Raw genomic sequence first — 115343 nt, forward strand, 5'->3', positions numbered from 1 at the left:
GGCGATTGAGTTCGGGTTGGATGTGCTCTGAGACTGGATCTTTTTCATCGCGCCGATCAGCTTGGCCGGACCTGCCGCGTAGCCGATACGCCAGCCGGTCATGGAATAGGCCTTGGAGACGCCGTTCAGTACGATGGTGCGGTCCTTCAGCTCCGGGCAGGCGTTGACGATGTTGCAGAACGGCTCTTCAGTGAAGAGGATGTGCTCATACATGTCGTCAGTGGCAATCAGCACGTCCGGGTACTTGTTCAGTACTTCACCCAGTGCCTTCAGTTCCGCCATGGAGTAAGCGACACCAGAAGGGTTGGATGGGCTGTTCAGTACAACCAGGCGAGTTTTCTCGTTGATCGCTTCATCCAGCTGCTCCGGGGTGATCTTGAAGCGCTGCTCCTGAGTTGTGGTCAGGATGACAGGTTTGCCTTCGGCCACCAGCACCATATCCGGGTAGGAAACCCAGTAAGGTGCAGGAATGACGACTTCATCACCCGGGTTCAGCAGGGCAAGAGCAAGGTTGAAAAAGCTCTGCTTGCCGCCGCTGGAGACCAGAATCTGGTTGGCTTCGTACTGAAAACCGTTCTCGCGCTCGAATTTTTCAATAATTGCCTTTTTCAGCGCGGGAGTACCATCCACGGCGGTATATTTGGTGAAACCGTCCTGAATGGCTTTGGTGGCAGCTGCCTTGATGTGCTCTGGGGTGTCGAAATCCGGTTCCCCGGCGCCCAGGCCAATAATGTCATTACCCGCAGCGCGCAGTTCGGCTGCACGGTTGGTCACCGCCAGGGTGGGGGAAGGTTTGATACTGTTAACGCGGTTGGAAAGTTGCACGTCCAAGCCTTGGTCCTCTCTAAATTCGGTGCAAGGTATCCTTCAATGCATAGCCAGATGAGCATACAGCATTAGTACGCATTGCTGAACGCCTGTATGTAAAAAACCCTTAACTTTGGGGGCTTCGGGCGAATGTTTAACCCTTCGCGGGTTAGCGCGTATACTTGCCGGTTCGTTGTCGGAGGGTAGAGATGAAGCAAAGGTTCAGGGTTCAGTCGGCATTCGAGCCGGCCGGTGATCAGCCGAAGGCAATTGAGGGACTGGTGGACGGACTGGAGTCCGGTCTGGCGGCCCAGACGCTGCTGGGTGTAACCGGTTCGGGCAAGACGTTTACGGTGGCAAACGTGGTTGCTGCTGTCCAGCGTCCAACCATTATCATGGCACACAACAAGACCCTGGCGGCGCAGTTGTACGGGGAGTTCAAGGAGTTCTTCCCCGATAATGCCGTCGAGTACTTCGTTTCCTACTACGACTACTACCAGCCGGAAGCCTATGTGCCGGCCTCCGATACATTCATCGAAAAAGATGCATCCATCAACGACCACATTGAGCAGATGCGGCTATCCGCCACCAAGGCGCTGCTGGAGCGGGACGATGCCATTATCGTAGCCACGGTATCGGCAATCTACGGCCTGGGTGATCCCAAATCCTATCTGTCGATGATGCTGCACCTGGACCGTGGAGATGTGATCGATCAACGTGATCTGTTGCGACGCCTGGCGGAGCTTCAGTACACCCGAAATGATATCGAGTTTCATCGTGGCACCTACCGTGTACGTGGAGATGTGATCGATGTCTACCCGGCCGAATCTGATAAGGATGCGATTCGCATTGAGCTGTTTGGTGATGAGGTCGACCAGATTGCCTGGTTCGACCCGCTGACCGGCGAGGTGTTGCGTAAGGTGCCGCGGGCAACGATCTACCCGAAAACACACTATGTCACGCCCCGCGAGACCCTGCTTGAGGCGACAGAACATATAAAGGTCGAACTGCAGGAGCGGCTTAAACAGTTGCGCGACAACAACAAGCTGGTGGAGGCTCAGCGACTTGAGCAGCGAACCCTGTATGACATCGAAATGATTCTGGAGCTGGGGTATTGCTCTGGTATCGAGAACTACTCCCGCTACCTGTCAGGGCGCGACCCTGGCCAGGCTCCGCCTACGCTGTTTGATTATCTCCCGGATAATGCTTTGCTGGTGATCGATGAATCTCACGTCACCGTGCCGCAGATTGGTGCCATGTACCGTGGTGACCGCTCACGTAAGGAAACGCTGGTTGAATACGGCTTCCGCCTGCCGTCCGCGCTGGATAACCGTCCGATGAAGTTCGAAGAGTGGGAGCGGATTTCACCGCAGATGATCTTTGTCTCGGCCACTCCGAGCAAGTATGAAGCTGCCAATGCTCAGCAGATTGTCGAGCAGGTAGTGCGCCCCACCGGGCTTGTAGACCCGGTGGTGGAGATACGGCCTGCCAGCACTCAGGTGGACGACTTGCTAAGCGAAATCAATAAGGTGGTCGCTCGCAAGGAACGTATTGTCGTTACCGTTCTCACCAAGCGTATGGCGGAAGACCTGACCGAGTACCTGGCTGAACACAATGTGCGTGTGCGCTACCTGCATTCGGATATCGATACCGTTGAGCGCGTCGAGATTATCCGTGACCTGCGTATTGGTGAGTTTGATGTCCTGGTGGGGATTAACCTGCTGCGTGAAGGTATCGATATGCCTGAGGTTGCGCTGGTAGCCATTCTGGATGCAGACAAAGAGGGATTCCTCCGCTCCGATACGTCCATGATTCAGACCATTGGGCGTGCTGCGCGTAACGTGAATGGCCGCGCAATTCTGTATGCTGACCGGATTACGGGATCCATGCAGCGTGCCATGGATGAAACCGAACGGCGTCGTGAAAAACAGCTCGCCTTCAATGAGGAGCACGGCATTACACCCAAGGGTATTCGCAAATCGGTGGCGGATATCATGGAAGGAGCACAGCAGATTCCGGGCAAACGGAATAAGGGCTCCGTGCGCAAGGCCGCTGAGGCTGAGGGTGAATACAATGTGGATATGGCCAAGCTGTCTCCGGCAGAACAGGCGAAAATGATGGTGCGCCTTGAGGATGAAATGTACGAGGCGGCCCGTAATCTGGAATTTGAAAAAGCAGCGGCAATCAGGGATGAGCTTGAGCGCCTGAAGCACAGCGGATAAGGAGTCCATATGGTGGACTGGGAAATACTGCAATGGATTGTCCTGATTCTGGCAGGCTATCTGGCAGGGGTGTTGAATTCGATCGCCGGTGGCGGCTCCTTCCTGACTTTTCCTGCGCTGGTATGGGCCGGCGTGCCGCCCATCATGGCTAATGCTACCAGCGCGGTCGCGGTGTTGCCGGGCTATCTTGGTGGCGCTTTGGGCTTTCGACAGGAACTACGTCAGCTGACGCGGCGCCAACACCTGCAGATGTCAGTGGTAGGGCTGGTCGGTGGTCTCCTGGGCGGTGCGTTGTTGCTGGTTACACCGGCAGAGCTGTTCTCGCAGGTGGTGCCGGTATTATTGCTGCTGGCCACACTGATGTTCGCTTTCGGCCAGACTCTGCTGGCGCGGATTCGGCGCAGTAACCAGCCGGTGGCTTTGCTGCCAGGTCTGTTTGTTGTGGCTGTGTACGGCGGTTACTTCAATGGTGGCCTTGGTATCATGTTGTTGGCCATGTTTGCCGCAGCCGGCATGACCAATATGCTTTTGATGAATGGACTCAAGAACTGGATATCCTTCATCATATCCCTGATCTCGGTGCTGGCTTTTGCAGTAGCCGGGAAAGTACTCTGGGCCGAGGCACTGGTGATGATGCTGGCTGCTACACTGGGAGGATATCAGGGGGCGCATCTGTCCCGTATACTGCCAGCTGTTTGGGTTAAGCGTTTTGTGGTGCTGGTGGGTCTGGTAATGACGCTGGTGTTTTTGATGCGCTCCTGATTGAGCCTGATAAACACCTGGAACGGCAGAAAAGGAAAATATGGACATGTCTCGACTGCTGTCTACAGTGTTTGTGTGCTTGCTGAGTCTTTCATCCGGAGGGCTGGCGTCAGCTGCCAGTCTCAATGATTACTGGCAGCATCCGGAATTCTATCAAGCATACCCTGAACAGTTACTCTGGCTGGATCAACTATCCGCAGCCGTGCGGGCAAACCCGGTTCCCATCGAATACGAACAGTCGCGCCCCATCCGTATCGGCCTTGTGTATCCCTCGCACCAGTCGTCCAGCTACTGGACCAATAATGAAAAAGCCTTTCGCAAGCGCCTGCAGCAGCTGGGTATGCGCTATGAGCTGAGAGCAAGGTACACCACCCCCAGTACAGAACTCGGTGAGCAGGTCGCTCAGATACATGAACTTCTGCAATGGCAGCCGGACTATCTGGTTTACACGCTCGACTCTGTCCGACAGAAAATGATTATTGAGCGCATGATGCTGAACCAGAACACCAAGCTGATTCTGCAGAATATCACCACGCCGTTGAAAGCCTGGGGCGACCAGCAACCCTTCTTCTATTCCGGTTTTGATCATGTTGAGGGCGCCAGAAGGCTGGCCGAATATTTGTCTAAGCGTTTCCCGGAACAGGCACGATATGCGGTGCTGTTTCGCGGCAAGGGCATGATCAGCCAGATGCGTGGGACAGGCTTTATCCAGTCGGTATCGGACAGGCACAAGCTGGTCGCCAGTTATTACACTGACTCAAGTCGAGACAGTGGCAAAAATGTGGCACAGCGTCTGCTATCCGAGCACCCTGAGTTGGACTATATCTATGCCTGCTCCACGGATGTGGCATTGGGGACACTGGATGCGCTGAAGCAGGAGGGGCAATTGGGTGAAATCGTGCTCAATGGCTGGGGTGGTGGTGCTGAAGAGTTGGAGCAGCTGCGCCGGCATAAGCTGCAGGTCGTATTAATGCGCATGAATGATGACAGCGCTATCGCCATGGCTGAAGCAATCAAGCGGGATCAGGCAGGGCAGCCGGTACCGCTAGTGTATTCCGGTAACTTTGTGGTGCTGGATGAGGAAACAGGTGAGCATAACATCCAGAGATATGAGCGCCTGGCGCGTCGCGCCTCACAGGAGGCTGGCGACTGATGAGAAACCCGCGCTTTCGCACCCTCACGTTCACGTTGCTGTTGTTCCTGTCCTTTACGCTGCTTGCCATTTTTTCCGTTACCACCTTTATGCAGGCCAGTGAAATCATTGACCGCCAGTCGATAAGCTACGCGAACAGCCTGGCGCTGCGTTATGAGGAACGATTGCAGGAGTATCTGAAGCGGGTTGAGGCGGAAGCGCATGCCATGAGTGCGGATGCATCCCAGGTCAGTGCGCTTTATCGAGGTGACCTGGAAGCCTTTCGTAATAACTTGCGGCGTTGGGAAGAGGGCTACGAGCAAATTCATTACGACTTCTCGGTGATCTCTTTTCCCGGTCAGGGGCGTTGTCAGCTGTCACGCAGCTATGTGCCTGAGCTGAGTGGCCTTGAGTGCGAGCACTTGATCGAAAAACATGAAGGTGCCAGCTACCAGGGCTGGATGGTCATGGCGGTGGATGGCGAAACCCTGGCGGTGTATTCCATTCCGTTGGACCTGGCGACCAGTGGCAAGGTGGTAGGCCAGCTGTTGATGGGGGTGCGTCTGGCGGGAAATGCCCATTTGTTGAACCAGATCATGTCGGCTGCCGACCCTTTGCACGCGCTGCAGCTTAACCTGAAAGAACAGCGTCTGACACAGCTGGTGATGGATGATGAGGCTGGCTCCCGTGGCTTTGTCCAGGTGGAATCAAGGGGCATGACCACGCTGGGCCCGGATCTGTATCTGTCGTTGAGCATCAACGACAAGGGGCAGGCCGCCTTGCGTCAGGGCCTGGGGTATACACTGGTCTATGGTGTGGTGCTGGCGCTGCTGGTATCACTGCTGGTGGCATTCTGGCTATCCAGTTCGGTTGATCGTCAGCTGCAGCAGTTGATTGGCTTTACCCGACTGGCGAATCGCAGCCGTAATGCCAGCTGGAAAGAGATGCAGATTCGTGAGTTCAACCAGATTGGTCGTGAGGTGGGCGAAATTGTGCGCTGCCTCAAACTGCGAGAACACGAGCTGGAAGAGGTAAATGCGGAGCTGTCTACCAGTATTACCGAGAAGCGCAGCATCCTTCAACATCTTATCCAGACACAGGAAAATGAACGCAGGCGTCTGTCCAATGAACTGCATGATGATATGGCCCAGATGTTGGTAGCCGTAAAGATGAATCTGCAGCTCCTGCGTGACGAAATGGGTGATTTCAAGGGCCAAAGCCAAAACCTGGATCAGGCTGTGCAGCTGGTCAACACCATCTATGACAACGTCTATCACCGTATCAGAACACTGAGGCCCTACGAATTATCCGATTTTGGTCTTGGAGTCAGTTTAAGTGGGTTGCCGGCCATTCCCATACTCGAGCAGATGGACTACGCGGTGGAAATGGATATTCGTCAAGAACGGCAGTTATTGCCGGAAGTGACCTCGCACCTGTACCGCGTAGCTCAGGAAGCTCTGTCCAATGTAATCAAGCACGCCAAGGGTACCTACGTACTGATTCGGCTACGTGATGAGGCCGAAGGTTTGCGGCTGGTGATTGCAGATGATGGCGTCGGGGCTGAAAACCTGGCGAGCAGGCCCGGACAGGAGCAGGGCGGTTTTGGATTGCTGGCAATACGCGAGCGAGCGGAATATCTGGGGGCTGAGCTGACGCTCAAGCTGGATGGGGGCGTCAGGGTTGAGCTGTTTATCCCGGCGCAATATGCCTACGCTCATACTGGTGATGAGCCGGACCAGGTCTGCTCTGCATAGTGCGCATATCATTTCTACGTAGTACTACTTAGTTGTCTGCGGTTGCTACGTATAGGTCTGCGTAGTAAATGCACAGATGTGCGCAGTTTCACGAATGTTTTTATCTGTTCTTCATGTCGATACTGTCCAGTGCCGGTAACACGCCTCGCGCGCCGGCCGACAAACAACAGAGGATCGATAAAAACAATGTTCAAACTTACCTTTGCAAAGAAAGTGATGGCGGCTGCCGCTTGCGCGGCTGTGCTGATCAGCCCCGCTCAGGCTGCCGAAAAAGTCTACAAACTCAAGCTGGCTGAAACCTGGCCCACCAACTTTGGTGTGTTCAGTGAACCTGCTCGCCGTATGGCTGACCTGGCCAACAAGATGTCCAACGGACGTCTGGAGATTCGTATCGACACCGCCAACAAGCACAAGTCTGCCTTTGGTGTGTTTGACATGGTACGTGCCGGTCAGTACGACATGGGTCACTCTGCGTCCTACTACTGGAAGGGCAAGGTACCGAACACTCTGTACTTCACCACCATGCCGTTCGGCATGACAGCGACTGAACAGTACGGCTGGTTCTACTATGGCGGCGGCATGGAGCTCATGCAGAAGGTCTATGAGCCGTTCAACCTGATGTCTTTCCCGGGTGGTAACACCGGCGTCCAGATGGGCGGCTGGTTCCAGAAAGAGATCAACTCCATGGAAGACCTTCAGGGTCTGAAAATGCGTATCCCGGGCTTTGCCGGCGAAATTCTGGCAAAAGTGGGTGCCAACCCGACCAACATCCCGCCGGGTGAGCTGTACACCTCCCTGGAACGTCGCACCATCGATGCACTGGAGTGGGTAGGCCCGTCCATGGACCTGCGTATGGGCTTCCACAAAATTGCACCTTACTACTACACCGGTTGGCATGAGCCGGGTACCGAGCTGCAGTTCCTGGTCAACAAGCGCACTTTCGAAAAGCTGCCGTCTGACCTGCAGGAAATCCTGACCACTGCCATGCGTGTTGCCGCGTACGACATGACCATCCAGTCGCACCATGAATCCGGTGAGAACTGGGCGACCATGAAGGCTGAGTTCCCGAACGTGGAAGTGAAGTCTTTCCCGGATGAGGTTATCACTGCGCTGCGCAAGGCTAATGATGAACTGCTGGCCGAGCACGCTGCCAACGACGAACTGGCGAAAGAGATCCTGGAGTCTCAGGATGCCTACATGGGTACTGTACGTCAGTGGACCGATATTGCTGACCGCGCTTACCTGAACAGCTTCGAGTAATCGATGTGGCGGGGCTGGCGCCTGTCAGCCCCTCTTTATGCCGGCTTGCGCTGCCAAGCGACACCGGGTCCGCAATTGCGAGGACGATACATGTTTCTGTTACGCCTTGAGCAGACCATCAACGCCTTTTCCGACTGGCTGGGCAAGATCTCGGCTGTCCTGTTCGTGTTGATGTTGTTCAACGTTTTCTACGACGTCATTACACGCTATTTGTTTAACAATGTTTCCATCGGCATGCAGGAGCTTGAGTGGCACCTGTTTGCTGCCATGTTCATGCTGGGTGTGCCCTTTACGCTGCGCGCGGGCGGGCATGTACGCGTGGACCTGATTTACGAAGGTCTGAGCCTGAAGAAAAAGGCCTGGATCGACCTCTTTGGCACACTGACCCTGCTGTTTCCGTTCTGCATTCTGGTTGCCTGGTACGGCGTCGATTTCGCACGTGAATCCTTTGAGCTGGGTGAAGGCTCGGGTGACCCGGGTGGCCTGCCTTATCGGTGGGTAATAAAGGCGGTCATTCCGTTTGCGTTCTTCTGTACGTTTATCAGTGGTGTGGGCCTATTGCTGCGCTCCATCAATACCCTGAATGGCCATCACAAGAGTGATGACTACATTCCGACGCAGCACTGATCAGGGGTGATTCGATGATTGGTATTACAATGTTCTTTGTCGCCCTGGTGATGCTGTTGATCGGCTTCCCGGTGGCGTTCATTTTTGGTGGTGTGGCGCTCTGGTTTGGTGTCTACGCGGAAGGTCCGGACATGTTCGCGTTCATGCCGTTCCGTATCCAGAGCATCATGGAAAACACGGTACTGATGGCGGTGCCGCTGTTTGTATTCATGGGTATTGTGCTGCAGAAGACGCGTCTGGCGGAGCAGCTGCTGGAATCCATGGGTAAGCTGTTTGGTGGTGTGCGTGGCGGTCTGGCCATCTCCACCGTACTGGTAGGTGCGCTGCTGGCGGCCTCAACAGGTGTGGTGGGTGCGTCCGTGGTTGCCATGGGCCTGATCTCGCTGCCGGTTATGCTCAAGTATAACTACGACAAGAAGCTGGCCTGCGGCACCATCTGTGCGTCCGGTACCCTGGGTCAGATTATTCCGCCGTCCATCATTCTGATCATTCTGGGTGATGTCATGGGGATTCCGGTAGGTGACCTGTTCCAGGCAGCTATTGGTCCGGGTCTGATCCTGATTGGTGCCTATGTTGCCTATATTCTGGTGTACACCTACCTGAAACCTGAAGCTGCGCCTGCGCTGCCGATGGATCCGAACGACGGTACCCGTAACCAGCAGATCTTCAAGGCCCTGAAAGCCATCATCCCGCCGCTGGCTCTGATTCTGGTCGTACTGGGTTCCATCTTTGCCGGTATTGCGACTCCGACCGAGTCGTCCGCGCTGGGTGGTGTGGGTGCGCTGCTGCTGGCGCTGATTTATGGCCAGTTCAGCTGGAAGATGGTGTTCAGTGCGGCATCCGAGACCGTTAAGGTTACTGCAATGGTCTTCGCGATTCTGCTGGGTGCAACCGCATTCTCCATGGCCTTCAGCTATACGGGCGGTGAAGAAATTGTTGAGCACTATCTGTCGAATCTGCCGGGTGGTGCCATGGGCTTCCTGCTGCTGTCCATGCTGGCAATCCTGATTCTTGGCTTCTTCATCGACTTCGTGGAAATCAGCTTCATTATCGTGCCGATCCTGCTGCCTGCAGCAGAGATTCTGGGGATTGCGCCGGTCTGGTTTGCCATCCTGATTGCGATGAACCTGCAGACCAGCTTCCTGACACCGCCGTTCGGTTTCAGTCTGTTCTATCTGAAAGGGGTGGCGCCGCCACAAGTGCGGACGCTGGATATCTACAAGGGTGTGGTGCCCTTCATTATCATGCAGGTGGCGATTGTCGTTTCCATCCTCCTGTTCCCCGAATTCTACGGTCTGGTATAGACTGTATGACAACAGGCCCCGCTTAGAGGGGCCTGTTCGTATCTGTTGCTGCCATCACGTGAGTCTGCAATGCCCCTCAAGGTCAAAATTCTATTGTTGTCTCTGATACCCATGCTGCTGGTTACCTCAACGGTGGCCTGGATTGGCATGAGTCAGGCACGGCAGTTATCCGAAGATGAAATCCAGCTGTTTGAAGAAAACCTGTTGGCGTCGAAAAAGCGCGAACTGAAAAACTATGTCAGCCTGGCGATGACCTCAATTGCGCACATAGTCGAGAATGCAGAGCCAGATGATCTGGAGGCCAAGCGCGAAGTTAAACGTATCCTCACGGATATGACTTTTGGTCAGGAGCAGGACGGCTATTACTTTGTCTATACAATGGATGGTACCAATCTGGTGCATCCAACCCTGCCTCATCTGATTGGACGGAACCTCTATGACCTCCAGGATGCGCGTGGCGATTACCTCATCCGTAATCTGCTGGCCCGAGCAGAGCAGGGTGGCGGTTTTCACAGTTACTTGTGGCAGAAGCCTTCCAAGCAGGACTATGAAGAAAAGCTGAGCTATGCGGTCAAGCTGGAGAGATGGAACTGGATGCTCGGTACTGGCCTGTACCTGGATGACATTACCCGAGATGTCGCCAAGATTCGCGAGCAGGTGAATCGCAACATTCGCAACACCTTCTTTACGGTCGTGGTGATTATGTTGGTGGCAGTGCTGTTGGTGGTGCTCTTGGGTGTCGCCATCAATCTGCATGAAAACCGGCTGGCGGATAGTCGTCTGCGTCTGCTGGCACACCGGTCAATCCTGGCCAATGTGGCTGATCGTCGGCGTTTCTCCCGCGAGCTTCACGATGGTATCAACCAGCTGATGGTCTCAGTGCTGTACCGTATCGAGCTGGCGCAGAGAAAGCTGCGTAATAAGGATGATAGTGGCCTTGAAGACCTGGAGCAGGGATATGCTGTGCTCAATGAAGCGATTCAGGAAGTGCGCCGCATTTCGCATGACCTGCGGCCAACGCTATTGGATGATCTGGGGCTGAAAGCGGCTTTGGATGGCCTGTTGCAGCGCTTTACCGAGCGCACCGGGATTCGCCTCAAGGTTGATATGCGCTTGCCGGACACGCCCTTGCCTGAAGATGTGGAAATTACCCTCTACCGTCTGGTGCAGGAAGGGCTGACCAACGTTGAGAAGCATGCCGATGCCAGCTGGCTTAATTTGGGGCTGTGGCGCCAGGGCGGTGCGGTTTGGTTACGTTTGCAGGATAATGGGCGCGGTTTTGATACCGACGTGCTGGAGCGTTTTGAGGGCATTGGTCTGCGCAACATGCGTGAGCGTGTGGAGCTGCTGGGCGGAGAATTCAAACTGCTGTCAAAGCCGGGCCAGGGTGCCATACTGCTGGTGGGCTTGACGTTGCAACAAGGACAAATAGATTCATGACCACATTGATTCGCGTATTGCTGGTGGATGATCATCCGCTGGTAATCGATGGTATTCAGGCACGCCTTGAAGATGAGGGTGGAATTGAAGTCGTCGGGCGAGCCAGTAACGGCCAGGAGGCGGTTGATGTTGCTCAGCAGCTCCAGCCTGATGTGATTTTGATGGATATTTCAATGCCGGTTATGAATGGGCTCGAAGCCACGCGGGTGTTGCAGGAAAAAATGCCGGAAACACGCGTTCTGATCCTGAGCATGCATGATAATCGCGAGTACATGGTGCAGCTGATTCAGTCGGGGGCGAAAGGCTATATCCTCAAGGATGTGTCGGCAGCCGAGATGGTCAGTGCGGTTGAGACCGTCTACCGCGGCGCCACCTATTTCAGCTCAAGTGCGTCTCAGACACTGTTCAGTCAGTTTGATCAGGCACCCAAAAGCAACTCGCCAGCAGCGTCAGCTCTGACTCGGCGCGAGTCGATGGTGTTAAAGCTGTTGGCGGAGGGGCGTAACAACAAGGAAATTGCCAAGGTATTGGGGATTTCTGTCAGGACCGTTGAAACGCACCGGCAAAACATCAAATCAAAGCTGGATATACATACCGCGGCAGGGCTGACACGGTATGCGATCGAGCATGACCTGGTTCAGTTATCCTGAGCGCCCATAACGGCCGGCATCAGGTCGTAACGCCGGGCGGCTGCGTTTAGTCGCCCATCATTTTTTACCTCACGAACAAATTCATTGATGCGTGCCAGCCATGCAGGTTGCTCTTTTGCGATAGCATAGGCGTACTTGAAGGGGCGGTCAGTGATGTCTGCTGTTGGTGATATAACGCGGGCCCAGTCATAAAAGCGCAAAACCTTGCGCGAGTATGGGTAGTCAGTCAAAAACAGGTCGGCCTGGCCTGACATAACGGTCTGTTCGCGCTCACGCGGGTTACGCACGACCAGCATGTCGGTTTCGGGCAGGTTGTGTTGCTTGAATCCCTGCATATAGGTGCCTTCCTGGACGCTGACAATAACGCCGGGCTGGTTGATGTCCTGCCATTCACTGATGGCGGCATGCGTCCGAGTGGTGACGGCATAGATCTGACTGGCAAGGTAGGGCTCGCTGTAATCGATATGCTGTTTGCGCTGTTCGGTAATGGCAACGCCGAACATGGCCAGGTCGCAACGGTCATCCTTAAGGTCCTGGATAAAACGGCCAAAGTGAGTCTCGACGAAAGTCAGAGAGACATCGAGATCATTGGCAAAGGCATGAGCCAGATCGATATCAATACCTTCAAGTTCACCGGTTTTGGGGTGGCGGGCACTGATGGAAAAATATTCCGGCCATATGCAGACACGCAGTTCCCCTGTAGTCTTGATTCGTTCAAGGCGGTCATTATTGAGATCCTGTGCGGCAAGGGTGCTGGCAGCGCAGGTTAAAGTGGCCAGAGCAAAGAATGAGCGTAAGCGATAGAAAGGATTCACGCGACCTCCCGGTTCAACTGGGGTCTGATTAAGACCTGAATATACCAGATAGGCAGTCGGTTTTGGCAGTAAGACGTTGGTTTTGGATTCCTTTTGGCGGTGTGCTCCTGTCAGCGATACTGATTGCGCTCTTTATGCTGTTTGCCTATTTGGGCGAGCAGCGTATGCAGGACAGTATTCGCAATCAGGCAGAGGTGCTGGCGCATTCTCTGGAAAGTACGCTGGTGCGTTCCATTCAGGATGTGCACGGGCGCATGCGTATACTGGCACGGCACCTGGCGGCATCTGAGCAAGGGCTTGAAGCCGATGCTGAGCTGGTCAGGCAGTTACGCAACCTGGTACAGGCGGCTCCTCAGCTGCGTGAGCTGGTGTTGCTGGATAGCCAGGGGGACCTGTTGGCTACATCCGGTGATGCAGATCTTCACCAGAGTCAGGCGCTTCAGCTGAAGAGTTGCCTGGAGTGGTATCAGCCGGGGCAGTTTCTGGCGGTGGGGACACCGGTGCCAGGCCGTTCTATTTCCCATCCTGTCTCCCCTGAAGGGGTGGCCCACCTTCCAGTGTGTATGCCTGTTCAATCAGAGGGGGTAGAAGAGCCGCTCTGGGTCGTTGCCATTCTTAACCCTGATGCTCTGCGTGAACAGTTTTTTCCAGTGGTTCATAGTCTTAAGGCAGAAGCGGCGTTGTACCGCTATGACGGGCAGATGCTGGTGAGCTTCCCTGAGCCGGATGTGACAGAGGCGCAGGGCGGGGGTGGATCAGCGCGATATCTTTCCCTGCTGGCCGAGCGTGACTGGGGCGTATTGCAGGAAGTCAAAGGCGAGACAGCCTGGATAACCGGATACCGCTCGACTTCCATGTATCCGCTGTTGCTGACAGTTTCGATAGACCAGGATGTAGCGCTGGCGCGGTGGAATAAGACCATCAGTGGTTTTCGCTGGGCGGTGATGCTGGCGGTGGCCGTTATTCTGGTGGCTGTTTTGATCATGTCCTGGCTCAATCGACGACAGGGGCGACTCATGGGGGAGCTGAAACTGTTGAGTGCAGCCATCAGCACGACGGCCAATGCGGTACTGATTACTGATCACCAGGGGCGTATTCAATGGGTTAATGGCGCTTTTACCAAAATGATGGGGTATGAACCCAAGGAAGTGTTGGGGCGCAAGCCGTCACTATTGAATTCAGGTGAACACTCCAAGCTGTTTTTCAACCGGCTTTGGCACGCAATCCTCGATGGCCAGGTGTGGCGCGGAGAGGTAGTGAATATTAACCGTAACCGACAGCGCCTGGTCGTCGAGCAGACGATTACCCCGATTCTGGATGACAAGGGGCGGGTCAGTCATTTTGTTGCGGTTCAGGAGGATGTAACCCTTCGCAAGCAGGCCGAGGACCGGTCAAAATTCCTGTCAACGCATGATCCGCTCACGGGGTTGCCCAACCGGCGTGCTCTTATGCATAAGCTGCAGGTGGTGTTGGAAGCACTGGATTCGATCGAAGTGGTGCTGCTGTATATCGATCTCGATAACTTCAAATCGGTCAACGATACGCTTGGGCATGGCAAAGGCGATCAGTTGTTGCAGATTGCCGTGCAGCGCCTGCAACAGGCTTTACCAGAGTCCGTTTTCCTGTCGCGCTTGGGAGGAGATGAATTCGCAGTTGTAATGGCTGAGCCAAATGCCCGAGCTCAGGTAGAGGTGATGGCTGAGCGAATCTGCTCAGTATTGGCCGATTCCTTTGAGCTCAAAAGTGCGCGTTTCCAGCTGACGGCCAGTATCGGTATTGCCATTGCCGGCAATCAGGCCGACCCGCAAACGCTGCTACGACAGGCTGATCTGGCCATGTATGGTGCCAAACAGAACGGGCGTGGCGGCTTTCAGGTGTTCAGTCCCGATATGGATAACAGGGCTCAACGGCGCGTTGCTTTGGAGCAGGGGCTGCGCAAAGTGGTTGAGTCGGGCTGTGCAGGGTTGGAAATGCGCTATCAGCCCATCTTCGATGCGCAGCGGTTGGTGCCCGTCGGGGCTGAAGTGTTGCTGCGCTGGCAGGATGGTGATGACTGGGTCTCACCGGCTGAGTTCATTCCAGTGGCTGAAGACAGCGGTATGATTGTGGATATCGGTGCCTGGCAGTTGGGCCAGGTGCTGCAGCAGCTGTCTGAATGGGATCGGAACGGGCATACGCAGTTCTACCTGAGTTTGAATATTTCGGCTGTTCAGCTGGCGCGGGACGGTGTGGCACAGCGGCTACTGGATATGCTGGAGTTGCATGCCCTGGATCGGTCACGTGTGGTGGTCGAAATTACGGAAACGACCCTGATGGGGGTTACCCGCCAGGTAGAAGATAACCTGACGCGACTGGAGTCTTCAGGGGTCAGACTGTCTATCGATGACTTTGGTACCGGTTATTCGTCATTGGGCTATTTACGCGAGCTTGATGCCGGTTACCTGAAAATCGATCGCTCTTTTGTGATTGGTATTGGTAACCGGGACAGCGATGAAGAAATTGTATTGGCCATGTTGGCGCTGGCGAGGAGCCTCAACATGAAGGTGGTAGCAGAGGGGGTTGATACCAATGAGCAGCTGCAATTCCTGCGTCAGCACGGCTGTGACTTGATACAGGGCTTTCTGCTTTCCAGGCCTGTAACCGCGGCAGAAATTCCGCCATTGCTGGTTGGCGAATAAATTTCAAAAAAATGATAAAAAGGGCTTGCAGAGCAAAAGGTTAGCTGTATAATTCGCACCAAGTTTCAGGACTATAGCTCAGCTGGTTAGAGCACCACCTTGACATGGTGGGGGTCAGCGGTTCGAATCCGCTTAGTCCTACCAAATTCTTGCAAAAAAGGCGAATCACTTGGTGGTTCGCCTTTTTTGTTTGTCTTGTCCCGTCCTGAATAAGGTTGACACATTTCTACCCTCTAACGGAGAAATGTGATGACTACGACCACTAAACGCACCCAACGTGATTATTCCCTTGCCTTTAAATTAGCTGTTGTCGATCAAGTAGAAAAAGGCGAAATGACATACAAGCAAGCACAGCAGCGTTACGGCATCCAGGGCCGCTCCACTGTTTTGGTTTGGCTTCGTAAGCATGGACGACTAGATTGGTCATCAGGATCAACAAGCGTGAGCGTTCCCATGTCTAAGCAACCCTCCGAGCAAACACCTGAACAACGCATCAAGGAGTTGGAAAAGCAGCTGGCGGAGACCCAGCTGAGAGCCAGCTTTTTCGAGGGTGTCGTACGTTTGATGAAAGAGGACTACGGTGTTGAGATAAAAAAGTCTCAGCTCGACTCATTGAAGAAAAAGACTTGAAGCTGACCGTTACTCAGGTGTGCGGATACCTGCACATCAGTAGACAAGCCTGGTACCAGCAGTTACAGCGAGATCATCACCGGTCCCGGATTGAGAGCACGCTTCTCGACTTCGTGCAGAGAATCCGTCTCAGACACCCGAAAATGGGGACTCGCAAGCTGCATCACTTGCTGAACCGCCAGTTTATACAGGTTGGAAGGGATAAGCTCTTTGCTCTGTTAAGGCAACATCGCCTGCTGGTTCAGCCTAAACAGGCCTATCACAAGACCACACTCAGTCATCATCGCTTTCGCAAGCACCCCAATCTATTGAAGGAAGGTGTTATTGCTCAGAGGCCTGAGCAGGTTTGGGTGGCCGACATTACCTATTTGCCCACACAGGAAGCCGATACCTATCTGTCATTAGTCACGGATGCGTGTTCGAGGAAAATCGTTGGGTATTCACTGGGGCTGGATATGAAAACCAGCACTGTATCGAAGGCCTTCAAGGAAGCTTTGAAAAAACGTCAGCGGCAATCAAACCTGATTCACCACTCTGATAGGGGCGCCCAGTACTGTTCGGCGGAATACCAGCGTATCCATGAGCTGCACGGTGTGACCTGCTCGATGACAGATGGTTATGACTGCTATCAAAACGCCTTGGCTGAGAGAGTGAATGGGATATTGAAGCAGGAGTATCTGACTCAGAGGCCAAAAAACCTGGAAGAAGCGAAGAGGATGGTGAAAGAAGCCATCATGCTCTACAACGGGCAACGACCTCATTATTCCTTGAAATACAAAACGCCCGATGAGGTACATCGGGTGCTGTAAAAGGTGTCAACTTATATCAGGACTAGACATAGCTCTCACTGGGTGTTCAATACCCTGGCTGAAGGGCGCTGGCGCATTCTTGCCAGGTAATCCATCGCTTTAGTACCTTCCATAAGGCCTGGGCCCACTGGCACCTTGGCGAAGTAATCCAGAATCGGGGTAAGCAGCGCATCCGCAAGGGTGTAGGACTGCCCATGGATCAACTCATTATCACCCAGCATTTCATCCACCCGCTGCAATGCCTTTCGGGCTTCAGGCAAGGCGGCTTCAACTTTATCCATGCGTACTGCACCGTTTTCGCTTTTCGGGAATGCGAACTCCAACACAATATTTCTCAGCAGTGCCTGATCAATATATAAAGCGATTTCGGCGCAATACTGATCAAGCAATGCGCGCTCGAAAGCACTGCCGGGCTGCAGTGGTGTTTGTTCAAAGCGGGCATCCAGGTAGCGGCAAATGGTGCTGGTTTCGATCAGAACCTGGCCTTCATGGAACAGAGCGGGCAGCTTGCCCCAGGGATGTATGGCGAAATGTTCAGGGCTCTTGGATGTGATTGTGCTGCCTTCAGGCGCCATTCCGCACTCATAAACGATCCCCTTTTCTTCACAGCAGAGCATGACTGAGCGGGCAAAACTGCTAAAGGTGGGGGCAAAAATATAGACGGTGTTTTCCATGATACGTCTCCTTTGAGGGGTAGACGCAGTGTGTACGGACACCACAATATGTTAAAGAACATATTATGATCTTGGGGCGAATGCTCCAGTGCTCAGGTATAGATTCAGTTTGCACGGCGATCAACAGTGGGCAGGCTTTTCACACCTGCCCAACCGTATTAAATAGCAGGCATGGTGAGAAATCCGGGCAAGGCTTTAATGCTATCAATCCAGCGCCCAATGGCAGGGTAATCATTCAGTTGAATCCCGCCTTCGTGTGCGAGGGCGACATAGGGAAATACCGCACATTCGGCCAGGGTCGGACGGTTAAGCGCCAACCAGTCTTGGTTCTTCAGGTGATCTTCAAGCAAACCCAGGATACGTGCGCTTGTGACAAGTGAATTCTCCTTGTTCAGGCCATAACCAAATTTATCGACCAGCCGGGCAGCGTTGGGGCCGTGTTGGATTTCATTCGCAGCCGTAAATAGCCACTGGGCAACCTGGGCTTGTTGAGCGGCTTCCTCTGGCCACCATTGGGCGCCGGCATATTTTTTGGCAAGATAGATCAGGATGGCTTGTGCATCACGTAAGATCAGGTCGCCATCCTCCAAAATCGGAATTTCGCCCCAAGGGTTTTTGTCTATCAATGGCGCGCGCTTGTGTTCGCCATCAAGAAAGTCCACGGGGATGATTTCCAGATCAATACCGGAAAATGCGGCCAGCAGCCTTACCTTGTAGCAGTTTCCTGATAGTTCCAGGTCATATAGTTTCATGTGTCGTTCCTTGTTGTTATTTGCTCGGTTGGGTTAGCTGGTTGAACTCCAGCACATTGCCATCAAAATCACGGATAAACAGGGTGATACGGCGAGGACCAAGTGGGTGTATATCCTCTGTTATCCTAATACCCTCCTGCACAAACCAGTCACGCAGGGCATAGAGGTCATCAACCACAAAGGCCGGATGGGTAAAGCCTGGCCACTTGATGGCCTGGTCCAGCAGTACATTGTTGTTTTGGGGACGGGTGCTTGCGTTAAAAATCAAATTGATACGAAGCCCATGATCATTGGTCATCTCGTTCGCTTCATGCTCTGGAAAGTAGCCTGTTTGGCGAAACCCCAGGCGTTCATAAAACTGAATCGCCTGAGCTTTGTGCGTCACACGTATTCCTACATGGTCAAACGCCAGAAGGGGGCTGCCGCTGAGTGCCGTATGCATGCTGTCTCCAATCGCCAGGGGGTGTGTGGCTATTAAGTCAGCTCCATAAATCGAAATAAATACTGTATTCTTGATAATATTATTAATAAAAGCTGACTAATCATGGATAAGCTCAAGGCGATGGCGGTGTTTGTCGTGATCGTTGATCAAGGCGGTTTATCAAAAGCTGCGGAACAGCTGGGCCGATCACCTGCTGCGGTTGTGCGGACATTGGCGGCCCTTGAGGCGCAACTTGGGGTACGACTGATGAATCGCAGTACCCGGCGTATATCGCTAACCGATGATGGCCGGGAGTACCTGTTGCACTGCCGAAAAATACTCTCGGACGTTGAGGCTGCAGAGTTTTCGATTGATGTTCGGCGCCAATCGGTTTCAGGTAAATTAACCATTACGGCGCCCGTTACCTTTGGGCGGTTGCATATTGCGCCATTGATACAGGCCTATTTGAAAAAACACCCTGATCTCGAAATAGAGTTGACGCTTCTGGATCGAGTGGTCGACATCATCGAGGAGGGCTTTGATCTTGCCTTGAGAATTGGCCACTTGGTCGATTCATCCCTGATCGCCAAGCGAGTGGGGCAGGTACGGTCGGTGGTAGTGGCAAGCCCCGATGCCATTCAATCCTTTGGTCAGCTGGAGCGACCGTCCGATTTACATCAGTGGCCCACTATCATAAATTCGGCACTCAGTGACAGTTGGCAGTTTCAAGAAGCAGGTAAAACGCTGGTACAAACACTGAAAACACGCGTAACCACGAATCAGGTTGATGTCGCCCTGGGCTGTGCGGTAGATGGACTGGGTACAGCCAAATTACTGAGTTACCAAGCGTTTGGTGCAATTCAAAAAGGTCAATTGCAGCGTGTGCTAGCGGAATTTGAGCAGCCGCCTATACCGGTGCAGTTTGTCTATCCTCACACTCGCCTGTTATCGCCCAGAGTGCGTGATTTTCTGAACTGGGCTGCGCCAAAACTTGAAACAACTCTTGCTGAAATGGACAGTATTTTTGATCCTGAACCTTTTCAAAATGATTAAGGTGTCGTCTGCTTACATTCAGTCTTCGTATTATTTAGATGAATTATCCAGCCTCAGTGAGCAGGTCAGTATATTAATGCCGTGGCATACTGTCTCTTATATGATTTCGGGAGGGCGTATATGGCCTGGCCAAGTGAGCGCCGGAGTGAGAGTCGTGACCGCATTCTTTTGAGCGCGGAGCGGCTTTTTACAGAGCGCGGTTTTGATGGCGTTAGCATTGATCAGGTAATGCAGGATGCCGGGATGACCCGTGGAGCCTTCTACGCACACTTCAAGTCAAAGCGGGAACTCTATTCAGAGGCGATTTCATCGGCGGCAAAACGGATGGAGGCCAGGCATCCGGCGAGCACCGACGAGTTGATTCGCCGCTACCTGAGTGTCCAGCACCTGGAGAGCAAGGCCGGCAGCTGTCCATTGGCGTTTCTCGTGTCTGATATCGGTCAGAGGGACACTCAGATTCGCGAGACCTATACCCGAATCTTCAATGCGTTGGCCGGCAAGCTGGGCGGTGAACCGGGCAGTGAACCGGATGATGCCGCATTAAGAGCGCTGGTTTTGATGGTTGGCGGTGTTGCTGTGGCACGGGCGATAAACGACGCCGACCTGGCCGAACGCGTGTTGGAAGCGTGCCGTGAGGGAGCGCTTGATCAGTGCGCTTCCTTGGCAGAGCAAAAGGTACAGTAGCTCACTTCAATGATGGGGTGGTGCAGGCCATCTATCCTGTTCAGCAGGGTGCGGTACTCTTCGGGTGTGGTTTCACCATGTGTCACCACAGCAGCAACCAGCGTCCAGGCACCCTGGCCAACCGACCAGATATGCAGATCGATAACCTCGGTTTCCCCCGCCTGCTGCAAAGCTTCGGTGGCCTGGCATCGAATGGATTCGGGCCCTTCTCGGTCAAGCAGTACACCCGTTGTTTGGCGTAACAATCCCCAGGCCCATTTCATGATCACTGCTGCGGCAACAAGGGCAATAGCAGGATCCAGCCAGTTCCACCCCCACAGCCAGGCGGCAATCAGGCCCAGAATGGCTGCAACAGAGGTGAGCGCGTCCGCAAGTACATGAATGAGGGCAGCTTTCAGGTTGGCATCTGAATGATGATCCTGGTGTCCGTGTCCGTGTCCGTGTCCGTGTCCGTGTCCGTGTCCGTGTCCGTGTCCGTGTCCGTGCTCATGTTTGCCGGCCAGGAGCCAGGCTGAAACAAGGTTCACTATCAGCCCGATGCTGGCGACGATGAGCGCCTCGACGGGTAATAGTTCGTTAGGGGTAATGAGCCGGCGAATGGATTCAAACACCAGCCAGACAGTGGAGGCAGCCAGAAGCAGGGCGCTGGTGTAGGCAGCCAGGTCGGCAATTTTTCCGCTGCCCAGGCTGAGGCGACGATCTTCGGCATGGGTGCGGGCCAGATAATAGGCGCCGGCGGCCATCCCCAGTGCCATGGCGTGTCCCGCCATGTGAATGCCGTCGGCCAGCAGGGCCATGGAGCCGGTAATCAAACCACCAAATACCTCAGCCACCATAGTTGCTAGTGTCAGCAGGGTTACAAGTTTTGCACGCTGCTCGGCGCTGCGTTTTTGGCCCTGACCAAAGTCATGTCTGTGATTGAGTCTGGCAGCGGTGCTGCAGACACTGGTGTGTTGATCGGACTCTCGGGTGCTCATGCCGTCTCCTGCAAAACAACCTTGGCACGAGAGACAGTAACCGATCGGATAGGTATTCGAAAAGAGGGGCCAGGGGGTAAAGCAGGCGGGCCGGGGTAACCCGCCTGAACTCATATGATGTATCAGCTCATCTGCTGGCGCAGGAATTCCAGAGCTTCCTCAACCGGGATGTCACGGGATTCGCTGTCCTGACGGCCCTTGTATTCCAGGGTGCCGTTCTTCAGGCCACGATCCGAAATGACCAGACGGTGAGGCAGACCCATCAATTCCATATCGGCGAATTTGACGCCCGGGCGTTCCTTACGGTCGTCCAGCAGTACGTCTACACCTGCTTTGCGCAGGGCGTCGTACAGCTCATCAGACTTAGCGCGAACCTCTTCGGACTTGTCGTAGTTCAGCGGGACCAGCGCCACGTTGAACGGTGCCAGCGCTTCCGGCCAGATGATGCCGTTGTCGTCGTAGTTTTGCTCAATGGCAGCGGCGACAACACGGGTTACACCGATACCGTAGCACCCCATGGCCATCAGGGTGGATTTGCCGTTCTCGTCCAGTACGGTGGCGTTCATGGCTTCAGAGTACTTAGTGCCCAGCTGGAAGATATGACCCACTTCGATGCCGCGACGGATCTGGATGCTGCCCTGGCCACAGGGGCTGGGGTCACCTTCGACCACGTTACGCAGGTCGGCGACTTCCGGTGTCGGCAGGTCGCGTTCCCAGTTGATGCCGAAGTAGTGCTTGTCATCAATGTTGGCACCCGCGCCGAAGTCGGACAGGGTTTCAACACTGCGGTCGATGACGCAAGGGATGCTCAGGTTAACCGGGCCCAGTGAGCCGGGGCCAGCACCAATAACCTGGCGGATCTCTTCGTCAGTGGCAAAGCGCAGCGGCGTTTCAACCTGCGGCAGCTTCTCGGCTTTGACTTCGTTCAGCTCGTGATCACCACGGACCAGTAGCGCGACGAAATCAGCGTCGCTGTCTTCGCTGGCGGCAACAATCAGGGTTTTAACGGTTTTTTCGATCGGCAGGTTAAACTGCTCAACCAGCTCGGCGATGGTTTTGGCATCAGGGGTATCGACCAGACGCATCTCTTCGCTGGCGGCCTTGCGCTCACCCAAGGGCAGGGCCTCTGCCATCTCGACGTTGGCAGCAAAATCACTGCTGTCTGAGAAGGCGATATCGTCTTCGCCGGACTGCGCCAATACGTGGAACTCATGGGAGGAATCGCCGCCGATGGAGCCGTTGTCCGCCAGTACCGGACGGAAATCCAGGCCCAGGCGGGTGAAAATGTTGGTGTACGCCTCATGCATCACCTTGTAGGTATCTACCAGTGATTCCAGGTTGGTGTGGAAGGAGTAGGCATCCTTCATGATGAATTCGCGTGAGCGCATCACGCCGAAGCGGGGGCGAATCTCGTCACGGAACTTGGTCTGGATCTGGTAGAAGTTGGCCGGCAGCTGTTTGTAGCTTTTGACTTCGCGGCGGATCAGGTCCGTGATTACTTCTTCGTGGGTGGGGCCGACACAGAATTCACGGTTGTGACGGTCATTCACACGCAGCAGTTCAGGGCCGTACTGCTCCCAGCGGCCGGATTCCTGCCACAGCTCTGACGGCTGGATAGCGGGCATCAACACTTCCTGAGCACCGGCAGCGTCCATCTCTTCACGAACGATGCGCTCAACCTTACGCAGGGTGCGCAGGCCCAATGGCAACCAGTTGTACAGACCGGCAGCTACCTTGCGGATAAGGCCCGCGCGGAGCATAAGCTGGTGGCTGATGACTTCCGCATCGGAAGGCGTCTCTTTCAGTGTGGCAATCAGAAATTGGCTGGCTCGCATTGATATGGGATCCGTCTGGGAATGAAAATGGCCCCCATTTTAGGGGGCCAGCTTCAGGGTAACAAGTGGGAGGAGGGTCAGGCTGCTTCGTCGTCCTGTTCGACAAAGCGGATCAGCTCATCCAGCTGGTGTTCGTTGAACACTGGAATGCCGTTTTGAAGCAACTCACCTGCGGCCACCCCTGGGGCTTCAACCAGTTCGCCGGAGAAGCTGCCATCATAGGTTTCGCGGCTGCCACAGGAGGGGCTGCGTGCTTTCATCAGGGCACAGCTACAGTCATAACGACGTGCCAGGTCGAGCGTTTCCTCCGCGCCACTGAGAAACTCGGGTGTTACGTCCTCGTCATTTTTTGTGGTCACTAGAATGGGAAAACGGCTTTGAATTTCGGCCGGTGGGCGGGGCGTAGGTAGCCCGCCCAGTGTTTCCGGGCAAACGCTGACAATACGTCCTTCATCATGCCAGCGTTTGAGAACGGGGTGGTCGAGCAGGTTATCGCGTCCGTCGTAACGAACTTTGGCGCCCATAAGGCAGGCGCTGACCAGAATCTTATTCATGGGTAACTCTTGCGGTGCATTCATTGTTCTTATTGTAGTGGCGGTATTTTACGGCCATCTTTCACGGGTGCAATACAACCAAAGTTACCTGGATTCTCTGTCGATGATCCTGCTCAAACCTCAGGCGTGCATGATGCAATTAATGAGATAGCTTTGCCGCTCTGCCATACGGGCCGTTTGGCTATTAAGATCCAGAGTCTGGCTGGCATCTTTTACCATCTGCTCGGCACTGCTGCTGAGGTCGTTAACCCTCTGACTGACATCCTGAGTAACCGTGCTCTGCTCTTCACTGGCGGTAGCCAGTTGAGTTGCCATATCGTTAATACGGTCCACTGCCAGCAGCACTTCTCTCAGGGTGTGACCAGTACTGTCGATCTGCTCCACGGCCTGCTCGGACAGGTTTCGTTTGGCGGCCATCGCCGACACGATGATGTCCGTTTTTTTCTGCAAGGCGGCGATCATTTGATGAATCTCACCGGTAGCCGTTTGGGTGCGTTGTGCCAGTTGGCGCACTTCATCGGCAACCACAGCGAAGCCTCGGCCATTTTCGCCGGCGCGCGCAGCTTCAATGGCCGCGTTTAGTGCCAGCAGGTTGGTCTGCTCGGCAATGTCACTGATCACATTGATGATGGTGCCGATCCGGTTGCTCTCATCCTGTAGCTGGCCGACTTCGCCGGCGGTACCGGTAATTGAACCATCCAGGGAACGAATTCTGTTGATGGCGGTGTCTACGACATTGAGCCCCTGTTCAATTTCCTCGCGGGCCTGCCGGGTTTGCGTGGCGGTTTTAGCGGTACTGGCACTCATTTCGGTAATGGTGCTGTTCATCTGGCTGATGGCCACCGCAATCTGCTGGAGAGAACTGCGCTGATCATCAACTTCCGTGCAGGTGCGGGTCATGACCGTGACGCTTTCGGTTGCATCAGACATGACCTGGCTGGATGCATAGTGCATACGCCGTAATACCGCATCCAGCTGTGATTGCAGCATTTCCAGAGTCAGGGAGAGCTGACCGATGTCGTCATGGGTGCCGGTATAGATCAGCTGCTTGATCGGATGTTGAACAATGCGCTGGCTGGAAGTGACCAGCTGCCTCAGGCTTTTACCCAGATACCAGAATCCGCCAACACCGAGCAGCCATAGACCGCCGAGGGTTGTCGCCAGGGTGGAATTCATCTGTTCCAGAATCAGTATTGCCAGCATCAGCAGCATGAAAAGACAGCTATGCAGAACTTGGAATTTGCTAACCAAACTCAGGCTCGGCCATTTCAACTGCCTGGGCATGGCCCCTTTACGGCGCAGGGCATAGATATGAGCCGCACGCTGGATAATAGCTTCACTGGGTCGACGCAGGATGCACTGACACTCCAGGATCCGGCCATCTTCAATAACCGGAATCACATAGGCATCAAGCCAGAGGGACGAGTTATCTGCGCACGTCAGTTGAATAACCCCCATCCAGGGTTGACCACGATCCAGTGTTTGCTTGAGGTCCTTGAAGGGGCCTTCGGGCATGTCCGGGTGACGCAGCCCTGACAGTGACTGGCCAATCAGCTGCTCTGCAGCATGGCGGCTGAGGCTCAGAAATGAGGGGCTGGCTTCCTGTATTGTGCCCTCGGCACTGAGCACCAGAATCAATTGTTCGTTTGTTTTTTTATTTTTGTTATGCGGCATTCCATTTAGTCCTTTTTGATATCGAATGGCTGTTCCTGTGTAGAGAGCAAAATATGGGCCAGCCATGTCGCCACATGATGACGTTAGTCTGGGGCGAAAAATATCCGCTCAGTGCAGCATTTGATGAATTTCGGCGCGGCAAGGTGATCCTTTGATCAATTTCACTCGGGAGGTTTACGCAGGCGGAAGGTGAGGATATATTCGGGATATCCCCTAAGGGGTTTCACTAGTCTTCGACTTCAATAATAAAGATAAGAAGAAGGAAGATATTCATGAGTAAGCAGCCTTATCAGCCGTTCTATGATCGGTTCGATGTCGAGGCACTGACCGCCGAGATCCTTCAGGGCAGTCCTGAAACAGGTATGAATGCCTGCCAGGAAATATGTGATAAATGGGCCGAGGACCCGCAGCGGGTGGCCTTGCAATATCATGGTGTCGAGCGCCAACCCGAGCGCTGGACCTTCGCCCAGCTTCGCGATGCGTCGGCACGTTTCGCCAATCTGCTCAAATCCAAGGGCATCGGCAAGGGTGATCGTGTGGCCGCATTATTGCCCCGTACGCCTGAATTGATGGTCGTGGTGCTCGGCACACTGAGAGCCGGTGCCGTCTATCAACCCCTGTTCACCGCGTTTGGCTCGGGGGCGATCGAATATCGATTGGATCGTGCATCCACGCGGTTGGTCGTCACTGATGACCAGAACCGTTTCAAGCTGGATGGCGTGCAGAACTGCCCGCCGATCGTGCGTGTAACCCGGGAAGCCGCCAGCGGGCACCCTGATATCGATTACCGGCAGACCATGGCCGCGCAAAGCGACCAGTTCGACCCGGTCATGATTCTGGGTGAAGACCCCATCTTGCAGATGTTTACCTCTGGTACAGTAGGCAAGTCCAAGGGCGTTGCCGTGCCGGCACGGGCGTTGCTGTCTTTCTACGTGTACATGCGCTACGCCATCGATCTCCAGCCTGAAGACAAATACTGGAATGTGGCTGACCCCGGGTGGGCTTACGGTCTTTATTACGCCGTAGTGGGGCCGCTGCTTTTGGGTGCAACAACCCACTTCAATGAAAACGGGTTCACCCCGGATAGCACCTACGCCATGATCCGTGAATATGGCATTACCAACCTGGCTGCTGCGCCAACGGCGTACCGCTTGCTCATGGCCAACGATCATGTACTGCCAGAGGGTGAGTCCATGGATTTGAGGCTGGCCAGCAGTGCCGGAGAACCGTTGAACCCTGAAGTAAACAACTGGGTGGAACGGCGCCTGGGGTGTCCGGTGAAAGATCATTATGGTCAAACTGAAACCGGCATGACCTGTTGTAACCACCACGCCCTGGATCATGAGGTGCGCGTTGGTTCCATGGGCTATTCCCTGCCGGGGCATCGTGTTGTGGCTTTGGGTGGTGATTATCAGGAAGTCGGACCCGAAGAGACCGGGCAGCTGGCGGTGGATATACATGCCTCGCCCCTGTTTTTCTTCCAGGGCTATACCTGGGATGAGAAAGATCCCTTCCACGACCGTTACTACCTGACCGGTGACGTCGTAATCAGTCATGGAGATGGCAGTTTCTCCTTTACCGGCCGAGATGATGACATTATCACCACAGCCGGATATCGGGTTGGACCTGCGGATGTGGAAAGTACCTTGCTGGAGCATCCGGCTGTTGCTGAATCCGGGGTGGTCGGAAAACCTGACAGTGCCCGTGGTGCCGTTATCAAGGCCTACGTGGTCACCAAGCCTCAGTACGATGCGGATGAGAACCTGGCGGATGAGCTCAAGGAGCTGGTTCGCAATCGGCTTTCAACCCATGCCTTCCCGCGTGAGATCGAATTTGTTCAGGAGCTGCCGAAGACGCCCAGTGGCAAGATCCAGCGCTTTATACTGCGCAATCAGGCTCGGGAGGAAGCGGATCAATGAGCGAGGAGCAGGTGTTTACACCGCGCAACCCTGAGTATGAAATCGAAACGCGCCGGGTGTTTGATCAGGCGCCTTTTATTCGTTTGCTGGGTGCAGAACTCTGTGCATTCGGACCCGGTCATTGTGAGACGCGACTGGTACTCCGAGAGGATCACCAACAGCATGACGGCTTCGTACATGCCGGGGTTCAAGCGACTCTGGCGGACCATACGGCTGGCATGGCTGGTGCAACACTGGTGGGGGAGGGCGAGCGTGTTCTCACCGCCGAGTTCAAGATCAATCTGTTACGCGCGGCCTCTGGTGAGCAACTGGAATGCATGGCAAAGGTATTGCGTCCGGGTCGTCGCCTGATCGTAACGGAGTCGGAAGTATTTGCGATTAAGGGCAGCAAGCGCAGCCTTGTCGCCAAGGCCACTGTGACACTGGCAGTGGTGAGTGATAACAAGGAGTCATAATGCAGGTGATGCAACTGGAAGAGATGCAGCAGTTTCTGCTGGACCATTTTCCTCAGGGCGAACAATACGGAAAGCTTGAGGAGCTGGGTGATGGATGGTCTCTGATGCGCCTGGCGGTTGGTGATGATCATCTTAGGCCGGGTGGAACGGTGTCGGGCCCGACCATGATGGGGCTGGCTGATGTGGCTGTCTATGCAGCTCTGCTGAGCCGAATTGGCCCCGTTGCACTGGCGGTAACGACCAACCTGAATATCAACTTCCTGCGTAAACCCAAACCCAATGCAGACCTACTGGCGCGTGCCGAAATGCTCAAGGTGGGCAAGCGTCTGGGCGTGGGTGAGGTAGCCGTATATTCGGAAGGCGATGAAGACCCGGTAGCCCATGCGACCATGACTTATGCCATCCCCGACAAGGGAGCGGCATGATGCAGTATCAGGACAGGCTCGTCGACGTGGGGGAGGGTGTGCACCTGAATGTACGCCACTTCACTCGGCCCCGTGGCGAAGGACGACCAACGCTGATCCTTTTGCATGAAGCCCTGGGCTGTATTGCCATGTGGAAGCGATTCCCCGAGCAAATAGCCGAGGCGACAGGGCTCAACGTGCTGGTCTACGAGCGGCGAGGTTATGGCGCTTCATCGCCCATTACGTTGCCACGCCCGGATGATTATCTGTTGGAAGAAGGGCAGCTCTGGCTGCCACGGCTGCTCGATAAGCTGGGTCTGGAGGAGGTTGTGCTCTTTGGTCACAGTGATGGTGGTTCCATTGCCTTGATAGGTGCAGCCAGCTGTCCGCAGCAGGTGAAAGCAATCGTCACTTTGGCTGCCCACGTCTACGCCGATCACCTGACGCTTGCGGGCATAGAAGAGGCCGCTGAGCGCTATAAGACGACTAACCTGCCGGAAAAACTGGCACGTTATCATGGTGAGCGGACCGATCTGATTTTCCGTGCCTGGTCTGAAACCTGGTTGCGCCCTTCGTGTAACCAGAGTTTGAATCTCCGGCCCCAGCTCGCGCAGATTCAATGTCCGTCTCTAATTATGCAAGGAGATCGGGATGAATATGGCGTGCCTGAGCAGGTAACGGATTGCTACGAAGGTATTGGTGAGCATGCCAGGGGATATTTTGTGCCTGATTGCGGCCATGTACCGCATCTGGAAAAGCCCGATGCGGTACTTGAACAGACGCAAGCCTTCCTGCAGGAGGTGCTGAAGCCGGCTGCGGGTTAACCCTGCAGCCGGTTGTTCATCTGCACCAGTTGCGCCAGGTTATCGGCACGCATCTTACTCATCACGCGAGAGCGGTGTACTTCCACCGTTTTCGGGCTGATACCCAGTGTTTCGGCAATTTCCCGGTTGGAGTTGCCGTTGACCACCAGCTCCATCACTTCACGCTCCCTGCGGCTCAGGGTGTCAAAGTATTCCCGTAAAACCTGCTCCTCTCCCAGCTGACTAAAGCGTTGCTCTGCTTCCTGCATGGCCTTGTCGACCAGCTTCAGCAGCACGTCGTCATCGAAGGGTTTTTCCAGAAAGTCCATGGCGCCATTTTTCATCGCACTTACAGCCATGGGGACATCACCGTGACCTGTCAGGATGATAACCGGCAGACGAATATCCTGATCCTGCATGATCTGTTGCAGGGCAAGGCCGTTAATTTCCGGCATCCTGACATCGAGCAGCAGGCAGCCTGCGCGCTGGTCATAGGCGTCCAGGAACTCTTGAGCCGAGGCGTAGCTTTCGATGGCGTACTGGGTAGATTCCAGCAGCCATTGAACGGACTCACGGAAATCGGCATCGTCGTCGACGATGAATACGGTTTTGCTGTTGCTAGTCATGCATTCCCCTCAGCGGGAGTTGAAAGTGAAAACGGGTGCCGGACTGACCGTCGCTTTCCGCCCAAAGGCGACCGCAGTGGCTTTCGATAATTGTATGTGAAATCGACAGGCCCATGCCCAGGCCATTCTCTTTTGATGTTGAGAAGGGCTCGAACAGGCTCTGCATCTGTTCGTCGTTGATCCCCGGTCCCTGGTCGGCCACTGTCACCAGCAGTCGCTGCCCCTCAATGCGGGTGCTGATACGCACCGGACGGGGGCTTATATCTGAATCACTGTAGGCTTCAATTGCGTTGCGGATCAGGTTGAGCAGTACCTGTTCGATTTGCAGGCGGTCTGCCTCAATCTCGGGGTTTTGCGGATCCAGCTCAAACTCAAAACGGATATTGTGATCAGTGGCTTCCTGGTTCAGAAAGCGGGTTACTTCTTCGCAGGTTTCGTTTATGGGAAAACGGATACGCTGGAATTCGGTATGACGCACGAAGCGTCGCATACGTTTGATGATTTCTGAAGCCCGCTTGGCCTGAGTTGAGATCAGCTCCATGGCACGGGTAACCTGCTCGATCTCGGTAATCTGGCCTTCATCCAGGCGCCGGAAAGTGCCGTTGCAGTAGTTGATGATGGTGGCCAGCGGCTGGTTTACCTCGTGGGCCAGCTCGGTTGCCATTTCGCCCACTGAGAGCAGGCGAGACATGTGCGCCATCTCAAGCTGCTGGCGTTTGGATTTTTCTTCAGCCTGGCGCTTGAGGGTGATGTCACGGGCGATGATGGAGTAGTACTCCACACGCATGTTTTCGGCACGGTTGCGGTGCGCAATGATTTCGCGAATTTCCGCGATACGGCCGGGATTGCCTGCCGGGTAGAGCGGAATGCTGCCATACCAGGTGCCGTACAGCGCCGCATGTTGCAGCGCAGGTTCAACCAGTTCGTGCAATACTGCTTTGGGAAAGAGCTGGTCGAGGTAAAACACGGCCAGGTTTTCCCGTTCCGCCCCGAAGGTACGATAGGCCGATTCGTTCATATAGGTCAGCTGCAGCGTGCGGTGATTGCAGAACAGGATCAAATCCGATGAGGCTTCGACTACCCGTGCAAGACGGCGTGTGGCCTGCTGGGCCAGTTCGCGTTCGGTGACATCTCTGGAGACACAGATGATTTCCATCGGGTGGCCATCATCGTTGCGAATGGTCCGGCTGGTGGTTTCCAGCCAGATGTAATGTCCATCCCGATGCTGGAATCGGTACACGTTGGTGTACATGCCACGACGATAGCGAACAGACTCAGCGCGCTTTTTCAGGTTGTCGGCATCATCCGGGTGAAAGAGGTCATAACCGGGTGTACCGATGATCTCGCTGGGGGTGTAGCCGAGAAGGCGCTCAATGGCGGGGTTTACATCGATAAACGTCCAGTCAGAGGTGGGAGTGTGGCGCGAAATCATGTCCGTCGACTGTTCCGCCAGCAACCGGTAGCGGTCAGCCTCTTCAAGACAGCTTTTCAGTTCCTGCTCAATGGGTTGCATGCATAGCCTTATTATCAGATGCCGCTGTGGCGAGAGCAGCTCTCACCCGTGACTGTTTTGGGTCAATCTTATGATTTTGGATTCTATTGTGTAATAAGGGAAAACACGTATGATTGAGGTCGGATGGAATCATAACAAACGAGGAAGGCTCCTCCAGGCGAGGTGGAGAGGAATGAATAATGACAACTACCGATCATAATCCCTACGCGCTGGGTCTCGACCAGAACCCGGCCAATTATGCTGCACTGAGTCCCCTGAGTTTTATCGCCCGCACTGCGGCTGTTTATCCGCAACGCACTGCTGTTGTGCATCAGGGCGTGCGTCGAAACTGGGCCGAAACCTATAGCCGTTGCCGCCGTCTGGCCAGCGCCCTGGAAAAACGGGGCATTGGCAAGGGCGACACGGTTGCGGTGATGGCACCCAACCTGCCGGAAGTATTCGAGGCCCATTTTGGTGTGCCCATGGCAGGGGCTGTTCTTAATGCTCTGAATATTCGTCTGGACGCTGAAGCGATTGCATTCATCCTCCAGCATGGCGAAGCCAAGGTCGTGATCGTGGATCGGGAGTTTTCCGAGACCATTGCCCGGGCGATCAAGATTGCCCGTATCAACCCCATTGTGATCGATATCGACGACCCTTCTTTCGAAGGCGGGGAGTTGATCGGTGAAATGGACTATGAAGCCTTCATCAGTGCCGGCGACCCGGACTATGAATGGCAGCTGCCTGCCGATGAGTGGGATGCCATTACGCTGAACTACACCTCGGGTACCACGGGTGACCCCAAAGGTGTGGTGTACCACCACCGTGGTGCCTACCTGAACGCGGTCAGCAACGTGCTGTCCTGGAACATGGGTGATGCCCCTGTCTATTTGTGGACGCTGCCGATGTTCCATTGCAACGGTTGGTGCTTCCCCTGGTCGATTGCGGCTGCCGCCGGTGTCAGTGTGTGTCTGCGTCACGTCCGTGCGGATGACATCTACAACCTGATTCGTGACGAGAAGGTTAATTTCTTCTGTGGCGCACCGATTGTTCTGAACATGCTTAACAACGCTGATGACGAGCTGAAAGCCGGTATCGAGCATCAGGTTAATGTGATGACCGCCGGCGCGGCGCCGCCCGCATCCGTCATTGAAGGCATGGAAAACATGGGCTTCAACGTAACGCATGTGTATGGCCTGACCGAAACCTATGGCCCTTGCGTAGTCTGTGCCTGGCACGAAGAGTGGAATGACTCCACGCCGACCGAGAAAGCACGCCTCAAGTCTCGCCAGGGTGTGAAAGCACCGATGCTGGAAGACCTGATGGTGGCCAATCCGGATACGATGGAACCGGTTGCCAAAGATGGCGAGACCATCGGCGAAATTTTCATGCGCGGTAACCTGGTCATGAAAGGCTACCTGAAGAATCCGACCACGACTGACAAGTCCTTTGCCGGTGGCTGGTTCCATTCCGGTGACCTTGCGGTTTGGCATGAAGATGGTTACATCGAGATCAAGGACCGCTCCAAGGACATCATTATCTCCGGCGGTGAAAACATCTCCAGTATCGAAGTGGAAGATGTGCTATACCGTCACCCGCAGGTGATGGAAGCGGCGGTTGTGGCACAGCAGGATGAGAAATGGGGCGAAGTGCCCTGTGCCTTTGTGACGCTGAAAGCCGGTGCCGATGTGTCCGAGCAGGACATCATCCAGTTCTGCCGTGACAGCATGGCGCGCTTCAAGGCGCCGAAACGGGTTGTATTCTGTGATCTGCCGAAAACATCAACCGGCAAGATCCAGAAGTTTGTCCTGCGCTCCCAGGCGAACGCCGAACAGTAACATTCGGATATTTCGATATCCCGAAACCGCACCCTTCCCGGGTGCGGTTTTTTTATACCTGAAACTCAAGCCGGTGGAGTTATTGTGGTTGTGTAGACCAGGCAATAAAAAGCCCGCCATGCAGGCGGGCTGGGTACCAGTACGGATCAGGAGAGCCGACTAGCTGGCGGGGGCCTCTTCGGGGTGAGTGTTCTCTACGTGGTGTTTGTCAGACACCTTGCGGATCGCCATGTTGGCAACCAACGCAACCACCAGTAGTGCAGCCATTGCATACATGGTGGTGTTATAGAGACTTGGAGTGGGGTCGATGGTGCCGGCTGGCGCAATTTCCATCAGACGACCCAGGGTTACAGTATTGGAAGCAATCAGTGTACTGAGTTGGTCAAGACCGGCACCGAACGTCTGCTGGAACACGGCAGGGTCCACCTTGTAGGCGAGCGTCTCAATGGCGCCCTGCAATGACTGCTCACGCAGGTGAGTAATGGCGAATGGGCCCAGAACACCGGCTGTACTCCAGGCGGTCAGCAGTCTGCCGTGTATACCGCCAACATGCAGGGTACCGAAGATATCTGCCAGGTAAGCCGGGATGGTCGCAAAACCACCCCCATACATGGTGAAGATGACCATGGTGGCGATACAGAACAGGATCAGCCAAACCGCGGATGGGTTACTACTGACCTGGCCAGCGAAGAAGGGTATTGAGATATAGAGCAACATCCCGAGGATGAAGAAGCAGTGGAAGGTGTTCTTACGGCCAATATAGTCGGATGTTGAGGCCCAAAGGAAGCGGCCGACCATGTTGAACACGCTGATCATCAATACGTAGGTTGCCGCAAAACTGGTATCGACAATGTTCGGCAGGGTGGTACCGAAAATCTCCGTCATCATCGTCTTGGCAACGCCGATCACACCGATACCGGCGGTCACGTTGAGGCACAGAACGACCCAAAGCAGATAGAACTGCGGTGTTTTGATAGCCTGGTCGATATGGACATGGTTGTTGCTGATCAGGCGGTTTTTGCTGGTGCTTTCCTTGGGTGGCTCCCATCCTTCCGGTGCCCAGCCTGCAGGCGGAACACGGTAGGAAAAGGCGGCGATGGTCATGATCACGAAGTAGACAATACCCAGCGTAATAAATACGCCGGCGACACCGGTGTTACCGGTATTGACCACGTACACGCCTTCAGGCCCCGGTATGGGCATATTGGCCATATCGGCTGCGCTGGCGACAACAACTTCCAGTTTCTGGCCAGCCACTTCAGCAAAGCGACGGCCTGACTCGGTGATCAGGCTGACATCTGCAACCTTGCCCAAATACTGAGGGGCTTCATAAAACACGGACAGCAGCCAGGTTTTCAGCGGAGCGCCGATCATGGCACCGCCACCAAAGCCCATGATTGCCATGCCGGTGGCCATGCCGCGGCGGTCAGGGAACCAGCGTATCAGGGTACTGACTGGCGACACGTAGCCAAGACCCAGTCCACACCCCCCTAAGGCACCGTAACCTAAATAGAGTAGCCATAGCTGGTCGAACATAATGCCGAGGCTGCCGATAAGAAAGCCACCCCCCCAGAGGATTGCGGCCAGAAAGCCTACGGCACGGGGGCCGACTTTTTCCAGCCACTTGCCGCCAAAGGCAGCGGCCAGGCCGAGAAATACAATTGCAGTAGAGAAGATCCAGACCACTGAACTCAATGACCAGTCATCTGCCGCACTGGTGACAACACCATGCTGCCTTACCAGCGGGGCGTTGAATATGCTCCAGGCATAAACCGAACCGATACACAGGTGAATGGCAATTGAGGCAGGTGGCACCAGCCAGCGATTGAAGCCGGGCTTGGCGACAATCCTCTCCTTGAGTAGAAATGACAGGGGACCAGAGTTATTCGACATAGGGTATAGCTCCGTTTTTATCGTTATTTTTTGTACCCGAGGTACGTCAGCGGACCGGAACCGCCGGTGCTGTGACAGCACATCTTTAAAGGCAAATACCGGGCCAGTTGCCTAAAAGGCCGTACTGATGGGATGGATAAGGGGCGAAGCGGTTTGGTATCGCTGTCTGGTCGGGTCGTTACGACCCGCTTTGCAAATTGACCGGGTCATAATGACTCGGTTGCTAAGCTGCTTCAGGGGCGAACGCTTTCAGTTTGATAACAAAAACGGTTCCCACACCTTCGCGCGAACGAACCTGGATGCTGGCCATTGATTGGGTAAGTAGTCGGTGACTAATGGCAAGCCCCAGGCCCGTGCCTGTCTGGCCTTTGGAAAAGAAAGGATCAAAAATGCGGGAGATCTCATCGTCTGGAATGCCGCAGCCGTTATCTCGAATGCTGAGCCGGATGTTTCCATTGGCGCGGCTATGGCTGCGAACCCTGATTTCACCCTGATCACCGATCGCGTTGGCACTGTTCATAATCAGGTTGATGAGCACCTGTTGCAGCTGTGATGCATCGGCCAGTGCTGGTGCAGATGCATGGAGGTCGAGTTTGAGGTTGATATTGCGCCGCTTCAATTCGTGCTGAACCAGGGTTTGGGTATTGCGCACGAGATCATCGATATCTACTGGCTGTAGATGCGGTTCTGGCGAATCTGATTGGGCAAGCTTGAGCAGATCATCAATGATTTTGCGGATACGACCCACCTGCGCAATGATCAGTTCCGCGTCACGTTGAATGTCCGGGGTTGCCTCGTCGCCCAACTCTTCGAGCAGCAGGTCCATATGACCAAGAATAACGGCGGTGGGGTTGTTAACCTCATGGGCAATACTGGCCGTCAGCTCACCCAGTGCAGCAAGTTTACCGGCTTCCATCAGTTGTTGCCGTGTGTGATTGAGCAAACTGATGTGTTGCTTCAGCTCGCGGGTGCGTTCCTGCACCTTCTCCTCCAGTTGATCGGCAGCGTGCTGAATGGCGTCGTGCTGCTGGTCCAGCTGGGTCAGCATTAGGTTAAAGTGCTCTGCCAATACCCGAATTTCATCGGCGGTATGCAGCGGAGGGATGTGTTGTCGCTTCCCATCTCTGATCCGGTCGATCACGTCTGTGATGATTTCAAACGGCCTGGATATGGCGCGTGCGCCGGCGAACGCAATGAAAATGCATAACAACAAAACAAGTGCGAACAGCCATAAAAGGCGTTCCAGCCATTGGTAAAAACTGTCCAGGAAAGGAGCTTCCAGAAATCCCGCGTACAGCATGCCAACGCGTTCACCATGCACATCGTGTACAGGCTCGTAAGCGGAAATGTACCAGTCGCTGACCACAAAAGCGCGATCCAGCCAGCGCTCTCCTTCATCCAGCACACGCTGGCGAACCTGGGCTGATACACGGGTACCCAGTGCCCTTTGTAACGGAGTGTCCGGGTGTTCTACGTTAGTGCTGATACGCACATCATCCAGAAACAACGTGACTGTTCCTATGCCATTCTCCGGCAGGCTGCCGGGGCCATAAACGGTATTGCTGATATGGTCGACAAACTCGAGGTTGCCATTCATCAGAAGCCCGGCGGTCAGGTAAGCAACGAGATGCCCGTACGCATCGTGTAGTGGGTAGACAAAATGCAGCACCATGCCACGTTCTTCCACGGTTTTGAGGGACGCGGTGCTGTGGTCCGTGGGGATTAGAGAGATGCGAGCCCGCTTGGCCAACGCCGGGTCCAGCAAGCTGAGCTCGCTTGCAGAGAAAATTTCAACGCCACTGACGGGGCCGTTTACTGCGGCGCGTGTAAGCAGGGGGCTGGTGGGGTAGTGGCACTGGGTAGCCTGTGCAGGCTGGCATAGATTGGCATCCAACAGCCGAACAAAGTCAAAGCCTGTGGTTGAGCGCAGATTACCCAGCAGGGCTTTTCGATTGTGCAGATCCTGTTGCCGTTCGGCTGCCGTCAGCGCCATCAGTTGTTGGCGCAGTCGGTCACCTCCAGCGGCCAATGACAAACGAACCAGATACTGATCACGGGTTGCCTCGAAAGCTTCATGGGCGACGGCCAGGTCGGTGTTTGCTTTCATCAATAGTTGGCGATAGCCAACTTCGTTACTCCAGAGGTAGGCCAACAGGACGACGCCCGGTAACACCAACAACAGGGGAAAGAGGGTTAAGGCCAGCAACCGGTAACGCAGATTGGATGTTATCCGATGCCAAAGCGGTTTAATCACCGTGCGAGTCATCCGACTGCAGTTTGCGATCAAGTGTCTTACGGGTAATACCCAGAACGTCGGCAGCCCGTGTTTTGTTGCCGCCACTCTGGGCCAGAACCTGTTCGATATGAGCCCGCTCCACCTGCTTCAATGGCCAACTGGATGGATAACCGTTTGTCGGTTCCCGCCGGCTGGAGTTGGAGTTGATAAGCTCGGCCGGGCTCATGCTTAACAGCAGACTGCGTTCGACCAGGTTTTTAAGCTCACGCACATTACCCGGCCAGCTGTAGGTCTGCAGGGCTTGCAGGTCCGCATGGCTGAAAGGCGCAGCTTCCATCCCAAGCTCGTCGCTCAACCGGCTGACAAGATGATCCAGTAGCGCCGGTATGTCCTCCAACCTTTCGCGTAAAGGGGGGATCTGTACCTGAAGCACGTTGAGCCGGTAATAGAGATCCTCTCGGAACCGTCCTTCACTCACAGCCTCATCCAGAGGCTTGTTGGATGCTGCTACCACACGAACATTCACCGGTGTGTCCTGTTCGGTCCCAAGTGGACGAATGGCACCGTCTTCGAGTACCCGAAGCAGCTTGGTTTGCATGGGCAGGGGCAGTTCTGAGATTTCATCCAGGAACAGGGTGCCGCCGTCGGCATAGGCGAAGAGCCCCAGCCGCGCCTGGTGTGCGCTGGTAAAGGCTCCCTTTATATGGCCGAACAGCTCTGACTCGATCAGTTCAGCCGCAATAGCGCCACAGTTAACCGGTACGAAGCTGCCACTGCGGCCACTTTGCAGATGGATGGCACGAGCAGCCAGCTCTTTGCCGGTCCCCGTTTCACCCTGGATCAGCACAGCTGAAGGCGCTGCCGCAATACGGCTGAGTAATTGGCGCAGCGTCTGCATTGATACACTTTCACCGACAAGGCCGCTGCCTTCAGCATGGGCAGCCTGACGTGTGAGGACATAGTTTTCCCGCGACAAGCGCCGGTTGTCGATGCACTTTTGAACGGCATTGCGCATCTGTTCAATGCGGAACGGCTTGAGCATCAGGTCGCTGGCACCCAGCCTCAGGGCCTCAATAGCGCTGTTCATATCGGCAAAGGCGGTCATGAAAATAACGTCGGATGGGCAGCCGGATTCACGCAGCTGCTGGACCCACTCGACGCCGGAGCGACCCGGCATACAGATATCGACGATGAGCAGATCAAAGTGGCTGGATTGGCGTTTGCGGTCTGCCTCACGCGTACATTCGGCAAACTCGACGGTCCGGTAATGTTTTTTTAGCGCGCGGTGCAGGAAATCGCGGATACCGGCTTCATCATCCACGATGAGAATGGCGATATCCTGCGGGATATGACCGTCAGAGCGCTCTGTCCGTTTAGCGTCAGCACTAGGCATGGTTCTAGTTATGGTTCTTGTTTTAGTTGTCTATTGAATGGCGCAGTGTAGCACGCAAAGCCGGTTACTCAGGATGATGCTTTTGGCATGGTTTCAGGCGAAAGCATGTCTAATTGTTAAGGCTTTAAACGGTTTTAAGCATTTCAATATGCATGATGCCGTCTTCATCATAGGGCTCGCTGGAGCGCACGAAGCCAAGTGATTCGTAAAAGGCCTGCAGTCGAGCCTGTGCGCCAATCTTGATGCCCGCCCCGGGAAACTGCTCCTCGGCAAAACGGATTGCTTCCTGCATCAGCGGATGGCCCAGACGCTTACCGCGATGTTCAAGCAAAGTCATTACGCGTCCGATAGAGGCTTCCTCGTATTTGATACCGGGCCCGAAGATACGTGCATAAGCCACGAGTGTGCCTGCCTGCTGAACACGCAGGTGCCAGGCATGTATGTCAGCGCCATCCACTTCCGGGTAGGCACATTCCTGCTCAACAACAAAAACAGACTCGCGGACCTGGATAATGTCATGAAACTCCAGGGTGGTCAGGTCTTCAAAGCGTGACCAGTTAAACTCCAGCTCCATGGGTATACTCATTTACTCAGTCAATCAAAGGCGAGGATAATGCCGCCAGTGGTGCATATAATGCAATGTCTACGAACACCCGTGACGGAATCTGAATCTGGCATAAGGAATCATTGATGGCATTTGACTTCACAGCAGCAGTTAACCTGATGGGGCTGGCCGCCGTAGCGGTATTCTCGGTTTCAGGTGCACTCGATGCTGCGCGCCACAAAATGGATATTCTCGGCTTCATGTTGATCGGCACGGCGACCGGCATCGGTGGCGGTACGCTGAGGGATGTGCTGTTGGGCAACATGCCGGTGTTCTGGATTCGTGAGCCTGTCTGGATCGTTGTCTGTCTGGTGGCTGCGGCATTAACCTATTTTGTTGCGCCACGCTTGGCTTCGTTGACGCGCGCCCTGGTCTGGATGGACGCCGTGGGGTTGGCGCTATTTGCAGTGGTGGGAACGGAAGTCGCGTTGAATTTCGAGGCGCCAGCGCTGATAGCGGTGTGTATGGGGGTGATGACGGCTACCTTTGGTGGCATCGCGCGGGATGTGCTCTGTGGCAGCAATCTGACCCTGATGAATGAAGAGCTCTATATCACCACTGCGCTGGCCGGTGCCAGTACCTATCTTTTGCTGAATGTGGTGAATGCCCCTGCCAACTATGACCTTATTGGCGGCTTTCTGGTGGCTTTTGTATTGAGAGCGCTGGCGATTCAGTACAACATCAAGTTGCCGAATGCCTATCGGAAGGAATGAAAAGGCCTGGCCATGTGGAGAGCGTTTTAAAGCCGGTATGTCACCGGCTTTAAAACACTGGCATCAGGCTTCGCGGCGGTCGACCATGAAAGTGCCTTCACCTGTGGCGACCAGTTTGTCACCGACATGAACATCAGTACGGCATTTGACCCGGCGACGGCGCTCTTCGATCTCTGTGACGGTCAGGGTGGCGGTTGCGGTGTCACCAATATGAACCGGCGCCTTGAACTTCAGCTGCTGGTCAACATAGATGGCGCCCGGGCCAGGCAGGCGAGTACCGGCAACTGTTGAGATCAGGGCGGCGCTGAACATGCCGTGCACGATACGCTGCTTGAACGGGGTGGTCTTGGCGTATTCGTCGTTGATGTGGATCGGGTTGTTGTCACCGGAAATACCGGCAAATAGGACGACATCGGCATCCGTAATGGTTTTGGCGTAGGAGTCGCTCATGCCGACTTCCAGATCTTCCAGGTAATAACCGTGCAGTTCCTGCATGTGAAGGCTCTCTCGCTGTCAGTATTTTGGGGTCAATGTAACTAAAGTAGGGCCAGTATAAATCCCTTGAATGAACGTTTCCCTACTTATCAATTCAATTCTCCATGCTAGAATAAGTGTATTCCCTTATTTTGGTGAGTGCCATACCTGCCTGTGTTGGTACTTCAACCACATTATGATCATCAAGGAGCTCTCCCATGGCTGAGTACAATGCACCGCTCAAGGATATGAAGCTGACGCTGAATCATGTTGCCCGCATGACCGAACTGGCCGAGAAGCCGGGGTTTGAAGACGCCTCTGCCGATATGGTCGATGCCATTCTGGAAGAGGCTGCTCGTGTTGCCCGTGATGTGGTCGCACCGACCAATCGCGAAGGCGATGAGCAGGGCGTGCAACTCAAGGATGGTCAGGTTGTGTGTCCCGAGTCTTTCAAGCATGTCTACCAGCAGTATGCTGAAGGTGGCTGGGGCTCCCTGCAGTTTGACCCGGAATATGGTGGTCAGGGCCTGCCGTTCCTGTTGTCGATTCCGGTTATGGAAATGTGGCACTCGGCCAACATGTCCTGGGGCCTGTGCCCCATGCTGAGCCAGGGCGCCGTGGAGTGTCTGGACCTTAACGGCAGCGATGAACTCAAGGCCAAGTATCTGCCTCAGCTGGTCAGTGGCGAGTGGTGTGGCACTATGAACCTGACTGAATCCAATGCCGGCTCTGACCTGTCCGTGGTCCGCGCCAAAGCCGAGCCTGAGGATGATCATTACCGTATCAGCGGTGAGAAGATTTTCATCACCTGGGGTGACCACGAAATGGCCGAGAACATCATCCACCTGGTGCTGGCGCGTCTGCCGGACGCACCTCCGGGTGTTCGTGGTATCTCACTGTTCCTGGTGCCCAAGTATCTGGTGAATGATGATGGTTCATTGGGTGAGCGTAACAGCGCAAATGCTCTGTCGCTGGAGCACAAGCTGGGTATCCATGCCTCTCCGACCTGTGTAATGGGCTTCGATAACGCCGTGGGTTATCTGGTAGGTGAGCCTAACCGTGGCCTGGCTTGCATGTTTACCATGATGAACAACGCTCGCCTGAGTGTGGGCCTTCAGGGGGTATCGATTTCCGAGCGCGCGTATCAGCAGGCGTTGGAATACGCCTTTGACCGTATTCAGGGCCCGGCGGTAGGTACTAAGGAAGCAGGTCCTATCATTCGTCATGCTGATGTACGTCGCATGCTGATGACCATGAAAACACTCACAGAAGCGGGCCGCGGCATTGCCTATGACGCCTGCGGCAGCCTCGACTTTGCACTCAAGGCTGACAACGATGAAGCGAAATCAGCCGAGCAGGCGCGTGCTGCTTTGCTGACGCCGATCGTTAAAGGCTGGTGTACCGAGGTTGCTCAGGAGGTTACGTCACTTGGAGTTCAGGTGCACGGCGGCATGGGCTTCGTTGAAGAAACCGGTGCGGCCCAGCATTACCGTGATGCCCGCATTCTGCCGATCTATGAAGGCACAAACGGTATTCAGGCGCTGGACCTGGTTGGACGCAAGACGCTGATGGACAAGGGCGCAGCCTTGTCGGCACTGGTAGAAGAAATAAAAGCCGACATTGCATCGGTTGATCCTTCACTGACCGCTCAGGCCAAGGCGCTTGAAGAAGCGGTCATCGGTTTGGACAAGGCGCGTGAGCAGTTGCTGCAGGGTGCCGAAGCCGATCAGGTCATGCCGGGAGCCGTTGCATACAGCTTTATGATGCTGTCCGGTTATGTGTGTGGTGGCTGGGAGCTGCTGCGTCAGGCCAGTGCTGCGGTACGCTTGGCGGCAGAAGGGGATGATGACCCCTATTTGCAGGCCAAGCAGGAAAGTGCCCGTTTCTATATGGCCCAGGTACTGCCGCGCTGGAAAGCGTTTGCTGAAACCCTGAATGATGGCAGCCAATCCATCATGGCACTGCCGGAAGAACAGTTCAGCAGCGCCTGGCAGTAAGCCGGCTGCACGTAATACGAACCTTTGAGCCCGGCCTTGTGCCGGGCTTTTTGTGCCCGAGGGCTGGCCTGATTCAGACGACTGGCGCACAATCCGAACGCTGTAGAACGGAATAATAATCATAAGGACCTCTCATGTCGGATCAAACCCAACGCCTGAAGGTGCTCTTTGCCGGCATCTTCAGTCAGATCCTGTGTGTCGGTATTGCCCGATTCTCATACACACCGCTTTTGCCGGTCATGCTGGACCAAACCTGGATTGGTGATGCGGAGGGTGGCTGGCTTGCCGCCATTAATTACACCGGGTATATGTGTGGTGCCCTGATTGCCGCGTCTGTTGGCGACCTTCAGTTAAAGGATCGTCTCTATCGTATCGGCCTGGTGCTGGCTGTTGTGACAACGGCAGCAATGGCGATGACCGAAAACATGTTCCTCTGGTCGTTAATGCGCTTTCTTTCGGGTCTCAGCAGTGCCGGTTCCATGTTGATCGCATCCGGGCTGATCCTGAACTGGCTGATCCGTCACCAGCACCGCAGTGAGCTGGGCATCCACTTTGCAGGCGCAGGCCTGGGTATCGTGTTTGCCGCCGTAGTGGTGGAAATATTCCTGCGACTATCCATGGATTGGGCGGATCAATGGCTCTGGTTCTCTATTCTGGGCCTGATGCTGGCGGTACCTGCCTGGCGCTGGTTGCCACAGCCGTCCGCATCCCCGACTGCACCTGCAGGCACCTCGATGGAAGACAACCCGCCGGGGAAACGCTTCCTGTGGCTGATGATGTTGGCGTACTTCTGTGCCGGGTACGGCTACGTGGTAAGCGCGACCTTTATCGTCACCATCGTCGAGCGTGAGCCAGAATTGGCTGGTATGGGTCAACTGGCTTTCCTGGTCGTGGGACTGGCGGCAGTGCCTGCAGTCATGGCCTGGGATCTGATCGCGCGTCGGGTCGGTTACCTGATGGCACTGTTGTTGGCGTACGTGGTGCAGATAGCCGGTATTGTACTGCCAGCGATTGACCAGAGCCTCACGTCGGTTTTGATCAGTGCAGTGCTGTTTGGTGGCACCTTTATCGGCTGTGTCAGCCTGGTACTGACCATGGCAGGGCGTTTGTATCCGTCTAAACCGGCCAAACTGATGGGGCGTATGACGCTATCCTATGGCTTGGCACAGATTGCGGCACCGGCATTGACCGGAGTGCTGGCAGAACAGAGCGGTAATTACGCGCTGGGCCTTTGGCTCGCCGGCGGTTTTGTTGCCTTGGGAGCAGTGTTGATTCTGGTGCTTAAGCTGAGTGACCAAACGGCTGCAGAGCTGGATAACAGTAATCGCTCAGAGGCCCTTGCCTCCTGATAACCCGAGGGGCATCATGCGTTAGATACATGACCGGCAGAGCTGTTTTGGCAGCTCTGCACGCATATCAACGGAGATGATTATGCCCCCCTTCAAGCGCAGGCTTGCAGTCTCCTCATTGGTAGCCCTGTTAATCAGTGGCTGCAGCAGTGAGGACGACACTTCCACCACGCAAACGCCGTCTGAAACAAAGACCGAAGACACTGTTACCGAGCAAGCCAGCCGTAATGAGTCTGCTGACATCGAAATGCTGGTAAGGGACATCAGTGTTCGCTTGTGGCAGGGGCGCCAGGCCGTAGCGGTGACTCTGTCAACGCCGGTCGTGACCGATCAGCCCCTGGATGAATGGTTACAGGTTGAAACCGAAGCTGGTGATCGTTTGCAAGGTGGCTGGGTTGCAGATCAGCGTGGCAAGGTCATTTACTTCGCCGGGCTCAATCCGGAAAGTCGCTACCGGGTTGAGGTGAAAGCAGGTTTGCCGGGCCGCAATGGTCAGCAGTTAAAACAAGGTTCTCAGCTGGACCTGGAAACGCCGAGTCTGACGTCGGCACTTGGCTTTGCCGGTCGGGGCAACATTCTGGCTCACCGTCTGCGAGAAGGCCTGCCGGTTATGGCTGTGAATGTCTCACAGGTAGATCTGGATGTGTATCACATCAATGCCGATGCCTTGGACCAATTTCTTGCCGGCTATGGACAAATGACCCAGCTGAGTGCCTGGGATGCTCGTGAACTCAAGGATGATGCCGAGCTGGTCTGGTCGGGCCGTTTTGATCTGGAGCTGGAGAAGAACACCCGTGCCACCCGCTACCTTCCGGTTCAGGATATGGAGCCGCTGCAGAAGGCGGGTGTATATCTGGCAGTCATGCGTGAAGCCGGTGGCATAGAGTACCGGTATCCCGCAACCTGGTTCACAGTCACAGACCTGGGAGCGCAGGTGCGTCTTTACGCTGACGAGCTGGGCGTGCAGGTGAATAGCCTGGCCACTGCAGACGCAGTTGATGACGTACAGCTACAGCTGCTGGATGAGAAAGGGAACACGCTGATCGAAGCCAGTACTGATGCCAAGGGGCAGGCTGTGCTATCTCCGGAGCTGGTGCGCCAGGGTAAGTTCAGCGACGCACGCCTGCTGCTATTGAAAAAGGGACGTCAGCTTTCGCTGGTCCGTCTGAAAGGGCAGGGGCTGGATCTGGCGGAATTCCCGGTCGACGGTCCTGTCCGTAATGCTCAGGAAGTGTTCATCTACAGCCCCCGCGATATTTACCGGTCGGGTGAGACACTTGTCTTCAGCGCCTTACTGCGATCAAGCGAAGCCGGGGCGGTGCCGGGTATTCCTCTACAGGCGCGTCTGATTCAGCCGGATGGACGCGTTGTGTCCAGCCAGAACATTCAGCCAGATGCCCTGAATTATTATGAAACCAGCCTGCCATTGCCCAGTGATGCGGCGACGGGCGAATGGCGTTTTCGTATCCTGCTGCCTGATGGTTCTGAACGTGATTACCCGGTACAGGTCGAAACGTTCCTGCCTGAACGTCTGGCGCTCACATTGCAGACCGATCAGCGTATCCAGCCTGAAGACAATTTCAATATTGAGGTACAGGGCGATTATTTATATGGTGCGCCTGCCTCGGGTAATCGCTTGCAGTCCCAACTGATTGCCAGGCTTGAACCGCATCCCTTTGAGGCGTTCAAGGATTTTTACTTTGGTCATCCCAAGGATACCGAGCTGGAGCGCCGGGAAGATCTGCAGGAAATAGAGCTGGATGCCAAAGGCCGTGCTGACCTTGAAGTGGACGCCTACTGGCAGGATCTTACCAGCCCTCTGAGCCTGACTGCCTACACCAGCCTGCTGGATAGTGGCGGTCGTCCTGTCTCTCGGCGGGCAACTTCCGTGGTGCTACCCAATAGCACTTTGCCGGGGATTAGGCCTCTGTTTGAAAAGGATGTGGTGGACTACGAAAGTGAGGCGACATTTGAGCTGGTGCTGACCGATGGTATGACACGTCTGGCATCAGATGAGCTGGATGTCAGCCTGATCCGTGAGCGACGCGACTACCATTGGAGCTGGAGTGATGCTGAAGGCTGGCGCAGCCAGTACACCGAGCGGCATTACACGGTTGATCAGCGCTCAGTCAGCCTGAAAGCAGGTGACAGTGCAGAGATCAGCTTTCCGACGGAATGGGGTTATTACCGTGTGGAGGTTAAAGACCCTGTCAGTGGCCAGGTGTCGGCATATCGATTCCGCGCTGGTTGGGACCCGGATGCCAAGGTGATGGCTGGGCGCCCGGACCGTGTTGGGCTAACCCTGAATCAGCAGCAATACAGCGCGGGTGATGAGCTTCGTATTCAGGTACGTCCACCGGCTGCGGGTGAGGGTTACCTGATGCTGGAGACGGATCAGCTGCTCTATCGCGAGCAGATCAGCATTCCGGCTGAAGGCGCTGAAGTCAGTGTAATGCTGAAGCCTGAATGGCTGCGACAGGACCTGTATGCCAGCGTTGTTCTGCTGCAGCCGGGCGATGTGCGTGAGCGTACCTTGCCCAAGCGTATGCTGGGACTGGAGCCGGTTCCTGTGGCGCCCGGTGAGCGCGAGCTGAAGGTCGATTTTGGCGACATGCCTTTGGAATTGCGCCCCGAGCAACGTGTTGACGTTCCGGTTCATGTGTCTGCAACAGAAGGTGGCGAGCTGCCAGATGAGGTTAGAGTTACCCTGGCGGCAGTCGATGTGGGCGTGCTGTCCATTACCGACTTTGCGACACCCGACCCGCTGGACTGGTTCTTTACCCCCGGTGCCTACCGTGTAGACCTGCGTGATAACTATGGCGACCTCATTGATGCTGAAGCCGGTGCGCTGGCACGTTTGCGCTATGGCGGTGATGCGGATCTCAGCCGTGGTGGTGCGCAGCCGCCCAGTGATGTACAAATTCTCTCGCTGTTTTCCGGGGCGGTTGATGTCGATGAGCAGGGCCGTGCGAGCATTCCGGTTGACTTGCCTGCCTTCAATGGCCGTATTCGCCTCATGGCGGTCGCATTTTCGGACGAGGCTATGGGGTCTGCTGATCATGAAGTCCCTGTGGTCGCTCCTGTGGTTGCAGAATTGAACCGCCCACGCTTCATAGCACAGGGGGATCGAAGCCAGCTGACGTTGGATCTGCATAACCGCACGGAGCAAAAACAGACGCTCAGCATTGAATTGGATGCCGGTAAGGGGCTGGTGTTCGAATCTGGCTCAGCTGGTTGGAATACCGAAGTCGAGTTGGATGCTGGCGAGAAAATGACTCAGGTACTTCCGGTAACGGCCAATATCGCCATGGGCAGGGTACCGCTGCGTCTGCATGTGACGGGTATTGAAGGTGAAGCCGACCTTGCTCGGGAGTGGACTCTGGGAATTCGACCGGCCTGGCCTGCGCAAGCGTTGAACTGGCAGCAACCCGTCCCTGCCGGTGATACCTTTGATCTGAGCGGGGCTGCGCTGGAAGGGTTGCAACCCGCATCGCTTAATGCGCAATTGACGATGTCTCGCCATGCGCCGCTGAATCTTGCGCGACATTTTGATGCGCTGAAGGCTTACCCCTATGGCTGTGCAGAGCAGACCACCAGCGGTGTCTTCCCGCAGATTTATGTGCAGGGTAACCAGTTGCGGGATTGGGGGCTTGAAGCCGATGAGCTTGATGAGCGCACTGCGGCAGTAGAATTGGCGATTCGACGTCTGTTCGGTATGCAACGCAGCAATGGCAGTTTTGGTCTTTGGAGTGACCAGAGTCCTGAGGAGCCCTGGCTGAGCGTATATATCACGGACTTCCTGCTGCGCGCACGGGATGCCGGTTATACGGTATCCGAGCCGGGCTTGAAGCTGGCGCTGGAGCAGGTGGCGCGTTATCTGCGACACCCCAATCGTATTAATGGCGAGCTGCTGAATGACCGTCGCTCTCGTATTTCTGTAAGAGCCTATGCTGCACAAGTGCTGGCGCGCTCTGGGCAGGCTCCGCTTGCAGAACTGCGCAACCTGCTGGATCACCATGGCGCGAACACACCTCCGCTGGCCATGTTACAGCTGGGGCTGGCGCTGAGGGCTGCAGGTGATGAGCGCAGGGCGGAGCAGGCACTGGATCGTGCACTGGTTGCTTTGTCTAAAGACAGTTTTGACTACACCGATTATGGCAGCCTGGTCCGTGATCGTGCTCTAGCTCTGTTCTGGCTGCTGGAAGCGGATAGCCCTGAAGCGCAGTGGCTACCCGTGCTTGATCGGTTGCAGGCGAGCCTGACGGATCGTCAATGGTTCAGCACTCAGGAGCGCAATGCGCTGTTCCTGGCGGGTAATCGTCTTGCCAACCTGCCGGGTGATAGCGTCCATGCCAGGCTTTCAGGCGCATGGGACAAGGTGCTAAGAGGTCAGGGCAGTTACAGCTTGAGTGCTAGCGGTATGGATGTGCTGCAGGGGCTGGAGCTGGAAAACCCGGCTGATCACGCACTCTGGTTCAATCTCAAAATTCAGGGGTATACCACCCAACCGCCTGCAGCAATCAGTCAGGGCATGAACGTAGAGCGCCGTTTCCTTGATGCCAAGGGGCAGCCGCTGGATATCAGTCAGCTGAAAACCGGTGATCAAGTGCTGGTTGAGTTGCAGGTCCAAAGTGAAGACCCCGTATCCGATGCGCTGATTGTTGACCTCTTGCCAGCCGGGCTGGAATTGGAGAATCAAAACCTGGCCAACAGCATGGATGCCGGTGATCTTCAGGTGGAAGGCAACCGCGTTGCCGACCTGATGGCGATGCTGGACCTGCGACATCAGGAGTACCGTGATGATCGCTATGTAGCTGCGCTCAAGCTCGGCTATGGTGGCGCGCGTCTCTACTACCTGGCACGCGCGGTTACGCCCGGTGAATATCGCGTGCCGCCGAGCTTCGCCGAGTCCATGTACAGCCCGGAAATCCGTCATCAGGGCGGCGATAGCCAAATGATGGTTATTCGCGCGCGTTGATATGAAAAAGCGGTATCGCTGGCTGCTGTCAGCCCTGGTGTTGGCGGGAGTGGCATCGGCAGTGGGTCTGATCCTTGATTGGGCCTACCCTTTGCCGCAGTCAGCACCCCCTTCGGTCCGAGTCCTTGCAAAGGATGGGCAACTGCTGCGTGCTTTCCCGGCCCCGGATGAAACCTGGCGCTATCCTGCAAAGGTTGACTCCGTCGCACCGGTCTTTCTTGAGCAACTACTTGCTTATGAAGATCGTGCTTTCTATTACCACCCCGGTGTAAACCCACTGGCGATTGCCCGAGCTGCCTGGCAAAACCTGATGGCCGGTGAAGTGGTATCGGGTGGTTCCACCCTCAGTATGCAAGTGGCGGGGCTGCTTGATCCTTATCCGCGTACATTAAAAGGGAAGGTGAAGCAGGTTCTGCGAACCTTGCAGCTTGAATGGCACTACAGCAAGCAGGAAATCCTCGAACTCTATCTGAATCTTGCACCCTATGGCGGTATGCTGTCGGGAATAGAAGCGGCCAGCCAGCACTATTTTGGTAAGCCGTCGCTGGAGCTGAGCGATGCTGAAGCTGCGCTACTGACGGTCCTGCCACAGCGTCCCAGTGAATGGCGGCCAGACCGTTACCCTCAGCGTGCCCGTGCGGCACGTGACAAGGTACTCAGGCGCATGCATGCGCTTGGACTCTGGGATATCAATCGTGTCGATGAAGCGCTACAGGAAAACGTGGCTGCCTTGCCTCCTCGATCGCCGGTATTGGCGCCCTTGTTGGCCCGGCGACTGCGTCAGGAATGTTCTGAATGCCTCACCATAGAAACACTCATCGATGCGGATCTGCAGCGGGATCTGGAGGCACTGGTTGAAACCTATCGCCAGCGACTGAATGAGCATCAGTCATTGGCTGTGATGGTTATGCGTAACGATGATTTGAGTGTGCGGTCCTATGTCGGTGCGGCCGAGTTTGGTGCTGCCCAGCGTTATGGACATGTCGATATGACCCGCGCGCTGCGCTCGCCGGGCTCTACCCTTAAGCCTTTTGCCTATGCGCAAGCATTGGATCAGGGGCTTATTCACTCGCATTCCATGCTGTTGGATACACCGCGATACGGACTTGATTATCGACCCCATAATTTCACCGGTGGCTTTGCCGGCCCTGTCTCGGTTCAGGATGCCTTGCAGCGCTCACTCAATCTGCCTGTCGTTCAACTCGTAGAGCATCTGGGTGCAGAATCCTTCCTCGCGGGTATGCGCAATGGTGGCCTGTATCTTCAGTTACCCGGAAGTGGTGAGCCCAGTAGCGCCCTGGTATTAGGTGGTGCGGGTACAAGTCTGGAGTCACTTTTGGGTGCTTATTCATCTTTGGGACGGGCAGGTATGGCTGGTACGCCCCGGTTGTTGGCATCGAGCCCGGAAACCTCGCGCTGGATGTCGAGCCCCGGTGCGGCCTGGATAACCTGGCGTATTTTGGCTCAGGACCCCTGGCGTGCATTGGGGGCTTTGGGGCAACGCGAATGGTCCCTGGCCTGGAAAACCGGTACCAGCTACGGCTTCAGAGATACCTGGGCCATGGGTGTGGATGCCAACTGGACACTGGGTGTCTGGGTAGGGCGGCCTGATGGTAACCCGAGCCCCGGTGAGAGTGGGCGCAGCCTGGCAGCGCCTTTGCTGTTTCGCGTATATGAGCGCCTGGGCCAGATTGATGCTGCTGTTCCCAGGCCGGATAGCGTTGAACAGGGTGAAATATGTTGGCCACTGGGCTCACGAGCAACACACAATGCCAATGCGGGTGATAACTGCATGCAAAGCCATCAGGCCTGGTTGCTCAATGGTGCTGCGCCGTTCACGCTGCCCCAGAAACCGGGTATTACCATGTCGGGATTGCTGCGTCGGGTACAGCTCGATCCCGAAACGGGGTATCGGTTCTTACCGGGATGCGGTCAGGAAGTGGTTCAGCCTCTCACTCGGCAGCTGGCCCTCTGGCCTCAGCAAGCTGAACCCTGGGTTCGTCCTGAATGGCGAAGGCGAACACGCTTGCCTGCGGTGGTGCCGGCGTGTGAGGCAGCCTTGGGACTTGCTGAACCTGTTAAAATCATAGGTGTAGAAGACGGCAGTTTGCTGTGGTTGCCTGCGGGGCGTGATGCACTTGAGCTCGATCTGAAGTTGGTTGGGGCCGCCGGAAGCGTGAATTGGTATTTGGATGGCAAGCCATTGCCCGGAGGGGGCAAGAACCGGCAGACACTTGAACTGTCTCGGGCGGGACAGTTCAGAGTCAGTGCCGTGGATAGTGCCGGAAATGTGGACTCAATCGAGTTCAGCTTTCGTCTGCAGCAGCCCGCGCCTTGAATATTGAATGGGCGCGCGGCAATAGCCACCAGCCCATCAGGTTGCCCAGCACTGTTGTTCCGAGCATGACCCCCAGCATCGGCAGAGGCGTACCATCACCCAGCAAACCGACCAAACTGCCAGCCAGGGCACCGAAACCGAAGCCGCTGGCCCCCAGCAGAGCGGTGGCCGTGGCCGCCGAGTGCGGGAAAAATTCACTGGTACCCGCCATGCCGTTGGCAATGACAAACCCTTGTACACCTATATACAGCATGACCAAAGCCACAATGACTGGAAGGGGCGCATCAAAGAACAGAAAAGCTGCAACCAGCAGCACGCCGCATGTGAGCTGAATGCGCTGGCCCATCTGCAGCAACTGCTGGGTGGAAAAGCGATGCAGCAAGCGAATGTTGATCTGGTTGCAAGCCAGCAGGGTGACAATGTTGAGTCCGAACAGCACCGTATACATGGCAGGGCTGGCACCGTAGTAGTCGATGTAGCTGCCGGAAGAGCCGGTGATGAAGGCAAAAAGGCCAGCATAGGAACAGGCCAGTGAACACAGGTAGCCCCGAGCGGTGCGGTGTTTCAGTACATTCCAGTAGCCTTTGACAGGGTTGGGCAAAGGCTCTGCACTGGGGCGGCGTGTTTCCGGCAGGCGCAGCATCAACGTGGCCAACAGCAGCAGGGCGTAAACCGATAGAAAGGTAAAAATCAGGCGCCAGTTTCCCAACTCAAGCAAAGCCGTTCCCAGTACCGGCGCAAGCAAGGGGGCCAGCATCAGGATATTGGCCATTTTGCCCATGGCTTGTGCGCTTTCACGACCTGAATGACGGTCACGGATGATGGCCATGGAGTTCACCACGCTCAGTCCGCCGCCAAAGCCTTGCAATATTCGGGCGGTCCAGAGTTCACCCAGGCTGCCGGCAATAGATGCCCAGCCGGCACCAATGAAGAACACGCTCAAGCCAAGTGCAATAGCACGCCTGCGTCCGTAACGGTCAGACAGGGGGCCACCGGTCAGCTGGCCGCAGGAAAAACCGGCCAGAAACAGACTCACAGATAGCTCGACATCGTGAATGGTGACGCCCAATCCCTCAGCAATTGAGGGGATGGCGGGCAGGTATGCGTCGGTGGACAAGGGGGCCAAAGCGGTTAACGCCGCCAGCATGAAAATCAGGCCCGGAATCGGGATCTGTTTGGTGCTCATGGGAAACCTGTATCAATAAAAAAGACTGGCTCTGCATGAGAGGGCGCAGAGCCAGGTACAAATGAGGAAACAACTGAAGTGTAGTGTAATATACATTACAATAAAGTACATTGTCCATTGATATGGGCACGAATATTCTTGTAGTGGCCTGTTATAATGTCGCTGCATTTCCACAAAGAATGAGCCATGAGTAACGATCAAGCAGAACCCGAAACCCGACCCTGTGGTTTGACCCCCAAGGGCCTGGAGCGCCAGAAACGCATTCTGGACGCAGCGCGAGACGTGTTTATCGAGCAGGGCTACGATAACGCCAGTATCAACGACATCATGTGTCGTGCGGGTGGATCATTGAGTACGTTGTACCGCCTGTTTGGCAACAAGCTCGGCCTGTTTGAGGCGATGATGACACAGACCTCGAACCGGGTATTCAGCGCCTTTGAAGCGGTGGAGTGTGCCATTAAACGTCAGGAAACCCCTGAGCAGGCACTCAAACGCTATGGACACCTGATGCTGGAGCGTGTTTTATCGCCAGAAGCCGTAGGTCTGTACCGCCTGGTTGCCATGGACTGCAGTAGTGAGCGGGAGCGCATCCAGTCGCTTTTCTATGAACAGGGGCCAAAACGCATCAACGACAAACTGGGCGCCTATCTGCAGTCGCAGGTTGAACAGGGACAAATGCGCATTCGTGATACTGAAATGGCCGCGTATCAGTTTATGGAGATGGTGAAGGGCAACTTTCAGCTCAGATCTTTGATGGGTATTGAAATCAGCGAGGCCGAGCGCGAGCTGGCGGTGGAGCAGGCAGTTGAGTTGTTCCTGTACGGCGCCACTTGCCGCTGAATCGGTCCCGTCGGCGGCAAAGCTGTTGTCAGCGCAGTAAATACGGTATCTTAAGCGGAATTTTGTACCCGAAAACACTTGTATCTGACAATAACGGCACCGAATCCGCTTATGATTATCAAACCGAAAATTCGTGGCTTCATCTGTACCACTACCCACCCGGTTGGCTGTGAAGCCAACGTGCGCGAACAGATCCAGTACACCAAGGCCCAGGGCAAAATCGAGAATGGTCCCAAGCGTGTACTGGTGATTGGCTCTTCCAGTGGCTACGGTCTGTCTTCTCGTATCGCTGCTGCCTTTGGTAGTGATGCCGCCACCATCGGTGTCTTCTTCGAAAAACCCGGTACCGAGCGCAAGCCGGGTACTGCGGGCTGGTACAACGCTGCGGCGTTCGACAAGCTGGCGAAGGAAGCTGGTCTTTACTCAAAAAGCCTGAACGGTGATGCTTTCTCCCATGAAGCGAAACAGAAAACCATCGATCTGATCAAGGAAGACCTGGGTCAGGTCGATCTGGTGGTCTACTCACTGGCGTCTCCTGTGCGCAAAATGCCGGATTCCGGTGAAGTCGTGCGCTCCGTGCTCAAGCCGATTGGGGAGCCGTACCGCTCCACGGCTATCGACACCAACAAGAATGTGATCACCGAAGCCGAAATTGAACCGGCAACGGAAGAGGAAGTAGCCAACACCGTGACCGTGATGGGCGGTGAAGACTGGGAACTCTGGATCAACGCTCTGGAAGATGCCGGTGTTCTGGCTGACAACTGTAAAACGGTTGCTTACAGCTACATCGGTACCGATATTACTTGGCCGATCTACTGGCACGGTGCTCTGGGCAAGGCCAAACAGGATCTGGACCGTGCCGCAGACGAGCTGAACAACAAGCTGTCTGCTGCTCACAATGGTCAGGCTAATGTGGCGGTCCTTAAATCCGTAGTGACCCAGGCAAGCTCCGCCATTCCCGTCATGCCGCTGTACCTGTCCATGGTATTCAAGGTTATGCGCGAGCAGGGACTGCATGAAGGCTGCATGGAGCAGGTCCAGCGTCTGTTCCAGACCGGTCTGTACGGTTCGACTGCCGAGATGGATGATGGCAACCGCTTCCGCCTGGATGACTGGGAGTTGCGTGAAGATGTTCAGCAGGCTTGCCGTGATCTGTGGCCGCAGGTCACCACTGAAAACCTGTTCGATCTGACTGACTATCAGCTGTATAAGGACGAATTCCTCAAGCTGTTCGGTTTCGGTATCGAAGGCATTGATTACGAAGCTGATGTGAATCCGGACGTACAGTTCGACGTGATTGATATCTGATCATCAGACTGATGTCTTCAAGGCCCCGCCCGGTGTTGCGCCGCGCGGGGTTTTTAGTTTTAGAGCGGCTGTTGTGCGCACATTGCAGTCGTTAGCTCCGCACAGAGTCTGAAGGCGTTTTTCGGTAATGCGGACATAAGGCGTGTCATGCGGGAGGGCGATTTTCCCGCAAAAGCGGACGGTTAAACAGTGTGATTCCTTCGGTCGGCTCACGACCCAGAGCGGACCTTTCCTGATGAATTTGATCGCTAGCCCATAGTTCGAAAATCTTCAGATAAGACTAGGCAGCTTTATCTAGGTAAATTGCGAAAAAGTCCCTAGACCTGAGACAATCGAAAAAAGCGGGAAGAGGCGGACTTGATCTTACTTTCCTTACCATGTTGATAAACTCATCAGGTCGATGATGAAGACGGTGATGAAGAATATGGCAGCACAACATCGCGTCGCTCGGCAGTCCCTCCCGACAGGCCCCGTGTCAGCGGCGTATGAACGCAAGGTGGATGCGGGGGAGGTGCGACGAGATGACGCGCAAGTCGCTCTGGCGGCAAAACTCGATGCCCTACACGAGTCTCTTACCTCTCTCCCACCAGTACCCGTGCGCACCGACACACCGACAGAGAGCAGCTCTACAAGCAGCAGTCCGCTGTTACCGTTACTGACGCGGTCCTTGGCATCCGCTCAGTCTTTTCTTCGAAAGAAGTTCCATTTGTGGTCTTTTGGTCCACCACCGCAAGGGATGTACATTCATGGACCGGTCGGGGTCGGCAAGAGCTTTCTAATGGATCTCTTTTACGCGTCGGTTAATGTTCCTGATGATGATTCTTGCTGTAATAATCACAGCCACAGCCTCAAACACGCAAAAATTACCAAACGCCGCGTCCACTTTCATGAATTCATGCTAGACGTCCATCATCGAATCTTTGTCTACAAACAGAAGCACCCACGAGATGATGCGGTACCCATCATAGCGCAGCAATTGGCACAGGAAGCCCAACTCCTCTGTTTCGATGAATTTCAAGTAACAGACGTTGCCGATGCCATGATTGTGAAACGACTTTTTTTATTATTATTGGATTGGAATGTCGTAGTGGTGGCCACCTCGAATCGCTCCCCCGATGCCTTGTATGAGGGAGGCATTAACCGATCTCTCTTTTTGCCATTCATAGACATGTTAAAACACACATTCGACATTATCTCCTTGGAGGATTCCGCCAAGGATTATCGACTCGAAACTCGAGCTGATGGTCAATCCTATTTTTGGTCAAACAAGGATGTTCACGGCGATAATAATAGTGATAACAACATGCAGGCGCAGTTGAAAGAAATATTTGGTGGCACTGCAACCGGAACTGAGGCCGAGGTCATTCAGGTACTCTTCGGTCGCACCGTCCAGGTCGCCCGGTTGAATGACCGGTGCGCCTGGTTTGACTTTTCCGAGTTATGCTACCAACCGCTCGGCGCGGCCGATTATATTTCCCTCTGCGACCGATTTCCGGTCCTCATCATGGACCGCGTGCCGCAATTAGACGCCAATCACCTCGACGAAGCGCGACGATTCGTGACCCTCATTGACGTGTGTTATGAAACTCGCACCCGCTTGGTGCTGGCGGCAAAAGTCCCGCTCGATGAATTATTTGTCGAGTTTGAAGCGCAAGTTGAAAGCAGTGATGGAAATGAAGAATTGTTTGTCAGTGAGAAGGGGGGAAACTCGAGTTCCTTTGCGACGACCATGATTCGCACCAAAGAGGGTGAAGAATTTGAGTGGTCGGCGACGGGTCGAATTGGCGTGTCACTGGCACAATTATCGGCCGCCAATGATCTCGCCTTTTCCTTTCGACGAGCCGCGTCTCGGTTGGTAGAAATGGGTGGAAAGGAATGGGGACGGCAATGACGAAAGGTCTTTACCTTGCAAACCATTGAACCTGTGGCAGATTTGTACCTAGTTAGTCGATTCCAGTACCCGTTTTCACGACCCCATTTAACCTCAGTTCATCAATGCCTTTCAGTATGGACTAAAACTCAGAAAGTTTTAGAGTGTCTGATAGGTGCCGTTAGGAGATCTACCTTCCCAAAGTTGTTTTAAGGTTCCAGCGTCTGCTGTGGGCCAGCACCGGGACCAAGGACCCGGCTGCTGCAGACAGACTATGCTATAAGTGCATTCGCCGCAGCCGATACAATCAATACGCTTCCGGAGAAGACGCTGCTGGCCTATGCCGACCATGGCAAAGCCGATGTCGCCTTGCCGCATGATGGTGGTGGTGAAGCAATACTCGCCGAGTTCTTGCAAGCCAGCGTAGACGATGCCGAGCTTGCCGCCCAACTGCAACGCGAGGGTGTTCAGGTTTTTGCCAACTCCTGGCACGCCCTGTTGGACTGTATTGCCCCAAAAAGCGCTGCAATGAACCCATCTGTTTAGACAGATGATTGCGCATGCTGGCTGAAACGCATTATTCATTCAAGGAGAGCTCTATGCTTGTAACATTTACCACTGAGGCCTATGCAGACATCACCATGTTTGGGGATGTTGCCCTCACACTGCTGAAAATGATGGGACACAGCTCCACTGTGCCCGGCGCAATTCTCGCAGCCGATGTGCCTGAAGCTTTGCAAAAATTAACTCTCGCGGTAGATGCAGAAGATACGTCGCCGCCTGTTGAAGAAGATGATGAGAACGCCCCCCCGGTGAGTCTGTCAAATCGTGCACTGCCTCTTATTGAGCTTCTCACTGCCGCGTCAAAGGCGGGCACTAACGTAATGTGGGAATGAAAAAATGATCACATCTGTTTATCCGGGACCATGTTGATATTCAACGATATGACCCGAGATCAACAAGGCAGTCTGGGCATCGATATTTGTGATTACAACTCAGTAGCAAATTTTCTGCTCGAATGGCTGGAAAAATACATTGATTCTACGCGGGTGAAGGCCGTCGGCCATCGCGTAGCGCATGCAGGCTCTTTTAGCCCCTTTAACATCAGTTTGTTCGGCCAAAACGAGAGCATCATCCAACTCCACTCCTAAATAGCGGACCTTGCTTTTCGGCTTCGAATGCCAGAGTAGTAGCTGGTCTGTCCTCAGGCCATGCGTACGCCTTCCTATGAGAGTCGGCTTGGTCCTTCTCATTGTGTGTCCCGAAGTCACAGACACCCAGACCAACACTTGTAACCCACTGATCAACGGTGCGGGCATACTGACGTGTAGTCAGAGGTCGGTTGGAGACGACCCTGCTGGGGAACAGAAAATCATTGCTTGCTAGTCGTTTTATGCCTTGGATGCGGGTAGCTGTACAGTGGTATCACCGGGACGAATCACGTCCGCACTAAGTAGTATCACCTCAATCTCTTCGGTGATTCCCTCCTTTCGTAACTGGTTGCTTTGCAGCCGCATGTGATCCAGGTGGTCCTGCAGATAGCGCACTGCGCCATCAAGATGCAGCATGCGGTAGTGGTTTTCGGCCTGTAGTGAGCGGCATACCTTTTCATTCAGGCTGGCCAGCAGATAATGATCGACCAGCTCAGCATAAAACTCCCTTGGTGGCAGGTTCAACAGCGGGGGAGTCCGGTCTGGTCGTGGCGGATGTTGCAGTGTCTGAAAGGGGGGCAGCAGGTATTCCAACTTGACCTGGTCAACCGCTGGGTCGTGGCTGATCACTTTGATGGTCAGGGCACTCTTCTGCTGTTCCCGGCTTATCCGCTCAAGAAGGCTGATCAGAAAGCCCTGAACTTCATCCTGAACTGAGGGGGCGTCTACACTGGCCAGCAGCCGAGGATCATCGCTAAGGTGGTTATTCAATTTGTTGCCGCAGGCGATCAGGCGGGCATGTTCGGCACCCTGTTCTTCGGCCAGGCGTTGAAGCAGGTGACCATTGAATGCACCACAAAAACCGCGCTCGGAGCCCAGCAGAAGGTAGAGGGTTGTGTCAGGAGTTGGCCATGTCTGAAATTCAGGATGAAAATACAGAAAGTCGGTTGCGACTCGTTCCTGTGTCTTGACCAGCTCCCGCCTCATGTTGGCACGCTGCTCCAGTTTACGTGCTTCCATGAAGGCCAGAGATTTCATTGATTCCATGATCTCCCGGGCTTCGCTCAGCTGGGCTCGTCTTTGTTCAAGTGCATGCCTTTGTGTCATGTGCTGCTTTCCCCAGCCTGGTGGACCCAGTGTGCAATCTGGCGTTGCCATTGCTCGCGTGGGCTATCGAGATGTAGCTCCTCCGTCGATTGAACCTGCTGTAACAGTTTAAGCAGTAAAGATCCGACTTGGTCCGGCTTGAGTTCATCCAGCATTCCTTCATTGAACGCGATCATCCAGGCTAATTGAAAACGGATGGGGTCAGGTGCCAGGCGTTCCTGTTTTAGTATTTCGCGTAATACTCGGCCGCGCTGGATCGCGGTTTCCATTGATGCTTCAAGCCGGGAACCGAAACGGGTGAACACTTCCAGCTCCAGAAACTGCAGGTAGTCCAGTTTCATGCGACCGGCCTCACGCTTGATCGCCGGATGCTGCGCGTTGCCACCAATACGGGAAACCGACTTGCCGATGTCGATCGCAGGGCGAAAACCACCACTGAACATGGCTGCATCCAGGTAGACCTGGCCATCGGTGATCGAGATCAGGTTGGTAGGAATATAGGCTTCGATCTCACCCTGGTTGGTTTCAGCGATTGGCAAGGCGGTCATGCTGCCGCCGCCTTGGGCGGCACAGAGACAGGTCGCCCGCTCCAGCAGGCGTGCATGGACTGAAAAGATATCGCCGGGGTAGGCTTCCCGGCCTGGTGGGCGACGCAGCAGCAGCGAGAGTTCGCGGTAGGTTTTGGCGTGGGTAGACAGGTCATCGTAGATCACCAGCGTATGACGGCCCTGCTTCATCCAATATTCGGCCAGGGCGCAGCCGGCGAAGGGAGCCAGATGTTGCAGGCCGGGTAGAGTGCTGGCTTCAGCGACGATCAGGGTGGTGTAGTCGAGAGCGCCGTAACGACGTAACAACTCGATGTTGTCGATCACATTGGAGCGGCGCTGGCCGATCATCACATAGATGCATAGTACATCCTGATCCTTCTGATTGATCAGGGTATCCAGTGCCAGAGAGCTGCGGCCAAGTCCTTCGTCACCGATCAGTAGCTGGCGCTGACCACGGCCGATGGGGATAAGGGTGTCAATGATGCGGTTACCGGTGTAGAGCGGGTGGTGTACAAAGTCGCGTGCGGTAATGGCGGCGGATGGTTGCTCCAAGGGCTGCCAAAGTTCGGCCTCCGGTACCTCTTCACCATCAAGTGGCAGGCCCAGCGGGTCGATCACGCGTCCAGTCAGTGCAGGACCGACCGGCAGGCTGAGCTTGATATTGGCCAGGCTGACTTCGGTACCGGCGGTGAGATGTTCGGTGGCATGCAGCAGAATGGCACCTATGAGCCCCTGGTTCAGGTCGAATACCAATGCCTGGCTACCGTCGGCAAAGTTGAGCAAATCGTCAATGGCCGCTGTGGGAAGGCCGGAGAGCCAGGTGATGCCGTCGCCGACCGAAACCACTTGTCCGCATTCGGTCATACGCGGCTGTAACTGGTAGTCCTCGAGCCACTCTGCCTGACGTTGCAGCAGGCTGCCGGCGGCGGGCCTGATATCAGTACTCATGAGCAAACGTCTCCAGACTTGCTAATTCGTCCTGAAGATTGGCCTGTATCACCCAGGGGCCCAGGGTGATTTTGATCCCTGCAATAAGATCGGGGTTTTGGTCGAAGCGGCAGCTGACCGGGTGTTGCAGCAAGGTTTGCAGCGCTTTTTCAATGTTCCCATGTTGCGTCGGTGCAAGTTCGAAGGCCGTGGTGATGCTCGGGAGTAGATCCTGTTCTGCCACCTGTTGGCGCATATCCATCAATTGTTCTTCGGGGAGCTTGGGCAGCCCGTTGAGTAACAGCCCGATCAGCCGGGCTTCGAGGTTGGCATCGGCACAGTTGGAAAGAATCCGGCCGGCAAAGCGGGCGCCCTGTTGCAGGGCCTGGCGCTCCAGCTGGTGACTCTGCGTCTGACGATGGCGTTGCTGTAGTACCTCGTCGCGCTGCCGAGCTTGCTCCAGTTGCTGCTGCATGGCCTGCTCCTTGCGTCTTCGCTCCTGGGTCAGTTCCTGCTGAAGCTGCTCACGGGCCTGCTGGTGCTCCTGCTCCCAGGCATGAAGCCGATTATCGAGTTGTGCCTGTTGCGCTTTAACCTGTTGCTCGCGCTTGGCGGCTTCGGCCAGGCGGTCGGACACCTCTTGCTGGCGTCGGGCAATCACGGACTGCAGCGGCCTGTACAGAAAGTGCGCCAGCAGCCAGACCAGCACTGCGAAGTTGAGCATCTCCAGCACAAAGGTGGACCAGTTCAGTTCCATGGCAGCCTCAACGCGGTCAGGATGCGGTTGGTAGCAGGTATTCGAGCAGCGGATTACGGAACAGAATAATCAGCACCACAACCAGCACGTAGATTGCGAGTGATTCAATCATGGCCAACCCAATAAAGAGGGTCCGCATGATCGATTTTTCGGCTTCAGGCTGGCGGGCCAGGGCGTCGAGTGCGCTGCTGATGGCGCGCCCCATGGCCAGGGCGGGTGCCAATACGCCGATGCCGATGGCCAGGGCGGTAAAAACAGTCGAGGCAATCGTGAACCAGGTAATGTCATTCACGGGCGTTTTCCTTCTGCTGTGATTGTTGGCGTAACTGTTGGGTTTGCATGCCGCCGGCCACATAGATCAGGGCCAGCATGCCGAATATATAGGCCTGTACCAGTGCTTCGATGATGTGCAGCATCAGTAAGGGAATGGGCGCCAGAAAACCGGCGACGATCAGAATCAGAAGCGCCGCCATCTCCAGGCTCATGATGTTGCCAAACAGGCGCACGGCCAGAGCAATCGTGCGGGAAATTTCGCTGATGATATGAAACGGTAGCAGGAAAGGGGTAGGACTCAGGTAGTGCCGCAGATATTGCTTCAGTCCCTGGTCGCGGATGCCATACCAGTGCACCGACAGGAATACGATAATCGCCAGTGCCGAGGTGACGGACAGATCGCGTGTGGGCGAGTGCAAGCCTGGGATCAGGCCGACCAGGTTGGCGACCACCAGAAAAATCCATAGGGTGGCGATAAACGGGAACAGCAGCTGCACATGGTTGGGCGCGACGGCATGAATGGCGTCCTCGATGGCGATGCAGACGCCTTCGGCCAGTGTCTGTACCCGACCTGGTGCTGCCTGCTGAAGGTTGCGACTGAGCCAGTAGCTGCCACCCACCATAAATACCAGTATGCCCCAGGTGGTCAACACCGTATTGCTTATCTCTACAGGACCCAGCCGGAATACCACCTGAGCAAACATCTCACCGTCACTCATCCTCGCTACCCTTGATGGTCAGATAGATGTTGAAGCCGCCGCACACCAGTCCAAGCAGGATCAGGCTGAGCGTCCAACGGGTCGAGTAGCCACTGAACAGGCTATCCAGCCAGCGGCCAAGGTAGGCACCGGCTACAACGGGGATGACGAATACCAGTCCCAGCCGGCCGATGAAAAAGGTTTGTGCCAGCAGCGTCGGGCGTTCGCGCTCGGCCTTCTTGATCCGGCGGGCCTGTTGTTCGACCTGCTTGCGCAGTCGGTTGTCATCTCGGCTGGCCATTTTCAGTTGACCTCCGAGTGTTTGCGGCCCAATTCCCAAAGGCGGCGAAGGATCTGCTCTTCCATATGGTGGACGCTGTCTTTCAGTGAGCGCATGCGCTCTTCTTCGGCAACCAGTTGCTCCTGTAAACGTGAGGAAATACGGTCGTAATCGCTGTCAATCAGGAAACGTCTGGTACAAATTTGCAGGCGGTTATCAGCAAAGTAGAGCAGTGCCCCAGGCACTGCCAGGTATTGCCAGGGGGCGTCGCCGCTGCGAAAACGGGCCAGGCCGAAAACGAGTGAGGTCATCAGGCGTTGGTGTTGTGCCAGGATACCGAAACTGCCGGAGCGGTCTTCACCAATAAAGGAAGTGACATCTGGCACCTGATACTGTTGCTCGGTGGCCAATATCTGCAGGTTGAAACTATTCATCGCATCCCCTCCTGCATACTGCCGCGCATGTAGCACTGTCGCTCGGGGACTTCGTCATACTGGCCCAGCAGGAAGGCTTCGCAGTCAGCAAGTGTGGTTTTGAGCGGGACGCTGACGCCAGCCACGCCGGTATGAGACGCGGTGACACGGAACGGCTGGGTCAGGTAGCGTTGCAGTTTGCGTGCTCGCTGCACGGTGCGCTGGTCTGTAACCGATAACTCTTCCAGCCCCAACATGGCGATGATGTCTTCCAGTTCATGGTAGCGGGCCAGGTGTTCGCGCACGCCTTCGGCGACAGCGTAGTGGTGGTCACCCAGAGTATGGCGATCCATCAGGCGGCTGGTCGATTGAAGTGGTTCTACCGCCGGATAAATTCCTTTGCCTGCCTGGGCGCGGGACAGTACCATGGTGGAGTCCAGATGGCTGAGGATAGCGTTTACCGCCGGGTCGCTCATGTCATCTGCTGGCACGTACACGGCCTGTACCGAGGTAATAGCGCCGTCACGTGTGGACAGAATACGGTCCTGGAGTTCGGCTACTTCGGTTATCAGGGTTGGCTGGTAGCCGACGGTGGCAGGCATGCGACCCAACAGGCTGGAAATTTCGCTGCCGGCCTGGACGAAACGGAAGATGTTGTCCATCACGAACAATACCTCCTTGCTTAACGTATCGCGCAGATATTCGGCATACGTCAACGCCGCCAGGCCTATGCGAAAGCGTACGCCGGGGGACTCGTCCATCTGGCCGAACATCATCAGGGTGCGGTCCATCACGCCAGCGGCCTGCATTTCATGCCAGAGCTCATGAGCCTCACGGATACGTTCGCCGACTCCGGCAAACACCGAAGCGCCCTTGTGCAAGGTAGCCACAGCGTGCATGAACTCCATCACCAGTACCGTTTTGCCGACCCCGGCACCGCCGAAAAGGCCGGTCTTGCCGCCGCGAATAAAAGGACAGAGCAGGTCGATCACCTTGATGCCTGTTTCCAGCAGGTTACCGCTGCCGACAGCATCAAACAGTGAAGAGGGAGGGGTGTGAATATTGCGCCACTGGTCGGTGTTAAGCGGGGGATTGTCATCAAGCGGTTCACCGAAGATATTAAGCAGCCGGCCCAGGCAGTCAGGGGTTACCGGTACATGGAGGGGGCGCCGGTGTCATGGACTGGCAGGCCGCGATGCAGGCCCGCGGTTCGGTGCAGTGTGATGGCGCGAACATGCTGTTGATCCAGGTGCTGGTGTACTTCAAACAGGTAGGCGTCATGATCAAAACGGGCGTAAAGCGCTTGTCGCAAGGGCGGCAGACGATCGCATCGGATTACCACTACCGGGCCGTGAACCTCGGCAATGGTGCCGATGGGGCTGTCCATGTCGGTCGCGGAAGGCAGGGGCGGCAAGTTGTCCGGCATTGCATGCATTTTGTTTGATCTCCGAATGTAAATTCAGCATAGATCAAGTTCTCTTTGCTGCGAGACGAGCCGCTTTAACGGAATGACGAAGTGCCCGGGGGGCTGATCTGTATCAGCTGGCCTTTGGCACAGGTTAGCCTGAAAATTTGTTCGACCTGATCGACTACCCGTTGTATAAGAATGGACTGCTTGAGCTGTTCGGTTTTGGTATCGCAGGGATCGATTACGAAGCTGTGGTGAATCCATCGGCTACTTACGACCTTCATCAGGCTATCAGATACACACTTCCACAGCCCTTTATTAAAGCTCCAGCGGCCCTTGCCGCATGGGGCTTTTTTACAGCCATTCGGCTGACTCCAGACCGGCAAGTGTCTGGCCCCCACTAATGAACATGAAGTAAGGATCCGCTACGATGTTCAAAACGTTCTTGCCCTGTACCTTGTCAGCGCTGATGGCGCTTCCCGCCGTTGCCGCCAATGATGTACGGGGTTCTGAAGACCACCCCTTGCTGTCCCGCTTTCCTGATACCTATATCAAGAGTTACTACGCCAGCGAGTATGATGAATTCCTCGTCGCGACCGGTCCCCGTACTGATGGCGAACTTCCGCCTGTGCTTCGCCTGGAAGGTAAGGTAACCACGCTTGGTTATGAAGCAAACGATACTAAATATTCAGCACTACAGGTTTTTCGTAATTACGAGAAAGCCTTCGCCAAGGCTGGCTTTACGCCGATCTTCACCTGTCGCAATGATGACGAGTGTGGTGGCAAGTTTGTAAACAAGCTCTACTGGTACGGCAATACAGCACGCCGTGGGCGTGACAAGGGCCTGGATGCGCCCAACCTGCACGGTAACCGTTATCAGTACTTTTATTGGTCTGGCAAAGCCAATGTTCAGGGCAAAGACACCTACGCCACCCTTGTGGTTGCTCAGTACAGTGGCGGCCGCTTCCCGACCAAAGCCGTCCTGGATATCGGCGAGATCGAATCTCTGGATGATGACCGCATCAGCATCGATCTGGATGGCATGAGCAAGGCGCTGGCTGAAACCGGTAAGGTTGAGCTGGACGGTGTGCTGTTTGATACCGCCAAGGCCAGCCTTAAAGCAGAATCGGCTGATGTCGTGGCTACGATTGCTGAATATCTGGCGAAACATGAAGCACAATCGTTTTATGTGGTTGGCCATACGGATAGCCAGGGTGCCTTCGATTTCAATATGAAGTTGAGCCAGGACCGTGCCGATACTGTGGTGTCCACGCTGGTGCAGCAACACGGAATTGCAGCTGGGCGTCTTAAACCGGTCGGAGTTGGCCCTGTTAGCCCGGTGATGAGTAACGCTACCGATGGCGGTCGTTCCGAGAATCGACGTGTTGAGTTGGTATTGGCGGATTAGAATCAAAAGCAGGGCCGCTGGTGGGCGGCCCTGCAATGTATGCTGAAGGAGTGTATTGGGTACGCAGTACCTCTATTAACTCTGAATAACTTCCAGGTTGTTCACGACGCGTTTTACGTCATCGGTCTTGCGAGCGATGGCTTCGGCCAAATCACTTTCAGCCGCACTGGCTACCTGGCCATTCAATGTAACAACACCTTCTTTGGTGTCGATGTTGATATCAACGGCGCTCACTTCAGATTCGAACATGTAACGGGACTTGAGTACTGTGGTCACCTTGGCGTCCGTCATGGAGCCGACCAGTGAATTATCACTGTTGCTCTTGTCATTGATGACGCTGAGTTCATTTTCAACCATTTTGACGCCATCAATCCCTTCCACCAACTCTTCAGCCAGTTCCTTGTCGATTTCGCTGGCGACCTTACCGCTGAGAATAACCGTGCCCTGGTTCACATCGGTGTTGATATCGAATGAATTGAGACTGGTGTTCATGAGCAGCACCGTTTCAGCTTTGCCGTCGAGCCAGGCATCGTGGCTCTGATCTTTCCAGTCATTGGCCAGCGCCTGGTTTGCACCCAGCAGCGCACCTGAAAGAGAAATGGCAGTCAGTGTCTTGGCTAGCGTCTTCATGAATATCTCCTTTTCACTGTAGTCACTCAGCTATATAGCGAATAGCGTGCCAATTTTTAACTTATTGAAATTGCTGTATTTTATTTATTTTGGCAACGGTTGTTGAAAGGTGAGAATGAATTTTTTACCGGATGTGATGAAATAAATACCCTCACCTGTTTAGGGGTTATCGATGACTACCCCAATCTGATGTTCAGACAGTAAAAGTGCCGAGAGGACAGTCGATAGGGCAAGACGCAGTTCAGGGGTCTGAATATGTTCAAGGTGCTGCTTACCTTCTTTCACTAGCCAATTATGGTGGGTTTTAAAGGCGTCCAGATCAAAAAACTGTTGGCTGAGTGCAGTCGCCGATCCAGACGTTGCAATGCTTCTGGCGGTGACGCTGACGTGAACAGAACAGGTAATGCGCGTCTTGATACTGGAAAACAGAAACACTGCCAGTGAATGGTGATATTGGCCCAATGCCTTGAGTTGATGACGTTCATCCAGATAGAGGGTCTGCTGGCTGATGTAGTCCAGTCGCAGGCACTGATTCAACAAGGTATCAGCAAAGGTCAGTAACCGGGTTTCTTCACGGTGTCGGCAAGCCATAGCGATTCATCTTTACCGGGTTTACAAGAGTGTTCCTGATTCATATTCAATTCACGTACCAATCCGTAACCTGCTGACAAAAGGCATAAATCAGTATTATTCAAAGGCTGTAGACGGTATTTTTTATAAGCCGTCAGAAAATTTTACAGGGTGCTTTCAAGCTGCCTGTAACAGGACAGGGAGTATTGATGACAAAGCCCCGCGCGTTCATACATGTAGAATCGGAATCTCAGTGTCGTGTTTTTAACGACTGTAAGGTACTAACCGGTTTTGACATTATCCAGAGTGAGGGTGATTGGGCTGAGGAGCTTGATGCTCTGGCGCCGGCACTGGCCATTATTGAAAGTGAAACAATCACCGAGCGCGAATCAGAGTCTCTGGTTCAATCGGGGATACTGACGACTGCGGAATTTATTTTTATTTCATCTGGGGCGCCGAACCCTTTATTGGATGAGCTGGTCAAAAAATCTGCTGCGGTGCATCTAAGAACACCGGTAGACCCCGAGTTCCTGCAGGACTTTTGCCGTGACCTGCTGCAAGACCTTGAATCCGAGACCGATGATACTCCGGCGGTGAGCAGCAGCTCACTGGATCAGTTCGGCTTACTGGTGGGCTCGTCAAATGTGATGAAGCACCTCTATCGAACGCTTCGACGTGTAGCCCGATCAACCGCCAGTGTGCTGGTTGAGGGTGAAAGTGGAGTCGGCAAGGAGCTGGTTGCCAATACGGTTCACCTTGCCAGCAGGCGGGCTGATTCGCCGTTCGTAGCCATCAACTGTGGTGCCTTGAGCCCCGAACTTATCGACAGTGAGCTTTTCGGTCATATCAAGGGTGCGTTTACCGGTGCCGTACGTGATCATCAGGGTGTCTTTGAGCAAGCACAGGGCGGCACCCTTTTTCTCGATGAAGTGACAGAAATGCCGCTGGAGCATCAGGTCAAGCTGCTGAGGGTACTGGAAACCGGAGAGTACAGGCCCGTGGGCAGTCAGCGGCTGTTACGTGCTGATGTACGTATTCTGGCGGCAACCAACAGAAATCCGCAGCAAGCGATCACGGAAGGCCATCTGCGAGAAGACCTGTATTTTCGTCTCGCGCACTTTCCCATCATTGTTCCGCCCTTGCGTGAGCGGGAAGGGGACATACTGGGATTGGCAGAACACTTTCTCGCTTATCGAAATGCCGCAGAAGGGGGGCAGCTGGGGTTCTCCGAGTCTGCGAAAGAGTCCATGCAGGCCCATAGTTGGCCTGGTAATGTGCGTGAACTAAAACATGTTATTGAGCGTGCGGCGATCTTGGCAGACGAGCTGATTACTGAAGAGCATCTGGTGCTTGAGAACCCTCCGCCGAACTTTGAAGAGCGCCTGGGGGTGCCGACCGGGACGTCATTGGAAGAGATAGAGCGTGAAGCTATCACCCAGACCCTCACTGAGAATGAAGGCAATAAAACCCAGACGGCTCAGCAGTTGGGCATCAGTGTGAAGACGCTCTATAACAAACTTGACAAATACGAGGCACTGGATTCATAACCTTTCCAGGTAATCAGCCTGGTATACGCGCGGTGACTTCAACCACACGAATAGCTCCGCTTTCAAGGTTGTGTACCAGGTTCTTGCCCATGGCCGCAAAGCGCTTGCCCAGTATCATGGCTGGAGACAAGGGGGCTTTCACCCGAGAGTGTGATGTTTCCTTGGCCAGCTGGCGCCTGCGCCAGTCTATGGCTTCCTGACTCCAGTCTTCCAGGGTGATATCGCTGACGCCGGCCTGTTGCAAGCGTGCCCTGAGCGCAATATCAGTGAGCAGGTGAGACTGGCTTGAGTGTTCGGCCCAGGGTACGGGAAACTGCATGGCTTCCGGGTTCTCACCCACAACCACTTCATGCATCACCAACTGACCGCCGGGCTTGAGTACCCGTCGGCACTCTTGCAATACCTGCAAGTCATCCGGCATGTTGAGAAAGCTGTGCTGGAACAGAATCAGGTCGATACTGGCAGCAGCCAAGGGTAGATGGTGGGCATCGCCTGTCAGGACCGGATTGTTTGCCTCACTGACATAACTACGGTTAAGGCCCTGGTTCAGACGGTTCAGATCATGGGTGATATCCAACCCAATCAATTGTACTCCAAGACCAGCGGCTTGACGCATAAGGCCGCCAGCGCCCGATCCGATATCCAGCACATGTGTGTGCCGTTTGGGGTCCAGATGGCGTAGCAGGCGTTCAGAGGCTTTAATACCGCCAATATGGAGCTGATCCAGTGGCGCGAGCTGATATAGATCTGCGCCGTTCGGATAGGCGGCCTGAACTTTCTGAATGACAGCCTCAGGGTCCAGTTCCTGCTGGTAGTGTTGGTCAATACTCATAATCTAAAACGCCGGCACAGGGCCGGCGTTGTCCTCCTGGGTAGGCATCAGGCCTGATCAGTCATCCAGGCCCAGTTCAGCAATGGAGATTTCACGCATTTTGAATTTCTGGATCTTGCCGGTCACCGTCATCGGGAATTCCTGCACAAACTTGAAGTAGCGCGGGATCTTGAAGTGGGTGATCTTGCCCTTGCAGAATTCGCGCAGGTCCTCAGCGCTGACTTCATCAGCATCGCCGTGCAGCTTGATCCAGGCGATCAGTTCCTCACCGTATTTCTTGTCCGGTACACCGGTTACCTGTACTTCGGATACGGCGGGGTGGGTGTAGAGGAATTCTTCGATCTCTTTCGGGTAGACGTTTTCGCCACCACGAATGACCATATCCTTGATACGGCCCACGATCTGAATGTAACCCTCATCGTCCATGGTGGCCAGGTCGCCGGTGTGCATCCAGCCCGCCTCGTCGATGGCATCGGTGGTGGCGTGCTCGTTGTTCCAGTACTTCAGCATCACACTGTAGCCACGGGTGCAGAGTTCACCGATTTCACCCCGCGGTACGATCTGGCCGGTACCCGGGTCAACCACCTTGCTCTCAAGATGCGGTTGGGTGCGGCCAACAGTGGATACACGCTTTTCGATGCTGTCATTGGCGCCGGTCTGGGTCGATACCGGGCTGGTTTCCGTCATGCCGTAAGCGATCTGTACTTCGGACATGTTCATCTTGTTGATCACCTGCTTCATCACCTCGGTGGGGCAGATGGAGCCGGCCATGATGCCGGTGCGCAAGGTGGAAAGATCGAAGCTTTCAAATTCGGGGTGGTCCAGTTCGGCAATGAACATGGTCGGTACGCCGTAAAGTGCGGTGGCCTTCTGTGAGTGAACGGCTTTCAGCACGGAGGTGGGTTCAAAGCCTTCGTCCGGGTAGATCATGGCAGCGCCGTGGGTTACGCAGCCCAGGTTGCCCATCACCATACCGAAGCAATGGTACAGGGGGACCGGGATCACAAGACGGTCTTCACTGGTGAAGCCCATGCTTTCAGCAACAAAGAAACCGTTGTTGAGAATGTTGTGATGCGACAGGGTGGCGCCTTTTGGGAAACCGGTGGTGCCGGAGGTGTACTGGATGTTGATCGCTTCATCGAACTGCAGGGTAGCTTGCAGGTCAGCCAGGTCCTTTTCGGGTGTCTGCTCGGCCTGCTCCATCATGTCCGCCCAGCGCCACATGCCGGCATGCTTCTCGCTGGAGAGGTTAATCACGCATTCCAGTTCCGGCAGTTTCTGCGACTTGAGTTTGCCCTCGGCGGAGGCTTTTAGCTCCGGTGCCAGCTCATACAGCATGCCGCGGTAATCGGACGACTTGAAGCTGTCGGCAGTGATCAGGAAGCGGGCGCCGGACTGGTTCAGGGCGTACTCCAGCTCATGGGTACGATAGGCCGGGTTGATGTTGACCAGAATGGCACCGATTTTGGCGGTAGCGAACTGGGATACCGTCCACTCGGAGCAGTTGGGCGACCAGACACCGACGCGGTCACCTTTGCGTACACCCAGCGCCATCAGGGCGCGGGCGCACTGATTGACCTGTTGCTGCAGCTCGCGGTAGCTCCAGTGAATATCCTGATGCAGCACGATAAGGGCATCGTTATCCGGGTATTGATTGGCGATCTCATCAAATTTGTCGCCAATGGTCATGCCGATCAGCGGCTTGTCGGCAGTGCTGCTGGTATAGCTTGGAAGTGTGTTGCTCATCGTTATGACTCCAATTTTTTGTTGTTATCCAGTCTGATGACAAAGTGAACCGGTTAGCGGAAGCGGGCGTGATACTCGGGATTCGGCTGCATATCTACTGCGCTGGCGACGCGATTGGTCATGTTGTAGAAGCCGGCTACGTTGGCGATATCCCAGATGCCGCGCTCACTGAAGCCTGCATCACGCAGCACCTGGCGGTCATCTTCGGTGATCTCGGCCGGGCTGACGGTCAGTTTGTGGGCGAAGTCGAGCATCGCACGCTGGCGCGGTTCCAGCTCAGCGACGCGATAATTCATCACCATCAGCTCACCCAGAGCGGGGTCACCGGAGTATTCGCGAACGGCGGCGCCATGTGCTGTGAGGCAGTAGTAACAGTTGTTGTTGGAGGAGACCACCACCGCGATCATCTCGCGCTCCAGTGGCGTCAATTCGCTTTCGCCAAACATCAGTTCGTTGTAAAAGCGGGTAAAAACCTCGAACTGCGCCAGGTTCTGGCTATAGGCGGTCAATACATTGGGCACCATGCCCAGTTTTTCATCGCATTTGCCGAAGTATTTCTGCACGTCTTCGGGCAGTTGATGCCGCTCGGGGATGGGCAGATCCAGGGCGGTAATATGATCGGGCTGTGACATCCTGTGTTCCCCTTTTTATCGTTATGCGGGCGTTGTATCAAAGCACTTTATTGATTGCATTCGCCCAATGCCTGGGCGACTTTTGAGCCGTTATGACGGCCCAGCTCTCGGGTAATCCAGTGACCGGTGTCAACTACAGCCTGAAGGTTGATCCCGGTTTTGATGCCCAGGCCTTCGAGCAGATAGAGCACATCTTCTGTGGCAACGTTGCCGGACGCGCCCTTGGCGTAGGGGCATCCCCCCAGACCAGCGGTTGAGCTGTCGATCACGGCGACGCCTTCCTCAAGTACGGCGTAGAGGTTGGCCAGCGCCTGTCCATAGGTATCATGAAAATGAGCCGCGATGCGATCCATGGGCACCTCTTTCGCGACCGCTTCAAGCATCTGTTTGGCTTTCAGCGGTGTACCCTTGCCGATGGTGTCACCCAGGGAAACTTCATAGCACCCCATATCCATCAGGGCGCGGCTGACAGCCGCAACCTGGGCGGGCGCTATATCACCGGCATAGGGACAACCGAGAACGGTAGAGACATAACCACGGACACGAATACCGGCGGCCTTTGCCTGCTCCATTACGGGGACAAAACGCTCAAGGCTTTCGGAGATGGAACAGTTGATGTTTTTTTGCGAGAACGCCTCGGAGGCGGCGGCAAAGACCGCGACCTCCGGGGTGTTGGCGGCAATGGCGCCCTCCAGCCCCTTCAGGTTGGGCGTCAGGGCGGAGTAGGTGACGCCCGGTCGACGGTCAATCCCGGCCATTACGGCCGCCGCATCGCCCATCTGCGGCACCCACTTGGGTGAGACAAAACTGGCCGCTTCGATGTGTGACACGCCAGCGTTCGCCAGTCGGTTGATCAGTTCCACCTTGGTTTCGGTAGGAATGATCGGCCCCGGCTCATTCTGCAGGCCATCGCGCGGGCCAACCTCAACAATACGAACCTGTTGCGGAAAGCTCATCAGGCAGCCTCCTCATCGTCCAGATCAACCGAGATCAGCTCGGCGCCTTCGGACACCAGGTCGCCTTCGGCAAAGAAGATCTCGCTGACCGTGCCAGCAGCCGGTGCCTTGATGGAGTGCTCCATCTTCATCGCTTCCATGATCACCAGGGTCTGGCCGGCTTCAACCACATCACCAGTCTTGACCAGTACCGCGACCACAGAACCGTTCATCGGTGCCTGCAGGCCACCTTCGCTGGCCTGATCTTCCAGACCATATTGCTCACGGTGCTGGGCACAGTGGAAGGTTTCGCCTTCATGGAACAGCACCAGCTGGTCCTGATGCAGGTCGCCGCAGATGCTGAAGCGGTGTCCATTAACCGTGGCCTGCAGGCGGTCATCATCCAGGCTTGCGCGCACGTTGTAGCTGCTGTCACCGATGCAGATCTCGTAGTGATCATCCTGCTCCAGAATGCTGAGCTGATGCTGAATATCATCGCTGAGCAGCGTCATAGGGCGCGCATACTGTGAATTCAGGCGCCAGCTGTTCTGCCGTGCGAAGGGGGAGAAGGGGTCTGCCGGTAAGGTCTGCTCGGCCTTGCTGCGCAGCAGGAAGAAGCAGGCGCTCAATACCAGCCCCAGATTCTCGTCCAGTTGCGCGGGCGGGAACAGCAGGTCTTCATGTTTGCCAATGAAGCCTGTATCCAGGTCTTCTTCGCGGAAGGGGGCAGAATCAGCCAGCGCATGCAGGAAGCGGATGTTGGTCTTCACGCCGCTTATGCGATATTCCTCAAGTGCCTGCACCATTCGGTTGATAGCACGCTCGCGGTTGTCGTCCCAAACCACCAATTTGGCGATCATCGGGTCATAATGGATGCTGACTTCGTCACCCTCAACCACGCCGGTATCGACACGCACATGGGTATTTTCATCGGGCGTACGCAGGTAACGCAGAGTGCCGGTAGCCGGCAGGAAGTCGTTATCCGGGTCTTCCGCATAGATACGGGCTTCCAGTGCATGGCCACGCAGGCGGATCTGATCCTGCTGAAGCGGCAGGGCTTCACCGTTGGCGACACGCAGCTGCCATTCAACCAGGTCCTGACCAGTGATCATTTCGGTCACCGGATGCTCCACCTGCAGGCGTGTGTTCATTTCCATGAAGTAGAAAGAACCATCCACGTCATAAAGGAACTCCACGGTGCCAGCGCCAACGTAGTCGATCGCCTGGGCCGCACGCACAGCCGCTTCACCCATCGCCTTGCGGGTTTCTTCGCTCAGACCGGGAGCGGGGGCTTCTTCCAGTACCTTCTGGTGACGACGCTGCACTGAACAGTCGCGCTCGGCCAGATAGACGCCGTTGCCCTGGCTATCGCAGAACACCTGAATCTCCACGTGACGCGGCTGGGTCAGGTATTTCTCGATCAGCATATCCGGGTTGCCGAAGGCATTTTTGGCTTCACGCTGGGCAGCAGCCAGGGCTTCGTCGAATTCGGACATGGCTTCAACCACGCGCATCCCCTTGCCGCCGCCGCCAGCAACGGCTTTCAGCAGCAGCGGGAAGCCGCATTTTTCGGCTTCTGCACGCAGCAGGTCAGGAGATTGGTCATCGCCATGGTAGCCCGGTACCAGCGGTACGCCGGCATCCTGCATGATCGCCTTGGCGGCGGACTTGGAACCCATGGAGGCGATGGCTGATGCGGGTGGGCCTATGAAGACAATGTTGTTTGCTTCGCAGGCCTCGGCAAAATCGGTATTTTCCGACAGGAAACCGTACCCGGGGTGAATCGCCTGAGCGCCGCTGGTCTTGGCGACTTCAATAATCTTATCTGCACGCAGGTAACTTTCACTGCTAGGCGCCGGGCCCAGCAGGAAAGCTTCATCGGCCATGGCAACATGACGGGCGTGGCGGTCGGCCTCGGAATAGACGGCAACGCAACGAATACCCAAGCGGTGAGCTGTTTGAATAACCCTGCAGGCGATCTCGCCACGGTTGGCAATCAGAATCTTGTTAAACATGACTTATTCCTCGATCCAGTTCGGTGTGCGCTTGCCCAGGAAAGCACTCAGACCTTCCTGACCTTCTTCACTGACACGGATATCGGCAATGCGGTGGGCCGTGTCATCGATGACCGACTGGTCAATGGGTTTCTGGCTGACGGCGAAAATCAGATCCTTGGCGGCATTCATGGCCTGAGGGCTGTTACGACGCAGCTTGGCAATGAAGCGGTTGCAGGCTTCGTCGAGCAGATCAGCATCCGGAACCACCTCATGGACCAGGCCGGCATCGGCTGCAATTCTGGCGCTGAAGGGCTCGGCGGTCAGGAAGTAGCGTCGGGACAGACGCTCACCGATTGCCTGGACTACATAAGGACTGATGACGGCCGGGATGAGGCCGATCTTCACTTCGCTCAGGCAGAACGAGCTCTGCTCGGTGGCGATGACGATGTCACAGCAGGCGGCAAGGCCTACGGCGCCACCGTAGGCGGCCCCCTGTACCAGACCAATGGTCGGCTTGCTCAGGTTGTTCAGCACTTCCATCAGGCGGGCCAGCTGACCGGCGTCTTCAAGGTTTTCCTGATGGCTGTTCTGAGCCATCCGCTTCATCCAGCCAAGGTCAGCCCCGGCTGAGAAGTTGCGTCCGTTGGAGCGTAATACCAGCACCCGCACTTCAGGGTTACGGTCGGTAGCTTCCAGGGCCTCGATCAGTGCTGCAATGATGCTGTCGTCAAAGGCGTTGTGAACCTCTGGACGGTTCAGCGTCAGTGTCGCGACGCCCGCGGCGGATACCTCCAGCAGTACAGTGTTATTGTTATTTTCCATAGCGCTTTCCTTTATATGGCAGCGGTTACATGCGGAAGACGCCGAAGCGGGTCTCTTCGACCGGCTTGTTCAGTGCGGCGGACAGGCCCATGCCGATAACATCACGTGTCTGGGCCGGATCAATGACGCCGTCATCCCAAAGGCGAGCGCTGGCATAATAGGGATGGCCCTGATGCTCGTAAGTATCGATAATCGGCTTTTTGAAGGCGGCTTCCTCTTCCGCCGGCCATTCTTCACCCGCACGTTCCATACCATCACGCTTGACGGTCGCCAGTACACCCGCGGCCTGCTCGCCACCCATCACGGAGATACGGGCGTTAGGCCACATCCACAGGAAGTTGGGGCTGTAGGCACGGCCACACATGCCGTAGTTGCCGGCACCGAAGCTACCGCCAATCAGAACGGTCAGCTTGGGTACATTGGCGCAGGCAACCGCAGTCACCATCTTGGCACCGTGTTTGGCAATACCCTCGGATTCGGCTTTCTGACCGACCATGAAGCCGGTGATGTTCTGCAGGAACAGGAGAGGGATCTTGCGCTGGCAGCACAACTCGATGAAGTGAGCCCCTTTCTGGGCGGAATCACCGAACAGGATGCCGTTGTTTGCCACAATACCGACCGGGTAGCCATGCACATGGGCGAAGCCGGTAACCAGTGTTGTCCCATAGTACTTTTTGAATTCGTCGAATTCAGAACCATCGACGATACGGGCGATCACTTCACGCACATCGAATGGTTTGCGCAGGTCGGTACCCACAATGCCGTACAGCTCATCAGCAGAGTAGAGCGGTGCTTCGGGTTTGCGCAGGTTGAGGTCGTTCAGCTGCTTGCGGTGGTTCAGGTTCTTCACACAGTCACGGGCGATCTGCAGGGCGTGCTGATCGTTCTCGGCATAGTGATCGGCAACACCGGACGTTTTACAGTGCACATCGGCACCGCCCAGGTCTTCAGCGCTGACCACTTCACCGGTGGCCGCTTTTACCAGCGGCGGGCCGGCCAGGAAGATGGTGCCCTGGTTGCGTACGATGATGGACTCGTCAGCCATGGCCGGCACATAAGCGCCACCGGCAGTACAAAGTCCCATTACGACGGCGATCTGCGGAATGCCCTTGGATGACATGCGTGCCTGGTTGAAGAAGATGCGTCCGAAGTGATCACGGTCCGGGAATACATCATCCTGACGCGGGAGGTTGGCGCCACCGGAGTCGACCAGGTAGATGCAGGGCAGGTGGTTCTGTTCAGCAATTTCCTGCGCACGCAGGTGCTTCTTAACGGTAACCGGGTAGTAGGTGCCGCCTTTAACGGTCGCGTCGTTGGCTACGATCATGCACTCAACACCACTGATACGGCCAATACCGGTAATGATGCCGGCAGCCGGTACGTCTTCTTCATAGACGTCGTAACCGGCCATCTGTGACAGTTCGAGGAAGGGGGAGCCTTCATCGATCAGCGCGTTGATACGTTCACGGGGCAGCAGTTTGCCGCGAGACAGGTGACGTTCCTGATACTTGGGGCCACCGCCCTGTTCAATCTGCGCGATCTTGTCACGCAGGTCACCAACAGCGGCGTCCATGGAGTCATGGTTGGCGCGGAACTCGTCCGAGCGCGGATTTACTTTGCTATGCAGTTGAGTCATCGAAAGGCTCCTCGCTGTACCGGGCAGGCGTGCTGCCCGGCAACGTTGGATTATTCTTATTTGTTGAGGAACAGCTCGCGGCCGATCAGCATGCGACGGATTTCAGAAGTACCGGCGCCGATCTCGTAGAGCTTGGCATCACGCAGCAGGCGACCAGTCGGGAATTCATTAATGTAGCCGTTGCCGCCCAGCAGCTGGATGGCATCCAGTGCGACCTTGGTGGCCATTTCGGCAGAGTAGAGGATGGCACCGGCCGCATCCTTGCGAGAGGTCTCGCCGCGGTCCGCTGCCATGGCCGCCATATATACATAGGATTTGGCGGCATTCATCTGGGTGTACATGTCGGCAACCTTGCCCTGTACCAGCTCGAACTCGCCGATGGCCTGGCCAAACTGCTTACGGTCACGGATATAAGGAACCACAATATCCATGGCTGCCTGCATGATGCCCAGCGGACCGCCGGACAGTACCAGGCGCTCATAGTCGAGGCCGCTCATCAGGACTTTTACGCCGCCATTCAGTTCGCCCAGAATGTTCTCCTTGGGTACCTTTGCGTCCTGGAATACCAGCTCACAGGTGTTGGAGCCGCGCATCCCCAGCTTGTCCAGTTTCTGTGCCTGACTGAAACCTTCGGTATCACGTTCAACGATGAAAGCGGTGATGCCTTTGGGGCCGGCTGCCGGTTCGGTTTTGGCATAGATAACATAGACGTTGGCATCCGGGCCGTTGGTGATCCACATCTTATTACCGTTCAGCACATAGTGGTCACCGGCATCACGGGCGGTGAGCTTCATGGACACTACATCGGAACCGGCATTAGGTTCTGACATGGCCAGTGCACCGATATGTTCGCCGCTGATCAGTTTGGGCAGGTACTTGGCACGCTGCTCGTCATTACCGTTGCGGTGAATCTGGTTCACACACAGGTTGGAATGAGCACCGTATGAAAGACCGACAGATGCTGAGGCACGGCTGATCTCTTCCATGGCGATGACGTGGGCCAGGTAGCCCATCTCGACACCACCCCATTCTTCCTTGACGGTAATACCCAGCAGGCCCATGTCGCCAAACTTTTGCCAGAGATCGTTGGGGAAGGCGTTTTCCTGGTCGATCGCTTCCGCACGGGGTGCGATTTCCTGGGCTGCGAAGCTGTTGATCTGCTCGCGCAGCATATCGATGGTATCGCCCAGTCCGAAGTTCAGTTCAGAGTATGCAGAGATCATCTAGTCCACCTTTATTGTTATTGGGCCGATGCCAGGGGCTTATTCGGCTGTCATCTGTTTCTTGCTTTCGAGTTCGCTCAGGGCTTCCAGGCAACGCGATTCGGCGTTATCAAGCTCCAGTTGCACCATGGCGATGTCCTTTAGCTGCTGTTCCAGCTCGGCACGCTTGCCGTTAATCGTCTTCAATAGCAGTTGCAGCTGCTTTTCACTGCCGCTCAGGGAGTCATCCCAGAGATCAAACAGCTCGCGTGTCTCGGCCAGTGAGAAGCCCAGACGTTTGCCGCGCAGAATGAGTTTCAGGCGAACCCGGTCCTTGCTGCTGTAGATGCGTGTCTGGCCCCGGCGAGAAGGGTGTAACAAACCCTGATCCTCATAGAAGCGGATGCTGCGGGTTGTTACATCGAACTCGGCGGCAAGTTCACTGATTGAGTAGGTCTTGCTTATCAAGGCTGCAATCCTGTTGTGATCGTTTTTACCGAGGCTAAATGAAGTTTACGTTAACGTAAAGTGTCACTCGGGCTTTTTTTAGCCCGTCCAATTATTTTTAAAATAGTATAAGTGCTTGTATTTTAATGCATTTATAGTGATTTAAAGGCATCTAAACTGTGCGTATTAGACCAAAGTAGTAATTGTATTCCCCTAGGGTAAATTGCTAGTTTGCATTCGTACCTTACGTGAAGGTAAAAAATTCGACGCCAAGTGCGAAAGCCAGCATAAAAACAACAAGAGGCTTGGTTTACACATGAGTGCAGACTACGTTCTCGAGACCCGTAACCTTATTAAAGCGTTCAAGGGTTTCACCGCGGTCGACGACGTTAACCTCCAGGTGACGCGCGGCCATATACATGCCTTGATCGGCCCTAACGGTGCCGGCAAGACAACCGTATTCAACCTGTTGACCAAGTTTTTGACGCCGACCTCCGGCCAGATTCTGTTCAACGGCAAGGATATTACTGACATGAAACCGGCTGCCATTGCGCGTGCTGGTGTCATTCGCTCCTTCCAGATTTCTGCTGTGTTTCCGCATCTGACTGTGCTGGAAAACGTACGCATCGCGTTGCAACGCAAGGAAGGCAACAGTTTCCATTTCTGGCGCCCACAATCGGTTCTGAATAAGTTGAACGATCGTGCCGTTGAGTTGCTGGATTCTGTCGGCCTGGCCGAGTTCGCTGATGCACAAACGGTAGACCTTTCCTACGGTCGCAAACGTGCCCTGGAAATCGCCACAACACTGGCACTTGAGCCTGAACTGATGCTGCTTGATGAGCCAACGCAGGGGATGGGCCACGAAGATGTGGGCCTGGTGGCCGACCTGATCAAGAAGGTGTCCAAGGATCGCACCATTCTGATGGTCGAACACAACCTGCATGTGGTCTCCAAACTGGCAGATCGCATCACGGTTCTTCAGCGTGGCGCCATTCTCACCGAAGGTGATTATGCAACGGTTTCGGCTGATCCGCGTGTGCGTGAAGCTTATATGGGTACCGCAGCCAGTGAAGAACAGGACCGCTTGAACGCTGAAGCGGCGGCTGAAGAGGCACGCAAGGAGGAAGTACAGGCATGAGCACGCACAGGGAAAAACTGCGTATCGACGATCTGCACGCCTTCTACGGTGAGTCACATATCCTGCATGGCATCGATATGACGGTGATGCAGGGTGAGCTGGTGACACTGCTGGGCCGTAACGGTGCCGGCCGTTCCACCACGCTGCGTGCGATCATGAACATGGTCGGTCGCCGTACCGGTTCCATCAATATTAACGGTAACGAAACCATCAATATGCCGGCGCACAAGATTGCGCACCTGGGTCTGGGCTACTGTCCGGAAGAGCGCGGCATCTTTTCCAGCTTGAATGTGGAAGAGAACCTGCTGCTGCCGCCTTCGGTTCGGTCTGACGGCATGAGTGTTGATGAGCTCTATGAGATGTTTCCCAACCTCTACGAGCGTCGTTACAGTCAGGGTACCCGCCTTTCCGGTGGTGAGCAGCAGATGCTGGCCCTGGCACGCATTCTCCGCTCTGGTGCCAACATTCTGTTGCTTGATGAGATTACCGAGGGTCTGGCTCCGGTTATCGTGCAGAAGTTGGGCGAGGTTCTGGTCAAGCTGAAGGAGCGTGGTTTGACCATTCTACTGGTGGAGCAGAACTTCCGTTTTGCTGCCCCAATTGCCGACCGTCACTACGTCATGGAACACGGTCATATTGTCGAGGAAGTCCATGCTCACGAGCTGGAAGCCAAGACTGAGCTCCTGAATACCTACCTGGGCGTCTGACGCCTGTGCAAGAGATATAAAAATAACAATGCTCGACAGGAGAGTATCGATGAAAATGATGAAGAAAACCCTGCTGGCTGCTTCCGTTGCTGCTGTTGCCTCTTCCGCTGCTCTGGCCAACGTCTCTGATGACAAGGTCAAGATCGGCGTACTGGCTGATATGGGTGGCACCTACGCAGATATCTGTGGCCAGGGCTGTGTTATTGCAACACAAATGGCTGTTGAGGACTTCGGTGGTACCGTTTTGGGTAAACCTATCGAGGTGGTTAGTGCGGATGATCAGCTGAAGCCGGATGTCGGCTCTGCCATCGTACGTAAATGGATTGAGAACGAGCAGGTTGATGCCGTGGGTGGCATGGTATCGTCCGCAGTAACCGGTGCGGCGACAAAGGTAACAACAGATGCCAAGAAGATCGCGCTGATCTCAACCTCCGCATCCAATGCGTTCACCACCAAGCAATGCTCACCGTACAACGTGCACTGGACTTATAACGTAGTAGCCCTGGCCAAGGGTACCGTTAAGCCGATGGTAGAAGCGGGCAAGAAGAAGTGGTTCTTCATCACCGCAGACTATGCCTTCGGTCATGCGCTGGAAGGTGTAGCCTCCAAGGTTATCAAGGAGAATGGCGGTGAAGTGGTTGGTGCAGCTCGTGCACCTCTGGGTACTACCGACTTCTCTTCCTATATTCTTCAGGCTCAGTCATCCGGTGCTGATGTAGTGGCACTGGCCAACGCAGGTAACGATACCGTCAACTCACTGAAAGCGGCTTCTGAGTTCGGTCTGACCCAGATGATGGATGTTGCCGGTCTGCTGGTATTTACACCGAATGCCCAGGCGATGGATCCGAACGTGGCAGGCGGTATGCGTACCACCACCGGTTTCTATTGGGATCTGGATGATCAGACTCGCGAGTGGAGCAAGCGCTTCATGGAGCGTTCTGGTTCCATTCCGGCGATGGGTCAAGCAGGTGCCTACTCCATGACCATGCATTATCTCAAGGCTGTAGAGGCTGCTGGTACTGATGACTCTGATGCCGTCATCAAAAAAATGAAAGAGATGAAGCCGGACGACTTCTTTGCCCGCAATGCTACCCTCCGTGCCGACGGTCGTATGGTTCACGACATGTACTACGTCGAAATCAAGAAACCGGATGAGCGTCGTGACGATAACGACATCTTCAAGGTTGTGAGCACGATTCCGGGTGACCAGGCGTTTGCACCCATGCTGCCTGAGTGCAACTTTAAATAAAAATAAGAGATAAACCGCTTTAACAAAGGTCGGCCACTGCCATTCGGGCAGTGGTGCGGGCCTCTGCGGCCCAAAGAAGGGCAAAGCGGCGTGAACGGGACAAGGCTATGGCGACTTTTCTTGGAATCAACCTCTTCGGTTTGTTCGGCCAGTTATTGGTCGGCCTGATCAACGGCTCCTTTTATGCACTGCTCAGCCTGGGGCTGGCAATCATCTTCGGTCTGTTGAAAATCATCAACTTTGCTCAGGGTGCCATGTACATGCTGGGCGCGTTCGCTGCCTATCTGGCGCTGCAATATATGGGCATCAATTATTGGGCAGCCCTGGTGCTGGTTCCTCTGGCAGTAGGTCTTGTCGGTATATTGATGGAACGGTTCCTGATCCGTCCCATCGCCAATGAAGATCATCTCTACAGCTTGCTGCTGACATTCGGTTTTGCGCTGATGCTGCAAGGTATCTTTACCCATCTTTATGGTTCTTCAGGCCTGTCGTATCGCATTCCTGAAGCCCTTAGCGGCGGCACCAAACTGCCGTTCATGTATCTGCCGGATTACCGTGCCTGGATCATCTGTGCTTCGGTTGTGGTTTGTGGCCTGACCTGGTGGATGATCGAGAAAACCAAACTGGGCGCCTACCTGCGTGCCGGTACTGAAAACCCGCAGCTGATGCAGGCATTCGGTATCAACGTACCGCTGATCGTAACGCTGACCTTTGGCTTTGGTGTAGGCCTTGCAGGCCTGGCCGGTGTCCTGGCGGCTCCTATCTACTCGGTATCACCCGATATGGGCTCCAACCTGCTGATCGTAGTATTCGCCATTGTGGTTATCGGTGGCATGGGCTCCATCGGCGGCGCCATTCTGACCGGTCTGGGTATGGGTGTCATAGAAGGTTTGACCAAATATTTCTACCCGGAAGCATCCAACACAGTGATCTTCCTGGTGATGGTGATTGTCCTGCTGCTCAAGCCCGCAGGTCTGTTCGGCAAAGAAGCCTGAGGGGGATGTCATAATGAAAATCAATAAAGTCTACGTCGTACTCTTGCTTCTCGCGCTGGTAGCACCGTTCTTCCTGTATCCGGTGTTTCTGGCAAAACTGCTCTGCTTCGCACTGTTCGCCTGTGCATTCAACCTGATGCTGGGCTATGTGGGCCTGCTGTCCTTCGGCCACGCAGCCTTCCTGGGGACCGGGGGTTATATCACCGGCTGGCTGATGATGAACTCGGGCATGACGCCTGAGCTGGCTATCCTGCTGGGTACTGTGTCCGCCGGCGCCCTGGGCGCCATCTACGGCAAGCTGTCGGTGAAGCGTGAAGGTATCTATTTCGCCATGGTGACCCTGGCGCTGTCACAGCTGGTGTTCTTCATCTATCTGCAGGCGCCTTTCACTGGTGGTGAAGACGGTATGCAGGGTGTGCCCCGCGGCAACCTGTTTGGCATGATTGATCTGTCCGACAACATCAACATGTACTACTTCGTACTGGCGGTGTTCCTGTTCGGCTTCTGGTTGATCCACCGCACCATCCACTCGCCGTTCGGCCAGGTACTCAAAGCGATCCGTGAAAACGAACCGCGTGCAGTTTCCCTGGGCTACAACGTCAACGACTACAAGTGGGTAGCCTTCACGATCTCTGCTGCGCTGGCAGGTCTGGCAGGCTCTACCAAAACACTGGTCTTCCAGCTGGCATCTCTGACCGACGTGCACTGGCACATGTCCGGCGAGGTTGTACTGATGACGCTGGTTGGCGGTGTAGGCACCATTCTGGGTCCGGTTGTGGGCGCTGGTGTCATTGTAACAATGCAGAACTACCTGTCCGGCGGTGAACTGGGTAACTATCTGCACATCATCATGGGCTTCATTTTCGTGGTCTGTGTACTGGCGTTCCGTAGCGGTATCGTCGGTGAGTTCCAGAAAGTCTGGAAACGTAACTTCGGCTAATCCTTTATCGTCGAGCCATTCGCCTGTCGGAGATGCCCCCGGCAGGCGTTTTTTCGTTTTAAGGAATCTATGAACAAGTCTATAGCGCCTCAGCGTGGCCTGAAGTGTTCAGATACAAGGCGAGCTTTGCAGGTAATGGCCGTAGCCCTTGGCAAAAAGCTCAACACCGTAGGTGGACACTTCGGGCCACGCCCTTCGGGGCTTGCAGGCCGACACACTCTCCGTGTTGTACTTTTTTGACGTAGCACCACTACGCCTGCAAAAGTCCGCCTTGAGATTGCGCCGGCCTGTAAGCCTGAGATGCCATGGACTTATTCATAGCTTCCTGGTTGATCCGCTTGGCCCTTGGCGGCGTATACCCTAAGATGCGTCAATCAAACGTCTTTGCCGGCCTAAGGAGTCAAAATGGGGTATCGCGGGGTAGAAGGGTTTCAACACGATCAGCAGGATCTGACCGGTATTCTGATTACCAACCTGGGCACACCGGATGAGCCGACCACGCCCGCATTGCGCCGTTACCTGAAAGAATTCCTCTGGGATCCTCGTGTAGTGGAGGTGCCGCGTCCGATCTGGTGGTGCATTCTCAATGGCGTTATTCTCAATATTCGCCCCCGCAGGTCGGCTGAAGCCTACAAAACCGTATGGACTGAAGAGGGATCGCCCCTCATGGTGCATACCCAGAATCAGTGCACCGCCTTGCGCGAGCGCTTGCAGGCCCGTTTTGGCGAGAATGTGATGGTTGAATTTGCCATGCGCTATGGCAATCCCTCCATTGCCAGCACGATTGACCGTATGCAACAGGCAGGTGTGCGTCGTCTGTTGGTGCTGCCCCTATACCCGCAATACTCCGGTGCAACCACGGCATCGACCTTTGATGCGGTTGCGGAAGATTTTCGCAAGCGCCGCTGGCTGCCCGAGCTGCGCATGGTCAATCATTATCATGACTACCCGCCGTACATTGAAGCGCTGGCTGCATCGGTTGAACGCTTTTGGGAGCAGCATGGGCGCGCCGATAAGCTCCTGATGTCCTACCATGGTGTGCCCAAGCGTTACCTGTTACAGGGTGATCCCTACTTTTGCGAATGCCATAAAACCAGCCGCTTGTTGGCTAATCGTTTAGGTCTGGGGGAAGGTGAGTGGATGACCACCTTCCAGTCGCGTTTTGGCCGTGAAGAGTGGTTGAAGCCTTACACCGATCACACCCTGAAATCGCTGCCAAAAGAGGGCGTAAAATCGGTACAGATCGTGTGCCCGGGGTTCTCGGCCGACTGCCTGGAGACCATTGAAGAGATTGGCGAAGAAAATCGCGGATACTTTATGGAGGCGGGTGGTGAGCAATATGACTATATTCCTGCCTTGAATGCGGAATCCATGCACATTGATGCACTGGAAAGCCTGGTGGCCGAGCATGTTCAAGGCTGGGATCTGGCCGCCGAAATGGATGGGGCAGAGCGTAAGGCGCATGCTCATGCCAAAGGCGCCAAGCAGTAATGGATGCGTGAGGGTGGTTTAGCCCTCGCGTCTCTTCAGATTAGTCTTCAGTGTAGGAAGATCGTCCCAGACGCATTTCACGATAGCGTGTGGGCGATATACCCATCATTTTCCTGAAGATGCGCGAAAAATAGTAGGCATCTTCATATCCCACCGCCCAGGCAATCTCCTTGATGCCCTTGTTGGTTACATCCAGCAAATGACAGGCACGCTCTATTTTCAGCTGGATAAAATGGTTGATCGGCGTGGTGCCGGTCAGGGTTTTGTATTTCTTGATGAAATGAAATTTCGACAGGCTGACGGCGGCGGCCAGTGTCTCCACGTCCAGTTGCTCGTGTAAACGTGTTTGCATCAGACTGTGTACTTTTTCCAGGTCCAGTGCCTCTTCCTGTTGCTGGCGTGCCAGCGGGCGCAGGAGCGCAATATGTGTCAGCAGCTGACGCAGCTGATTGGCGCTGTGAAGATAGGAAGCAAGATGATGGCGAGCCTGACGTGCGTCGAGCAGGGCTTCAAAATCGGTCACCAGGCGGGAATGAATCCCCAGTGACAGCACAGGTGAATCACCTTCGGTTTCCAGTTGATCCAGAAAATCCTGTGCCAGGCTGCCATCAAAATGGATCCAGTAGATACTCCAGGGGTTTTTTTGCTCCGTCCAGTAATGGTGAGGCGTATTGCGTGGCAGCACGATCAAGTCGCCAGGCCTGATGATGCGGCGCTTGCCTTTTTCTCCGTACTCCAGTTTGCCGGCCCCCTCAAGACAGTAGATCAGCAAGTAGTCATCATGTTGCTCGCGCTGCATGGCATGGCCGCGTGCCAGCTGATAATAGCCGACGCCGAGTGGATACAGCTGCTCACTGAGTGGATGCTCGCGCAGGCGTGACACCATCTTGCGTGGCAACACGAAGCGAATGCTCTCGGAAGGCAGTGGCCAGCTGGATGGAGTGCTCATATGCCGTACACCTTTGGTCTTAGGTACTAGTAAAAACCCCTATTGGGCAGCAATATAGTCCATCATGTTCGCAAGATTATCAATCCGTGGCGATGGAGGGCTGTGTTACAAAATGGTCAACGAATTAACGTTAACGTAAACAAGAGCTGCTGCTGCAGCTGTTAACCGATAACAACAATAAATTTTGACTACAAAGGTGAAGCAAATGACTCAGCATGTACCCCTCCTGATCGGTGGTGAATTCGTTCAGAGTGAAACCAGCCAGTGGCTGCCGGTGACCAACCCTGCGACTCAGGAAGTACTGGCCCAGGTTCCTTGTGCCACTGCCGACGAGGTAGAGCGTGCTGTCGAAACCGCCAAGGAGGCTTTCGAGAGCTGGAAGGAAACATCCATCGGTGACCGTGCTCGCCTGATGCTGCGCTACCAGCACCTGCTGAAAGAGCATCACGACGAACTGGCCGAGCTGCTGGCCCAGGAAACCGGTAAAACCTTTGAAGATGCCAAGGGTGATGTGTGGCGTGGTATCGAAGTGGTTGAGCATGCCTGCAACATCGCGTCACTGAGCATGGGCGAAACCGTTGAGAATGTGGCTCGCAAGATCGATTGCTACAGTATCACCCAGCCGCTGGGCGTGTGTGTCGGTATTACGCCATTCAACTTCCCGGCCATGATTCCTCTGTGGATGTTCCCGATGGCCATCGCCTGCGGTAACACCTTTGTCCTTAAGCCGTCCGAGCAGGATCCGCTGACGCCGATGCGTCTGGCAGAACTGTTCAAGGAAGCGGGTGCGCCGGATGGTCTGCTGCAGGTCGTACACGGTACCAAAGATGTGGTGAACCAGCTGCTGACGCACAAGGATACACCGGCTATCTCCTTCGTCGGCTCCGTGAACGTCGGTGAGCATATCTACCGCACCGGTACCGATCACATGAAACGCGTGCAGGCATTCGCCGGTGCCAAGAACCACATGGTCGTGATGCCGGATGCGTCCAAGAACCAGGTGATCAACAACATCGCCGGTGCGTCTGTCGGTGCCGGTGGTCAGCGCTGCATGGCGATCTCCGTCGCCGTGTTTGTCGGTGAAGCTCGTGAGTGGATCCCTGAAGTGCGTGATGCCCTGGCCAAAGTGCGTCCGGGTGCATGGAATGACCCTGAAGCCGGTTATGGTCCGCTGATCAACCCGCAGGCGCGTGAACGTGTCCTGAGCCTGATTCAGGAAGGCAAGGATGCAGGTGCTGACTGCATTCTTGATGGCAGCGAGTGCGTGGTTGAAGGTTACCCGGATGGTAACTGGGTTGGCCCGACCATGTTCCGCAATGTGACCCGTGACATGTCGATCTACCAGGAAGAGATTTTTGGTCCGGTCCTGATTGCACTGGAAGTGGACAGCATTGAAGAAGCGATCGCGCTGATCAACGAGAACCCCTACGGTAACGGTACTTCCATCTTCACGTCTTCTGGTGCAGCTGCTCGCAAGTACCAGCACGAAATCAAGGTCGGTCAGGTCGGTATCAACGTACCGGTGCCGGTGCCGCTGCCGATGTTCTCCTTCACGGGTTGGAGAAAATCCTTCTACGGTGATCAGCACGCTTACGGCAAGCAGGCGGTCAAGTTCTACACCGAAACCAAGACGGTTACGGCTCGCTGGTTTGAAGACGACATCGCTTCTGGTCCCAACATGACCATCCAGTTGAAATAAATCGCTATTTAATAACCGAGTCATGGTGCTGCCGTAATCCGGCAGCCCATGGCCATAAAAACAATAATAAGCGTGTCCGAGGTATGGAATGGATTTTGAGCTGAACGAAGATCAAATTGCCTTTGCCGATATGGCGCGGGCGTTTGCACAGAATGAACTGGAGCCTCATGCCGGTGAATGGGATCAGCAAGCGATCTTCCCGGTTGAAGTGCTGCAGAAAGCGGGTGAGCTGGGCTTTTGCTCCCTTTATACGCCCGATGAGGTGGGTGGTCTGGGTCTGAGTCGCCTGGATGCCAGCATCATATTCGAACAACTGGCCATGGGCTGCACCTCTACCACTGCCTACATCACCATTCACAACATGGTGAGCTGGATGGTGGCAAGCTTCGGTGGCCCTGCCGTGATTGAGCAGTGGGCTGAAGGCTTGGCCAGTGGCCAGTTGCTGGGTTCCTACTGCCTGACTGAGCCCAATGCAGGCTCTGATGCTGCGTCACTGAAAACCAGTGCACGCCTGGAAGGCGATCATTATGTGCTGAACGGCAGCAAGATCTTCATCTCCGGTGCCGGCGATACAGATGTGCTGGTGGTGATGGCTCGTACCGGTGGTGAGGGTGCTGCCGGCATTTCAGCGTTTGCCGTAGATGCCAAGGCTGACGGCATCAGCTATGGCCGCAAGGAAGACAAAATGGGCTGGAATTGCCAGCCGACCCGCATGATTACCTTCGAAGACGTTCGTGTACCGGCTGAAAACCTGCTGGCACAGGAAGGTGAGGGCTTCAAAATTGCGATGAAAGGTCTGGATGGCGGGCGTATCAATATCGCTACCTGCTCGGTAGGTACGGCGCAGCAGGCGTTGAACAAGGCCACTGAATACATGCTGGAACGCAAACAGTTCGGCAAGCGACTGGCCGATTTCCAGGCGTTGCAGTTCCGTCTGGCGGACATGCAGACTGAGCTGGTTGCCGCGCGTCAAATGGTGCGCCTGGCCGCCAGTAAGCTGGACAATGGTCATGCCGATGCCACCACATACTGTGCCATGGCCAAGCGTTTCGCCACGGATGTGTGCTACAACATTTGCGACGAAGCACTGCAGTTGTATGGCGGTAACGGCTATATCAAGGAATACCCGATGGAGCGTTATCTGCGCGATACCCGTGTGCATCGTATTCTGGAAGGCACCAATGAAGTCATGCGTCTGATTATCTCTCGCCGTGTACTGGCGGAAGGTGCTGCTGAGCTGTAAACCGAATTTGAATGGAGAGCAGGGAAATGTCTGAACCGATTCGAGTAGAAAAGCGTTGTCATGTTGCACTGCTGACCATGAACAACCCGCCGGCCAACACCTGGACCGCGGATAGCCTTAAGGCACTGGTCAGTATTGTTGAAGAGCTGAATGCAGATCGCGATATCTGGAGCCTGGTATTGACTGGTGAAGGCGAGAAGTTTTTCTCTGCCGGTGCTGATCTGAAACTCTTTGCCGATGGCGATCGTGCGGTTGCCGGTGATATGGCGCGCCTGTTTGGTGAAGCCTTTGAAACCCTGAGCCGTTTCCGCGGTGTGTCCATTGCGGCCGTAAACGGTTTTGCCATGGGTGGTGGTCTGGAAGTGGCCCTGGCCTGTGATCTGCGTGTGGCTGAAGCTCAGGCGCAGATGGCCCTGCCGGAAGCGAAAGTCGGCCTTTTGCCCTGTGCGGGCGGTACCCAGAATCTGACCTGGCTGGTCGGTGAAGGCTGGTCTAAGCGCATGATCCTGTGCGGTGAGCGCGTGAAGGCGGACAAGGCGCTGGAAATTGGCCTGGTTGAAGAAGTGGTCGAGCAGGGCCAGGCGCTTGAGCGTGCGCTGCAGCTGGCTGAACAGGTGGGTGAGCAGAGCCCGTCTGCGGTAGCAGCCTGTAAGAAACTGATTCAGTCCGGTCGCAGCCGTCCGCTGGACCAGGGTTACATCATTGAACGTGAGCTCTTCGTCGATCTGTTCCATACCGAAGATCAGCGTGAAGGGGTCAATGCCTTCCTTGAGAAGCGCAAGGCTGAATGGAAGAACCGCTAACAGGAGCCAGACATGAGCTGTGTACTCTTTACCGAACACGCGACCAAGGATGGCCAGATTATTGGTGAAATCCGTCTCAATGCGGAAAAGTCACTGAATGCGCTGACGCTGGAAATGATCGATCTGATCCAGCCCAAGCTGGATGCCTGGCGCGACGACAGCAATGTGGTTGCGGTCCTGCTGGACAGTGCCGGTGACAAGGCGTTCTGTGCAGGGGGCGACATCGTCAACCTGTACAAATCCATGGTTGCCAACGACAGCGATTTCCCGGAGCAGTTCTTCACCCGTGAGTATCGTCTGGACTATGCGCTGCATACCTATCCAAAGCCGATTATCTGCTGGGGCAGTGGCATTGTCATGGGCGGTGGCATGGGGCTGATGAATGGCTGCAGTCACCGTGTGGTCACGGAAACTTCGCACCTGGCCATGCCGGAAGTCACCATTGGTCTGTACCCCGATGTGGGCGGCAGCTGGTTCCTCAACCGTATGCCGGGCGGTACTGGCTTGTTCCTGGGTCTGACGGGTAACCCGATCAATGCGGCTGATGCGTTGTATCTTGGCCTGGCTGACCGGGCGCTGAAATCGGATATGCGTGAGGGGATGTTGGAGCGTTTGCAAAGCGAACACTGGGGCGATGATGCCGGTGGTGTTGTCAGCCGTGTGCTGCGCGAGCTCGAAGACGAGTCCCGCGCTACGTTCGACGAGATGGCCGCACCGATTCGGGCGCACGAAGCGCTGATACGTGAAGTGACTGACCATGACTCTGTTGAAGAGATGGTGGAAGCACTGCAGGCGATTGAGTCGGATGACAAGTGGGTCAAGCGTGCTCAGAAGGCGATCACACACGGTAGTCCTCTGTCACTTAAATTGATTCACGAACAGCTGCGTCGCTGCCGTCACATGTCACTGCGCGAGGTGTTCCAGAACGAACTGGTGCTGTCCGTGCAGTGCTGTCGCCACCGTGAACTTCAGGAAGGGGTGCGTGCCTTGTTGATCGACAAGGATGGCAAGCCGCAGTGGACGTTCCCGGCTGTTGATGAGGTGGAAACCGAATTCCTCAAAGGCTTGTTTGAGTCACCTTGGGAAGCACATCCGCTGGCTGATCTTTGACAGCCAGTTCGAAACGGGCAGAGGCGGGCCTGCGAGGCCTGCCGATACACATTTACGATTTACCGCATAATAAAAACAAGGATACTCATTATGGCGACTATCGCATTCATCGGCCTGGGTAACATGGGCGGCCCAATGGCAGCCAATCTGGCCAAGGCCGGTCATACCGTAAAAGCATTCGATCTCTCTCCCAAAGCACTGGAAACCGCAGCTGAACAGGGCTGTCAGGTTGCCGATAGTGCCCAGGATGCCGCCACCGGCGCTGACTTCGTAATTTCCATGTTGCCGGCTGGCAAACACGTCCAGGGCTTGTATGTGACCGGTGAACAACCCCTGTTCGATCTGTTGGGTAACGATGCTCTGGTCATCGACTGTTCGACTATTGATGCCGAAACCGCACGTAGCGTGGCAGCTGCCGGTGCCGAAAAGGGCGTAGGCTTCATTGATGCACCGGTATCTGGTGGTGTGGGTGGTGCTCAGGCGGGCACGCTGACCTTTATCGTCGGGGGTACCGATGCGCAGTTCCAGAAGGCGCAGCCGATTCTGGAATGCATGGGCAAGAATATCTTCCACGCCGGCGACCACGGTGCCGGGCAGATCGCCAAGGTCTGCAACAACATGCTGCTGGGCATTTTGATGGCCGGTACCTGTGAAGCGCTGAACATGGGTGTTAAGAATGGCCTGGACCCGAAAGTCCTGTCGGACATCATGAAGCAGAGCTCAGGCAACAACTGGGCGCTGCAGGTGTACAACCCGGTTCCGGGTGTGATGGATGGCGTTCCGGCTTCACGTGACTACCAGGGCGGTTTCCAGGTCGATCTGATGTTCAAGGATCTGGGTCTGGCCATGGAAGTCAGCCAGCAAAGCGCGTCAGCTACGCCCATGGGCTCTGCCGCACGTTCACTCTTCAACCTGCACAAGTCTGCCGGTAACGGTGGCCTCGACTTCTCCAGCCTGATCAAACTGTATCAGGACGCTGAATAATACCGGCGCTGTTGCAGTTAACAGCTGAAGCCGGACCTTGGGGCAGCCCCGCACGGGCTGCCCGCTATAACAAAAATAAACCGAGGTAGAGCATGGATTACACACAAGAATACCGGGCATCCATTGAGAACCCCGAAGCCTACTGGGCAGAGCAGGCCAAAAATATCGCCTGGTTCAAGGCACCCGAAACCACGTTGACCACCACTGACTGGGGTACCCACAGCTGGTATGCCGATGGTGAGCTGAACACCTGTTATCTGGCAGTGGATCATCAGGTTGAACAGGGCCGCGGTGAGCAGGTGGCTCTCTATTATGATTCCCCGGTCACTGATACCAAGGAAGCGATCACCTATAACGACCTGAAGGACCGTGTCAGCCGTTTTGCCGGCACCCTGCGCAAGCTGGGCGTGGAGAAGGGCGATACTGTCGTCATCTATATGCCCATGATTCCGGAAGCAGCGGTGGCCATGTTGGCTTGTGCGCGTCTCGGGGCGGTGCATTCGGTCGTATTTGGCGGCTTTGCGCCTAATGAGCTGGCCATCCGTATCGATGACGCCAAGCCCCAGGTTATTCTGACTGCATCCTGCGGCATCGAGTTTGACAAGAAAATAGCTTACAAACCGCTGGTCGATAAGGCGGTCGAGCTGGCCACTCATACGCCGCCGCACACGCTGGTTTGCCAGCGACCGATGCTGACGGCTGATATGGACCCGTCCCGCGATCTGGACTGGTATCAGGCTCAGGAGGGTGTGGAACCAGCCGAGTGTGTGCCGGTGAAAGGTTCCGATCCACTCTATATTCTCTACACCTCCGGTACGACCGGTCAGCCCAAGGGCATTGTGCGTGATAATGGTGGCTACGCCGTGGCGCTGCGCTATGCACTCAATAATGTCTATGGCATGAACGCGGGTGATGTCTGGTGGGGGGCCTCTGATATCGGCTGGGTTGTTGGCCATTCATTCATTGTCTATGCGCCGCTCATGGGGGGCTGCAGTGCGATCTTCTATGAAGGCAAACCGATCAAAACACCGGATGCCGGTGCGTTCTGGCGCATTATTGAGGAGTACAAGGTCAACTCCATGTTCTGTGCGCCGACGGCTTTCCGTGCAGTGCGCAAGGAAGATGCCCAGGGCGAACTGGCGCAGAAGTATGATCTGAGCAGCCTGCGCTGGATCTTTGTGGCCGGTGAAAAGCTGGACTCCTCAACCTACTACTGGCTGGATGATCTGCTTAAAGTGCCCGTGGTTGACCACTGGTGGCAGACCGAAACCGGCTGGCCGGTTACAGCGCCAATGATGGGCTGGGAGCAGCCGTCAAAACCTCGCCTGGGCTCTACCAACAAGCCGATTCCGGGGTATGACATTCAGGTGCTGGATGGTGATGGCCAGGAAGTCGAGCACGACGAAGCCGGTAACATCTGTATCAAGCTTCCGTTGCCGCCGGGTGTTGCCTGGAGTATCTGGAACAACAATGACCGATTCGTCAGCTCCTATCTGACGGCTTTCCCGGGTTACTACCACACCGGTGATGGCGGTTTTAAAGACGAAGATAACTACGTCTACATTACCGGTCGTACCGATGATGTGATCAACGTCTCCGGCCACCGTCTGTCGACCGGTGAAATGGAAGAGGTTGTGTCAGCGCATGAGGCGGTTGCGGAGTGTGCAGTCATTGGCATGAATGACTCCTTGAAGGGGCAGGTGCCGGTAGGGCTGATCGTTCTCAAGGCCGGTGTCGAGATGGAAGAAGCCGAGCTCGAAAAAGAGCTGGTAGCCATGGTGCGTGACCAGGTTGGTGCACTGGCCTGTTTCCGTCGGGCAGTGGTGGTACAGCGCTTGCCGAAAACCCGCTCTGGCAAAATCCTGCGTGCCATTCTGCGCAAGATTGCCGCCAGCGAAGACTACAAGATGCCATCCACCATCGATGATGAAAGCATCTTGCCGGAAATCGAAGAAAAAATTCGGGCAGTTGGACTCGCCTGATGCTCCACAGGGCCCTTGGGGGCCCTGACTCTCATGGCATGTGTTGCTACATGTCCGCCAAGGATGGCCTCTCGGATCTTGAGGGAAGCAATTCCCTCTTTTTTGGTTAGCGGAAACGCGCTATTTCTTTACAGGTATCGGTCTCTGCATCGTGGTGGATCAATTCCACGCGATACTGGTTGCCCGTCAATCGCTCCAGCGACTTCTCGATAAGTCCGAAACCAAAGAAACAGATCGACCTTTGTCCCACCGGGGACGCTTCCACCTGCCCAAGGTGGTTGAACTCGCACCCCTTGATTTTAATCGCTACAGAGTCTCCCTCCGGTTTCATTTCAACCTTGTCAAAGGTGCCGATACTGCTCAGGGCATTGCCAAGCAAATCGCAGGCGTCTTCCGGGGCCAGATCAGCCGGCCATTCCGGCCATAGTTCTTCACTGCTGTGTGTGCCCATGTCGCGCATGGTGGCGTGAGCGCCCATACGTCCGAGCATTTCCGTAAGTCCGGTTGAGATACGGGCGAGAATGACATTGCGGGGATCGATCGACATGTAAGCACTCCTTGCTTAGAGCTGTTGGTATAAAACGCCCGCGACAGTTCAGTGTCGGGCAATATTCCTTCATCTTATAAGGTTATTTCTCGGGTGCTATTGATCTGGCACCTACCCAAGGCGGTATAAAGAAAAAGCCGGCGTTGCATTGGGGCTGGCCCTCGACTTCACGCACAGGCACAATACGCTTGAGCAGAGCGATCCTGTCTCTGACCCAATGAGGAGGGCACACCATGAGCCAGAACACACCCCATCCCAAGTTTATTGAAGCCATGCGACAGTTGTCCGCGATGAGCGAGGAGGAGCGGTTGTCCGAAGAAAACAAGGACTTGTTCGAGCAGGCGATGAACTATGCCCCTCTCGATATTCAGCCGGCCTTAATGGCGATTCGCAAAAAATACGACGATCCAGCCGTTCACTGAATCAAGGTATTGCTCTGGCCCGAGTGGATCGGGCCAGATTATCTGCATGACGCATTCTGACGTAAATACTCATACCGCTTCCTCTCCCATTCTTGTCGGCCCGATTCTAAGACGTATCGCGCCTGACGAGCTGACAACCTGGTGTCTCTCGACTGTCCCGCTGCAGTTTGCCATTGGATTGACGGCCGAGGGCGAAACCCTGCTGGACCGTCCCGTCGAAACGGACGAGTGCTGGCACATGCCGCTCGGCAATCGGGCACATGCCTACCTGCTGCATGTAAAACCGGATACGGCACTGCCGACTGCTGTACGCATCGACTACGATCTGAAAATTGCCCAGTCGCAGGGGCGATGGCGTTCGATTGCCGATTGGGGCGCGGATCTGCTGTACCCGGGCGAGGCTCTGCCTGGCTTTGTTATCCAGCCTCAGTTGACCTCCATGCTCCATGGCTCCTGCCGCAAGCCCCATCATGACTCCCTTGATGGTCTGGCGCGTGCCGATGACTGGCTCGCCGAGCGGCTGCAGCAGCCTGAAGACTGGCCTGCAGTGCTGATGATGAGCGGTGACCAGTTGTACGCCGATGATGTGGCGGGACCATTGCTTCAGGCCGCTCACCAGCTGGGTGACAAATTGCAGCTGTGGGATGAGCAGCTGGAAGGTGGCGGTGCCGACAGTGGTGCCGAACTGCGTGCCAGTCCGCACTGCTACTATGAGCGTGAGTTGCTCCTGCCGAAGGATCAACTGAGTCAGAATGTACGTGACAAGTTTTTCTCCGGTGTGCGCAAACCGATCTTCACCAGTGATTCTGCGCATAACCACCTCATCACCTTTGCCGAGGTGATCGCCAGTTACTGTCTGGTCTGGTCGCCGCGTGCCTGGGAAGGACTGAACCTGCGGCCGCTGCAGTTATCGGATGCGCACCAGGCACGATATGACAAGGAAGCTGAGGCTATTGCCGGGTTCCGTCAGCAGCTCCCGGCCGTACGGCGGGTTATGGCACATCTGCCGACCTACATGATCTTTGATGACCATGATGTCACCGATGACTGGAACCTCTCCGCCGCCTGGGAAATGTCGGCCTACGGGCATCCATTTTCCCGCCAGATTATCGGTAACACACTGATCGGTTATCTGATCTGCCAGGGCGCGGGAAACGCCCCGGACCGTATCCGCAAGCATCTGCGAGAGTATCTGGACAACTGGCTGCATAGTCAGGATCATGCCGACCATGAAAAACTGATCACTGAACTGTTTGCGTTTCAGCGTTGGGACTACCTGATTCCGGTGGAGCCGGGTGTGCTGGTGCTGGATACCCGTACCCGTCGCTGGCGCGCAGAACGAAACCTGGCGAGCCCCTCCGGCCTGATGGACTGGGAGGCATTGACCGAGCTGCAGCAGCAATTGCTGGAGCGCAAGGCGGTAATCATTGTGTCACCGGCTCCTGTATTTGGTGTGAAACTGATCGAGGCGATCCAGAAACTGTTCACTACCCTTGGTCAGCCATTGATGGTGGACGCGGAAAACTGGATGGCACATCCCGGTGCCGCCAATGTGATGCTGAATATTTTCCGCCATACACGGACCCCGGAGCATTTCGTAATTCTGTCCGGTGATGTTCATTACTCCTTCGTTTACGATATCGAAATCCGCTTTCGCAAGGGCAGCCCCAAAATCTGGCAGATCACCAGCAGTGGTCTGAAAAACGAGTTCCCCAAAGGTCTGCTGAAACTTTTCGACCGTGTAAACCGCTGGATGTATGCACCCTCATCCCCGCTAAACTGGTTTACCAAGCGCCGTCTTATGAAAGTATCGCCACGTAAGCCCGAAGGGGCGCCTGAAGGTTGCCGTCTGGTGAATAATGCCGGTATCGGACTGGTACGGTTTGCTGAAGATGGCGAGCCGGTTGAAGTCTGGCAGTTGGGCGCGGATGGCAAGGATGTGCGCTTCGATATGAGTGATGAAGAGGAACATTGGGGCTGAGCGGGCACTTGCGTATAATTTGCAGGTCCAAAATCAAACCGATTTTGTCTTGGAGACTCAGCCTTAATGACGCTTAACTGGAGCCGCCTGCAGGACCGCATGGAGCACCTGCGTGCCAACAAACTGTTCGAAACCTTTGTCATCGCCGTCATCATCGCGTCTGCGCTGCTGATTGGTGCCAAAACCTATGAGCAGTCTTCCCGCTTTGACCAATGGATCAACTGGCTAGATCTGGGTGTCACCCTGTTTTTCCTGTTTGAAATCATGGTGCGAATGGCGGCGGAAAAGCGCTTCATCAACTTCTTCAAGCAGGGCTGGAACATCTTTGACTTTGTCATTGTGGTTGCCAGCCTGGTACCCATCAACGAATCGGAAATGGTGCTGGTTGCACGCCTGCTCAGGGTCTTCCGTGTATTGCGACTCGTTTCACTGATCCCGGAACTGCGTGTGCTCCTCGCCGCCCTGGTGAAATCCATCCCTCGCATGGGTTATGTGGCGCTGCTGATGTTCATCATCTTCTATATCTATGCCGCCATTGGCAGCTTCATGTTCAACAGCGTTGATCCTGTACTCTGGGGCAATATCACCATTTCCATGTTGACCCTGTTTCGCGTGGCGACCTTTGAGGACTGGACCGATGTCATGTACGCCACCATGGTTGATTATCCCTATAGCTGGATTTTCTACCTGACGTTTATCTTCCTGACCGCTTTTGTCTTCCTCAATATGATGATCGGTATCGTACTGGATGTAATGCAGAAAGAGAGTGAAGCCCAGCAGCTGGAAAGTGGCGAGGGTGAGGCGGCTGATGTGCACTGGATGCGTGAACATATGGCGCAAATGAGTGAACAGCTGCACCGCATCGAGCGTCAGCTTGAACAGCAACAGGGCGGGAAGGAATGAGTCAGGCCGGACCGGTACAGCGCTATCAGGCCGCTCTGGAAGGTGGCTTTGTCGCCGATCCGGCCCAGGTAGATGCCGTTGGTTTGCTGGAAGACTGCTTCCAGCAACTGCAGGCGGGCCGGTCTGATGTATCCGGTGTATACATGTGGGGGCGTGTGGGCCGTGGTAAAACCTGGTTAATGGACCTGTTTGAGTCAGACCTGGCCTGTGCTTCCAGGCGGCAGCACTACCACCATTTCATGCGGGATATTCACCAGCGTCTGTTTCGTTTGAATGGCGTACCAGACCCGCTGACGGTCGTGGCCAGTGAGTTGGCGCAAGAAGTTCGTGTACTCTGTCTGGATGAATTCTTCGTTAATGATATCGGTGATGCGGTCGTGCTGGGCGGGCTGGTGCAGCGCCTGTTTGATCAGGGCGTTGTGCTGATTCTGACCTCCAATCAGCCACCGGATCAGTTGTATTCAGAAGGTCACAACCGGGAACGTTTGCTGCCGGCGATTGATGCCATTAAAACCCGGATGCACGTTATGCCTCTGGATGGGGAGCAGGATCACCGACTGCATCCGGGCGAACAACAGCAGCGTTATTGGTATCAAGCCGGCAGTCATTCCCCTTTGGCAGATGTGTTTCGCAGCCAGATGCGAGGGCAGGCAAAAAGCGGTCCCTTGGTGTTGAACAATCGCCAGGTCGACAGTTTGCAGCATGACGACCACCAGCTCTGGTGCACCTATGACCAGTTGTGTGAAGCACCGCTGGCTGCGGCTGAGTATATTGAGCTCTGCGACCGCTTTAATCACGTTTTGCTGACGGCGGTGCCCAGATTAAGTGGTGATCGCGAGTTGCCCGGTATTGCCCGCGGAACTGAAGACGCGGCGGCTCAGGTTGCTGCCGGTGACCGGACATTACCCAAGCTGACCGATAAGGATAACGGTGTGCGTCGTTTTATCGCGCTGGTGGATGAATGCTATGACCGGCGCGTTCCCCTATGGATTGAGGCTGAGGTCCCGATGGAAGAGCTGTATCCTGAGGGTTACCTGAGTTTTGCATTTCGGCGTACCCTGAGCCGGTTGCGTGAAATGCAGCTAAGGCGCTTCGGCAGCCGGTGAAAACGCCATAGCGCATCTTTCTGCGGCCTAAGATGTCGAACCGGTTACTTCCAATCTGCGTAACACCGGCAGATGATAAGGAGCTTTCATGACGACAGGACTTTTCTGGTTCACCCAAGACATTCGGCTGGACGACAACCCGGCTTTACAGCAGGCAGCGAGACAATGCGACCAGTTATTGCTGGTGTATGTACATGATCCGAGGCTGGAGCGTGCCGGCAACTTTAATGCGGCTCGAATGGGGAGGGCACGACGCAGGTTCCTGTTTGAGGGGCTTGCATACCTGAGGCAGCAGCTTGACGCCTGTGGTCAGCAATTGCTGGTTTTCACAGGTGACCCAGTTGAGGTATTGAGCGAGCTGGTGAGTCGCTACCGTATTGATCGACTGTTCTGTACCAGAAGCTCGGGTGTATACGAGCAGCGTCAGCTGTCTTCGCTGCAAAGCCGCTTTCCACACCTGAATGCGTCTATCCGTGATGGTTACACTCTATTTGATCAAAGCCAACTAACAGATATTGTTGATCCCTTTCCCGTCAGTTTTTCGGCCTTCAGGCGTCGGGTCGAGAAAGCACTGGATATCCCTCAGCCCTTGCCGCCGGTTCTGGACCTGCCGCCTGCACTGAAGATTGAGACAAGAGGTGAGCAGCTTTCAACGTCAGCCGGGTATCATAATGACACCTGGTTTGAGGGTGGAGAGCAGGAAGCACAGTCTCATCTGGAACGCTATTTCAGTTCGTTGCTGCCCTCAACGTACAAACAGGTTCGCAATGAACTGGATGGCCTTGAGAACGGCACGCGTTTTTCACCCTGGCTGGCACAGGGCAGCCTCTCTCCACGGCGAATCATGCAGCAGCTTAAACAGTATGAAGCCGGCCAGTATTCAAATGAGTCGACCTATTGGATTTTCTTCGAGTTGCTGTGGCGGGAGTATTTCCAGTGGTATGCGCATCATCATGGTGTCAGGCTGTACCACTTGAAGGGAATTCAAGGGTACTCACCGCTGACCAGTTTTTACCCTCAGCGTTTCAAGTCCTGGTGCGAGGGCACTACCCCCTGGCCTTTGGTAAATGCCTGCATGCGACAGCTTAAGCAGACAGGCTGGATGTCCAATCGGGGGCGTCAGATTGTTGCCAGTTACCTGGTCAATGAGCTGGCATTGGACTGGCGGTATGGTGCGGCCTGGTTTGAGCAGGAATTGCTGGATTATGACCCCGCCAGCAACTGGGGAAACTGGCAGTATCTGGCAGGCGTAGGGGCAGACCCGCGCGGGAAGCGTCGCTTCGATATTGCCAAGCAAACGCGTAAATACGACCCTGATGGTCGTTTCATAGAGTACTGGCAGGGCGATGAGCAGACCTTCGCTCTAGATCATGTAGATGCCTCCGACTGGCCTATACCACCTCGGCACTAGTTTCTGGCGTATTCGGATATTGTTTTTTTGACAGCCGGGCTCGCATTGATTCGCGTTTTTGATGAAGATATGTGCTTGGTTGAATGAAGGGACTCGCGTGATGAAAAAACTGGCTGTCGTATTGTTAATCGGCTTGGTTGCCGTTGGCTATCTGGAGCGTAATGCAGGGCTTGGAGACCTCTTTGGCAGCGAGCCGGTTTCTGCGGGTGCCAGTGCTTCTGACGCTATCGCCGAGGCGTTTCAGACACGGCAAAGTGATGTTCAGGTACAAGGCGAGGGCACTGTGGTTCACCTTTTACCCGATGACACCCGGGGCAGTCAGCATCAGAAGTTTATTCTGGAGCTGGCATCCGGCCAGACCTTGCTGATATCTCACAATATTGATCTTGCACCACGTATTAATGCACTGCGTAAGGGCGACCGTGTTCAGTTTTATGGTGAATACGAGTGGAACTCGAAAGGCGGTGTTGTGCATTGGACGCACCATGACCCGGCCGGGCGCCATGCCCATGGCTGGCTTAAGCATCAAGGTGTCACTTACCAGTAAAGACAGGCCTGATGATCGTAGCCGACTGAATGACTCTGAGTGTCACTTTGTTCTAGTCTTTCATCATTCAGGTTGCGATGATCTCGGGACCTGATAATTTGAATTTCCGGACAGAAAGGATCTCAGTATGAGCTACCCGATCAATGGTGCCTGTCAGTGCGGTGGTGTGACATACCAGCTACTATCTGAACCTCAGATGGTTGTTGCCTGCCACTGTAAGGAATGTCAAAAGCTCTCCACCAGTGCATTCAGCATTACCGCCATGGTCAATGCCGACCAAGTGAAATTTGAAGGCGAAATGGCTGATTGGAGCCGCCCGGCGGATAGTGGCAATATCAGTGCCGCAAAATTCTGCCCCGGCTGCGGCAACCGTATCTATCATTACAATCCGGCAGAACCCGACAAAATCAAATTGAAGCCATCAAATCTGTCGGATACCAGTATTATTAAACCGGTTGCCCATGTATGGGTAAGTGAGAAGCAGGACTGGTATACGATCCCTGAAGGGGTCAGGGTATTTGATAAGCAGCCCTGATAGGTTGAGCTGTTAGTGCTATGTTCAGCGTTGGCGGCCTAGTCTTGATGGATATATTTAGCAGGAGGCACTTTAGTGGCTGTTCTACGTTTTTTGGGTAATGTGCTTTGGTTCGTGCTGGGCGGGCTTGTAATGGGGCTGGCCTGGTGGCTGGCAGGATTGCTGGCAGCGATTACAATTGTGGGCCTTCCCTGGGCGCGCTCCTGTTTCGTGCTGGGCAGTTTTTCCTTTTTCCCCTTTGGTCGAGAAGCCGTCAGCCGTAAAGCCCTGACAGGCGAGGATGATCTTGGCACGGGTACTATTGGGCTGATCGGTAATATTATCTGGTTTATCTTTGCCGGTGTCTGGCTGGCGATTGGCCATCTGATGTCGGCTGTTGCCTGCTTTATTACAATTGTCGGCATACCCTTTGGTATCCAGCATTTGAAGCTGGCGCTGATTGCACTATCGCCAGTAGGGCAGACCGTTGTAGACAGTGACCGCCTGCGCTGGGATTGACCTGTCACGCTTGCGGTAGGCAGGCCAGGGTATGTCGGCCTTGGTCTGATGGTTTCAGGGTTGTTGTTTCAAAACAGCCCGATCTTTTCCTCTTTCTTTAGCCGTATACAGTGCCTGGTCGGCAGTATCCAGCCAGGCATCAGCCTTAACGGGGTTCTGCGTGTGTGCAATTCCGATGCTCACGGTGCAGGAAAATGTCTGCTGGTTTTCCAGCGTAAACAGGTGACTGGAAAAGCCGGTCATAATTCGCTGTGCCACAAGTTCGACTGCGCGTGGATGGGTGCCTTCCAGCAAGATCGCGAACTCCTCGCCACCATAACGAAATGCCAGGTCCTGCTCGCGGATACACTGTTTCATGGTGAGAGCCAGTTGCTGTATCACCTGGTCACCCATGGCGTGGCCATGGGTGTCGTTGACCTGTTTAAAGTTATCGATATCCAGAAACAGCAGGGCGCGTTGTTTTTCACCACTGGCAGCACGTTCGAGATGGTGATTAAAACTGGCGCGGTTACCCAACCCGGTTAACGCATCTGTTTCACTTAATTTCTGCAGTTGCTGGCGAGAGCGCTTTTGCTCTGAGCCCCACAGGTAGAGGCCAATGCTGATGAGCAGCATGCCAAGAGGCGTAGCGATATTCTCGATCAGCTGAGAAAGAGTGCCTTTAGTCATCAAGAATTCGTCTTCCACATCTTCCAGCGCACCCAGTGCCATAAGACAGAAGCCTGCGTAGAGCACCCAGAAAATGGTACGTGTCAGTTTGATGCGATGAAGCAGAATGACCCAAGTGAACAACAAGAGGGCAATGATGGATTCGCTATAGACTTCCTGACGTGAGACTTCATCCCAGCTGCGAAAGGGAGGCTCGAAAGAGATGACTGTAAGCCCGGCCGCCATCAGAAAAAATATAACCAGCGAAACCCAGTGAGGCATAGGGAGAGGAGCTCGTGAATAATAGTTCTTATTTTCAAACTACCCAAAACAATCCTGGCTGGCTACAGAATAATTCAGTGAATTGGATCTTTGAATAGTACCAAAACCACTTTGGGCTGTGCTCGTTGATGGGGCGGGTAAGTGGCGGATGCAGGTTCCCGAAATAATTTAACGCGTCTGGAAATTGTCTGTTCTATCTTTAAGCATTTTGGACCCATAATTAAAAAGCCGGTGCGAACACCGGCTTAAGAGCTTCAGGGCAACTACATATTCGGGTAGTTAGGTCCGCCCGCACCCTCAGGTACTACCCAGGTGATGTTCTGCGCCGGGTCCTTGATGTCGCAGGTCTTGCAGTGAACGCAGTTCTGACCGTTGATCTGGAACTGCGGGCCATCATCGCCTTCAACGACTTCATATACCCCTGCCGGGCAATAGCGTTGTGCCGGTTCGGCAAATTTGGGCAGGTTCTGGCTGATCGGGATGCTGGCATCCTTTAGCTGCAGGTGACAGGGCTGATCTTCCTCATGGTTGGTGTTGGAGAGGAAGACCGATGACAGCTTATCGAAGGAAAGTACACCATCCGGTTTCGGATACTGGATTTCCTGGCATTCGCTGGCCGGTTTCAGCTGTTCATGATCCTTGTGCAGGTCATGCAGGGTGACCGGGATCTTGCCGCCAAACCAGTTTTGATCAACGTAGTTGAAGGCGCCGCCCAGATAGGGGCCGAACTTGTGCATGGCCGGACCGAAGTTGCGGGCACGATAGAGCTCATCGTACAACCAGGACGAGGTATAAGCGTCGGTGAAGCCACTCAGGTCCTTGCCACCTTCGTCACCGGCAGTCAGTGATTCAGAAATGGCTTCAGCCGCCAGCATGCCGGACTTCATGGCGGTGTGGATGCCCTTGATCTTGGAAAAGTTCAGGGTGCCGGCATCACAGCCGATCAGCAGCGCACCGGGCATGGTCATCTTGGGCAGGGTATTGAAGCCGCCTTTGGTAATTGCGCGCGCACCATAGGAAACACGCTTGCCGCCTTCGAGATACTGTTTGATCTCGGGATGATGCTTCATGCGCTGGAATTCATCGAACGGGCTGAGATAAGGATTGGAGTAGTTCAGGTCGATGATCAAACCCACAACCACCTGGTTGTCTTCCGCGTGGTAAAGGAAGAAGCCACCACTGGCGCCATTACTGAGCGGCCAGCCAGAGCCGTGAACCACCAGACCAGGCTTGTGTTTGGCCGGGTCGATATCCCAGAGTTCCTTGATGCCGATGCCGTAGTGCTGAGGGTCGGCGTCCTTGTCCAGGGCAAATTTCTCGATCAGTTGCTTGCCAAGGTGGCCACGGCAGCCTTCGGAGAAAATGGTGTATTTGGCATGCAGCTCCATGCCGGGCATGTAGTTGGGGCCTTGCTCACCGTTGACGGTCACGCCCATGTCGCCTGTGGCAATGCCTTTCACGCTGCCATCTTCGTTGTACAGTACTTCAGCAGCGGCAAACCCGGGGAAGACTTCTACGCCCAGCTCTTCCGCGCGTTCACCCAGCCAGCGGGTCACATTACCGAGGCTGACAATGTAGTTGCCATCGTTATGCATGGTCTTGGGGACGAAGGCGTTGGGCAGTTTGGCTGCACTGTTGGCGTCTTTCAGCATGAATACCTGGTCTTCAGTCACCGGGGTCTTCAGCGGCGCGCCCTGTTCTTTCCAGTCGGGGAAGAGCTCATCCAGAGCGCGGGTTTCCATGACGGCGCCGGAGAGGATATGCGCACCGACTTCGGAGCCTTTTTCCACCACACAGACGGTCAGTTCCTGCTCGGCAGCCTGGGCCTGCTGCATCAGGCGGCAAGCGGCTGAAAGGCCAGCGGGGCCTGCGCCGACGATGACTACATCAAATTCCATCGATTCACGATTCACGGTTGTTCCTCCATCGGTGTGGATGCTGTGCTCTTATTATGTTGAACCACATCGTATGACATGTCTGTAAGACATCATAATAAGTAAAAACCCTTATTTGTAAAGCTTGATCCCCGTCACCTGGGGTGTTAACGATTGAAAATAGGGGATTTTGCGTATTCGTATTATCTGGTTATGATGCAGGCTGCACCCGCGAGAGGTGAGGCCCTGTAGAGCCAACAATACACAAGCAAAGGGTAAGGCAATGAAGGTTCTGGTAACGGTAAAGCGAGTTATCGATTACAACGTCAAGGTACGGGTCAAATCCGACAACACGGATGTTGATCTGAATAATGTGAAAATGGCAATCAACCCGTTCTGCGAGATTGCGGTTGAAGAGGCTGTTCGATTGAAAGAAGCGGGTACCGCGACTGAAATCGTCGTGGTTTCACTGGGTCCGCAGGCGGCTCAGGAGCAGCTGCGTACCGCGCTGGCGCTGGGTGCTGATCGTGCCATCCTGGTGCAGAGTGACGAAAATCTGGAATCCCTGTCAGTGGCCAAGCTGCTGGCAAAAGTGGTTGAGAAAGAACAACCGGATCTGGTGTTGATGGGTAAACAGGCCATCGATTCCGATAACAACCAGACCGGTCAGATGCTGGCGGCACTGACTGGCATGGGGCAGGGTACTTTTGCCTCCGAGGTCAAGGTTGAAGATGGCAAGCTTCAGGTGACACGGGAAGTTGATGGTGGTCTGCAGACGGTTGAATTGAACACGCCGGCAGTTGTAACGACCGACCTGCGTTTGAATGAACCGCGTTATGCGTCTCTGCCCAATATCATGAAAGCCAAGCGTAAGCCTCTGGAAACGCTGACACCGGCTGATCTGGGTGTGGAGATCAAGGCAAATACCAAGCTATTGAAAGTTGAGCCGCCTGCTGAGCGTTCTGCCGGTATCAAAGTGGCAGATGTGGCTGAGCTGGTCGATAAACTGAAAAACGAGGCGAAGGTGATCTGATGAGTATTCTGGTTATTGCTGAACATGACAATCAGGCGCTGAAGCCATCTACCCTGAGCACCTTGGCAGCGGCTGCGCAGATCGGCGGTGACGTTGCTTTGCTGGTCGCGGGCAATGGCTGTGCTGCTGCCGGTGATGCCGCCACCAAAGCCGAGGGCGTAGCTAAAGTGCTGTTGGCAGATAATCCGGCCTACGATCATGAGATTGCCGAGAACATGGCTGCACTGATCAAGTCGCTGGCCGAAGGTTACACGCATATTCTGGCACCGGCATCCGCCAATGGTAAGAACTTCATGCCGCGCGTGGCTGCGTTGCTGGATGTAGGTCAGATCTCCGACATCATTAAAGTTGAGTCGGCTGATACTTTTGCCCGTCCGATCTACGCCGGTAATGCGATTGCGACTGTACAGTCGCTGGATGCGGTTAAGGTTATTACAGTACGTGGTACGGCCTTTGATGCAGTCTCTGCCGAGGGTGGCAGTGCGTCTGTTGAAGCCCTGAGCCAGGTTGAAGATACCGGGCTGAGCCGTTATGTCAGCGAAGAGATGGCCAAGTCTGACCGTCCTGAGTTGACCTCGGCGCGCGTTGTGATTTCCGGTGGTCGTGGCATGGCTGACAGCGAACACTTCCATTTGCTGGAAAAAGTGGCGGACAAGCTGGGTGCCGCTGTAGGTGCTTCGCGAGCGGCCGTCGATGCCGGTTTTGCACCCAACGATATGCAGGTCGGTCAGACGGGCAAGATTGTAGCCCCTGAGCTCTATGTTGCGGTGGGTATCTCTGGTGCCATCCAGCATCTTGCTGGCATGAAAGACTCCAAGGTGATCGTTGCGATCAACAAGGATGAAGAGGCGCCGATCTTCCAGGTAGCGGACTATGGACTGGTTGCAGATCTTTTCACGGCACTGCCTGAGCTGGATGAATCGCTGTAACGTTTAACGAAAAAGGCCACGGCATATGCCGTGGCCAACTGTTTTCGCGGTCTCCTGCAGGCAGCGTATCTTCCCGTGTGGTCTAATCCCTGACGTTCAGGATGCCTGCTGTGTCTGGTGAGTGGGGTGGGTTGCGATAAAGTGCTGCAGTGCACTGTTCAGCAACGCCTGTTTTTCACGGTCACCGCAACGCTTGGCGCGTTCGATATCATCAATTATGAAGCGTTGAATACGCTGTTCACCGTCATGGGTGATCAGGTAATGACCCAAAGCAACCGCAATCATGGGGTCCATATGTTCGTGTTCGGCGATGGCGGCAATTTCATCAGCCGACAGTTCACTCATTTCCAGGCACTCTTCATAGGTCAACATACCGCTCCTCCTTTCATTATATTGGGGGTGGTTTGACTTTGAACCAGGAATCTACGTTTCTCAGTTTAGGGATCTATGGGTAATTATCGAGCCTTTCTGGCTGTATAATATTCATACAATTCCTGTGTTGATGTACTCCTGTTCATGCTGCATTTGCGAACAGGAATGCCGGTTCTGAGGTGCAGGTGTTATCCTGCTTGCTTTGCAATGAGTGAGCAGGAGCAATAATGGATCTTAGCCCCGGTCAGATGTCGCCAACTGATATTTATCATGCCTTGACGCAGATCATAATACCCAGGCCAATTGCATGGGTATTGAGCCCGAACGACGCTAAGGCCGAAAGTCTGAATTTGGCACCTTTCTCCTTTTTTAATGTGGTGTGCAGTGATCCTCCCATCCTGATGCTGTCAATGGGGAATAAATCGGACGGCACGCTTAAAGACAGTTGTCGCAACCTGCTGGAGCGCCAGGCATGTGTGATTCATATTGCCCAGGATGTGCAGGCAGCCCAGGTGTCCGATAGCGCACGAGAGCTGAACTTTGGCGAATCTGAACTTCATGGCACTGACCTGGAGCTTGTCGAATTCACCGGTACCTCTATGCAGCGTCTGCGTCAGGCACCTGTAGCCTTGGCTTGTCGGTTACATCAGCATCTGGAAGTCGGCAATAAGCCCCAGAGCCTTCTGTTGGTAGAAGTTGAGCACATCTGGGTGGACGATGAGGTGTGCTTCAACGATGGCAAAGGGCGGGTACGCTTTGATGCGGCGAAAATAAAACCCCTGGCTCGACTGGGTGGAGCTGAATATGCCAGCCTGGATCAAGTGTTTCGGGTTCAGCGTCCCTAGGCCTGTTTGACTTATCTTGACGACTGCTGCAGAGTGCGCGCTTTTTTGTGTCTTGCCAAGCTCAGCCTTGGAGGAGAAAAAGGATGAACGCTGTACTCGCGGCTGTTGTCGTGATGCTTGTATTAAGTCTGTTGCGTACCCCTGTGGTCGTGGCGCTGGTGGCTGGCGCCTTAACAGCAGGTCTGCTGTCCGGGATGGGGCTGGAGCATACGCTGGATGTGTTCAGCGGCGGTATTGGCGGCGGCGCTGAAGTCGCGCTCAGTTATGCCATGCTGGGTGGTTTTGCCGTTGCGATTGCCCAGTCAGGCCTTCCGCATGCCATGGCGGATATGGTCCAGCGCAAACTTGGGTCCACGCAGGGGGCTGCCAGCCGTACCGTCAAGTACGCTCTGATTCTGGCGCTGATTGCGGTAGCTATCTCATCACAGAACCTGATCCCGATACATATCGCCTTTATCCCGTTGCTGGTGCCGCCTCTGTTGATGGTGATGAGCAAAATGCAGCTTGACCGTCGACTGATTGCCTGTGTGCTGACGTTTGGCCTGGTGACGCCCTACATGTTTTTGCCCGTCGGTTTTGGCGGCATCTACCTGAACAATATTCTGCTGCAGAATGTGGCCGACAATGGCCTGGCAACCGATAACCTGAATGTGATGTCCGCCATGTGGATTCCCGCACTGGGCATGCTGGTGGGGCTGTTGCTGGCACTGTTCAATTATCACAAGCCGCGCCAGTACGACATGGAGCGTCTGCAGGCGGCCGAGCGGGTTGAGGTCAACTATAGTGCGGCACGCCTGGCATCAGTCGTGGTTGCGATTTTGGCGGCGTTCGGAATTCAGCTTTGGAGCGGCTCCATGGTGTTGGGTGCCCTGGCCGGCTATATGGTCTGTACCCTGACGGGCATCATCCGCTGGAAGCAGGCGGATGGCGTGCTGATTGACGGCATGAAAATGATGGCGATGATCGGTTTCATCATGATTACCGCGGCAGGTTTTGCCGAAGTCATGCGTGAAACCGGTGAAATCGCAACACTGGTGAGCGGGACAAGCGATCTGATCGGCGGAAACAAGGCATTAGCGGCACTGCTGATGCTGTTGGTTGGCTTGTTGGTGACCCTGGGTATAGGATCTTCGTTCTCAACCATTCCGATCATCGCGGCCATCTATGTGCCTTTGGCCCTGTCGCTGGGCTTCAGTCCACTGGCAATTGTGGCGTTGGTGGGTACAGCCGGTGCGCTGGGTGATGCCGGTTCGCCGGCCTCTGATTCAACGTTGGGCCCGACTTCAGGCCTGAACGTTGACGGTCAGCACCACCATATTTGGGATACAGTGGTTCCCACCTTCCTGCACTACAACCTGCCACTGTTGCTGGCAGGCTGGGCTGCGGCCATGGTGCTTTAAATTCTGAAAAAACTACGTGTCTGGCTGTTTGAACGGCAGCCAGGTGCGTAGCTCCTCAATCTGCAGCTCCATGTGCTGCTGCTCCTCACGCACAAACTCTCCTACCGCGCGATTGAAGTCCGGGTGGGCCATACGATGCAATGACCAGGTTCTGACCGGCTCGAAACCGCGCTGAATCTTGTGCTCCCCCTGAGCACCAGGGTCAAAGCGAGCCAGTCCTTGCCGGATGCAATAGTCGATCCCCTGATAATAGCAGGCTTCAAAATGCAGGCTGTCGTAATGGTCGAGACAGCCCCAGTAGCGACCATAAAGACAATTTTCACCGATGAAATACAATGCGGCGGCAACCGCCTGTCCTTGATCTTCTGCCATGATCAGCAGCATCTGGTCAGCCATCTGCTGGTGCAACTGGTGGAAAAAATCTGGCGCCAGGTATCCTTGCCGGCCACGCTTCAAATAAGTGGCCTGATAGAAACGATAAAACTGCTCCAGATGCTGTGGCTGAATCGCTTCACCGGTTAATGCGTTCAGTTGAATGCCTTGTTCCGCTACCTTTCGGCGCTCACGACGCACGGATTTTCGTTTGCGTGAATTAAAGCGTGCAAGGAAGTCGTCAAAGTTCTCATACCCTTGGTTAAACCAGTGATATTGGCTGCCCAGGCGAGAGTGTGTCGCACTGGGTGCGGTTTCAATCACACCAGGTTGCGGAAACAGGCAATGCCAGGATGAAGCACCCACTTCCTGCATGATCTGATCGAGAATTCCCGGTAGCAGCTCAACGGCCGTCGCCAGAGGAAGTGATGTGCCAAATCTTGGTCCTGTGGCCGGTGTAAACGGGATCGCATTGACCAGCTTGGGATAGTAGATCAGGCCGTTGCGTTGATAGGCATCGGCCCAGGCCCAGTCGAAGACATATTCGCCCCAGGAGTGCGATTTGATGTACAGCGGGATAACCATCACCGGATGGTCGTTGTTATCGGTCACCAGGGCATGCAAGGGTTGCCAGCCGGTGCCTTCGCCAACGCTTCCGGTCATTTCCAGTGTGTGCAGAAATGCATGGCGAAGGAAGGGGTAATCCGTACCGCAGAGGCTGTCCCATAGATCAGCGGGAATTGCATCGATGCCGGGATGGAGATTGACTTTATACATGCTGACCTATACTAATCCTGTCACCATTTGGATTGATATCGAAGGAGCCGTTAATGGACGAGTTGGAGCTGGAATTTGAGCTGGACCCCCGTCTTGTCACTGATACTATCGCGATTGGCGACTTCCCGCTCTGTCGTTTGCTGTTGATGAACGACAGTCAGTACCCCTGGTTTATTCTGGTACCGCGCCGTGCTGGTGTGACCGAGCTGTACCATCTGCCGGCCAATGAACAACAGCAGTTGATTCACGAGGCCAGTGATTTGTCGGAGACGCTGGCCGACCTGTTTCAGGCACGCAAAATGAACGTGGCCACACTGGGTAACATGGTGCCTCAACTGCATGTGCATGTCATTGCCCGCAAGGAGTCTGATCCTGCCTGGCCAGGGCCTGTCTGGGGTAAGGTGCCTGCAGTGCCTTATACACCGGAGGAGCTGGCGCGCGTGCGCAGCAAACTAGAAGTGTTGCTGGATGGAGAGCTGGCGTTCGAGCCGCATGATTGAGTGAATTAGTACTGGTATGGGTGGGTTCGCGCACAGAGTGCGCTCCCATAAAGCTCTCCCGCAGTGTGCTCCCAGAGTGCTCTCTTATAGCAAGGTGCTGCCGAGGTTACCGGGGTCTGCAATTAACCTGTGGGAGGTCAGTCCCCTGGTCGAATACCCGTTAGTCTACACAATCAGGTTGTCACAGTTCTGGGCCTTTCGAAGGCCAGTATTCTTCTATCCCGGCATTGCCTGTCGCCGGGCCTGTCAGGTCCGGCTAAATCGGTTATAATCCCCGCCTTTGAATTCCATGTTGCACCCAGATACAGGAACAGGACAGTATGCGTAGCCATTATTGCGGCGACCTCAGAGCAGAACATATCGGAGAAGACATTACCCTGAGCGGCTGGGTTCACCGCCGTCGTGACCACGGTGGGGTTATCTTCCTCGACCTTCGTGACCGCGAAGGTATCGCCCAGGTCGTGTTTGACCCGGATCGCGAAGAGAGCTTCAATCTGGCCGATAGCGTTCGTAATGAATTTGTTGTCGAAGTGCGTGGCACTGTGCGTGCGCGCCCGGAAGGCACCATCAATAGCGAAATGGGCACTGGCGAAATCGAAGTACTGGGCAAAGAGCTGGTTATCCTGAACAAGGCTGAAACGCCTCCCTTCCAGCTGGACGAACACCAGCAGGTAGGTGAAGACGTGCGTCTGCGTCACCGTTACATCGATCTGCGCCGTCCTGAGATTCAGCGCAAACTGCGTTTCCGCTCCAAGATTACGCATAACATCCGCAATTACCTGGAAGAAAACGGCTTCCTCGATATCGAGACACCGATTCTGACCCGTGCGACCCCTGAAGGTGCACGTGACTACCTGGTACCGAGCCGTACGCATGAGGGTAGCTTCTTCGCTCTGCCGCAGTCACCCCAGCTGTTCAAGCAGCTGCTGATGGTGTCCGGTTTTGACCGTTACTACCAGATCGCCAAGTGCTTCCGTGACGAAGACCTGCGTGCAGACCGTCAGCCTGAATTTACCCAGATCGACATCGAAACCTCGTTCATGGACGAGGAAGGTATTATGGGTCTGACTGAAGGCATGATCCGTGATCTGTTCCAGGAGATCCTGGACGTTGATCTGGGTGATTTCCCGCGTATGCCGTACTCTGAGGCGATGGACCGTTTCGGTTCCGACAAGCCTGACCTGCGTATTCCGCTGGAGCTGGTTGACGTTGCCGACCTGCTGCAGGATATCGAATTCAAGGTCTTTGCTGGTCCGGCCAAGGATCCGAAAGGCCGCGTTGCAGCACTGAAAGTGCCGGGTGGTGCACAGCTGACCCGTAAGATCATCGACGAATACACCAAGTTTGTTGGCATCTACGGTGCCAAAGGCCTGGCCTGGATCAAGGTCAACGAACTGGCTAAAGGTGTTGAAGGCCTGCAGTCGCCGATCGTTAAGTTCCTGGGTGACGAAGTGGCCATGCAGGTGATGGAGCGTCTGGAAGCAAAAGATGGCGATATCATCTTCTTCGGTGCTGACAAAACCAACGTTGTTAACGAAGCCTTGGGTGCGCTGCGTATCAAGGTTGGTGAAGACATGAACCTGATCCAGCGCGAGTGGGCGCCGCTGTGGGTTGTCGACTTCCCGATGTTTGAAGAAACCGACAACGGTGGCATGACTGCGCTGCACCATCCGTTTACAGCACCGAGCTGCACAGCAGAAGAGCTGGTAGCCGAGCCGGAAGGCAAACTGTCCCGTGCCTACGATATGGTTCTGAACGGTACCGAGCTGGGTGGCGGCTCTGTCCGTATCCACGATCAGGATATGCAGAAGGCTGTCTTCAAGGTACTGGGTATCTCTGACGAAGAAGCGGAAGAGAAATTCGGCTTCCTGCTCAATGCACTGAAATTCGGTGCGCCGCCTCACGGTGGTCTGGCCTTCGGCCTGGACCGTCTGGTGATGCTGATGACAGGCTCTTCTTCCATCCGTGAAGTGATTGCCTTCCCGAAAACCCAGAGTGCCGGCTGTCTGCTGACCGACGCACCGGGTGAAGTCAGCGCCGCACAGCTGCGCGAGCTGAACATCAAGCTGCGCAAAACCCCCTGATCCTATTCAGCGTGGGTGGGCGGTCGCCAGGCCGCCCGAATACATGACGAACAGATGAACAGAGCCGCCCGGCTCTGCAATCAATCGAGGATGTAGTTTTATGGCAGGTCATTCCAAGTGGGCTAATATCAAGCACCGTAAAGCGGCACAGGATGCCAAGCGGGGCAAGATTTTCACCAAACTGATTCGTGAGCTGACAGTGGCCGCGAAAGAGGGCGGTGGTAACCCGGAGGACAACCCGCGTCTGCGCGCAGCTGTCGATAAGGCGTTGGGCGCCAACATGAAAAAGGACACCATCGAGAAAGCGATTGCTCGCGGTGCCGGTGGCGGTGAAGGCGACAACTATGACGAGCTCACCTATGAGGGTTATGGCCCGAACGGTGTCGCCATTCTGGTTGAGTGCATGACCGATAACGTGAACCGTACCGTATCTCAGGTTCGTGCGGCTTTCAATAAGGCTGGTGGCAACCTGGGTACCAACGGTTCTGTTGCCTACCTGTTTGAAAAGAAGGGTCAGATCTCATTTGGCGATGATGCCGATGAAGATGCGATCATGGAAGCAGCGCTGGAAGCGGGTGCTGATGATGTCGTTACCAATGAAGACGGCTCCATCGATGTATTCGCTCCCTGGCAGGAATTCATGGATGTTAAGCAGGGGCTGGTTGATGCCGGTCTTGAGCCAGTATATGCCGAAGTAGGCATGATCCCGTCTACTACCGTCGATCTGGATGTGGACACCGGCACCAAGGCGCTGAAGCTGATCGATGCGCTGGAAGATCTGGATGATACCCAGAACGTCTATCACAATGCCGATATTCCGGAAGAGGCCATGGCCTGATCCTGATCGGATGTGAGTCATAGAGACCGGGGGCAACCCCGGTTTTTTGTATATGCAGGATGGTGGAGCAGCGATGCGGATTTTGGGGATTGACCCTGGCTCACGCATTACCGGCTACGGGCTGATTGATATTGATGGCCCCAAAACTCATTACGTCGCCAGCGGGTGTATTCGCATCAGTGGTGAAAACCTGGCTGAGCGCCTGCAGCAGGTATATGCAGGTGTGACCGAAGTTATCCAGCGTTACAATCCTGTTGAGATGGCCATTGAGCAGGTGTTTATGGCCCGTAATGCTGATTCGGCGCTCAAGTTGGGTCAGGCCCGAGGGGTGGCGATTGTTGCAGGCGCGAATCATGCGCTTCCTGTTGCTGAATATGCTGCACGTCGCGTCAAACAATCGGTTGTCGGCAGCGGCGGGGCTGATAAGGCCCAGGTGCAGCACATGGTCGCACATTTACTAAAGCTGCCGGGCCTGCCGCAGGTAGATGCGGCCGATGCACTGGCCATTGCACTTTGTCATGCTCACTCCCGGGCGGGGCTGGCACCAGCAACGCGAACACGCAGTCGTAGCAGTGGTCGTTGGCGTTTATAAGGATTAAAGGAGAGCTTTCGTCTTGATCGGATATCTGAGAGGACGCATTTTGGAAAAGCAGCCGCCCTGGTTGTTGCTGGACGTTAATGGCGTTGGGTACGAGGTGGAAGCCTCGATGAATACCTTTTACGGCTTGCCGGAGGTTGGTGCCGAAACCGGACTGCATACGCATTTCGTCGTGCGAGAGGATGTGCAGCTGTTGTTCGGGTTTGTTGATGCACAGGAAAAGCTCCTGTTTCGGTCATTGATTAAGGTGAATGGTGTAGGGCCCAAATTGGCATTGTCCATTCTGTCGGGTATCAGTGCCGATGCATTTATTCGTACCGTGCACCAGGAAGATACTTCGGCTTTGGTGAAAATACCGGGGGTAGGCAAGAAAACGGCCGAGCGTTTGATTGTCGAGATGAAAGACCGTTTGGCACTGCTTGAGTTGCCGACCCTGACCGAGCTCGAACTGAGCTCAGGTAATCTGCCGGCAGCGGCACCGGCGGCTACGGATCACCGCGCAGAAGCTGAAAGTGCCCTGGTTGCTTTGGGGTATAAACCGCAGCAGGCTACCAAAGCGATCGAGAAAGCGGCGGAAACCCTGGGTGCTGATGCAGTGACAGAGGTGCTGATTCGTCAGGCGCTGAAAACCATGGTGACAGGCTGAGATAACAGGCATGAAAATCGAAGAAGATCGTTTCATTACTCCAGTGGCCAGCTCGAATACGGAAGAGGTGCATGACCGTGCCATCCGCCCCAAGCTGCTGCAGGACTATGAAGGCCAGCCAGCGGTGCGCGAGCAGATGGAGATATTCATTCATGCGGCCCGCGTACGCAATGAAGCACTGGATCATACTTTGATTTTCGGGCCGCCCGGGCTCGGTAAAACTACTCTGGCCAATATTATTGCCCATGAAATGGGGTCGCAGATCCGGACTACATCAGGCCCCGTGCTGGAAAAGGCCGGTGATTTGGCAGCATTGCTGACCAATCTTGAAGCAGGCGATGTGCTGTTTATCGACGAAATTCATCGCCTGAGTCCCAGTGTGGAAGAGGTGCTGTATCCGGCGATGGAGGATTATCAGCTGGATATCATGATTGGCGAAGGTCCGGCTGCACGCTCAATCAAGCTTGATCTGCCACCCTTTACCCTGGTGGGTGCGACGACTCGTGCAGGCTCACTGACATCGCCTCTGCGCGACCGCTTCGGTATTGTGCAGCGCCTGGAATACTATTCCATTGAGGATTTGACCGGCATCGTGATGCGCTCGGGTCAGTTGACGAATACGGAAGTAGAGTTGGAAGGTGCGCGTGAGATTGCCCAGCGTTCGCGTGGAACACCGCGTATTGCCAACCGTCTGTTACGTCGTGCACGA

The 115343-nt window shown here is 55.0% G+C and carries 102 protein-coding genes, 1 tRNA gene and 1 pseudogene (2 of these 104 cut by a window edge); 61 read left to right on the forward strand and 43 right to left on the reverse strand.

Annotation, left to right across the window (positions count from 1 at the left end):
• A protein-coding gene (locus O3C79_RS09870) for a pyridoxal phosphate-dependent aminotransferase (protein ID WP_494382970.1) crosses the window boundary here: on the reverse strand, positions 1–831 show its 5' portion. It extends 354 nt beyond the left edge of the window; 831 of the gene's 1185 nt are visible here — the first part of the coding sequence; the start codon lies at positions 829–831; the stop codon falls past the left edge of the window.
• A gap of 185 nt (positions 832–1016) precedes the next feature.
• On the opposite strand from O3C79_RS09870, the gene uvrB reads away from it, so the two are divergent.
• The 9 genes from uvrB to O3C79_RS09915 all read left to right on the forward strand — a co-directional run bounded on the left by uvrB (position 1017) and on the right by O3C79_RS09915 (position 11958).
• A complete protein-coding gene (uvrB, locus tag O3C79_RS09875) occupies positions 1017–3029 on the forward strand; it encodes an excinuclease ABC subunit UvrB (RefSeq protein WP_494382971.1) in 2013 nt (670 codons plus the stop codon).
• Between the two features lie 9 nt (positions 3030–3038).
• Entirely contained in the window at positions 3039–3791 is a 753-nt protein-coding gene (locus O3C79_RS09880; RefSeq protein ID WP_494382972.1) for a sulfite exporter TauE/SafE family protein, read from the forward strand.
• Between the two features lie 46 nt (positions 3792–3837).
• Positions 3838–4944: a substrate-binding domain-containing protein gene (locus O3C79_RS09885; RefSeq protein ID WP_494382973.1), complete on the forward strand. Its 1107-nt coding sequence runs from the start codon at positions 3838–3840 to the stop codon at positions 4942–4944.
• Complete coding sequence (locus tag O3C79_RS09890; RefSeq protein WP_494382974.1) at positions 4944–6677, forward strand: sensor histidine kinase; 1734 nt, start codon at positions 4944–4946, stop codon at positions 6675–6677. Before O3C79_RS09885 ends, O3C79_RS09890 begins: the two co-directional genes overlap by 1 nt.
• 186 nt (positions 6678–6863) lie before the next feature.
• Positions 6864–7937, forward strand: a complete 1074-nt coding sequence (locus O3C79_RS09895; protein ID WP_076461520.1) for a TRAP transporter substrate-binding protein — start codon at positions 6864–6866, stop codon at positions 7935–7937.
• 90 nt (positions 7938–8027) lie between these two features.
• Positions 8028–8564: a TRAP transporter small permease subunit gene (locus tag O3C79_RS09900; RefSeq protein WP_010325423.1), complete on the forward strand. Its 537-nt coding sequence runs from the start codon at positions 8028–8030 to the stop codon at positions 8562–8564.
• A 14-nt stretch (positions 8565–8578) separates the two neighbouring features.
• The gene (locus tag O3C79_RS09905) at positions 8579–9868 is read left to right on the forward strand and encodes a TRAP transporter large permease (protein WP_076461518.1); all 1290 of its coding nucleotides are present in this window, start codon (positions 8579–8581) and stop codon (positions 9866–9868) included.
• A gap of 69 nt (positions 9869–9937) precedes the next feature.
• Entirely contained in the window at positions 9938–11308 is a 1371-nt protein-coding gene (locus tag O3C79_RS09910) for a cache domain-containing protein (protein ID WP_494382975.1), read from the forward strand.
• The gene (locus tag O3C79_RS09915) at positions 11305–11958 is read left to right on the forward strand and encodes a response regulator transcription factor (protein WP_494382976.1); all 654 of its coding nucleotides are present in this window, start codon (positions 11305–11307) and stop codon (positions 11956–11958) included. The genes O3C79_RS09910 and O3C79_RS09915 overlap by 4 nt, the downstream gene beginning before the upstream one ends.
• Here O3C79_RS09915 and O3C79_RS09920 read toward each other — a convergent pair.
• Complete coding sequence (locus tag O3C79_RS09920) at positions 11946–12773, reverse strand: ABC transporter substrate-binding protein (protein WP_494382977.1); 828 nt, start codon at positions 12771–12773, stop codon at positions 11946–11948. The genes O3C79_RS09915 and O3C79_RS09920 overlap by 13 nt on opposite strands.
• A gap of 62 nt (positions 12774–12835) precedes the next feature.
• Between O3C79_RS09920 and O3C79_RS09925 the strand changes: the two genes are divergently transcribed.
• From O3C79_RS09925 to O3C79_RS09935, 3 genes are all read left to right on the forward strand, one after another.
• Positions 12836–15451 carry a bifunctional diguanylate cyclase/phosphodiesterase gene (locus O3C79_RS09925; RefSeq protein WP_494382978.1) on the forward strand — a complete coding sequence of 872 codons (2616 nt, stop codon included), beginning with the start codon at positions 12836–12838 and terminating at the stop codon, positions 15449–15451.
• Positions 15452–15518: 67 nt separating this feature from the next.
• A tRNA-Val gene (locus O3C79_RS09930) sits at positions 15519–15595 on the forward strand.
• Between the two features lie 105 nt (positions 15596–15700).
• Positions 15701–16890 (forward strand): IS3 family transposase gene (locus O3C79_RS09935; RefSeq protein ID WP_494382979.1). Its coding sequence is split into 2 segments (ribosomal slippage): positions 15701–16078 and positions 16081–16890, totalling 1188 coding nucleotides; the frame shifts between segments, so codons are not numbered across the junction.
• A 35-nt stretch (positions 16891–16925) separates the two neighbouring features.
• Here O3C79_RS09935 and O3C79_RS09940 read toward each other — a convergent pair.
• The 3 genes from O3C79_RS09940 to O3C79_RS09950 form a co-directional block, all read right to left on the reverse strand.
• Positions 16926–17564: a glutathione S-transferase family protein gene (locus tag O3C79_RS09940; RefSeq protein ID WP_494382980.1), complete on the reverse strand. Its 639-nt coding sequence runs from the start codon at positions 17562–17564 to the stop codon at positions 16926–16928.
• 158 nt (positions 17565–17722) lie between these two features.
• Positions 17723–18316 (reverse strand): glutathione S-transferase family protein, encoded by a 594-nt coding sequence (locus O3C79_RS09945; protein ID WP_494382981.1) that lies wholly within the window; start codon positions 18314–18316, stop codon positions 17723–17725.
• Between the two features lie 16 nt (positions 18317–18332).
• Positions 18333–18758 (reverse strand): VOC family protein, encoded by a 426-nt coding sequence (locus O3C79_RS09950; RefSeq protein ID WP_494382982.1) that lies wholly within the window; start codon positions 18756–18758, stop codon positions 18333–18335.
• A 102-nt stretch (positions 18759–18860) separates the two neighbouring features.
• On the opposite strand from O3C79_RS09950, the gene O3C79_RS09955 reads away from it, so the two are divergent.
• Positions 18861–19790 (forward strand): LysR family transcriptional regulator, encoded by a 930-nt coding sequence (locus tag O3C79_RS09955; protein WP_494382983.1) that lies wholly within the window; start codon positions 18861–18863, stop codon positions 19788–19790.
• 120 nt (positions 19791–19910) lie between these two features.
• Positions 19911–20474, forward strand: coding sequence for a TetR/AcrR family transcriptional regulator (locus tag O3C79_RS09960; protein WP_494382984.1), 564 nt, complete (start codon positions 19911–19913; stop codon positions 20472–20474).
• Here the strand turns inward: O3C79_RS09960 and dmeF are convergent.
• The 4 genes from dmeF to O3C79_RS09980 form a co-directional block, all read right to left on the reverse strand.
• Positions 20438–21451 carry a CDF family Co(II)/Ni(II) efflux transporter DmeF gene (gene dmeF / locus O3C79_RS09965; protein WP_494382985.1) on the reverse strand — a complete coding sequence of 338 codons (1014 nt, stop codon included), beginning with the start codon at positions 21449–21451 and terminating at the stop codon, positions 20438–20440. The two genes, O3C79_RS09960 and dmeF, sit on opposite strands and share 37 nt — an antisense overlap.
• Before the next feature lie 122 nt (positions 21452–21573).
• The gene (locus tag O3C79_RS09970; protein WP_494382986.1) at positions 21574–23286 is read right to left on the reverse strand and encodes a proline--tRNA ligase; all 1713 of its coding nucleotides are present in this window, start codon (positions 23284–23286) and stop codon (positions 21574–21576) included.
• Positions 23287–23363: 77 nt separating this feature from the next.
• Positions 23364–23840, reverse strand: coding sequence for a 2-thiouracil desulfurase family protein (locus O3C79_RS09975; RefSeq protein WP_494382987.1), 477 nt, complete (start codon positions 23838–23840; stop codon positions 23364–23366).
• 120 nt (positions 23841–23960) lie between these two features.
• Entirely contained in the window at positions 23961–25514 is a 1554-nt protein-coding gene (locus O3C79_RS09980; RefSeq protein WP_494382988.1) for a methyl-accepting chemotaxis protein, read from the reverse strand.
• Positions 25515–25786: 272 nt separating this feature from the next.
• Between O3C79_RS09980 and O3C79_RS09985 the strand changes: the two genes are divergently transcribed.
• Genes O3C79_RS09985 through O3C79_RS10000 form a run of 4 tightly spaced genes read left to right on the forward strand, consistent with a single transcriptional unit; the run spans position 25787 to position 29116 of the window.
• Complete coding sequence (locus tag O3C79_RS09985; protein ID WP_494382989.1) at positions 25787–27433, forward strand: AMP-binding protein; 1647 nt, start codon at positions 25787–25789, stop codon at positions 27431–27433.
• The gene (locus O3C79_RS09990) at positions 27430–27888 is read left to right on the forward strand and encodes a PaaI family thioesterase (RefSeq protein WP_494382990.1); all 459 of its coding nucleotides are present in this window, start codon (positions 27430–27432) and stop codon (positions 27886–27888) included. The genes O3C79_RS09985 and O3C79_RS09990 overlap by 4 nt, the downstream gene beginning before the upstream one ends.
• On the forward strand, positions 27888–28313 hold the full coding sequence (locus O3C79_RS09995) for a PaaI family thioesterase (RefSeq protein WP_076463785.1): 426 nt from the start codon (positions 27888–27890) through the stop codon (positions 28311–28313). The genes O3C79_RS09990 and O3C79_RS09995 overlap by 1 nt, the downstream gene beginning before the upstream one ends.
• Positions 28310–29116: an alpha/beta fold hydrolase gene (locus O3C79_RS10000; RefSeq protein ID WP_494382991.1), complete on the forward strand. Its 807-nt coding sequence runs from the start codon at positions 28310–28312 to the stop codon at positions 29114–29116. The genes O3C79_RS09995 and O3C79_RS10000 overlap by 4 nt, the downstream gene beginning before the upstream one ends.
• Here the strand turns inward: O3C79_RS10000 and O3C79_RS10005 are convergent.
• Both O3C79_RS10005 and O3C79_RS10010 read right to left on the reverse strand, forming a co-directional pair.
• The gene (locus tag O3C79_RS10005; RefSeq protein ID WP_010322821.1) at positions 29113–29721 is read right to left on the reverse strand and encodes a response regulator transcription factor; all 609 of its coding nucleotides are present in this window, start codon (positions 29719–29721) and stop codon (positions 29113–29115) included. The two genes, O3C79_RS10000 and O3C79_RS10005, sit on opposite strands and share 4 nt — an antisense overlap.
• A complete protein-coding gene (locus tag O3C79_RS10010) occupies positions 29714–31234 on the reverse strand; it encodes a PAS domain-containing sensor histidine kinase (RefSeq protein WP_494382992.1) in 1521 nt (506 codons plus the stop codon). The genes O3C79_RS10005 and O3C79_RS10010 overlap by 8 nt, the downstream gene beginning before the upstream one ends.
• Before the next feature lie 179 nt (positions 31235–31413).
• On the opposite strand from O3C79_RS10010, the gene O3C79_RS10015 reads away from it, so the two are divergent.
• On the forward strand, positions 31414–33051 hold the full coding sequence (locus O3C79_RS10015; protein ID WP_494382993.1) for an acyl-CoA synthetase: 1638 nt from the start codon (positions 31414–31416) through the stop codon (positions 33049–33051).
• Between the two features lie 159 nt (positions 33052–33210).
• Here O3C79_RS10015 and O3C79_RS10020 read toward each other — a convergent pair whose 3' ends face one another.
• The 4 genes from O3C79_RS10020 to O3C79_RS10035 all read right to left on the reverse strand — a co-directional run bounded on the left by O3C79_RS10020 (position 33211) and on the right by O3C79_RS10035 (position 39159).
• The gene (locus tag O3C79_RS10020; protein ID WP_010322824.1) at positions 33211–34944 is read right to left on the reverse strand and encodes an OFA family MFS transporter; all 1734 of its coding nucleotides are present in this window, start codon (positions 34942–34944) and stop codon (positions 33211–33213) included.
• 223 nt (positions 34945–35167) lie between these two features.
• On the reverse strand, positions 35168–37198 hold the full coding sequence (locus O3C79_RS10025; RefSeq protein WP_494382994.1) for a sensor histidine kinase: 2031 nt from the start codon (positions 37196–37198) through the stop codon (positions 35168–35170).
• Positions 37191–38573, reverse strand: coding sequence for a sigma-54-dependent transcriptional regulator (locus O3C79_RS10030; protein ID WP_494382995.1), 1383 nt, complete (start codon positions 38571–38573; stop codon positions 37191–37193). The genes O3C79_RS10025 and O3C79_RS10030 overlap by 8 nt, the downstream gene beginning before the upstream one ends.
• A gap of 124 nt (positions 38574–38697) precedes the next feature.
• Positions 38698–39159, reverse strand: coding sequence for a GNAT family N-acetyltransferase (locus tag O3C79_RS10035; protein ID WP_494382996.1), 462 nt, complete (start codon positions 39157–39159; stop codon positions 38698–38700).
• A gap of 104 nt (positions 39160–39263) precedes the next feature.
• Here O3C79_RS10035 and O3C79_RS10040 point away from each other — a divergent pair, with 104 nt between their 5' ends.
• Complete coding sequence (locus tag O3C79_RS10040; RefSeq protein ID WP_494382997.1) at positions 39264–39890, forward strand: trimeric intracellular cation channel family protein; 627 nt, start codon at positions 39264–39266, stop codon at positions 39888–39890.
• A 63-nt stretch (positions 39891–39953) separates the two neighbouring features.
• Here the strand turns inward: O3C79_RS10040 and O3C79_RS10045 are convergent, their stop codons facing one another.
• The gene (locus O3C79_RS10045; protein WP_494382998.1) at positions 39954–40385 is read right to left on the reverse strand and encodes a MaoC family dehydratase; all 432 of its coding nucleotides are present in this window, start codon (positions 40383–40385) and stop codon (positions 39954–39956) included.
• A 197-nt stretch (positions 40386–40582) separates the two neighbouring features.
• Here O3C79_RS10045 and O3C79_RS10050 point away from each other — a divergent pair, with 197 nt between their 5' ends.
• The 4 genes from O3C79_RS10050 (at position 40583) to pbpC (ending at position 51026) form a co-directional block, all read left to right on the forward strand.
• On the forward strand, positions 40583–42361 hold the full coding sequence (locus tag O3C79_RS10050; protein ID WP_494382999.1) for an acyl-CoA dehydrogenase C-terminal domain-containing protein: 1779 nt from the start codon (positions 40583–40585) through the stop codon (positions 42359–42361).
• A 134-nt stretch (positions 42362–42495) separates the two neighbouring features.
• On the forward strand, positions 42496–43710 hold the full coding sequence (locus tag O3C79_RS10055; RefSeq protein ID WP_494383000.1) for a YbfB/YjiJ family MFS transporter: 1215 nt from the start codon (positions 42496–42498) through the stop codon (positions 43708–43710).
• An 82-nt stretch (positions 43711–43792) separates the two neighbouring features.
• Positions 43793–48688 (forward strand): alpha-2-macroglobulin family protein, encoded by a 4896-nt coding sequence (locus O3C79_RS10060; protein WP_494383001.1) that lies wholly within the window; start codon positions 43793–43795, stop codon positions 48686–48688.
• Between the two features lies 1 nt (position 48689).
• Positions 48690–51026, forward strand: a complete 2337-nt coding sequence (gene pbpC, locus O3C79_RS10065) for a penicillin-binding protein 1C (RefSeq protein ID WP_494383002.1) — start codon at positions 48690–48692, stop codon at positions 51024–51026.
• Here pbpC and O3C79_RS10070 read toward each other — a convergent pair.
• Positions 50995–52212, reverse strand: a complete 1218-nt coding sequence (locus tag O3C79_RS10070) for a multidrug effflux MFS transporter (RefSeq protein WP_494383003.1) — start codon at positions 52210–52212, stop codon at positions 50995–50997. The genes pbpC and O3C79_RS10070 overlap by 32 nt on opposite strands.
• A gap of 186 nt (positions 52213–52398) precedes the next feature.
• Here O3C79_RS10070 and O3C79_RS10075 point away from each other — a divergent pair, with 186 nt between their 5' ends.
• The 3 genes from O3C79_RS10075 to zapE (O3C79_RS10085) all read left to right on the forward strand — a co-directional run bounded on the left by O3C79_RS10075 (position 52399) and on the right by zapE (O3C79_RS10085) (position 56251).
• Positions 52399–53052, forward strand: a complete 654-nt coding sequence (locus O3C79_RS10075) for a TetR/AcrR family transcriptional regulator (protein WP_494383004.1) — start codon at positions 52399–52401, stop codon at positions 53050–53052.
• A 111-nt stretch (positions 53053–53163) separates the two neighbouring features.
• Complete coding sequence (gene fabV, locus O3C79_RS10080; RefSeq protein ID WP_494383005.1) at positions 53164–54360, forward strand: enoyl-ACP reductase FabV; 1197 nt, start codon at positions 53164–53166, stop codon at positions 54358–54360.
• Between the two features lie 424 nt (positions 54361–54784).
• On the forward strand, positions 54785–56251 hold the full coding sequence (zapE, locus tag O3C79_RS10085) for a cell division protein ZapE (RefSeq protein WP_494383006.1): 1467 nt from the start codon (positions 54785–54787) through the stop codon (positions 56249–56251).
• A 138-nt stretch (positions 56252–56389) separates the two neighbouring features.
• Here the strand turns inward: zapE (O3C79_RS10085) and O3C79_RS10090 are convergent, their stop codons facing one another.
• Entirely contained in the window at positions 56390–56815 is a 426-nt protein-coding gene (locus O3C79_RS10090; RefSeq protein WP_494383007.1) for a hypothetical protein, read from the reverse strand.
• A 14-nt stretch (positions 56816–56829) separates the two neighbouring features.
• Here O3C79_RS10090 and O3C79_RS10095 point away from each other — a divergent pair, with 14 nt between their 5' ends.
• On the forward strand, positions 56830–57126 hold the full coding sequence (locus O3C79_RS10095) for a DUF1840 domain-containing protein (protein ID WP_494383008.1): 297 nt from the start codon (positions 56830–56832) through the stop codon (positions 57124–57126).
• A gap of 495 nt (positions 57127–57621) precedes the next feature.
• Here O3C79_RS10095 and O3C79_RS10100 read toward each other — a convergent pair whose 3' ends face one another.
• The 8 genes and pseudogenes from O3C79_RS10100 to atpD form a co-directional block, all read right to left on the reverse strand.
• Positions 57622–58488: a F0F1 ATP synthase subunit gamma gene (locus O3C79_RS10100; RefSeq protein ID WP_494383009.1), complete on the reverse strand. Its 867-nt coding sequence runs from the start codon at positions 58486–58488 to the stop codon at positions 57622–57624.
• The gene (locus O3C79_RS10105) at positions 58485–59984 is read right to left on the reverse strand and encodes a F0F1 ATP synthase subunit alpha (protein WP_494383010.1); all 1500 of its coding nucleotides are present in this window, start codon (positions 59982–59984) and stop codon (positions 58485–58487) included. Before O3C79_RS10105 ends, O3C79_RS10100 begins: the two co-directional genes overlap by 4 nt.
• Positions 59974–60720 carry a F0F1 ATP synthase subunit delta gene (locus tag O3C79_RS10110; RefSeq protein WP_494383011.1) on the reverse strand — a complete coding sequence of 249 codons (747 nt, stop codon included), beginning with the start codon at positions 60718–60720 and terminating at the stop codon, positions 59974–59976. Before O3C79_RS10110 ends, O3C79_RS10105 begins: the two co-directional genes overlap by 11 nt.
• Before the next feature lie 16 nt (positions 60721–60736).
• Positions 60737–61012 (reverse strand): F0F1 ATP synthase subunit C, encoded by a 276-nt coding sequence (locus O3C79_RS10115; protein ID WP_494383012.1) that lies wholly within the window; start codon positions 61010–61012, stop codon positions 60737–60739.
• A complete protein-coding gene (locus O3C79_RS10120; RefSeq protein WP_494383013.1) occupies positions 61005–61712 on the reverse strand; it encodes a F0F1 ATP synthase subunit A in 708 nt (235 codons plus the stop codon). The genes O3C79_RS10115 and O3C79_RS10120 overlap by 8 nt, the downstream gene beginning before the upstream one ends.
• On the reverse strand, positions 61705–61992 hold the full coding sequence (locus O3C79_RS10125; protein WP_494383014.1) for an AtpZ/AtpI family protein: 288 nt from the start codon (positions 61990–61992) through the stop codon (positions 61705–61707). Before O3C79_RS10125 ends, O3C79_RS10120 begins: the two co-directional genes overlap by 8 nt.
• Before the next feature lie 2 nt (positions 61993–61994).
• Entirely contained in the window at positions 61995–62405 is a 411-nt protein-coding gene (locus O3C79_RS10130) for a F0F1 ATP synthase subunit delta/epsilon (RefSeq protein WP_494383015.1), read from the reverse strand.
• Positions 62402–63771 (reverse strand): annotated as a pseudogene (gene atpD / locus O3C79_RS10135) (F0F1 ATP synthase subunit beta). Before atpD ends, O3C79_RS10130 begins: the two are co-directional and overlap by 4 nt.
• A gap of 185 nt (positions 63772–63956) precedes the next feature.
• Between atpD and O3C79_RS10140 the strand changes: the two are divergent.
• Together O3C79_RS10140 and O3C79_RS10145 are read left to right on the forward strand one after the other, a co-directional pair.
• On the forward strand, positions 63957–64196 hold the full coding sequence (locus tag O3C79_RS10140; RefSeq protein WP_494383016.1) for a hypothetical protein: 240 nt from the start codon (positions 63957–63959) through the stop codon (positions 64194–64196).
• A gap of 26 nt (positions 64197–64222) precedes the next feature.
• On the forward strand, positions 64223–65200 hold the full coding sequence (locus O3C79_RS10145; RefSeq protein ID WP_494383017.1) for an OmpA family protein: 978 nt from the start codon (positions 64223–64225) through the stop codon (positions 65198–65200).
• 75 nt (positions 65201–65275) lie between these two features.
• Here the strand turns inward: O3C79_RS10145 and O3C79_RS10150 are convergent, their stop codons facing one another.
• Both O3C79_RS10150 and O3C79_RS10155 read right to left on the reverse strand, forming a co-directional pair.
• Positions 65276–65830, reverse strand: a complete 555-nt coding sequence (locus tag O3C79_RS10150; RefSeq protein ID WP_494383018.1) for a BON domain-containing protein — start codon at positions 65828–65830, stop codon at positions 65276–65278.
• Positions 65831–65989: 159 nt separating this feature from the next.
• Positions 65990–66421 carry a hypothetical protein gene (locus O3C79_RS10155; protein WP_494383019.1) on the reverse strand — a complete coding sequence of 144 codons (432 nt, stop codon included), beginning with the start codon at positions 66419–66421 and terminating at the stop codon, positions 65990–65992.
• Positions 66422–66609: 188 nt separating this feature from the next.
• Between O3C79_RS10155 and O3C79_RS10160 the strand changes: the two genes are divergently transcribed.
• Entirely contained in the window at positions 66610–67947 is a 1338-nt protein-coding gene (locus tag O3C79_RS10160) for a sigma-54 interaction domain-containing protein (RefSeq protein ID WP_494383020.1), read from the forward strand.
• Positions 67948–67960: 13 nt separating this feature from the next.
• Here the strand turns inward: O3C79_RS10160 and O3C79_RS10165 are convergent, their stop codons facing one another.
• Genes O3C79_RS10165 through O3C79_RS10205 form a run of 9 tightly spaced genes read right to left on the reverse strand, consistent with a single transcriptional unit; the run spans position 67961 to position 78214 of the window.
• Positions 67961–68779 (reverse strand): class I SAM-dependent methyltransferase, encoded by an 819-nt coding sequence (locus tag O3C79_RS10165; protein WP_494383021.1) that lies wholly within the window; start codon positions 68777–68779, stop codon positions 67961–67963.
• A 57-nt stretch (positions 68780–68836) separates the two neighbouring features.
• Positions 68837–70525 carry an AMP-binding protein gene (locus tag O3C79_RS10170; RefSeq protein ID WP_494383022.1) on the reverse strand — a complete coding sequence of 563 codons (1689 nt, stop codon included), beginning with the start codon at positions 70523–70525 and terminating at the stop codon, positions 68837–68839.
• A gap of 53 nt (positions 70526–70578) precedes the next feature.
• Positions 70579–71157: a peroxidase-related enzyme gene (locus O3C79_RS10175; protein WP_494383023.1), complete on the reverse strand. Its 579-nt coding sequence runs from the start codon at positions 71155–71157 to the stop codon at positions 70579–70581.
• Positions 71158–71204: 47 nt separating this feature from the next.
• Complete coding sequence (locus O3C79_RS10180) at positions 71205–72113, reverse strand: hydroxymethylglutaryl-CoA lyase (RefSeq protein WP_494383024.1); 909 nt, start codon at positions 72111–72113, stop codon at positions 71205–71207.
• Positions 72113–74107 carry an acetyl/propionyl/methylcrotonyl-CoA carboxylase subunit alpha gene (locus tag O3C79_RS10185; RefSeq protein WP_494383025.1) on the reverse strand — a complete coding sequence of 665 codons (1995 nt, stop codon included), beginning with the start codon at positions 74105–74107 and terminating at the stop codon, positions 72113–72115. The genes O3C79_RS10180 and O3C79_RS10185 overlap by 1 nt, the downstream gene beginning before the upstream one ends.
• A 3-nt stretch (positions 74108–74110) precedes the next feature.
• On the reverse strand, positions 74111–74911 hold the full coding sequence (locus O3C79_RS10190) for an enoyl-CoA hydratase/isomerase family protein (RefSeq protein ID WP_076463725.1): 801 nt from the start codon (positions 74909–74911) through the stop codon (positions 74111–74113).
• 25 nt (positions 74912–74936) lie between these two features.
• Complete coding sequence (locus O3C79_RS10195) at positions 74937–76547, reverse strand: carboxyl transferase domain-containing protein (RefSeq protein WP_494383026.1); 1611 nt, start codon at positions 76545–76547, stop codon at positions 74937–74939.
• A 56-nt stretch (positions 76548–76603) separates the two neighbouring features.
• On the reverse strand, positions 76604–77770 hold the full coding sequence (locus O3C79_RS10200) for an isovaleryl-CoA dehydrogenase (RefSeq protein WP_494383027.1): 1167 nt from the start codon (positions 77768–77770) through the stop codon (positions 76604–76606).
• Between the two features lie 39 nt (positions 77771–77809).
• Complete coding sequence (locus O3C79_RS10205) at positions 77810–78214, reverse strand: MerR family transcriptional regulator (RefSeq protein WP_029510959.1); 405 nt, start codon at positions 78212–78214, stop codon at positions 77810–77812.
• A gap of 298 nt (positions 78215–78512) precedes the next feature.
• Between O3C79_RS10205 and O3C79_RS10210 the strand changes: the two genes are divergently transcribed.
• The 6 genes from O3C79_RS10210 (at position 78513) to hemH (ending at position 84716) form a co-directional block, all read left to right on the forward strand.
• On the forward strand, positions 78513–79334 hold the full coding sequence (locus O3C79_RS10210) for an ABC transporter ATP-binding protein (protein WP_417532759.1): 822 nt from the start codon (positions 78513–78515) through the stop codon (positions 79332–79334).
• Positions 79331–80041: an ABC transporter ATP-binding protein gene (locus O3C79_RS10215; protein ID WP_076463718.1), complete on the forward strand. Its 711-nt coding sequence runs from the start codon at positions 79331–79333 to the stop codon at positions 80039–80041. Before O3C79_RS10210 ends, O3C79_RS10215 begins: the two co-directional genes overlap by 4 nt.
• A 49-nt stretch (positions 80042–80090) precedes the next feature.
• Positions 80091–81290, forward strand: a complete 1200-nt coding sequence (locus tag O3C79_RS10220; protein WP_494383028.1) for an ABC transporter substrate-binding protein — start codon at positions 80091–80093, stop codon at positions 81288–81290.
• Positions 81291–81397: 107 nt separating this feature from the next.
• A complete protein-coding gene (locus tag O3C79_RS10225; RefSeq protein ID WP_494383029.1) occupies positions 81398–82285 on the forward strand; it encodes a branched-chain amino acid ABC transporter permease in 888 nt (295 codons plus the stop codon).
• A 13-nt stretch (positions 82286–82298) separates the two neighbouring features.
• Positions 82299–83225, forward strand: a complete 927-nt coding sequence (locus O3C79_RS10230) for a branched-chain amino acid ABC transporter permease (RefSeq protein WP_076463715.1) — start codon at positions 82299–82301, stop codon at positions 83223–83225.
• 405 nt (positions 83226–83630) lie between these two features.
• Positions 83631–84716 carry a ferrochelatase gene (gene hemH / locus O3C79_RS10235; RefSeq protein ID WP_494383030.1) on the forward strand — a complete coding sequence of 362 codons (1086 nt, stop codon included), beginning with the start codon at positions 83631–83633 and terminating at the stop codon, positions 84714–84716.
• Between the two features lie 40 nt (positions 84717–84756).
• Here the strand turns inward: hemH and O3C79_RS10240 are convergent, their stop codons facing one another.
• Entirely contained in the window at positions 84757–85665 is a 909-nt protein-coding gene (locus O3C79_RS10240; RefSeq protein ID WP_010322021.1) for an AraC family transcriptional regulator, read from the reverse strand.
• A gap of 205 nt (positions 85666–85870) precedes the next feature.
• Here O3C79_RS10240 and O3C79_RS10245 point away from each other — a divergent pair, with 205 nt between their 5' ends.
• The 6 genes from O3C79_RS10245 (at position 85871) to O3C79_RS10270 (ending at position 93486) form a co-directional block, all read left to right on the forward strand.
• Entirely contained in the window at positions 85871–87364 is a 1494-nt protein-coding gene (locus O3C79_RS10245; protein WP_076463707.1) for a CoA-acylating methylmalonate-semialdehyde dehydrogenase, read from the forward strand.
• An 88-nt stretch (positions 87365–87452) separates the two neighbouring features.
• Entirely contained in the window at positions 87453–88607 is a 1155-nt protein-coding gene (locus O3C79_RS10250) for an acyl-CoA dehydrogenase family protein (RefSeq protein ID WP_010322023.1), read from the forward strand.
• 26 nt (positions 88608–88633) lie between these two features.
• Entirely contained in the window at positions 88634–89410 is a 777-nt protein-coding gene (locus O3C79_RS10255) for an enoyl-CoA hydratase (RefSeq protein WP_494383031.1), read from the forward strand.
• Positions 89411–89422: 12 nt separating this feature from the next.
• The gene (locus O3C79_RS10260; protein WP_494383032.1) at positions 89423–90520 is read left to right on the forward strand and encodes an enoyl-CoA hydratase/isomerase family protein; all 1098 of its coding nucleotides are present in this window, start codon (positions 89423–89425) and stop codon (positions 90518–90520) included.
• Positions 90521–90610: 90 nt separating this feature from the next.
• Positions 90611–91504, forward strand: a complete 894-nt coding sequence (mmsB, locus tag O3C79_RS10265; RefSeq protein ID WP_494383033.1) for a 3-hydroxyisobutyrate dehydrogenase — start codon at positions 90611–90613, stop codon at positions 91502–91504.
• Positions 91505–91596: 92 nt separating this feature from the next.
• The gene (locus O3C79_RS10270; RefSeq protein WP_494383034.1) at positions 91597–93486 is read left to right on the forward strand and encodes an AMP-binding protein; all 1890 of its coding nucleotides are present in this window, start codon (positions 91597–91599) and stop codon (positions 93484–93486) included.
• 106 nt (positions 93487–93592) lie between these two features.
• On the opposite strand, the gene O3C79_RS10275 is transcribed toward O3C79_RS10270, so the two are convergent.
• Positions 93593–94033: a hypothetical protein gene (locus O3C79_RS10275; protein ID WP_494383035.1), complete on the reverse strand. Its 441-nt coding sequence runs from the start codon at positions 94031–94033 to the stop codon at positions 93593–93595.
• 233 nt (positions 94034–94266) lie between these two features.
• On the opposite strand from O3C79_RS10275, the gene O3C79_RS10280 reads away from it, so the two are divergent.
• The 8 genes from O3C79_RS10280 (at position 94267) to O3C79_RS10315 (ending at position 101436) form a co-directional block, all read left to right on the forward strand.
• Positions 94267–94455, forward strand: coding sequence for a hypothetical protein (locus O3C79_RS10280; RefSeq protein ID WP_010322029.1), 189 nt, complete (start codon positions 94267–94269; stop codon positions 94453–94455).
• A gap of 46 nt (positions 94456–94501) precedes the next feature.
• Positions 94502–96436 (forward strand): alkaline phosphatase D family protein, encoded by a 1935-nt coding sequence (locus tag O3C79_RS10285; RefSeq protein WP_494383036.1) that lies wholly within the window; start codon positions 94502–94504, stop codon positions 96434–96436.
• 66 nt (positions 96437–96502) lie between these two features.
• Positions 96503–97339 (forward strand): ion transporter, encoded by an 837-nt coding sequence (locus tag O3C79_RS10290; protein ID WP_494383037.1) that lies wholly within the window; start codon positions 96503–96505, stop codon positions 97337–97339.
• The gene (gene zapE, locus O3C79_RS10295; protein ID WP_494383038.1) at positions 97336–98445 is read left to right on the forward strand and encodes a cell division protein ZapE; all 1110 of its coding nucleotides are present in this window, start codon (positions 97336–97338) and stop codon (positions 98443–98445) included. Before O3C79_RS10290 ends, zapE (O3C79_RS10295) begins: the two co-directional genes overlap by 4 nt.
• 88 nt (positions 98446–98533) lie before the next feature.
• Positions 98534–99856: a DASH family cryptochrome gene (locus tag O3C79_RS10300; protein WP_494383039.1), complete on the forward strand. Its 1323-nt coding sequence runs from the start codon at positions 98534–98536 to the stop codon at positions 99854–99856.
• A gap of 100 nt (positions 99857–99956) precedes the next feature.
• Entirely contained in the window at positions 99957–100403 is a 447-nt protein-coding gene (locus O3C79_RS10305; RefSeq protein WP_494383040.1) for a DUF3465 domain-containing protein, read from the forward strand.
• A 127-nt stretch (positions 100404–100530) separates the two neighbouring features.
• On the forward strand, positions 100531–100938 hold the full coding sequence (locus tag O3C79_RS10310; protein WP_010322035.1) for a GFA family protein: 408 nt from the start codon (positions 100531–100533) through the stop codon (positions 100936–100938).
• Positions 100939–101013: 75 nt separating this feature from the next.
• Positions 101014–101436, forward strand: coding sequence for a YccF domain-containing protein (locus O3C79_RS10315; RefSeq protein ID WP_010322036.1), 423 nt, complete (start codon positions 101014–101016; stop codon positions 101434–101436).
• Between the two features lie 54 nt (positions 101437–101490).
• On the opposite strand, the gene O3C79_RS10320 is transcribed toward O3C79_RS10315, so the two are convergent.
• Together O3C79_RS10320 and O3C79_RS10325 are read right to left on the reverse strand one after the other, a co-directional pair.
• Entirely contained in the window at positions 101491–102366 is an 876-nt protein-coding gene (locus tag O3C79_RS10320; RefSeq protein ID WP_494383041.1) for a GGDEF domain-containing protein, read from the reverse strand.
• A 263-nt stretch (positions 102367–102629) separates the two neighbouring features.
• The gene (locus O3C79_RS10325) at positions 102630–104264 is read right to left on the reverse strand and encodes an electron transfer flavoprotein-ubiquinone oxidoreductase (protein ID WP_494385786.1); all 1635 of its coding nucleotides are present in this window, start codon (positions 104262–104264) and stop codon (positions 102630–102632) included.
• Between the two features lie 259 nt (positions 104265–104523).
• Between O3C79_RS10325 and O3C79_RS10330 the strand changes: the two genes are divergently transcribed.
• Together O3C79_RS10330 and O3C79_RS10335 are read left to right on the forward strand one after the other, a co-directional pair.
• Entirely contained in the window at positions 104524–105273 is a 750-nt protein-coding gene (locus tag O3C79_RS10330) for an electron transfer flavoprotein subunit beta/FixA family protein (protein WP_494383042.1), read from the forward strand.
• A complete protein-coding gene (locus tag O3C79_RS10335; protein ID WP_494383043.1) occupies positions 105273–106202 on the forward strand; it encodes an electron transfer flavoprotein subunit alpha/FixB family protein in 930 nt (309 codons plus the stop codon). The genes O3C79_RS10330 and O3C79_RS10335 overlap by 1 nt, the downstream gene beginning before the upstream one ends.
• 96 nt (positions 106203–106298) lie before the next feature.
• Here O3C79_RS10335 and O3C79_RS10340 read toward each other — a convergent pair whose 3' ends face one another.
• Complete coding sequence (locus tag O3C79_RS10340; RefSeq protein ID WP_076462542.1) at positions 106299–106574, reverse strand: hypothetical protein; 276 nt, start codon at positions 106572–106574, stop codon at positions 106299–106301.
• A gap of 248 nt (positions 106575–106822) precedes the next feature.
• Here O3C79_RS10340 and O3C79_RS10345 point away from each other — a divergent pair, with 248 nt between their 5' ends.
• Complete coding sequence (locus tag O3C79_RS10345; RefSeq protein WP_494385787.1) at positions 106823–107419, forward strand: flavin reductase family protein; 597 nt, start codon at positions 106823–106825, stop codon at positions 107417–107419.
• Between the two features lie 83 nt (positions 107420–107502).
• Positions 107503–108819: a Na+/H+ antiporter family protein gene (locus tag O3C79_RS10350; RefSeq protein ID WP_494383044.1), complete on the forward strand. Its 1317-nt coding sequence runs from the start codon at positions 107503–107505 to the stop codon at positions 108817–108819.
• Between the two features lie 12 nt (positions 108820–108831).
• Here the strand turns inward: O3C79_RS10350 and O3C79_RS10355 are convergent, their stop codons facing one another.
• On the reverse strand, positions 108832–109968 hold the full coding sequence (locus O3C79_RS10355; protein WP_494383045.1) for a GNAT family N-acetyltransferase: 1137 nt from the start codon (positions 109966–109968) through the stop codon (positions 108832–108834).
• A gap of 53 nt (positions 109969–110021) precedes the next feature.
• On the opposite strand from O3C79_RS10355, the gene O3C79_RS10360 reads away from it, so the two are divergent.
• The 6 genes from O3C79_RS10360 to ruvB all read left to right on the forward strand — a co-directional run.
• Complete coding sequence (locus tag O3C79_RS10360; protein ID WP_494383046.1) at positions 110022–110468, forward strand: HIT domain-containing protein; 447 nt, start codon at positions 110022–110024, stop codon at positions 110466–110468.
• A gap of 320 nt (positions 110469–110788) precedes the next feature.
• Positions 110789–112552 (forward strand): aspartate--tRNA ligase, encoded by a 1764-nt coding sequence (gene aspS, locus O3C79_RS10365; protein ID WP_494383047.1) that lies wholly within the window; start codon positions 110789–110791, stop codon positions 112550–112552.
• Positions 112553–112652: 100 nt separating this feature from the next.
• A complete protein-coding gene (locus tag O3C79_RS10370; protein WP_417532718.1) occupies positions 112653–113390 on the forward strand; it encodes a YebC/PmpR family DNA-binding transcriptional regulator in 738 nt (245 codons plus the stop codon).
• Between the two features lie 73 nt (positions 113391–113463).
• Entirely contained in the window at positions 113464–113982 is a 519-nt protein-coding gene (gene ruvC, locus O3C79_RS10375) for a crossover junction endodeoxyribonuclease RuvC (protein ID WP_494385788.1), read from the forward strand.
• Positions 113983–114004: 22 nt separating this feature from the next.
• A complete protein-coding gene (gene ruvA / locus O3C79_RS10380) occupies positions 114005–114634 on the forward strand; it encodes a Holliday junction branch migration protein RuvA (RefSeq protein WP_494383048.1) in 630 nt (209 codons plus the stop codon).
• 10 nt (positions 114635–114644) lie between these two features.
• On the forward strand, positions 114645–115343 hold the 5' portion of the coding sequence (ruvB, locus tag O3C79_RS10385; protein ID WP_494383049.1) for a Holliday junction branch migration DNA helicase RuvB. 312 nt of this gene lie beyond the right edge of the window; 699 of the gene's 1011 nt are visible here — the first part of the coding sequence; the start codon lies at positions 114645–114647; its stop codon lies beyond the right edge, outside the window.

It is taken from the genome of Marinobacterium sp. NO-S09 (assembly GCF_059179545.1).

What these genes read in the sequence shown, in the direction of transcription:
- O3C79_RS10230 (WP_076463715.1), top strand. Translation starts at nt 82,299, where the DNA reads ATGAAAATCAATAAAGTCTACGTCGTACTCTTGCTTCTCGCGCTGGTA.
- O3C79_RS10260 (WP_494383032.1), top strand. Translation starts at nt 89,423, where the DNA reads ATGAGCTGTGTACTCTTTACCGAACACGCGACCAAGGATGGCCAGATT.
- O3C79_RS09940 (WP_494382980.1), bottom strand. Translation starts at nt 17,564, where the DNA reads ATGGAAAACACCGTCTATATTTTTGCCCCCACCTTTAGCAGTTTTGCC.
- O3C79_RS09990 (WP_494382990.1), top strand. Translation starts at nt 27,430, where the DNA reads ATGAGCGAGGAGCAGGTGTTTACACCGCGCAACCCTGAGTATGAAATC.
- O3C79_RS10345 (WP_494385787.1), top strand. Translation starts at nt 106,823, where the DNA reads ATGTCGCCAACTGATATTTATCATGCCTTGACGCAGATCATAATACCC.
- O3C79_RS10210 (WP_417532759.1), top strand. Translation starts at nt 78,513, where the DNA reads ATGAGTGCAGACTACGTTCTCGAGACCCGTAACCTTATTAAAGCGTTC.
- O3C79_RS10110 (WP_494383011.1), bottom strand. Translation starts at nt 60,720, where the DNA reads ATGGAACTGAACTGGTCCACCTTTGTGCTGGAGATGCTCAACTTCGCA.
- O3C79_RS09975 (WP_494382987.1), bottom strand. Translation starts at nt 23,840, where the DNA reads ATGAATAAGATTCTGGTCAGCGCCTGCCTTATGGGCGCCAAAGTTCGT.
- O3C79_RS10180 (WP_494383024.1), bottom strand. Translation starts at nt 72,113, where the DNA reads ATGAGCTTTCCGCAACAGGTTCGTATTGTTGAGGTTGGCCCGCGCGAT.
- O3C79_RS09955 (WP_494382983.1), top strand. Translation starts at nt 18,861, where the DNA reads ATGGATAAGCTCAAGGCGATGGCGGTGTTTGTCGTGATCGTTGATCAA.
- O3C79_RS10070 (WP_494383003.1), bottom strand. Translation starts at nt 52,212, where the DNA reads ATGAGCACCAAACAGATCCCGATTCCGGGCCTGATTTTCATGCTGGCG.
- O3C79_RS10015 (WP_494382993.1), top strand. Translation starts at nt 31,414, where the DNA reads ATGACAACTACCGATCATAATCCCTACGCGCTGGGTCTCGACCAGAAC.
- O3C79_RS09910 (WP_494382975.1), top strand. Translation starts at nt 9,938, where the DNA reads ATGCCCCTCAAGGTCAAAATTCTATTGTTGTCTCTGATACCCATGCTG.
- O3C79_RS10275 (WP_494383035.1), bottom strand. Translation starts at nt 94,033, where the DNA reads ATGTCGATCGATCCCCGCAATGTCATTCTCGCCCGTATCTCAACCGGA.
- O3C79_RS10160 (WP_494383020.1), top strand. Translation starts at nt 66,610, where the DNA reads ATGACAAAGCCCCGCGCGTTCATACATGTAGAATCGGAATCTCAGTGT.
- O3C79_RS10020 (WP_010322824.1), bottom strand. Translation starts at nt 34,944, where the DNA reads ATGTCGAATAACTCTGGTCCCCTGTCATTTCTACTCAAGGAGAGGATT.
- O3C79_RS10340 (WP_076462542.1), bottom strand. Translation starts at nt 106,574, where the DNA reads ATGTTGACCTATGAAGAGTGCCTGGAAATGAGTGAACTGTCGGCTGAT.
- O3C79_RS10050 (WP_494382999.1), top strand. Translation starts at nt 40,583, where the DNA reads ATGGCTGAGTACAATGCACCGCTCAAGGATATGAAGCTGACGCTGAAT.
- O3C79_RS10250 (WP_010322023.1), top strand. Translation starts at nt 87,453, where the DNA reads ATGGATTTTGAGCTGAACGAAGATCAAATTGCCTTTGCCGATATGGCG.
- O3C79_RS10145 (WP_494383017.1), top strand. Translation starts at nt 64,223, where the DNA reads ATGTTCAAAACGTTCTTGCCCTGTACCTTGTCAGCGCTGATGGCGCTT.
- O3C79_RS10165 (WP_494383021.1), bottom strand. Translation starts at nt 68,779, where the DNA reads ATGAGTATTGACCAACACTACCAGCAGGAACTGGACCCTGAGGCTGTC.
- O3C79_RS09960 (WP_494382984.1), top strand. Translation starts at nt 19,911, where the DNA reads ATGGCCTGGCCAAGTGAGCGCCGGAGTGAGAGTCGTGACCGCATTCTT.
- O3C79_RS10370 (WP_417532718.1), top strand. Translation starts at nt 112,653, where the DNA reads ATGGCAGGTCATTCCAAGTGGGCTAATATCAAGCACCGTAAAGCGGCA.
- O3C79_RS10195 (WP_494383026.1), bottom strand. Translation starts at nt 76,547, where the DNA reads ATGACTCAACTGCATAGCAAAGTAAATCCGCGCTCGGACGAGTTCCGC.
- O3C79_RS10075 (WP_494383004.1), top strand. Translation starts at nt 52,399, where the DNA reads ATGAGTAACGATCAAGCAGAACCCGAAACCCGACCCTGTGGTTTGACC.
- O3C79_RS09900 (WP_010325423.1), top strand. Translation starts at nt 8,028, where the DNA reads ATGTTTCTGTTACGCCTTGAGCAGACCATCAACGCCTTTTCCGACTGG.
- O3C79_RS10350 (WP_494383044.1), top strand. Translation starts at nt 107,503, where the DNA reads ATGAACGCTGTACTCGCGGCTGTTGTCGTGATGCTTGTATTAAGTCTG.
- O3C79_RS09895 (WP_076461520.1), top strand. Translation starts at nt 6,864, where the DNA reads ATGTTCAAACTTACCTTTGCAAAGAAAGTGATGGCGGCTGCCGCTTGC.
- O3C79_RS10200 (WP_494383027.1), bottom strand. Translation starts at nt 77,770, where the DNA reads ATGATCTCTGCATACTCTGAACTGAACTTCGGACTGGGCGATACCATC.
- O3C79_RS10215 (WP_076463718.1), top strand. Translation starts at nt 79,331, where the DNA reads ATGAGCACGCACAGGGAAAAACTGCGTATCGACGATCTGCACGCCTTC.
- aspS (WP_494383047.1), top strand. Translation starts at nt 110,789, where the DNA reads ATGCGTAGCCATTATTGCGGCGACCTCAGAGCAGAACATATCGGAGAA.
- O3C79_RS09980 (WP_494382988.1), bottom strand. Translation starts at nt 25,514, where the DNA reads ATGCCGCATAACAAAAATAAAAAAACAAACGAACAATTGATTCTGGTG.
- O3C79_RS10040 (WP_494382997.1), top strand. Translation starts at nt 39,264, where the DNA reads ATGGCATTTGACTTCACAGCAGCAGTTAACCTGATGGGGCTGGCCGCC.
- O3C79_RS09995 (WP_076463785.1), top strand. Translation starts at nt 27,888, where the DNA reads ATGCAGGTGATGCAACTGGAAGAGATGCAGCAGTTTCTGCTGGACCAT.
- O3C79_RS10175 (WP_494383023.1), bottom strand. Translation starts at nt 71,157, where the DNA reads ATGTCACAGCCCGATCATATTACCGCCCTGGATCTGCCCATCCCCGAG.
- O3C79_RS10120 (WP_494383013.1), bottom strand. Translation starts at nt 61,712, where the DNA reads ATGAGTGACGGTGAGATGTTTGCTCAGGTGGTATTCCGGCTGGGTCCT.
- O3C79_RS10335 (WP_494383043.1), top strand. Translation starts at nt 105,273, where the DNA reads ATGAGTATTCTGGTTATTGCTGAACATGACAATCAGGCGCTGAAGCCA.
- O3C79_RS10005 (WP_010322821.1), bottom strand. Translation starts at nt 29,721, where the DNA reads ATGACTAGCAACAGCAAAACCGTATTCATCGTCGACGACGATGCCGAT.
- O3C79_RS10105 (WP_494383010.1), bottom strand. Translation starts at nt 59,984, where the DNA reads ATGAGTACTGATATCAGGCCCGCCGCCGGCAGCCTGCTGCAACGTCAG.
- O3C79_RS10055 (WP_494383000.1), top strand. Translation starts at nt 42,496, where the DNA reads ATGTCGGATCAAACCCAACGCCTGAAGGTGCTCTTTGCCGGCATCTTC.
- O3C79_RS10325 (WP_494385786.1), bottom strand. Translation starts at nt 104,264, where the DNA reads ATGGAATTTGATGTAGTCATCGTCGGCGCAGGCCCCGCTGGCCTTTCA.
- ruvC (WP_494385788.1), top strand. Translation starts at nt 113,464, where the DNA reads ATGCGGATTTTGGGGATTGACCCTGGCTCACGCATTACCGGCTACGGG.
- O3C79_RS10190 (WP_076463725.1), bottom strand. Translation starts at nt 74,911, where the DNA reads ATGGAAAATAACAATAACACTGTACTGCTGGAGGTATCCGCCGCGGGC.
- O3C79_RS09970 (WP_494382986.1), bottom strand. Translation starts at nt 23,286, where the DNA reads ATGCGAGCCAGCCAATTTCTGATTGCCACACTGAAAGAGACGCCTTCC.
- O3C79_RS10045 (WP_494382998.1), bottom strand. Translation starts at nt 40,385, where the DNA reads ATGCAGGAACTGCACGGTTATTACCTGGAAGATCTGGAAGTCGGCATG.
- O3C79_RS10185 (WP_494383025.1), bottom strand. Translation starts at nt 74,107, where the DNA reads ATGTTTAACAAGATTCTGATTGCCAACCGTGGCGAGATCGCCTGCAGG.
- O3C79_RS10095 (WP_494383008.1), top strand. Translation starts at nt 56,830, where the DNA reads ATGCTTGTAACATTTACCACTGAGGCCTATGCAGACATCACCATGTTT.
- O3C79_RS10100 (WP_494383009.1), bottom strand. Translation starts at nt 58,488, where the DNA reads ATGACACAAAGGCATGCACTTGAACAAAGACGAGCCCAGCTGAGCGAA.
- O3C79_RS09985 (WP_494382989.1), top strand. Translation starts at nt 25,787, where the DNA reads ATGAGTAAGCAGCCTTATCAGCCGTTCTATGATCGGTTCGATGTCGAG.
- O3C79_RS10360 (WP_494383046.1), top strand. Translation starts at nt 110,022, where the DNA reads ATGGACGAGTTGGAGCTGGAATTTGAGCTGGACCCCCGTCTTGTCACT.
- zapE (WP_494383038.1), top strand. Translation starts at nt 97,336, where the DNA reads ATGAGTCAGGCCGGACCGGTACAGCGCTATCAGGCCGCTCTGGAAGGT.
- O3C79_RS10310 (WP_010322035.1), top strand. Translation starts at nt 100,531, where the DNA reads ATGAGCTACCCGATCAATGGTGCCTGTCAGTGCGGTGGTGTGACATAC.
- O3C79_RS10090 (WP_494383007.1), bottom strand. Translation starts at nt 56,815, where the DNA reads ATGAATAATGCGTTTCAGCCAGCATGCGCAATCATCTGTCTAAACAGA.
- O3C79_RS09890 (WP_494382974.1), top strand. Translation starts at nt 4,944, where the DNA reads ATGAGAAACCCGCGCTTTCGCACCCTCACGTTCACGTTGCTGTTGTTC.
- O3C79_RS10170 (WP_494383022.1), bottom strand. Translation starts at nt 70,525, where the DNA reads ATGAGCAACACACTTCCAAGCTATACCAGCAGCACTGCCGACAAGCCG.
- O3C79_RS10290 (WP_494383037.1), top strand. Translation starts at nt 96,503, where the DNA reads ATGACGCTTAACTGGAGCCGCCTGCAGGACCGCATGGAGCACCTGCGT.
- O3C79_RS09885 (WP_494382973.1), top strand. Translation starts at nt 3,838, where the DNA reads ATGTCTCGACTGCTGTCTACAGTGTTTGTGTGCTTGCTGAGTCTTTCA.
- mmsB (WP_494383033.1), top strand. Translation starts at nt 90,611, where the DNA reads ATGGCGACTATCGCATTCATCGGCCTGGGTAACATGGGCGGCCCAATG.
- O3C79_RS10130 (WP_494383015.1), bottom strand. Translation starts at nt 62,405, where the DNA reads ATGAATAGTTTCAACCTGCAGATATTGGCCACCGAGCAACAGTATCAG.
- O3C79_RS10220 (WP_494383028.1), top strand. Translation starts at nt 80,091, where the DNA reads ATGAAAATGATGAAGAAAACCCTGCTGGCTGCTTCCGTTGCTGCTGTT.
- O3C79_RS10125 (WP_494383014.1), bottom strand. Translation starts at nt 61,992, where the DNA reads ATGGCCAGCCGAGATGACAACCGACTGCGCAAGCAGGTCGAACAACAG.
- O3C79_RS10300 (WP_494383039.1), top strand. Translation starts at nt 98,534, where the DNA reads ATGACGACAGGACTTTTCTGGTTCACCCAAGACATTCGGCTGGACGAC.
- O3C79_RS09905 (WP_076461518.1), top strand. Translation starts at nt 8,579, where the DNA reads ATGATTGGTATTACAATGTTCTTTGTCGCCCTGGTGATGCTGTTGATC.
- O3C79_RS10225 (WP_494383029.1), top strand. Translation starts at nt 81,398, where the DNA reads ATGGCGACTTTTCTTGGAATCAACCTCTTCGGTTTGTTCGGCCAGTTA.
- O3C79_RS10270 (WP_494383034.1), top strand. Translation starts at nt 91,597, where the DNA reads ATGGATTACACACAAGAATACCGGGCATCCATTGAGAACCCCGAAGCC.
- O3C79_RS10240 (WP_010322021.1), bottom strand. Translation starts at nt 85,665, where the DNA reads ATGAGCACTCCATCCAGCTGGCCACTGCCTTCCGAGAGCATTCGCTTC.
- O3C79_RS10285 (WP_494383036.1), top strand. Translation starts at nt 94,502, where the DNA reads ATGACGCATTCTGACGTAAATACTCATACCGCTTCCTCTCCCATTCTT.
- O3C79_RS10330 (WP_494383042.1), top strand. Translation starts at nt 104,524, where the DNA reads ATGAAGGTTCTGGTAACGGTAAAGCGAGTTATCGATTACAACGTCAAG.
- O3C79_RS10280 (WP_010322029.1), top strand. Translation starts at nt 94,267, where the DNA reads ATGAGCCAGAACACACCCCATCCCAAGTTTATTGAAGCCATGCGACAG.
- O3C79_RS10305 (WP_494383040.1), top strand. Translation starts at nt 99,957, where the DNA reads ATGAAAAAACTGGCTGTCGTATTGTTAATCGGCTTGGTTGCCGTTGGC.
- O3C79_RS10320 (WP_494383041.1), bottom strand. Translation starts at nt 102,366, where the DNA reads ATGCCTCACTGGGTTTCGCTGGTTATATTTTTTCTGATGGCGGCCGGG.
- O3C79_RS10010 (WP_494382992.1), bottom strand. Translation starts at nt 31,234, where the DNA reads ATGCAACCCATTGAGCAGGAACTGAAAAGCTGTCTTGAAGAGGCTGAC.
- O3C79_RS09950 (WP_494382982.1), bottom strand. Translation starts at nt 18,758, where the DNA reads ATGCATACGGCACTCAGCGGCAGCCCCCTTCTGGCGTTTGACCATGTA.
- dmeF (WP_494382985.1), bottom strand. Translation starts at nt 21,451, where the DNA reads ATGAGCACCCGAGAGTCCGATCAACACACCAGTGTCTGCAGCACCGCT.
- O3C79_RS09945 (WP_494382981.1), bottom strand. Translation starts at nt 18,316, where the DNA reads ATGAAACTATATGACCTGGAACTATCAGGAAACTGCTACAAGGTAAGG.
- O3C79_RS10060 (WP_494383001.1), top strand. Translation starts at nt 43,793, where the DNA reads ATGCCCCCCTTCAAGCGCAGGCTTGCAGTCTCCTCATTGGTAGCCCTG.
- O3C79_RS09915 (WP_494382976.1), top strand. Translation starts at nt 11,305, where the DNA reads ATGACCACATTGATTCGCGTATTGCTGGTGGATGATCATCCGCTGGTA.
- pbpC (WP_494383002.1), top strand. Translation starts at nt 48,690, where the DNA reads ATGAAAAAGCGGTATCGCTGGCTGCTGTCAGCCCTGGTGTTGGCGGGA.
- O3C79_RS10030 (WP_494382995.1), bottom strand. Translation starts at nt 38,573, where the DNA reads ATGCCTAGTGCTGACGCTAAACGGACAGAGCGCTCTGACGGTCATATC.
- zapE (WP_494383006.1), top strand. Translation starts at nt 54,785, where the DNA reads ATGGCAGCACAACATCGCGTCGCTCGGCAGTCCCTCCCGACAGGCCCC.
- O3C79_RS10155 (WP_494383019.1), bottom strand. Translation starts at nt 66,421, where the DNA reads ATGGCTTGCCGACACCGTGAAGAAACCCGGTTACTGACCTTTGCTGAT.
- O3C79_RS09880 (WP_494382972.1), top strand. Translation starts at nt 3,039, where the DNA reads ATGGTGGACTGGGAAATACTGCAATGGATTGTCCTGATTCTGGCAGGC.
- fabV (WP_494383005.1), top strand. Translation starts at nt 53,164, where the DNA reads ATGATTATCAAACCGAAAATTCGTGGCTTCATCTGTACCACTACCCAC.
- uvrB (WP_494382971.1), top strand. Translation starts at nt 1,017, where the DNA reads ATGAAGCAAAGGTTCAGGGTTCAGTCGGCATTCGAGCCGGCCGGTGAT.
- O3C79_RS10000 (WP_494382991.1), top strand. Translation starts at nt 28,310, where the DNA reads ATGATGCAGTATCAGGACAGGCTCGTCGACGTGGGGGAGGGTGTGCAC.
- O3C79_RS10355 (WP_494383045.1), bottom strand. Translation starts at nt 109,968, where the DNA reads ATGTATAAAGTCAATCTCCATCCCGGCATCGATGCAATTCCCGCTGAT.
- O3C79_RS10245 (WP_076463707.1), top strand. Translation starts at nt 85,871, where the DNA reads ATGACTCAGCATGTACCCCTCCTGATCGGTGGTGAATTCGTTCAGAGT.
- O3C79_RS10035 (WP_494382996.1), bottom strand. Translation starts at nt 39,159, where the DNA reads ATGAGTATACCCATGGAGCTGGAGTTTAACTGGTCACGCTTTGAAGAC.
- O3C79_RS10150 (WP_494383018.1), bottom strand. Translation starts at nt 65,830, where the DNA reads ATGAAGACGCTAGCCAAGACACTGACTGCCATTTCTCTTTCAGGTGCG.
- hemH (WP_494383030.1), top strand. Translation starts at nt 83,631, where the DNA reads ATGGGGTATCGCGGGGTAGAAGGGTTTCAACACGATCAGCAGGATCTG.
- O3C79_RS10255 (WP_494383031.1), top strand. Translation starts at nt 88,634, where the DNA reads ATGTCTGAACCGATTCGAGTAGAAAAGCGTTGTCATGTTGCACTGCTG.